Genomic DNA, 114,708 nt, shown 5'->3' on the forward strand with positions numbered 1-114,708 from the left:
GCCGAGATCCGGCAACGGGCCGGGGCGGTGCTGGTGCACTCGTACGACGACATCCAGCTTCAGCTCAGTGGGGGTACCACGGTCCGCTGGGGGAGTGCGGAGCAAATCGATCGAAAAGCCCGGGTCCTGTTGGCACTGATGCATCAGAAGGGTACGAACTTCGATGTGAGTGCGCCCGAGGCGCCGGCGGTGTCCGGATGATCCGGTAGGTTCTGTGATTGAGGGAGGGGTTGACGGCTTTCGGCGTCGGCCCGAACCTTGGTGGTCACCCCGGTTTCATCGGCCGGCCGATGATCACATAGGCTCAAAAGAAAAAGGGAAGCTCGGCGTGTTCGTTGAAACACGTGCCAGCGGCCACCTAGTGTCCTGTGTCACCAGACTGTGTCCCCTGGTGATGTGACGGGGGCACAGGACTAACCCTAAAGGTCAAGTTTAGGGTTGGGGTCGGTGGTCGGCATTTCGGACATTCAGTCAGAAACCAGGCTCCCTACCCATCGACATCCGTCGGTACGGCACCCCACCGGGCGTCGGGCCGACCCGGAAATTCGAGGCGAGAGGCCTTCGACGTGGCAGCACCGCAGAACTACCTCGCAGTCATCAAGGTCGTCGGTATCGGCGGCGGTGGTGTCAACGCCATCAACCGGATGATCGAGGTCGGTCTCAAGGGCGTCGAGTTCATCGCGATCAACACCGATGCGCAGGCCCTCCTGATGAGCGACGCCGACGTCAAGCTCGATGTGGGCCGTGAACTCACCCGGGGCCTCGGCGCCGGCGCCAATCCCGAGGTCGGCCGGAAGGCCGCCGAGGACCACCGCGAGGAGATCGAGGAGGTCCTCAAGGGGGCCGACATGGTCTTCGTCACCGCCGGCGAGGGCGGCGGCACCGGCACGGGCGGCGCGCCGGTGGTGGCCAACATCGCCCGTTCGCTCGGCGCGCTGACCATCGGCGTGGTCACCCGCCCCTTCACCTTCGAGGGCCGGCGTCGCGCCAACCAGGCCGAGGACGGCATCGCCAGCCTGCGCGAGGAGGTCGACACCCTCATCGTGATCCCCAACGACCGGCTGCTGTCCATCTCGGACCGCCAGGTCAGCGTGCTGGACGCGTTCCGCTCCGCCGACCAGGTGCTGCTCTCCGGTGTCCAGGGCATCACCGACCTGATCACCACCCCGGGTCTGATCAACCTCGACTTCGCCGACGTCAAGTCCGTCATGTCGGACGCCGGTTCGGCGCTCATGGGCATCGGGTCGGCCCGCGGCGAGGACCGCGCCAAGGCGGCCGCCGTGATGGCGATCTCCTCGCCGCTGCTGGAGGCCTCGATCGACGGCGCCCGCGGCGTGCTGCTGTCCATCTCCGGCGGCTCCGACCTCGGCCTGTTCGAGATCAACGAGTCCGCCCAGCTGGTCAGCGAGGCCGCGCACCCCGAGGCCAACATCATCTTCGGTGCGGTCATCGACGACGCGCTCGGCGACGAGGTCCGGGTCACCGTGATCGCGGCCGGGTTCGACGGCGGGCAGCCGCCCGCCATCGTTCGCGACCCGGTGGTCAAGGCCGGCCAGCAGGCCCCGGCCGCCGCCACGCCGGCCGCCGCGCCGGAGCGCCCGGCGACCCGGCCCGCGTACGGGGGCATCGGCTCGGTGACCGCCCGCCAGGAGGCCGAGGCCCCGGCGCCGGCCCGTCCGGCGGAGGCCCCGGCCACCGCGACCGCCGCCCCGGTGCCGCCGCAGGTGCAGCCGGCCCGCCAGCCGTTCGTGGAGAGCCCCGCCGAGGAGCTCGACGTCCCGGACTTCCTTAAGTGATCGATCGCACGGACCGCAACGGTGCTCACTTCGCCTTCACCACCCGGTGGGGCGGGGTGAGCACTTCGCCGTACGGGGAGCTGAACCTCGGCGGTGCGGTGGGGGACGACCCGGCCGCCGTCCGGGAGAACCGGGCGATCGCGGCCCGCTCGCTGGGGCTGGACCCGGCCGACGTGGTCTGGATGAACCAGGTGCACGGCGCTGACGTCGCCGTGGTGACGGAGCGCCAGCCGGCGGGGGAGGCCCCGGTGGTGGACGCGGTGGTCACCGACCGGCCGCTGGCGCTGGCGGTGCTGACCGCCGACTGCACCCCGGTGCTGCTGGCCGACCCGGTGGCGGGTGTCGTGGGGGCGGCCCACGCGGGCCGGCCCGGGCTGGCGGCCGGTGTGGTCCCGGCGGTGGTCCGGGCGATGCTGGAGCTGGGTGCCGAGCCCGGGCGGATCGCCGCCGCGGTCGGCCCCGCGGTCTGCGGGCGCTGCTACGAGGTCCCGGACGCGCTGCGCGCCGAGGTGGCCGCGGTGGTCCCGGCGGCGTACGCGGAGACGTCCTGGGGCACCCCGGCGCTGGACGTGCCGGCGGGAGTGGCGGCCCAGCTCGCGGCCGCGGGGGTCGCCGATCCGGTGCGATCACCGGTCTGCACCCTCGAATCCGCCGATCACTACTCCTACCGCCGTGAGCAGCGCACGGGCCGGCTCGCGAGCTACGTCTGGTTGGGCTCTGAACTCTGATGACGAACGACATCTACGGACCGTTCCCGGGCAGCCGGGAGTTCCTCGCCGGCCTGACGGAGGGGCAGCGGGCCCGGTACGAGGAACTCGGCACCAATCTGGAGGTCGTCGAGCGGCGGATCGCCGACGCCTGCGCCGCCGCGGGGCGGGCGCGTGACGAGGTGAAGCTGGTCGTGGTCACCAAGACCTACCCGGCCGAGGACACCGCACTGCTGGCCGCGCTGGGCGTCACCGACGTCGCGGAGAACCGCGACCAGGACGCCGCACCCAAGGCGGAGCAGTGCAGAAACCTTCCGCTGGACTGGCACTTCGTCGGCCAGCTGCAGACCAACAAGGTCCGCTCGGTGGTCCGGTACGCGAACCACGTGCACTCGGTCGACCGGCTGCGGTTGGTGGAGTCGCTCTCCGCGGCGGTGCTCAAGTCGGACCGCCCGGAGCTGGGCTGCCTGGTGCAGGTCGCGCTGGACAGGGACGTGCCGGCCGGCGGCGCCGCCGTGCAGGGCGGGGCAGAGCACCGCGCCGGGGTCGCCCCGGCCGACGTCCCGGCGCTGGCGGACGCGATCGCCGAGGCGCCCGGGCTCCGGCTGGACGGGGTGATGACGGTCGCTCCGCTCGCCGGCCCGCTCGCCGGCGACCCGGCCCGCGCCTTCGCGGTGCTGGCGGAAATCGCAAGCGCCGTACGGACGGCCCATCCGGCTGCCACCATGGTTTCCGCGGGAATGAGCGGGGACCTGGAGCAGGCCGTTGCCGCCGGGGCGACACACGTGCGCGTCGGAACGGCGGTACTCGGAGTGCGGTCACCCCTCAGGTAACGTCACCGGGTAGTAGATCAGACTGCAGGACAAAATAGGACAGAAGCTAGCAGCTTTCCAGAGCGCTAGCCAACCGTGGATCGCAGCTCCGCGGCCCCCTCCCCACGATTTCTGACCGGCCGTCGGCCCGGCGGGTCGTCGCGGGCGGAACCGCGGAATCCGCAGCGGGGCCGTGGGCCCGGCCGCCGGGACGGTCCACCACAAGCGGAGGAGACAGGAGCATGGCCGGCGCAATGCGCAAGATGGCGGTCTACCTCGGCCTCGTGGAGGACGAGACGTACGACGGCCAGGGGTACGACCCCGACGACGACTACGACGCTGACCCCGAGCCGATCCGCGCCGGGCGGACCGAGGACATCCCCCGGCCGGCCGCTCCGGCACCCGCCCCGGTCTCCTCGATCACGCCGCAGCCGGTGCCGGCCGCGGTGCCGATCCGGCAGGAGGCCCCGAGGATGGCCCCAGTGTCGTCCATCACACCCGAACGCCGCCACAACCTGGAGAAGAGCGCCCCGGTGATCATGCCCAAGGTAGTGAACGAACGAGAGCCCTACCGCATCACCACGCTGCACCCCCGGACCTACAACGAGGCCCGTACCATCGGGGAACAGTTCCGCGGCGGGACTCCGGTGATCATGAATCTGACGGAGATGGACGACACCGATGCCAAGCGCCTCGTAGACTTCGCCGCTGGACTCGTCTTCGGTCTGCACGGCAGTATCGAGCGCGTGACGCAGAAGGTGTTCCTGCTGTCGCCTGCTAACGTCGATGTCACGGCGGAGGACAAGGCTCGGATCGCCGAGGGTGGGTTCTTCAACCAGAGCTGACCCGGCCACGACTTTACGTGTGGATCTGATCGACAGCGAGTTAGCGACAGGCAGTACGGCCCGAGGGCCGAGAACCGGGGAGAGGGAAGCGCGATGGGGATCGTGTGGGCGGTGCTCTACTACGCGCTGACCGTCTTCCTGGTGTTCCTGCTTGTGCGGCTGGTGATGGACTGGGTGTTCCAGTTCGCGCGTTCGTGGCGGCCCGGCAAGGCCATGGTCCTGGTCCTGGAGGCCACGTACACTGTCACGGATCCGCCGCTCAAGCTTCTTCGGCGGTTCATTCCGCCGTTGCGTCTCGGGGGCGTGGCGCTCGACCTGTCCTTCTTCGTACTGATGATCATTGTGTATGTCCTGATCTCGCTTGTGCGGCCCTAGTCGTAGGTGAGCGATGCGACAGGATGCCGGTGTGCCGACGATCACGTTGAGGTGAAGAGATGCCATTGACCCCCGAGGACGTTCGGAACAAGCAGTTCACGACCGTCCGCCTGCGCGAAGGCTATGACGAGGACGAGGTCGATGCCTTCCTCGACGAGGTCGAGGCGGAGCTGACCCGCCTTCTGCGCGAGAACGAGGACCTGCGTGCCAAGCTGGCCGCTGCGACCCGTGCCGCCGCGCAGAACCAGGCCAACATGCGCAAGGAGCCGCCGCAGGAGTCGCGTCCCGGCGCTCCCGTGCCGGCCGCCATATCCGGCCCGCCGGTCCCCGGGCAGCAGGGCGGCCCCGGTGGTCCGCAGCCGATGGGTGGCCCGGGTGGCCCGGGTGGTCCGCAGCAGATGGGCGGCCCGCAGCAGCAGATGGGCAACCAGCCCCTCGGCCTGCCGTCCGGCGCCCCGCAGCTCCCGGCCGGTCCGGGTGGTCCGCAGCAGATGGGCGGCCCGCAGCAGCAGATGAACCAGACCATGGGCGGCCAGCAGCAGCTGGTCCAGCCGATGGGCGGTCAGATGCTCCAGCCGATGGGCGGCCCCGGCGGCCCGCAGGGCATGGGCAACCCGATGGGCCAGGGCATGGGCCAGCAGCAGATGCAGCAGATGGGTGGCCCCATGGGCGCCCCGCAGCAGATGGGCGGTCCGCTCGGCGGCCCGATGCAGCCGCAGCAGGGTCCCGGCGGCGACAGCGCGGCCCGCGTGCTCGCGCTCGCCCAGCAGACCGCCGACCAGGCGATCTCGGAGGCCCGTTCCGAGGCCAACAAGATCGTCGGCGAGGCCCGCAGCCGGGCCGAGGGCCTGGAGCGGGATGCCCGCGCCAAGGCCGACGCACTGGAGCGGGACGCGCAGGAGAAGCACCGCGTCGCGATGGGCTCGCTGGAGTCCGCGCGGGCCACGCTGGAGCGCAAGGTCGAGGACCTGCGGGCGTTCGAGCGCGAGTACCGCACGCGTCTGAAGTCGTACCTGGAGACCCAGCTGCGCCAGCTGGAGTCGCAGGCGGACGACTCGCTCGCCCCGCCGCGCATCCCGGCCACCGCGTCGCTGCCGCCGGCCGCGTCGTCGATGGCTCCGGCCGGTGCGTCCGCGATGAGCGGCGGTGCCCCGAGCTTCGGTGGCAACCAGCCGTCCTTCGGCGGGAACCAGCCCTCGTTCGGCGGGCAGAGCTCGTTCGGCGGGAGCTCGGGTGCCCCGAGCTTCGGCGGGCAGGCCTCCGGCGGCAACACCGGTGCCCCGCAGATGCAGCCGGCCGGGATGACGCAGCCGATGGCGGCGGTCCGGCCCCAGCCGCCGCAGCCGATGCAGCAGGCGCCGGCGCCGATGCGCGGGTTCCTGATCGACGAGGACGGCGACAACTAGTCGCGGTCGACACCCGGAGCGCCCCCGCTCCGACCTTCGGGTCGGGACGGGGGCGCTCCGCCGTTCCCGGACGTGCCGGCGGGCCCGGCCGTTCGGGCACCGGGGCCAGGGCGGGAACGCCGGAGCGGCCGGCACCTCGGGGAGGCGCCGGCCGCTCCGGGCGGGGTCAGGCCTTGCGGAGCTGGAAGGCGAGGCCCAGGCCTTCGTCGGTGAAGGTCTCGGACTCCCAGTCGGCGGCCCCGGCCGCGAAGTCGGTGGCCAGCACCTCCTCGGCGACCAGCGGGCCGTGCTCGGCGACGGCCTCGGCGGTGTCCTCGTTCGTCGCCCGCCAGCGCAGGACGATCCGGTCGGCGACGTCCAGACCGGAGTTCTTGCGGGCCTCCTGGATCTGGCGGATCGCGTCGCGGGCGATGCCGAGGCGCTTCAGCTCCGGGGTGATCGCCAGGTCGAGGGCGACGGTGGCGCCGGACTCGTTGGCGACGGCCCAGCCCTCGCGCGGCGTCTCGGTGATGACCACCTCGTCCGGGGCCAGGGCGACCGTCTCGCCGTTCAGCTCGACCGAGGTCCGGCCGTCGGCGCGCAGTTCGGCGGCCAGGCGGGCGGCGTCGGTGGCGGCGACCGCCTTGGCGACGTCCTGGACGCCCTTGCCGAAGCGCTTGCCCAGCGCGCGGAAGTTCGCCTTGGCCGTGGTGTCGACCAGCGAACCGCCGACCTCCGCCAGGGACTCCAGGGTGGAGACGTTGAGCTCCTCGGCGATCTGCGCGCGCAGGTCGGCCGGCAGCTCCTCCCAGCCCTGGGCGGCGATCAGCGCCCGGGAGAGCGGCTGACGGGTCTTCACGCCGGACTCGGCGCGGGTGGCCCGGCCGAGCTCGACCAGGCGGCGCACCAGCGCCATGTGCCGGGAGAGGTCGGCGTCGATCAGCGACTCGTCGGCCTCCGGCCAGGTGGCCAGGTGGACCGAGGCCGGGGCGTCCGGGACCACCGGGACGACCAGGTCCTGCCAGACCCGCTCGGTGATGAACGGGGTGAGCGGGGCCATCAGCCGGGTGACCGTCTCCAGCGCCTCGTGCAGGGTGGCGAGCGCGGCGGCGTCGCCCTGCCAGAAGCGGCGGCGGCCACGGCGCACGTACCAGTTGGAGAGGTCGTCGACGAAGCCGGAGAGCAGCTTGCCGGCGCGCTGGGTGTCGTACGCCTCGAAGGCCGCGTCGACCTCGCGGACCAGGGTGTTCAGCTCGGAGAGCACCCAGCGGTCCAGCTGCGGACGGTCGGCCGGGGCCGGGTCGGCGGCCGAGGGGGCCCAGCCGGTGGTGCGGGCGTACAGCGCCTGGAAGGCGACGGTGTTCCAGTAGGTGAGGAGGGTCTTGCGGACCACCTCCTGGATCGTCCCGTGGCCGACCCGGCGGGCCGACCAGGGCGAGCCGCCCGCCGCCATGAACCAGCGGACGGCGTCGGCGCCGTGCTGGTCCATCAGCGGGATCGGCTGCAGGATGTTGCCCAGGTGCTTGGACATCTTCCGGCCGTCCTCGGCCAGGATGTGGCCCAGGCAGACGACGTTCTCGTAGCTGTTCCTGTCGAACACCAGGGTGCCGACGGCCATCAGCGTGTAGAACCAGCCGCGGGTCTGGTCGATCGCCTCGGAGATGAACTGCGCGGGGTAGCGCTTCTCGAAGAGCTCCTTGTTCTGGTACGGGTAGCCGTACTGGGCGAACGGCATCGAGCCCGAGTCGTACCAGGCGTCGATGACCTCGGGCACCCGGGTCGAGGTGTCGCCGCACTCGCGGCAGGCGAAGGTGACGTCGTCGATGAACGGGCGGTGCGGGTCGAGGCCGCTCTGGTCGGTGCCGGTCAGCTCGGTGAGCTCGGCCAGCGAGCCGACGCAGGTGAGGTGGCCCTCCTCGCAGCGCCAGATCGGCAGCGGGGTGCCCCAGTACCGGTTCCGGCTGAGCGCCCAGTCGATGTTGTTGTTCAGCCAGTCGCCGAAGCGGCCGTGCTTGACCGTCTCCGGGAACCAGTTGGTGGCCTCGTTCTCGCGGATCAGCGCGTCCTTGACGGCGGTGGTCCGGATGTACCAGGACGGCTGCGCGTAGTAGAGCAGCGCGGTGTGGCAGCGCCAGCAGTGCGGGTAGCTGTGCTCGTACGGAAGGTGGCGGAAGAGCAGGCCGCGCTCGTCGAGGTCCGCGACCAGGGCCTCGTCGGCCTTCTTGAAGAACTGGCCGCCGACCAGTGGGACCTCGGGGGCGAAGGTGCCGTCGGAGAGCACCGGGTTGACCACCGGCAGGCCGTACCTGCGGCAGGTCGCGAGGTCGTCCGCACCGAAGGCGGGGGACTGGTGGACGATGCCGGTGCCGTCCTCGGTGGTGACGTAGTCGGCGTTGAGGACGTAGTGCGCGTCCTCGATCTCGACCAGGTCGAAGGGGCGGCGGTAGGTCCAGCGCTCCATCTCGGCGCCGGTGAAGCGCTGGCTGGTGGCCTCCCAGCCCTCGCCGAGGGCCTTGGCCAGCAGCGGCTCGGCGACGACCAGCTTCTCGTTGCCGTCGGTGGCCACCACGTAGACCACCTCGGGGTGGACCGCGGCGGCGGTGTTGGAGACCAGGGTCCAGGGGGTGGTCGTCCAGACCAGCAGGGCCGCCTCGCCGGCCAGCGGGCCGCCGGTGAGCGGGAAGCGGACGAAGACCGAGGGGTCGACGACGGTCTCGTAGCCCTGCGCGAGCTCGTGGTCGGACAGGCCGGTGCCGCAGCGCGGGCACCAGGGGGCGACGCGGTGGTCCTGGACCAGCAGGCCCTTGTCGAAGATCTGCTTGAGCGACCACCAGACGGACTGGACGTACGACGGGTCCATCGTCCGGTAGGCCTCGTCGAGGTCGACCCAGTACCCCATGCGGGTGGTCAGCTCGGCGAAGGCGTCGGTGTGCCGGGTCACCGAGTCGCGGCACTTGGCGTTGAACTCGGCGATGCCGTAGGCCTCGATGTCCTGCTTGCCGGAGAAGCCGAGCTCCTTCTCGACGGCCAGCTCCACCGGGAGGCCGTGGCAGTCCCAGCCGGCCTTGCGGGCGACGTGGTAGCCCTTCATCGTCCGGTAGCGGGGGAAGACGTCCTTGAAGACGCGGGCCTCGATGTGGTGGGCGCCGGGCATGCCGTTGGCGGTGGGCGGGCCTTCGTAGAAGACCCACTCCGGGCGGCCCTCGGACTGCTCCAGGCTGCGCCGGAACACCTTGTTGTCCTGCCAGAAGGAGAGGATCTGGTGTTCCAGGGCGGGCAGGTCGACCTGCGCGGGGACGGGGTTGTAGGTGCTCATCGCGGGCGTCTACCTCCGGCGGATGTGGGCTGGATCCGACGGAGGGACGAGACGGCATGCCGCCCCGCGGTACCACCCTCCTTGGCCGCGGTCCTGCGTGCGGCCCTCTTGTTTGGGCTTGCTGCCGGGTCTAGTAGGCCGGTGGCCGTTCTTCCGGCGGCTCCGGGGTGATCTTCCCGCCGTGCACACCCCCGGGCTCGCACCGTCCCCGGGTCGCTGGTGGCTGCGTACGTCGGTACTCGTCCCATCTGCGCCTTGCAGGCCCAGTGTATCGGCCGCCGCAAGTCGGTTTGCCGGGTCGCCGCGGCGGCGCGCGGCCCGCTTCCGGTGCGCTGCGCCGGGGTGGTTAGGCGGGGGTGATCTGGGCACAACTCTGGTCAGCGCGCAGGTGGGGCGGCTGTGGCGGCTGCCCGGGTGGGATCATGGTGGGGCGTCGGTATGTCATGTTGTGACCGGTTTTGATGGGGATTATCGTTCCGGCACTGGAAGCCGCCGGGAACCGGCGGCTCGATTCGTTCGTAGATGGGGTCGAAGCCATGGCTGATAAGGCAACCGGCGCGGGTACCGCCACCAAGCGGGCACGCAAGGCCGTGGCAGCAGAACCAGGGGAGGGGACCGTGACCACTACCGCACGGCACAAGACCAGCAACGACGCCACGCTCGTGGCCCCCGGCCGCGCCCGCACCGCGGCCGCCACGGCGGCCCGCGGCGCCGAGTCGGTGGACCCGGCCGAGCTCCCGGTCCGTCCGGGCGAGGACCCGTGGACCTCGGAGGAGGTGCACGAGCTGCACGCCGAGCTGATCAGCGAGCTCGACCGGCTGCGGGGGGAGATCGACGCCGCCGAGGCGGCCATCACGGGCCTGATGCGCGACTCCAACGACGGAGCCGGTGACGACCAGGTGGACGCCGGTACGAAGAACATCTCGCGGGAGAGCGAGCTGGCCCTCGCCAACAACGCCCGGGACAGCCTCGCCCAGACCGAGCACGCGCTGGCCCGGCTGGAGGGCGTCGGGTTCGGCATCTGCGAGTCCTGCGGCCAGGCCATCGGCAAGGCCCGGATGCAGGCCTTCCCCCGGGCGACGCTCTGCGTCCAGTGCAAGGCCAAGCAGGAACGCCGCTGACCGGGGCGACGCGGGGGGTCGGGCTTGCCGTACGCTCGACCCCGTAACGTCGCCCGACCGGCTTGGGCAGGCGACCGGAGGCCCCCGCCCCCCGACGACGAGCGGGGGGACCCCCATCGGCAGCGGAGCGGATCATCAGTACGCAAGGTTCCCCCCAGACGCGGGACGAAGCCGTCCCCACCCCCGCCGAAGCTGTGGAGGAGGCCGTGGCCGAGCCCGGCGAGGTGACCGCCGCCCCGGCGGAGCAGGAGGCGCCGAAGGGCCGCCGGCGGATCGGCGTCCTGCTCGTCGTCGCGCTGCTCGCCTTCCTGATCGACCTGGGCAGCAAGCTGCTCGTGGTGGCCAGGCTGGAGAACCACGCGGCCATCAAGGTGGTCGGCGACGTCGTCACCTTCCAGGTCATCCGCAACTCCGGCGCAGCCTTCGGCATGGGCCAGGCGCTGACCGTGGTCTTCACGATGATCGCTGCGGCCGTCATCGTGGTGATCTGGCGGATCGCCCGCCGGCTGTACAGCCTGCCGTGGGCGATCGCGCTCGGCCTGCTGCTCGGCGGCGCGCTGGGCAACCTCACCGACCGGCTGTTCCGTTCGCCGGGCGTCTTCCGCGGGCACGTGGTCGACTTCATCTCCGTCCAGCACTTCGCCGTCTTCAACCTCGCCGACTCGGCGATCGTCTGCGGCGGCATCCTGGTCGTCCTGCTCTCCTTCCGCGGCAGCAACCCGGACGGCACCGTCCACCAGCCGGCCGCGAAGGACGGGGCCGGCCGGGGCGGCCCGGACGCCAAGGGCGAGTAGCCGGGACCGGGCGCGCAAGGAGCGGGGCCGCGCGTCCGGCATACTCGTACGGGTGAGTACCGCAGCGCAGATCCGCAGCCTCCCCGTTCCCGACGGTCTGGAGGGCGAGCGTCTCGACGCCGCCCTCGCCCGGATGTTCGGCTTCTCCCGGACCAAGGCCGCCGAGCTGGCCGCCGACGGCAAGGTGACGCTCGACGGCACCGTGGCCGGCAAGTCGGACCGGGTGACCGCCGGCTCCTGGCTGGAGGTCGAGATCCCCGCCCCCGCCGCGCCCGTGCGGATCGTCGCCGAGCACGTCGAGGGCATGCGCATCGTCCACGACGACGAGGACATCGTGCTCGTCGACAAGCCGATCGGGGTCGCCGCGCACCCCAGCCCGGGGTGGACCGGCCCGACCGTGATCGGCGGGCTCGCCGCGGCGGGCTACCGGATCTCCACCTCGGGCGCCGCCGAGCGCCAGGGCATCGTGCACCGGCTCGACGTCGGCACCTCGGGTCTGATGGTGGTCGCCAAGTCCGAGCGCGCCTACACCGATCTCAAGCGGCAGTTCCACGACCGGGTGACCGAGAAGAAGTACCACACGCTGGTCCAGGGCCACCCGGACCCGCTCAGCGGCACCGTGGACGCGCCCATCGGCCGCCACCCCAGCTCGGACTGGAAGTGGGCGGTCACCCGCGACGGCAAGCCGTCCGTCACCCACTACGACCTGATCGAGGCCTACCGGGCCGCCTCGCTGCTCGACGTCAAGCTGGAGACCGGCCGCACCCACCAGATCCGGGTGCACATGTCGGCGCTGCGCCACCCCTGCGTGGGCGACCTCACCTACGGCGCCGACCCGACGCTGGCCAAGCGGCTCGGGCTGACCCGGCAGTGGCTGCACGCGGTCTCGCTGGGCTTCGAGCACCCCGCCGACGGCGAGTGGGTGCAGTTCTCCAGCGAGTACCCGGCGGACCTGCGCAAGGCGCTGGACACCATCGCGGCGGAGAGCTGACCGCGGCCGCGGGCCGACGGGACCGGGACACGGGGAGGCCGGGATGAGCACGACCATCAGGGTGGCCGAGGGGGAGGCGGACCTCGCGCTGGTGCACGCGGTGCGGCGCGAGGTGTTCGTCGTCGAGCAGGAGATCCCCGAGGACGAGGAGTGGGACGACCTCGACGGCACCTCGGAGCACCTGCTGGCGATCGGCCCGGACGGTGCGGCGCTGGGCACGGCCCGACTGATCCACGGCGAGCCGGCGCTCAAGCTGACCGGCGGGACCGAGGGGCGGGTACTGCTCGGCCGGCTCGCGGTGGTGCGGGCCGCGCGCGGTACCGGCCTCGGCGCCGAACTGGTGCGGGCCGTCGAGGCGGCCGGGCTCCGGCGCGGGGCGCGTGAGGTCGAGCTGCACGCGCAGGTCCGGGCGCTGGGCTTCTACGAGCGGCTCGGTTACACGGCCGAGGGCCCGGAGTACCCGGATGCCGGGATCCCGCACCGGACGATGACGCGGGTTCTCTAGTGAGCTGGTCCGGAGATTCTTGAGCAGTAGCGGCAGATTCGGTCGATGATCTGGTCGGCGGTCTTGGTCCACCTGAAGGGACGGGCACTGTCGTTCCAGTTCTTGATCCAGTCCTCGAGCGTGGTCGTCAGGTCGTCGAGCGAGCAGAACACTCCACGCTCGAGGCAGCGCCGTTGCAGCTCCGCGAACCACCGCTCGACCTGGTTGATCCAGGACGAGTACGTCGGCGTGAAGTGCAGCTGGACGCGGGGATGCGCGATCAGCCAGCGGTGCACCACGGGTGACTTGTGGGTGGACAGGTTGTCGCAGATCACGTGGACCGCCAGGCCCGGCTCGGTCTGGCGGTCGATCTCGCCGAGGAAGTCCCGGAAGTCGACGGCGCGGTGCTGGGCGGACACTCGGCTGATGACCTTGCCGGTGGCGACGTTCAGCGCGGCGAACAGGTCCACGGTGCCGTGGCGGACGTAGTCGAAGCTGCGGCGTTCGGGGACCCCGGGAAGCATCGCCAGCACCGGCGCGGTCCGCTCCAGGGCCTGGATCTGCGGCTTCTCGTCCACCGCGAAGACCACCGCGTTCGCCGGCGGGGCCAGGTAGAGGCCGACCACGTCCCGAATCTTGTCGATCAGCAGCGGGTCCGGAGAGATCTTGAAGGTCTCCGTCCGCCAGGGCTGCAGCCCGAAGGCCCGCCAGATCCGCAGCACGCTCGACGGCGAGATGCCGACCTTCGCGGCCAGCTCCCGCTTGGACCAGTGGGTGGAGCCCTCCGGCGTCTCCTCCAGCGTGCGCACCACTACCTCCTCCACCTGGGCGTCGGTGATGGTGCGCGGGACCCCGGGCCGCGGTTCGTCGGTCAGGCCGTCCAGGCGCTCGCGCAGGAACCTGGCCCGCCACCGGTTGACCGTGCCCCGGTTGACCCCCAGTCGGGCGGCCACCGCGATGTTGCTGCCGCCCTCTGCGCAAGCCAGCACGATCCGCGCCCGCATCGCGAGCCCTTGGGCGGTCCTGCGTCGGGTCGCCCATCCCTGCAAGGTCAGCCGCTCCGAATCCGACAGGACCAGCGGCTGCAGTCTGCTGTCACCCATACGGACAGCAGACTGCAGAGCTGACACCACGTCACCACGTGGAGCGCGGAGAACACCGGAACTGTGACGCAAAGAGCCTCACGTGGCGACCGCAGATCTCAAGACCAGCTCACTAGGTCCGGTCCGGCGGATCCCCGGTTCGGACGGCCGGGAACGGAACGGTGTCGACGGCGGCGCGCCTCGGTCGGAGGCGGGCCGCCGTTCGCGCGTCCGCAGGCCGGGGAGTTCCGGCCCCCGCGCGGACGCGGTGCGCCGGCCGCGGCGTCGCCTGCGGCCGGCGCGCGGCCCACCCGGGCGTGATCCGCTCACGAACCGCTTATCGGTCGGTTACGCGCATGGTGAATGGTCGGTCACCAGCGTCAGTGGTCCAGCCGAGATGGTGAGCGTGAGTCGGATGAGCAGCGGTTCGTTCCGGATCGAGCTTGAGGAGGTCGAGGCGGCGGCCAGCAGGATCCGGTCCCTCGTCCGGGAGCTGGAGCCGCTCGCCGCCGAGGTCGAGGCCGCCGTCCGGCAGGTCGCCCCCGCCTCGTACGGCACCGGCCCGGTGGGGACGGCGCTCCTGGGCGGCGGGCCGGGCACCGTCGGGCTGATCGGGCAGCAGGCGCAAACGCTCCAGGGCGTGCACCGCTTCCTGGGGAACTCCGGCCGGATGGCCGAGAACCTGCTGCTGATGTGCCGGCAGTACCGCGAGGCCGACGGCGGTCACGTGGCCGCTCTGAAGGAGCTGATCGGGAGCTCCGGGGTGCCGGGCCTCCCCGCGGAGGCGGGAACCGTGCCTGATGGTCGTGGTCCGTCCGCGCCGACTCGGCCCGCCGCCGTCTGATCGTCCCCGGCCCACGCGCCGGTTCCTCCACCCGACCGCCCGGTTCGTCCGCCGGGTGTCCGCCGGGCACGCGCGCACGCCCGCGTCGGCCGGTTCGGCCGGTTCGGCCGGTTCTCCGGCCCTGCCGGTCCGCCCGAGAAAGTGACCAGCTTCATGATCGAGTTGCCCGCCGACCTGGTTGCGGTGCTCACGACCGTCAAGAGCCACGAGAACGGGGCGGGGATCGCCTTCCCCGACGCCGACGAGGACCGGCTCGCGGAGCTCGCCCGGGCGTGGGACGCCTGGAACACCGCGGCCGAGCCCCGGGTGCGCGCCATCGTGGCGAGCGCGCAGCAGGCCGCGGCGCACATGTCGGGGCCCGCCGCGGACGGCTTCCGGCAGTACCTGGAGAAGTACGCCGGCCGCGACGACACCCACGCCGTCACCGTGCTGGAGAGCGGGCTCGCGATGGCGCGCTGCCTCCACGAGGCCTCCGGCACCGTCGGCCGTACCAAGGCGGCCATGGTGCAGCAGCTCAGGTCGACCAAGGAGTACCTCGAAGGCGGCATGCCCGGAGCCGCGCCGGGAGCCGTGTCCGCAGCCGCCGCGCAGTCCGAGGGCGTCGGACTGGCGGTCGACTCGTGCAGGCACCACGTCGGGCAGGCGAGCGCGGACGTCGAGTCGATGCTCCGGCAGAACGCCGGTTCGGTCGACCGCATGGACAGCGCCGGACAGGCCTGCGCGCTCGGGCCCGCAGGAGGTCCGGGTGCCGGCGCCGGGGGCGCCGATGCCGGTGGTCCCGGGGCGGGTACCGGAGGAGGAGTGGGCGGTGACGCGCGGCCGGTGCTCGCCGGTCTCGGTGGACCGGAGACGTCGCGGGCCGGGTCCGCCCGGGCCGAGGTGCCCGACCGGGAGAGCGGAGCGGTTTGCCGGCCGGGCGGTGCGGCCGTGCCGGGGCTGAACCTGGCCGGGTTCACCGGCGCGGTCGCGGGCGCCGGTGCGCAGGGCGGGTCGCCCTCCGGCGGGGCCGCCGATCCGGCGGGTGCGGGGGGCGTGTCCTCGGGCGTGCTCGGCCCGGGCGGGGCTGCGGGTGCCGGCGGCGTCGGCGGGCGCAGGGCCGGCGCCGGCGGATCGGCGGGCCGGGCACGGGCGGGTGCCCTGCCCTCCTTCGCGGGCGCGGGCTTCGGGTTCCCCTCCGGTACGGCGGCCGCCGCCGCGGCGGGCAGCCGGGCAGGAACGCTCGGACGCGGCCCGAGCGGTACGACGCGGCAGCCGTCGGGCTCGGGCGCGGCCGGGACCGGCGCGCGAGCGGGTGCGGGCGCGTCCGCCGCCGGAGCCGGTGCCGCCGGACGCGGCCCCGGCCCGGGCGGCGTGCACGGTCCGGGCCGCGGCGGGGGCAAGAAGGGGGCCCGCGGCAGGCGCAGGCCCGACCTGGTCGTCGGGCAGACGCCGGAGGACGAGGTGATCTCCGACGCCGACGTACACGGCCCGGCCGCCGAGGTCCGGCTCGGCGACCGGCAGGAACAGCGGGCGCACCGGCGGTGGCTGGACGGCGCCCGCACCGAGGCCGTCGAACCGCGTCGGGCGCAGGCTCCGCAGGCCGCAGCCGCCGGAGCGGAGTCACCGCCGGCGCCCGCAGCCGATCTCCTCACCCAGCTGACCAGCGTGGTGCTGGGACCCGACGCGGGGAGCGGGGGCCGCCCGGAGGAGCGGATGACCGGTACGACCGGCGGTGCTCCGGGCGCGGGTGGTGCCGAGTCCGGCGCGGGGCGGACGGAGGGACGGTCGGCGGCCCCGGCCGCTCGCCCGCGGGGCGGGGTCGGACTCGGCCCCGCGGGCACCGTGGGAGGGGCGGTGCAGGCCGGGCCGGACGCCGGCGGCAGGCCCGCACCGCTCCGGGAGGAGGGGGGCTATCAGGTGCCGAGCCCTCAGCTCCGGGCCGCCTTGGCGAAGCTGGCGGCCGCCGGGGAGTTCGACAAGCCCGCTCCCGGTGGAGCGGCACGGCAGTCGGCGGCCCGGGGGGAGAGCCCCGGCGGTGGCCGGCCCGGGAACGACGAGTAGTCACGGGTGCTGTCGGCCGTCGGCCGCCGCCCGCAGCAACACCGCTGACAGGTCGCCAGACCGCCAGTGGCACATCGGGGAGAGAGCGTCATGGAAGATCAGTTCGGTACGAAGGTGCACGGACCCGGCGAGTCGGGGGCGCCGGAGCCGGCCCCCGTGATGGGGCTGGTGACGGCGGCGAGGGCGGCCGGTGCACCCGGCGCCGGTCCGGCGGCCGCAGCCGCCGCCGCACCGGCGGTGCCCGCGAAGAACGCGGGGACGGGCTTCGAGGCCCACCCCGCGCAGTACCGGGCGGCGGTCTCCCCGATGCTCGTCGCCTCGGACCGGGTCTCCACCGCGTACCTCGCCCTGGACAGCTTCCTGACCAGCATGAACGCCACCAACCCCTGGGGCAACGACCACGCGGGGCACCAGTTCGCCGAGGGCGAGAAGGGCTACCTCGCGTACAGCGCCGGCACCCTCAAGGGCCTCAAGGGCCTCCCGGCCGCGCTGCGCCGGGTCGCGGAGGGCCTGCAGCGGATGGCGGACAACTACGAGAACACCGAGCGGCGCGTCGTGGACGCCTTCAAGGGCCGCACGGAGGGTCCCGGCACGTACGGCCCCGCGAACCCGATCCCGGCGTCGGCCGACCTGCCACAGGCGCCTGCACCCGTGGCACCGACCCTGCCCGGACCCCACGTCGGTCCGATGGTGCACACCGGCGGGAGGCGCTGACCATGGCCACCGAGCTTCCCGAACCCCTCCAGTGGGTCCTGCTGCTGCTGTCCGGTACGCGTTGGCCGGAGGCCGACGAGGACAACCTGCGGAACATGGCCGGGCACTGGCGCGACATGGCCCAGATGCTCAAGGACGTCGAGGAGTCCGCCGACGCCGCCGTCAAGCGCGCGCTGGTCGGTCAGGTCGGCGTGGCGGCCACCGGACTGTCCCAGTACTGGGACAAGTTCACCGTCGGCTCGGGCGAGGCCCAGCCCGGGGTTCTCCCCGGCCTGGCCCAGGCCTGCGAGGGCATGGGCGACATGCTGGAGTCGATGGCCAACTCCGCCGAGACCGCGAAGATCCAGATCATCGCCCAGCTGGGGATCCTCGCGGTCGAGATCGCCACGGCCGAGGTGGAGGCACCGTTCACCGCGGGCCTGTCGCTGGCCCAGATCCCGGTCATGGTCGGCATCAGCCGGACGGCCGTCCAGCAGATCCTGAAGAAGCTGGCCATGGAGGCGATGAAGTTCGCCGCCAAGCAGGCCGTCCAGATGGCGGCCATCAACCTGCTCGCCCAGAGCATCCAGGTCCTGGAGGGGCACCGCAAGGGCCTCGACCTGAAGGAGCTGGGCGACAACGCCGTGGGCGGCGCGGTGGCGGGCGCCTCGGGCAACCTGCTGGGCAAGGGGATCGGCGCGGCCGGCTCGAAGCTGGGGCTCGGCAAGGTCATGGGGACGGTCCCCGGCAGGATGGTGACGGCGGGCGCGGTCGGCGTCGGGGCGGACGTCATCACCCAGGCCGCGACCACCGGGACGGTGGACAGCCACAGCCTGCTCGGCTCCGGTCTGAGCGGAGCGAGCGCCGCCGGTCTGCATGCCGCGGGCGCGGCGGTCAACGAGCACTTCAAGGCACCGGCGGTGGACGTGCCGCACGGCGGGCTCCCGGGTGCCGGGGGGTCGGAGATCCCGGCCGCGGCGCACGTTCCGGAGCACGCGCCGACGGAGGCTCCGGGCGGATCGGCCGGGGCGGAGCGACCGGCGGGCACCGACGGCAGCCGCAGCCTGCCCGCCGCGTCCGAGCACGGGGCCGGGGCCGGGGCCGGGGCCGGGGCCGGGGCGGAGTCTCCTGCGGCGGCCGCCCACAACGCACCGGCGGGTGGTACGCACGAGGGCGTGCCGGCGGGCGGCCAGCACCCGGCGGCAGAGCCGGCCGGCGGGGCGCATCCGGCGCAGCACCCGGCGGCGGACGGTGGGGGCACCGTGCAGGCCCAGCCCCATCCGGCGGCTCCGCCGTCGGAGCACGGCACCGCGGGCGGCGGTTCGCCGGTGCAGGCTGCGGGCCACGGCGGCGAGGGCGGCACGCCCGGGCACGGTCCGGCGGCTCCGGCGGAGGGCGGAGCTCCGGGTCACGCCGAGGCTTCGCCCGCCCATGGCGGCGGCACGCACACCCCGGTCACGGAGGCGGCGGCGCCGACGGGTACCGGCTCGCACCCATCGGTGTCCGAGGGGACGCCGGCTCAGCACGTCGGCCCCGCCTCGACGCACGAGCCGGCGCCCGCGACGGCCACCGTTCCCCACGAGGGCGCGGCGACGCCCACGGCGAGCCACGCCCCTTCCCTGCCACCGCTGCACGAGGGGGGCGCGGTCGGCGCGCCGACCACGGCGGCGCACGAGCCCCTGCTGCCGGCCGGTGGCGGCCACCACGGGCCGGAGGTGTCGCAGTTGCACCTGCCGCCGGAGGGGGCGCCCGGGCCGGCGCATCCGGTGGGGGAGGGTTCTCTGTCGATGCGGCATGTGCCGGAGGTGTCGCAGTTGCACCTGCCGCCGGAGGGGGCGCCCGGGCCGGCGCATCCGGTGGGGGAGGGTTCTCTGTCGATGCGGCATGCGCCGGAGGTGCCCGAGCTGCACCTCTCGCACACCGAGGCCACGGCGGCCCACACCTCGCCGGAGGCGCTGGTCCGTCCGCTCGGGTCCGGGGACGAGATCCGGCTCGCGGGGGGCCCGGCCGAAGGGACGTCCTCCGGTGCCGGCCGGCCGGTGAGCGGTGTTCCGGACATCCACGGGACGCCGGTCCTGCACGGCAGCGCCACCACGCCCGTCGCCGGTTCCCTGGCCCCGGCACATCCCGCCGCGCAGCCGGGCCGCTCGCCGATTCCAGCGGACTTCCGTACCGGTCCGGTCCGTCCGGAGGGGTCGCCGCACCTCCCAGGGGTCCGTACCGAGCCGGTGCCCGGTCGTGGAGAGGCGGTAAGGCCGGGACGCTCACTGCACGAGCATCCGGTGGGGATGACTGCGCTGGCCTTCCCGCTTCAGTCGTCTCCGGTGCAGAAGGCGCTTCACAAGGTGCAGACGCTGTTCAGGCCGACCGCCGTGCCGGAGGGCCTCAAGAACATGGTGACGTACTCCCTGCCGCACTCGAGCCCCGGCGGCAAGTACGTGCACCCTGAGACCACCACTCATGTCCCGGTCACGGATATCCACTTCAACAAGCGGACGAACACGCTGAAGACCCGTCTCGACCCGGCGACACTCAACGACCTCTCACCGTCGGCGTTCGGTTCGATCAGGGAGCTGGCCGCGGAGCCCGTCAGGCGCTGGGCCCCCGAGAAGATGCTCGCGAAGACTCACGAACGGGTCGAGGCGATGGCCCGCATGGACTACCGGACCGCCGACTACTGGGCGGCCCAGGACGCCCGTCGCGACCGGCTCGACGACATGGTGGTGGCCAACACCCTGCGCAGGCCCCCCGGGCTGCCCGCGGAGGCCGTGGCCCGCGTGGACTCGGTGCTGCGGGACGCTCCGGACGCCGTCACCGCCGCCGGCTGGATCCTCAAGGAGCACCCGGGAATCGTCCTGGGTGAGAAGCACGGGGAGCCGCAGAGCTTCGACTTCCTGAAGAACAACATGGCTGCCCTCCGGGAGGCGGGGGTCCGGACCGTCTACCTGGAAGCGCTGCGCGGCGACTCGTTCCAGTCCCACGTGGACGCTCATCTGCGTGCTCCGGCGAACGCGGAGATGCCGCCGCTGCTGGATGCGATGGTCTCGCGCTACGAAGGCAGCCACGGCCAGGGCCTGCGGGCGACGATCGAGAGCGCCAAGGCCGAAGGAGTCGGAATCCGGGCGGTCGACGGGCACCCCGCCCGCCGCGAGGGCGAGGGAGACTGGACGCTCTACGACCGTGCCGCGCGGTTCAACACGTACGTGGCCGACGCCGTCGAACTGGGTCAGGCCGGATCCGACGGGAAGTTCGTCCTGCTGGTCGGCAAGGCGCACGTCGGCCTGCACGACGCTCCGACCATGCCCGACCCGGACAACCCGGGCCAGGTCATGACCCGGCCCCTCGAACACAGGATCCACTCGGAGCTGCCGGCACCCGGACTCTCCCAGCTGCTGGACGCTCCCGGGCTGGAGGTGAAGAACACGGACGAGGGCCGGCACTCTCTGCACCGGCTCTAGGTCCTCGCTTTCGGATCTTGCCGAGCGGTCGGAGCCCGCCCGGTCCCCGCCGGTACGCAGGCATGGGAGGGTGCCCGTCGTGCCGGGTGCCTTATCAGGCCCCTACCCGAGGGGCGGATACGATCACTGCCCATGAGGCTCGCAGGAGCAGGGCGCCGCTGGCGCGAGAGGCTGACGACCCGGAGACTGCCGGCGGCCGTCCTCGCTCTGGCGGTGCTCGCCGGAGCCGGCACCTGGACGGTGGCCGCCGCAGGCAGCCAGCAGCCGGTCCGTGAGGAGAACCGGTTCCTCCCGATGCCCGAGACACCGGGCAGCGAGCAGCGGATCGACCTCGACACCTCCTTCTTCACGACCGGGACGAGCCCGCGCCCGGCGATCCTGCTCGGCCACGGCTTCGGGGGTTCCAAGGAGGGCGAGCGCGAGCGGGCCGAGCAGCTCGCCCGGCAGGGCTACGCCGTGCTGACCTGGTCGGCCCGCGGCTTCGGGGAGTCCGGCGGGAAGATCGGCCTCAACGCGCCGGACCGCGAGGTCGAGGACGTCCGGCACCTGGTCGACTGGCTGGCGCAGCGGTCCGAGGTGCAGCTGGACGGGCCCGGCGACCCACGGGTCGGCATCACCGGTGCCTCCTACGGCGGCGCGGTGGCGCTGCTCGGCTCCGCGTACGACCGCAGGATCGATGCGGTGGCGAGCCAGATCACCTGGTGGAACCTGGCGGACGCGCTGTTCCCGCAGGGCGTCCGGGGCTCGGGCGCGGTGGACGGCGTGTTCAAGAGGCTCTGGGCCGGGATCTTCTTCACCACGGGCTCGGCGGGCGACCTCGGTCCGTCCGGGGGCGCGCCGCGCGGCGGCGGATCGGCGCCGGGCAGGGGCGGTGAGGCCGGCGGCGGGAGCAGGGCCGGCGAGGTCGGCTGCGGGCGCTTCACGGACGAGCTCTGCCGGATGTACGACCGGGTGGCGACCGCCGGACACGCCGACCCGGAGGCCGTCGCGCTCCTGGAGCGCTCCAGCCCGTCCTCGGTCGCCGACCGGCTCAAGGCGCCCACCCTGGTCGTCCAGGGCCAGCAGGACTCGCTGTTCCCGCTCGACCAGGGCGACGCGATCGCCCGGGCCGTTGCGGCCAACGGCGCGCCGGTGGCGGTGGACTGGTTCGCCGGCGGACACGACGGCGGCACCGACACCAGCGAGCGGGTGGACGCCCGGGTGAGCGGCTGGTTCGACCGCTTCCTGAGGAATCCCGGCTCGAAGGGCGCGGGGGGCGACACCGGCCCGGCGTTCCGGGTCACCCGCACCGGCGGCGTCGACTCCACCGGTTTCCAGGCCGTGCTGCGCGGCGCCACCGCCGACGCCTACCCGGGCCTCGGCGGCACCGGCTCGCGGCAGCTGGAGCTGACCGGCGCCGAACAGGCCTTCGCCAACCCGCCCGGCGGTGCGCCGCCCAACATCTCCGCGCTGCCCGGGGTCGGCGCGCTCAGCCAGGCCGCCTCGCTGGGCGCCGGGCTCTCCCTGGACTTCCCCGGCCAGTCGGCCCGCTTCGACACCGCGCCGCTGGACGGTCCGCTGCACCTGACCGGGCAGCCGACCGTCGCGCTGCGGGTCCGGGCCGACCGGCCGGACGCGGTGCTCTTCGCCAAGCTCTACGACGTCGGGCCGGACGGCAAGCAGACCCTGCCGCAACAGCTGTCCGCGCCGCTGCGGGTGACCGGGGCGGATGCGGCCGACGGCCGGACCGTCACCGTGGCGCTGCCCGCCGTGGACCACGCCTTCGCCGCCGGGCACCGGCTGCGGCTGGTGCTGGCCGCCACCGACCTGGCGTACGCCTCGCCCGCCGAGCCGGCCACCTACCGGGTGGCCGCGGCCGGGGCGCTCACCCTGCCGACCGTCGACGGCCTGGTGACCGAGGCCGCGCCGCTGCCCGCGCGGACCTGGCTGCTGCCGGTGGCCGCCGTCGCGCTGGCGGCCGTCCTGCTGCTGGTGCCCCGGCTGCGCCGGCGGCGGGGTGCCCGCGGCCCGGCGTTCGACCCGGCGCTGGCCGGCGTGCCGCTGCAGATCACCGGTCTGAGCAAGAGGTACAAGGGCTCCGCGGACCGGTACGCGGTGCGGGACCTGGGCTTCCGGGTGGAGCAGGGCCAGGTGCTCGGGCTGCTCGGGCCCAACGGTGCGGGCAAGACCACCACGCTGCGGATGCTGATGGGCCTGATCCGGCCCGACGCGGGCGAGATCCGGATCTTCGGGCACCTGGTGCGCCCGGGCGCACCGGTGCTCTCCCGGGTCGGTGCCTTCGTCGAGGGCGCCGGCTTCCTGCCGCACCTCAGCGGGCGGGCGAACCTGCGGCTCTACTGGGAGGCCACCGGGCGCCCCGAAGCCGACGCGCACCTGGACGAGGCGCTGGCCATCGCGGGGCTCGGCGAGGCGCTGGACCGTGCGGTGCGCACCTACTCCCAGGGCATGCGCCAGCGCCTGGCCATCGCCCAGGCCATGCTGGGCCTGCCGGACCTGCTGATCCTGGACGAGCCGACCAACGGGCTGGACCCGCCGCAGATCCGCGAGATGCGCGAGGTGATGATCCGGTACGCGGCCGCCGGCCGGACGGTGATCGTCTCCAGCCACCTGCTCTCCGAGGTCGAGCAGTCCTGCACCGCCCTGGTGGTGATGGACCGCGGCCGGCTGGTGACCACCGGCGACGTCGCCGAGATCGTCGGCGCGGGCGAGCTGCTGCTGGTCGGCACGCCCGTCTCGTTCGGGCCGGAGGAGCTGGCGGCGGCGGCCGACAAGGCGGCCGCGCTGGCCGGGGTCGGCTCGGCGGAGGCGGTCGAGGGCGGACTGCTGGTCCGGCTGGACGGCATGGCGGCCAGTCAGCTGGTGGCCGAGCTGGTACGGCTGGAGGTGCCGGTGGAGCGGGCCGGACCGCACCGCCGGCTGGAGGACGCGTTCCTGTCGCTGATCGGAGGTGCCGCATGACGGCCGTTGTTCCGCCGGAGGCCGTCTCGCCGGACCACGCCGCGGGCTACCGGGCGGGCCGGACGCTGCCGCTGCGGGTCGAGGCGGTGCGCCAGCTGCGGCGCCGGCGCACCCTGGTGATCGGCGGGGTGCTGGCGGCGATGCCGTTCGTCATCCTGGCCGCGTTCCAGATCGGCGGCACGCCGGGCCGGGCCGACCGGACCACCTTCATCGAGCTGGCCACCGCTTCGGGGCTCAACTTCGCGACGACGATGCTCTTCATGGGCACCGGCTTCCTGCTGGTGATCCCGGTCGCGTTGTTCTGCGGGGACACCGTGGCCTCCGAGGCGAGCTGGTCCTCGCTGCGCTACCTGCTGGCCGCGCCGGTGCCCCGGGCCCGGTTGCTGGCCCGCAAGCTGGTGGTGGGGCTGGCCTTCTCGGCGGCGGCCGTGGTGCTGCTGCCGCTGATCGGCCTGGCGGTCGGCACGGCCGCGTACGGCTGGGGGGATCTGCGGCTGCCGGCCGGGGTGAGCCTGCCGGCGGGCGAGGCCCTGCCGCGGCTGGCGATCGCGGTGGCGTTCGTCCTCCTGAGCGAGGTGGTGATCGCGGCCCTGGCGTTCTGGCTGTCCACCGCCACCGACGCGCCGCTGGGCGCGGTGGGCGGGGCGGTCTTCGCCTCGATCGTCACCGGGGTGCTGGACGCCGTCACCGCGCTCGGCGACCTGCGGGAGTGGCTGCCGGCGCACTGGCAGTACGCCTGGGCGGACGCCCTGCAGCCGCAGCCGGAGTGGGGCGGCATGCTGCAGGGCGTCTCGCTGTCGCTGTCCTACGCGGTGGTGCTGCTCGCGCTGGCCTTCCGCGGCTTCGCCCGCAAAGACGTGGTGTCCTGAGGGGCGCCCGGTCGGACGGGCACCCCTCGGGGCCGGGTCACCTGATCGGCGAGTAGACCCGCTCGACCTGCTGGGTACCGGAGAGGGTGCGGTAGGAGCGCGTCCACTTGGCGGTGGCGTCCTTGCGGGTGCGGTCGGAGAGGATGTAGTAGTCCATCTGCGTCTGCTCCGGCGTGACCTCCAGGACGCCGTAGCCGTGCGAGTCCAGGTCCACCCACTTGATGTGGCGGTTGGCGGCCTTGATCGCGGCGACGGCGGCCAGCGAGACGGTCTGCGGCAGGACCTTGAGGACGTCGTCGATGTTGTCCGAGGTCACCGAGGTGACCACGAACTCGGTCGCGGCGCTGCCGGAGAACGGGTAGGTGGCGGCCTCGTACGGGACGTCCGACGCCCAGGCGGAGTGGATGTCGCCGGTGAGGAAGACGGTGTTGGCGATGCCGTTCGACTTGAGGTGGCCGAGCAGCTCGCGGCGGTCGTGGGTGTAGCCGTCCCACTGGTCGGTGTTGACCGCCAGGCCCTCGCCGGGCAGGCCGAGCAGCTTGGCCAGCGGGCGCAGGATGTAGTCGGGCAGCGAGAAGAACGCGACCGGGGAGATCATCACCTCGTTGCCGATCAGGCGCCAGGTGGTGTCCGAGCTGCTGAGGCCGGACTTCAGCCAGTCCATCTGGGCGCGGCCGGTGATGGTGCGGTCGGGCGAGTCGATCTCGCCGTTGCCGACCTTGACCGGCTGGGAGCGGAACGACCGCTGGTCCATCAGGTGCAGGTCGGCGAGCTTGCCGTAGCGCAGTCGGCGGTAGGTGGTGCCGGCGATGGACGGGCGGACCGGCATCCACTCGAAGTAGGCCTGCTTGGCGGCGGCGACCCGGTCCGCCCAGTCGCCCTCGGCGCCGGGGGTGTGGTTCTCGGCGCCGCCGGCCCAGGCGTCGTTCGCGAACTCGTGGTCGTCCCAGATCGCGATGGTCGGGACCTGCGCGTGCAGCGCCCGGAGGTCCTCGTCGGTCTTGTAGCGGCCGTGCCGGGTCCGGTAGTCGGCGAGGGTCAGGATCTCGTGGGCCGGCGCATGCGGGCGGACCACGGTGCCGCGCGCGCAGAACTCGCCGGTCTTGTACTCGTAGATGTAGTCGCCGAGGAAGAGGAAGGCGTCGATGTCGCCGCGGGCCGCGAGGTGGCGGTAGGCGGAGAAGTAGCCGGCCTCCCAGTTGGCGCAGGACGCGACGCCGAAGCGGAGGCGGTCGAGCGCGGCGTCGGCGGCCGGGGTGGTGTGGGTGCGGCCGACGGGGGAGACGGTGCCGCCGGCGGTGAAGCGGTACCAGTAGGCGGAGCCCGGGGTCAGGCCGCGGACGTCCACCTTGACGGTGTGGTCGGCGGCGGAGGTGGCGGTCACCGTGCCGCTCGCGGCGATCCTGGTGAAGGCCTTGTCGGTGGCGAGCTCCCAACGGACCTCGGTGTCGGGGCCGACGGCGGAGCCGGGGACGGCCTCGGGGGTCGGGGTCACCCGGGTCCAGAGCAGGATGCCGTCGGGCAGCGGGTCGCCGGAGGCGACGCCGTGCAGGAACTGCGGGGCGGTCGCGGCGTGGGCCGCGGTGCCGAGGGTGAGCGGCAGGGCGGCGGCGCCGGCTGCGATGGCGGTGGCCTTCAGCACCTGGCGGCGGTGCGGGCGGGCGGCAGTCATGTCATCGACAAGGTCAGTCACGGCGCACAGGCTACCCGGCGGTAACGGCGCCTTCCATACGTTGAACTGACTGTTTGTCGTCGATTCACCGCCGGGTACGTCCGGCCACCGGCGGTCGGGAGCGCCGACACCCGGCGGACATGAGCGATGATGGGGACGGTTCGTCCCCCGCCTGTCCCTGCTGCTCCGAGGAAGTCCCGCCCGTGGCCCAGATCCTGCTCCTGCACTCCGTGTACGGCCTGCGCCCCGCCGTCCACGCCGCCGCCGACCGGCTGCGCGCCGCCGGGCACACCGTCCACACCCCCGACCTCTTCGAGGGGCGGACCTTCGAGGACGTCGAGGAGGCCATGGCGTACAAGGAGGAGGTCGGCAACGACGAGCTGCTGCGCCGGGCGGTGGGCGCCGCAGCCCCGCTGCTGGGCGCGGACGCCGCTCTGGTCTACGCCGGCTTCTCGCTCGGCGGCTCGCTCGCCCAGAACCTCGCACTCGCGGACGAGAACGCGCGCGGGCTGCTGCTCCTGCACGGCACCTCGGACATCCGCGAGGACGCGGCCACGACCATCCCCGTCCAGCTGCACGTGGCCGAGCCGGACCCGTTCGAGTCGGAGGACTGGCTGAACGCCTGGTACCTGAACATGCGCAAGGCCGGCGCCGACGTCGAGGTGCACCGCTACCACGGCGCCGGGCACGTCTTCACCGACCCGGACCTGCCGGACCACGACGCCGAGGCGGCGGAGCAGGCCTGGGCGGTGGCACTGGACTTCCTGGCGGAGCTGGACGGGCAGGCCGAGCCGACGGGCTGACGGCCCGCCGGGCCGTCCGCTCGGGCGGGGAGGACGAGGACATGAGGATGAGCGACGGCCGGTACGCCCCGGCGGGGACGCTGATCGGGCTGGTGCAGCGGGGCCGGGGGCTGGGCGCGCGGATGGCCGCCGAGGACCCGGCGGCCGCCGCCGAGCTGGTGTACGGATGCATCCGCCGGGACTGGCGGTGGGGGGAGGCCGACCAGCGCGCGGTGTACCTGGCGCGGCTCGTGAGGGACCTGGAGCTGCCGCTGGAACCGGTGGCGGACGGGCTCGGCCGGGGGGAGGCGGCGGGCGGACAGGCGGCCCGCGTGCTGGGGCTGCTCGCGGCGAGCGGATCGGTGCAGGCACGGCGGGCGCTGGGCGGCCGCGCGCCGGAGGGCGCGGACGGCGCCGCCCACCGGGGGCCGGTCGAGCGCGGCGGGGTGCAGGACGTTCCGGCGCTGGTCGCCGAGCTGGAGCGGGCCTGGGTGGAGCGGGAGTGGTGCGGTCCGGACGGCGTGGCCCGGGGACTGGCGCGGTTCGGGGCCGGGGCCCGCGATGCGGTGTCGCTGCTGCGGCGGTTCTGGCTCTGGACGCCGCACTCGTACGAACGGGCGGGCTACCTGGAGGCGCTGGCGGCGATCGATCCGGCCGGACTGGAGGAGATCCACGTCGAGTGCCTGTGGGGCTGCGAGGGGAACGAGCGGTTGTCGGCCGTGGCGCAGGCGCCGGACCGGCCGGAGGTGCGGGAGCGGCTGGCGTACCTGCGGGACGACCCGATGGAGGAGCCCGGGGTCAGGGCCGCCGCCGGGGAACGGCTGGCGGCCCTGAAGCGTCGCTGACCCCCGAGCGGGCCCACGGGCCGGGGACGCGGCCGCTGCGGTAGGGGCCGCGGACAGCAGGTGTCCGGCGCGGGCCCGGGCGCCGCGGGCGTGCGCGAGGTCGACCGGCATCCGGGTGAGGCCGGTCCCGTCACCGCGATCGCCTCGGCGTGGTCGGTGTCGGCGGGCAGCGGATGAGGCGTGGGCCGTCCTCCGAGGCGCGGCGCATGGCCGGAGACGGGTGCGCCCGGGGGCTAGAGTAGGGGCGTGAACGTGTGAGTGCTGGTCCGGGCCCCGGGAGTGGCTCGGACCGTATCTGTTTCCAGGCACCCTCTGTGACCTGCACGTTCGCCGGCCAACCAGACAAGCACGAGCCTCCGGAGGCCCCGCCTTGAGCGATCAGCCGTTCGCGCACCTGCACGTCCACACCGAGTACTCGATGCTGGACGGAGCCGCCCGGCTGAAGCAGATGTTCAAGGAGGTCGAGCGGCTGGGCCAGACCCACGTCGCGATGACCGACCACGGCAACATGTACGGCGCGGCCGAGTTCCACAAGCAGGCCACCGGTGCGGGCATCACCCCGGTGATCGGCATCGAGGCGTACGTCGCGCCGGAGTCCCGCTCGAACACCAAGCGCGTCCTCTGGGGCCAGCCGCACCAGAAGAAGGACGACGTCTCGGCGTCCGGTGCCTACACCCACAAGACCATCTGGGCCCGGAACAAGGAGGGCCTGCACAACCTCTTCAAGCTGACCTCGCGCTCGTACTCCGAGGGCTGGCTGGTGAAGTGGCCCCGGATGGACAAGGAGCTGATCGCCGAGCTGTCCGGCGGCCTGATGGCCACCACCGGCTGCCCCTCGGGCGAGCTGCAGACCAGGCTCCGGCTCGGGCAGTTCGACGAGGCGCTCGGGTCGGCCGGCGAGTACCAGGAGATCTTCGGCAAGGAGAACTACTTCCTGGAGCTGATGGACCACGGTCTCGACATCGAGAAGCGGGTCCGCGACGGGCTGGTCGAGATCGGCAGGAAGCTCGGCATCCCGCCGGTGGTCACCAACGACTCGCACTACACCACCGAGGCCGACGCCGGCGCCCACGACCTGCTGCTCTGCGTGCAGACCGGCAAGAACCTCTCCGACCCGGACCGCTTCCGCTTCGACGGCACCGGCTACTACATCAAGTCGGCCGCCGAGATGTACGCGCTGGACTCCTCGGACGCCTGGCAGGAGGGCTGCCGCAACAGCCAGCTGCTGGTGGCCGAGCGGGTCGACACCAGCGGCATGTTCGAGTTCCGCAACCTCATGCCGCGCTTCCCGATCCCGGAGGGCTTCGAGTCCGAGGCGGACTTCTTCAAGTCCAAGGTGTGGGAGGGCATGGACTGGCGCTTCCCGGACGGGTACGACGAGGAGCACAAGAAGCTCGCCGAGTACGAGATGGACACCATCATCCAGATGGGGTTCCCGGCGTACTTCCTCGTCGTCGCCGACTTCATCATGTGGGCGAAGGGCCAGGGCATCGCGGTGGGTCCCGGCCGTGGTTCGGCGGCCGGCTCGCTGGTCGCCTACGCCATGGGCATCACCGACCTCGACCCGATCCCGCACGGCCTGATCTTCGAGCGCTTCCTCAACCCCGAGCGCATCTCCATGCCCGACGTCGACATCGACTTCGACGAGCGCCGGCGCGGTGACGTGATCCGGTACGTGACGGAGAAGTGGGGATCCGACAAGGTCGCCATGATCGTCACGTACGGCACCATCAAGGCGAAGGCCGCCATCAAGGACTCCTCGCGCGTCCTCGGCTACCCGTACGCGATGGGCGACCGGATCACCAAGGCGATGCCGCCGGACGTCATGGGCAAGGGCATCCCGCTCTCCGGCATCACCGACTCCTCGCACCCGCGCTACGGCGAGGCCGGCGAGATCCGCGGGCTGTACGAGACCGACCCCGACGTCCGCAAGGTGATCGACACCGCGCGCGGCATCGAGGGCCTGATCCGCCAGCCCGGCGTCCACGCGGCCGGCGTCATCATGTCCGCCGAGCCGCTGACCGACCACATCCCGGTGTGGACCCGGCACACCGACGGCGTCACCATCACGCAGTTCGACTACCCCACCTGTGAGGGCCTCGGCCTTCTCAAGATGGACTTCCTCGGCCTGCGCAACCTGACGATCATGGACGACGCCGTCAAGGCGATCGAGAAGAACAAGGGCATCAAGATCAACCTGCTTGATCTGCCCCTGGACGACAAGCCCACCTACGAGCTGCTGGCCCGCGGCGACACGCTCGGCGTCTTCCAGCTCGACGGCGGGCCGATGCGCTCGCTGCTGCGCCTGATGAAGCCGGACAACTTCGAGGACATCTCCGCCGTCCTCGCGCTGTACCGGCCCGGCCCGATGGGCGTCAACTCGCACACCAACTACGCGCTGCGCAAGAACGGCCAGCAGGAGATCACCCCGATCCACCCGGAGCTGGAGCAGCCCCTGGAGGAGGTGCTCCGGCCCACCTACGGCCTGATCGTCTACCAGGAGCAGGTGCAGAAGGCCGCTCAGATCCTGGCCGGCTACTCGCTCGGCCAGGCCGACCTGCTGCGCCGCGCGATGGGCAAGAAGAAGAAGGAGATCCTGGAGGCGGAGTTCGTCCCGTTCCAGAAGGGCTGCCGGGAGCGCGGCTACTCGGACGCGGCGATCCAGGCGGTCTGGGACGTCCTGGTCCCGTTCTCCGGCTACGCGTTCAACAAAGCCCACACCGCCGGGTACGGACTGGTCTCCTACTGGACCGCGTACCTCAAGGCCAACTACCCGGCCGAGTACATGTCCGGTCTGCTCACCTCGGTCAAGGACGACAAGGACAAGTCCGCGGTCTACCTCAACGAGTGCCGCAAGATGGGCATCAACGTGCTCCCGCCGGACGTCAACGAGTCGGACGCGGACTTCACCCCGCACGGCAACGACACCGTCCGGTTCGGACTCACGGCCATCCGCAACGTCGGCGGGCCGGTCGTCGAGTCGATGATCCGGACCAGGAAGGCGAAGGGGAAGTTCGCCTCCTTCCCGGACTTCCTGGAGAAGGTGGAGTCGGTGGTCTGCAACAAGCGGACCGTCGAATCGCTGATCAAGGCGGGCTCCTTCGACTCGCTCGGGCACACCCGCAAGGGCCTGACCGCGCAGTTCGAGCCGATGATCGACAACGTCGTCGGGGTCAAGCGCAAGGAGGCCGAGGGCCAGTTCGACCTGTTCGGCGGCGACGCGACCAGCGACGAGCCGAGCTTCGGGCTGGACGTGGTCTTCTCCGAGGAGGAGTGGGAGAAGTCCTTCCTGCTCACCCAGGAGCGGGAGATGCTCGGCCTGTACGTCTCCTCCCACCCGCTGCACGGCATCGAGCACGTCCTCGCCGACAAGGCGGACTGCGCGGTGGCGGACCTCGCGGAGCGGCCGGACGGCACCATCGTCACCATCGGCGGCATCATCTCGGGCCTGCAGCGGAAGATGACCAAGCAGGGCAACGCCTGGGCGATCGCCACCGTCGAGGACCTCGCCGGCTCGATCGACTGCATGTTCTTCCCGGCCAGCTACCAGCTGGTCTCCTCGCAGCTGGTCGAGGACGCCGTGGTGTTCGTCCGAGGGAAGCTGGACAAGCGGGAGGACGTGCCCCGGCTGATGGGCATGGAGCTGTCCGTCCCCGACCTGTCGAACGCGCACGCCGAGGCGCCGATCGTCATCAACATCCCGAGCGGCAAGGTGACGCCCCCGCTGGTGGCCCGGCTCGGCGAGGTGCTGAGCAGCCACCGGGGGACGACGGAGGTGCGGGTCCGGCTGGAGGCGCGGAACAAGACCACCGTGCTGCGGCTGGACCGGCACCGGGTGAAGTCGGACCCGGCGCTGTTCGGGGACCTCAAGCAGCTGCTCGGGCCGAGCTGCCTGGCGGGGTGATCCCGCCACCGGCGGCGGGTCGGCGCTGATCCCGCAGGATCAGGACCCGCCGCCGAGTCCCGCGGGCACGGCGGTGTGCAGGGCCGAGACGAAGGCCGAGACCGCCGGATGGGAGCCGGCGCCCGCGCGGAAGGCGGCGCGGGTGCGCCGGTACATCGGCAGCCGGGTGAGCACCACCCCCGGCGGGGGCTGTGCGATGCCCAGGTGGGGGACGAGCGCCACCCCCTGACCGGCCGCCACCAGGGCCAGCACGGTGGCGAAGTCGTCGATCTGGTGCCGGATCCGGGGAGCGAAGCCGGCGCTCTCGCAGGCCCGGACGGCCATCGTGTGGCAGAGCGTCCCCGGCGGCGCCATGATCCACGGCGCGGCGCGGTGCTCGGCGACCGTGCCGGGGGCGCGGGCCGCCAGGTACATCGGTTCGGTGAACACCGGGCGGGTCACCGCGAGGCCGGGCTCCGGCTCGGCCGGGACGAGGTCGTACTCGTGCACCAGCGCCACGTCCAGCTCGCCCGCGCGCAGTGCCGCCGCGACGGCCGCCGGGTCCACCTCGTTCACCATCGGCTCCAGCAACGGGTGCCAGCCGGCCAGCTCGGCGAGGACCGCCGGGATGATCGCCTTGGCCGCCGACGGGTAGGTGCCGATCCGCAGCGGACCGGCCAGCCCCTCACGGGCGTGGGCGAGTTCGGCGTCCGCCTGCTCCAGCCGCTCCAGTACCGCCTCGGCGTGCCGCACCAGGTTCCGCCCGGCCGGGGTGAGCGCCACCCGCCGCCCGGTGCGTTCCAGCAGCGGGACGCCGGCCTCCTTCTCCAGGACGGACAGCTGCTGGGAGACGGCCGAAGGGCTGAAAGACAGCGCCTCGGCGACGGCGGCGATGGTGCCGAGATGGGCCAGTTCGCGCAGCAGGCGCAGGCGTCGGACGTCGAGCATCGGCTCAGCTTACGAGAAGCCTCGGAAATGTGAACTGGACCTGCGGGGCGGCGGGATCGCAGGATCGTGGCCATGGAACTCAAGGGCATCTACGTCCCCCTGGTCACCCCTTTCGCCGCCGACGGCTCGGTCGCCCTGGACGCGCTGGACAAGCTGGCCCGCTCGGTGCTCGCCGGCGGCGCGGCCGGGCTGGTCGCGCTCGGCACCACCGGCGAGCCGGCCACCCTGGACGCGGCGGAGAAGCGGGCGGTGGTCGAGGTCTGTGCCGCCGTCTGCGCCGAGCTCGGCGGGCAGCTGGTGGTCGGCGCCGGCGGTCCGGACACCCGGGCGGCCGCCGAGGAACTGGCGGGCCTGCGCGAGCGGGTGCCGGGCGCGGCGGCCGCGCTGGTCACCGTCCCGTCCTTCGTCCGCCCGGGTGAGGCCGGGACGCTGGCGCACGTCCGGGCGCTGGCCGCGGCGAGCTCGGTGCCGCTGGTCGTCTACCACATCCCGTACCGCACCGGGCAGGCGCTCTCGGCCGCCGCGCTGGGCGAACTCGCGCTCCTGCCGGGCGTGGCGGGCGTCAAGTACGCGACCGGCGCGATGGACCACGACGCCGTGCAGCTGCTCGCCGCCGGACCGGCCGGCTTCGCGGTGCTGGCCGGGGACGACACCTTCCTCGCGCCGATGCTGGCCCTGGGCGCGGCCGGCGGCATCCTGGCCTCCGCCCACCTGGCCACCGCCCGGTTCGTCGAGCTGGCCGCCGCCTGGGAGCGCGGGGACGTCCCGCGGGCCCGCGCGCTGGGCCGCCGGCTGACCGCGCTGTCAGCCGCCGCGTTCGCCGCGCCCAACCCGAGCGTGGTCAAGGCGGTGCTGCACGCCCAGGGTCTGATTCCCACCCCGGCGGTGCGGCTGCCGCTGCTGCCGGCCGGCCCGGCGGAGACCGCGCGGGCGCTGGAGCTCGCCATCGGTCTGGACCACTGAGCGGGTTCGGGCCTCTCACACCGTGGAATGCCAGGTCGCGCCCCGCCCGTGGCAAGGCATGATGGGCGGAGTGCGGCTGTGAACAGCAACATCAAGAGGAGTTGTCGGAATGAAGATCGGCATTGTCGGGGCCACCGGCCAGGTCGGCGGCGTGGTCCGCGAGATCCTGGCGGAGCGCGCGGGTCGCGAGGGCGGCCTGGGCCCGGTGGAGCAGCTGCGGCTGTTCGCCTCCGCCCGCTCGGCCGGGCGCACCCTGCCGTGGCAGGGCACCGAGATCACCGTCGAGGACGCGGCCACGGCCGACTACACCGGCCTGGACATCGTGATCTTCTCGGCCGGCGGTGCCACCTCCAAGGCGCTCGCCCCCGAGGTCGCCGCGGCCGGCGCGGTCGTGATCGACAACTCCTCCGCCTGGCGCCGTGACCCCGAGGTCCCGCTGGTCGTCTCCGAGGTCAACCCGGAGGCGATCGCCGACCGCCCCAAGGGCATCATCGCCAACCCGAACTGCACCACCATGGCCGCCATGCCGGTGCTGCGCCCGCTGCACGAGGAGGCCGGCCTCGCCGCGCTCGTCGTCTCCACCTACCAGGCGGTCTCCGGCAGCGGCGTGGCCGGTGTGGCCGAGCTGCAGGACCAGGCCGCCAAGGTGGTCGACGGTGCCTCGGCGCTCGCCCACGACGGCGGTGCGGTCGAGTTCCCCGAGCCGAAGGTCTACCAGCGGCCGATCGCCTTCAACGTGGTGCCGCTGGCCGGCTCGATCGTCGACGACGGCTCCAACGAGACCGACGAGGAGCAGAAGCTCCGCCACGAGAGCCGCAAGATCCTCGGCATCCCCGAGCTGAAGGTGGCCGGCACCTGCGTGCGCGTGCCGGTCTTCTCCGGCCACTCCCTGCAGATCAACGCCCGCTTCGAGCGCCCGATCAGCCCCGAGCGCGCGGTCGAGCTGCTCACCGGCGCCCCCGGCGTCGAGCTGAGCGAGATCCCCACTCCGCTGCAGGCGGCCGGCCGCGACCCGAGCTACGTCGGCCGCATCCGGGCCGACGAGACCGTGGAGCACGGCCTGTCGCTGTTCGTCTCCAACGACAACCTGCGCAAGGGCGCCGCGCTCAACGCCGTCCAGCTGGCCGAACTGGTCGCCGCCGAGCTCCGGGGCTGAGCACCCGGCCGCACGTGCCGCGCGCCCGGCCGCAGCCGGGCGCCGAGCGGGCCCCCGTCCTCCGGGACGGGGGCCGTCGCGTCTTCTCGTGCTCCCTCGCGTTCCGGGCCGTTGCCGGACCGCGACGTCCGCCGAGGTTCGGCGCGCGAACGAGGGGTAAAGGTGACCCAACGATCGGGCGGCTGCGGGCCTCCCTCGCCCCGTCCGGGCCCGGCCGCCGGGCGGACCGCGCCCACCCGGCACAGCGACCGGCGGCGCCTGACCCCGAGGGCGAGCGGAAAGAGGTGCGCGATGGACCGCTGTGTCGTCCTGGTGGACGCGGGATACCTGCTGGGCGCCGCCGCCAGCCTGCTCGCGGGGGACCCTGCGCGCTCCCGGGTCACCGTCGACCACACCGCGCTGATCACCGCCCTGCGCGAGCGGGCCGAGGCCGAGACCGGCCTGCCGCTGCTGCGGATCTACTGGTTCGACGCCGCCCCCGACCGCCGCCCGATGCCCGAGCACCGCCGGCTGCGGGTGCTGCCCCGGGTGACCGTCCGGCTCGGCGCGCTGACCCGGGCCGAGGGCCGCTGGGTGCAGAAGGGCGTGGACGCCGCGATGCACGCCGAGCTCTCCGAACTCGCCCGCAACCGGGCCTGCGCCGACGTCGTGCTGATCACCGGCGACGGCGACCTGCTGCCCGGCATGATGTCCGCCAAGGAGCACGGCGTGGTCGTCCACCTCTGGGCGCTGCAGGCGGCCGACGGCGACTTCAACCAGTCCGAGGACCTGGTGGGCGAGGCCGACGAGCGGCGGGTGCTCGACCGGGAGTGGATCGAGGGATCGTTCAGCCTGCGCGACAACGCCGCCGTCTTCCCCGCGCCCGGGCCGCGGCACGAGATCGCCAAGATCCTGGCCGCGCCGCCGGCCGGCCCGCCCGGTGTGGTGCCGGCGCCGGCGGTCCGCCCCGGGTCGGCCCCGGCCGCGGTGCCGGCGGCCAACGGGCGCGCGGCCCCGGCGGCCGCCACCGCGCTCAAGGTGGTCCCGACGCCCAAGGACATAGCGGGCCGCAGCGCCGCCGCGCCGCCCGCCGCCGCGCCGCCCGCCGCCGCGGGCCACCCGGCCGGCCCGGTGCTGCGCTGGTCCTCCGACCGCGGCTGGGTGGAGCGGCCCGCCGCCGAGCAGGCCGCCACCGCCGGCGACTGCCTGCCCACCCTGGCCCAGCTGACCACCGCCGAGCAGCGCTGGGCCGACCGCGAGGAGGACATCACCTCGATCGGCGGCGACGCCCACGAGGTCGGCCAGGTGTTCGCCCGCCGCTGGTGCGAGCGGATCGGCAACGCCGAGCGGCTCACCGTGCTCTGGCCCGACTACCCGCGCATCCCGCACCGGGTCGACGGCGAGCTCCTGCGCTACGCCGCCCGGTTCGGGCTGCTCGCACACAAGGACGACCAGATCGACGAGCACGACCGGTACGCGATCCGGGCCGGCTTCTGGAAGGAGCTGTCCGGGCGGGTGCCCGGTGGGGACATCGTCGTGGACGACTGACCGCAGCGGCCGTCCCTTCCGGGTGATCAGGCCCCCTTGTCCGGTTCGCGGGCCGCACGGCGTAGAGTCTTCGCTCGTGAGTGAGGGCACCGCGTGAACCGTCCAGAGGCGACCTCGCCGTGCTGTGCCGTACGCGACCTGGTCAAGACGTACCGCTCCGGGCGCGGTGCCGCGGCCGCCGACGTCCGGGCCAACGACGGCGTCACCCTGACCGTGCGGCAGGGTGAGATCTTCGGCCTGCTCGGACCCAACGGCGCCGGCAAGTCGACCCTGGTCCGCCAGCTCACCGGGCTGCTGCGGCCCGACTCCGGCTCCGTCGAGATCCTCGGCCACGACGTGGTCCGCCACCCCGAGCGGGCCGCCCGGCTGCTCGGCTACCTCGGCCAGGAGTCCACCGCGCTGGACGAGCTGACCGTGGCGCTCGCCGCCGAGACCACCGGCCGGCTGCGCGGCCTGAGCCGGGCGCAGGCCCGGGCGGAGGCGGCCGACGTGCTCACCGAGCTCGCCCTCGAACCGCTCGCCCACCGCCCGCTCGCCAAGCTCTCCGGCGGCCAGCGCCGGCTCGCCTGCTTCGCCGCCACGCTGGTCGGGGAGCGGCCGCTGCTCGTCCTCGACGAGCCGACCACCGGCATGGACCCGGTCGCCCGCCGCGCGGTCTGGAGCGCCGTCGAGCGGCGCCGGACCGAGCGGCGGACCACCGTGCTGCTGGTCACCCACAACGTGATCGAGGCGGAGACCGTGCTGGACCGGGTCGCCGTGCTGGACGACGGCCGGGTGATCGCCTGTGACACGCCCGGCGGACTCAAGGCCCTGGTCGACGGCGACGTCCGGCTGGACCTGGTCTGGCGGGACGAGGCACCGCTCGACGTGCCCGCCGTCGCGGAGCTGGCCGGGCGCGCCGAGCGCACCGGCCGCCGCTGGACCGTGCGCACCACCCCCGAGGAGGCCCGCGAGCTGGTCGCAGCCGTCACCACCGGCCCGGCCTTCGCCGCCCTGGACGATTTCACCCTGGCCACCCCGAGCCTTGAGGACGCCTACCTCAAGCTGGGCGGCCGCCATGGAGGACTGGTCAAGTGACGCTGCTCTCCGCGCCGCCGCAGACCAGCGGGACGACGGACCCCGGGCCCGCCCCGCTGGCCCCGGCCGCCCGGCTGCTGCCCGCGCTGGCCGCCGTGTACCGGGCGCAGCTGGCCCGCGCCAAGGTGGCCCGGATCCCGCTGCTGTTCGTCGCGACCTTCCAGTCGCTCGGCATCCTGGTGATGATGCGCGGCGTGGTGGACCCGGGGGAGACGGCGGCCGCGCGCTCGGTGGTGGCCGGGTCCAGCGTGCTGGTGGTGGCGTTCGTGGCGCTCAACCTGCTGGCCCAGTACTTCGGACGGCTGCGGGCGACCGGCGGCCTCGACCACTACGCGACGCTGCCGGTCCCCGCCGCCTCGGTGGTGCTCGGCGCGGCCGCCGCGTACGCCTCGTTCACGCTGCCCGGCGCGGTGGTGACCGCCGCCGCGGGGGCCGTGATGTTCGGGCTGCCGCTGGGGCAGCTCTGGGTGCTGCTCGCGGTGGTCCCGCTGGCCGGGGCGGCGCTCTCCGGGCTGGGCGCGGCCTGCGGGCTGCTCGCGCCCCGGCAGGAGATCGCCACGATGCTGGGGCAGCTCGGCATGTCGGCGGCGCTGCTGCTCGGGGTGCTCCCGGTGGACCACCTGCCGCAGCCGGTGCTCTGGCTGCGCGACCTGCTGCCCTCCACGTACGGGGTCGAGGCCTTCGCCCGGACCTTCGCCGCCGATCCGGACTGGGCGGAGGTGGCGGGCGACCTCGCGGTCTGCGCCGGTGTAGGCGTGGTGTCGCTGGCCGTCGCCACCTGGGCCTACCGGCGGGCCACCACCCGGTAGCTGGTGTCGTGGCCGCTCGGCCCGGGCGTCCACGGTGCGGGTGGCGGGTCCGTTCCGGCGGCGCTCGTGAAACGATGGGCGGGTGACCGTACCGAACACACCTCCGGATCCCCTGCACGCGGCTGCGGGTGCCGACGCGGACACCTCCGCCCCGAACCCGTTCGCGCCGCCGGCGGCGCCGGCCCGGGCCTTCGAACGGAAGGCGGACGGACCCGCGCTCCACCGGCTGCTGCCCGAGCTGAAGGTCGGGGCGGTCACGGTGCTGGTCTGCCTGGTGCTGGGGGTGGCGATGGCGGCCCTCTGGGCGTGGCTGGCGCCGAAGGTGCCGCTGGTGGTCGACGGCAACAAGATCCTCTACGGCGACCCGGAGGGCGAGCAGCGGGCCGGGGCCGACAGCATGTTCGTCCTGATCGGTCTGGGCATGGGCGTCCTGACCGCACTCGGGGCCTTCCTGGCCACCCGGCGGCGCGGCGGCGGGATCGCGGTGGCGGTCGGCCTTGCGGTCGGCGGCCTGCTGGCCTCGGCCGGAGCCTGGGGCCTGGGCCGCCGGCTCGGCCCGGCCGACGACCTGGTCGCCGAGGCGAAGCGGGTCGGCGACGGCGGCCACTTCAACGCCGACATCGACCTCGGGGCGTACGGCGCGCTGCTGGCCTGGCCGATGGCCGCCATGGTGGTGCTGCTGGCGCTCTCGGCGGCGTTCGGCAAGCGCGAGGAGGACCCGCCGCCGTACTGGGCCGGTCCCTACGCCGGGCAGCAGCCGCTGGACGGTCTCCCGTCCGGTCCCACGGACGCCGCTCCGGGCCAGGCCGGCGCCGCTCCCGGCCCGGCGGGGCGGCCGCAGGACGGGCCGCGGCCGCCGGACGACCGGCTGGGCTGAGTTCGGGGCGGGGGCGGATCGGCGCCCGAGCGGGGCGGTGGGTCAGCGCCCGATCGGCGCGGTGCTGGCTCCGGTGAGCGTGACCAGGTCGGCGGGGGCCAGCTCGACCTCCAGACCGCGGCGGCCGGCCGAGACGTAGACCGTGGGGTGGGCGAGCGCGCTGTCGTCCACCACGGTGCGCAGCGGCCGGCGCTGCCCGAGCGGGGAGATGCCGCCGCGGACGTAGCCGCTGCTGCGCTCGGCGGCGGCCGGGTCGGCCATCGCGGCCCGCTTGCCGCCGACGGCTGCGGCGAGCGCCTTCAGATCCAGCTGTCCGGCCACCGGGACGACGCCCACGGTGAGGACGCCGTCCACGTCGGCGACCAGCGTCTTGTACACCCGCTCGGCGGCGACCCCGAGCGCCTCGGCGGCCTCACCGCCGTACGAGGCGGCCCCCGGGTCGTGCTCGTAGGCGTGCACGGTGAACGCGACGGCGGCGTTCTCCAGGGCGACCGTGGCCGGTGTGCCCTGGCCGCCCTTCTTCGGCTTCCTGGCCATCTGCGGGACCTCCGGGGCGGGAGTCGGTCGGGGCTGTCGGCGGGGGCTGCCGGTGGGCTGTCAGTTGGGGCTGAACGACTGGCGGGTCAGGTCGACCGCCGGGAGCGAGGGCAGCCAGCTCAGCACGGACGTCTCGCGGCGCAGCAGCTCCAGCTCGGTGCGCAGCCGCTGCGCGGTGTCCGGGCAGGCGAGCAGCTCCTGCTTGACCGGCGTGCCGACCACCGAGGCGGCGGCCACCAGGTAGGAGAGCACCTGCGGATCGTCCGGCAGCTGCTGGTGGCCGACGGTGCTGGCCTCGCGGGCCCCGGCCAGCCGCTTCTGGTACGTCCGGAAGGCCCGCTCCACGCCGGCGGCCAGCGCCCCGGCACCCTCGCCGGGCTGCTCCTCGATCGGCTCGACCTCGCCGACCAGGTAGGGGCCGCCGGTGTCGACCGAGCGCAGCCGGAACCGGGTGGTGCCGGTGACCAGCAGTTCGTACCGGCCGTCGGGCTGTTCCTGGGTGGAGGCGATGTCGGCCACGCAGCCGATGTGGTACATCGCTTCGAGCGGGTCGCCGGTGACGGTGCCGAGGCCGTCGAGCGGACCGGCCGGGCCGTCGTCCGCCCGGACCGGCGCGACCTCGCGGCCGTCCCGGATGGCGAGGACGCCGAACCGGCGGGGCTGGTCCTCGGGCATCGCGAGCAGGTCGGCGACGAGACGGCGGTAGCGCTCCTCGAAGACGTTCAGGGGCAGCACCAGGCCCGGGTAGAGCACGGTGTTCAGGGGGAAGAGCGGCAGCCGTTCTGTCACGGCGCACAGCGTAGTTCCCCCGGGCCCCGGTCCGCCCGAGGGTTAACGTCCCGAGGAGCGGACCTAACCGCGCTGGAGCATCCGGGTGGCGCCGGCGGCGACGGTGGTGGCCAGCACCCAGCCGACGATCACCAGGCCGGAGACGACCCACTGGTCGGCGCCGCCCGGGTTCCAGCCCTGCTGGCCGAGGTCCACGACCGGGAGCAGCTGGCCCAGCGCGTACAGCACCGGGTCCCAGTGCGGCCTCTCGTCGGCCTTGAGGGGCTGCAGCTCGTGGGTGGCGAAGTAGAGGCTGCCGAGCGCCCAGGCGAGCAGCAGCCAGAGCGCGGCCCGGCCGGGGCGGAAGCCGTAGCCGACGGTGACGTCCTGCATCAGGCCCCAGATCCGGGCCGGCAGCGGCAGGGTCTGCCGGCGCCGGCGCTGCTTGGCGTAGAGCACCTCGCGGGCGTCGTCGTCGGCGCCGTCCCGGCGCAGCGCGGCGGCCAGCTGCTCGTAGGACTCGGGCTGGAACTCCACCGAGGAGCCCTCCAGCCAGACGATCCGCTGCTGGACGGTGAACGGGGCGATCGGGCGCAGGCACTCGTAGGTGAAGCCGGTCAGCCCGAGCCGCCCGCCCCGCGGCCAGGCGTCGGGGTCGTCGACCAGGTTGCCGATCCGGGCCCGGGAGAGCGAGACGGTGCCGGTGGGCGGGACCTTGCAGCTGAAGCGGAGCTCGGGCGTCTGGATGCGGCGCAGGGAGAGCTCGTCGTCCCCCTCCAGGTGGAACTCGCCGGAGATCAGGCAGGCGCCCTCGAACCGGCTGTCCGAGAGCCGGACCCTGCCGTGGGCGCGGAACGGCGTGCTCGGCGCGTCCGGCGCCGGGCTCTCGCCGTAGCCGGAGCCGTAGTAGGCCTGGGAGCCGACCCAGCCGAAGTCGGCGGAGCTGGTCAGGTAGAGCGTGTGGCCGACGGTCATCCGGACGGCGTTGAGGCAGGTGCGGTTGCCGGGGACGGCGTGCAGCTGGGCGCCGCGCAGCGACAGCCGGCCGCCGATCCGGCAGGTGCGCAGCGACAGCTCGCCGCGGACCTCGATCCGTTCGGCCTCGACGTCCTGGTTGACGCCGAGACCGTCGGCGGACACCGCCCGGCCGTACCGGTCGGCGCCGAGCACGCTCTGGTTGAGCAGCAGGTCGGTGCCGATCCGGGCGTCGGTGAGCCGCAGGCCCTCGGGTATCCGGCAGCGGGCCAGGTGGAGGTCGCCGGAGGTGACGAGGCGGGAGGCCTCCAGCCGCGGGACCAGGCAGCCGACGAAGCGCAGCGTGCCGGCCTCGGCCTCGGACATCAGGACCTTCTGCTCGAACCGGCAGTCGTGCAGCTCGACGTAGTGCCCGATGGTGCCGCCGGCCAGCCGCAGCGGGCCGGTGATCCGGGCCCCGGTCAGCTTGAGCGAGGCGACCCGCCCGGGGACGGCGGTCGGGCCGTCCAGCAGCAGCCGGGAGAGCACCTCGGCGCGGACGGTCCGCTCGGGGCCCCATTCGGCCTCTCCGAAGGGGTCGTCCCGATCCGCGTCGCCGGCCCGCAGGTCGTGGATCCGGCCGTGCCGGAACGCCTCCCAGAGCCCCTGCTCCACCTGGGTCCAGCCGTCCGGTGCCCGTTCCGCCATCGTTCCCCCGTCCCCCCGGTCGTCTCGCCCTTCGTATCACGGACTGAAATGCGGGACCGTCGGTTCCGGCCACTCCTTACACTGGTTGGCGTGATCTCTCGAATCGATCTGCGCGGCTCGCTCGACGACCCGCGCGACCTGCTGCCCCGTGCCGACTTCGACGTCGCGGCCGCCCTGGAGAAGGTGCGGCCGATCGCCGAGGACGTGCACCATCGCGGGGTCACGGCGCTGATCGAGATCACCGAGCGGTTCGACGGCGTGCGGCTGGAGTCCACCCGGGTGCCCGCCGAGCAGATCGCCGAGGCCCTGGAGGGGCTGGACCCGAAGGTGCGGGCCGCCCTGGAGGAGTCGATCCGCCGCGCCCGCACCGTCCACGCCGACCAACGCCGCACCGGGCACACCACCCAGGTGGTGCCCGGCGGCACGGTTTCGCAGCGCTGGGTGCCGGTCGACCGGGTCGGCCTCTACGTGCCGGGCGGCCTGGCCGTCTACCCGTCCTCCGTGGTGATGAACGTGGTGCCCGCGCAGGAGGCCGGCGTCACCGGCATCGCGGTCACCTCGCCGCCGCAGAAGGCCTTCGGCGGCCGGGTGCACCCGACCATCCTGGCGGCCTGCGCGCTGCTCGGCGTCACCGAGGTGTACGCGGTGGGCGGCGCCCAGGCGGTCGCCATGTTCGCCCTCGGCACCGAGGAGTGCGAGCCGGTGAACATGGTCACCGGTCCCGGCAACATCTACGTGGCCGCCGCCAAGCGCTACTTCTCCGGCCGGATCGGCATCGACTCCGAGGCCGGCCCGACCGAGATCATGGTGCTCGCCGACGACAGCGCGGACGCCACCGAGGTGGCCGCCGACCTGATCAGCCAGGCCGAGCACGGCCCGACCTCCGGCTCGGTGCTGGTCACCGACTCGCCGGCGCTCGCCGACGCGGTGGAGGCCGAGCTCAAGGAGCAGGTCGCCCGGACCAGGCACAGCGAGCGGGTGGCCGAGGCGCTCGGCGGCCCGCAGTCCGGCCTCATCCTGGTCGACGACCTGGAGCAGGGCCTGAAGGTGGCCAACGCGTACGCGGCCGAGCACCTGGAGATCCAGACCCGGGACGCCCACGCCGTCGCCGCCGGGGTGCGCAACGCCGGCGCGGTCTTCATCGGCCGGTACACCCCCGTGTCGCTCGGCGACTACGCGGCCGGCTCCAACCACGTGCTGCCCACCGGCGGCTGCGCCTGCCACTCCTCCGGGCTCTCCGTCCAGACCTTCCTGCGCGGCGTCCAGGTCGTCGAGTACGACCGCGAGGCCCTGGCCGGCATCGCCGCGCACGTCGTGAACCTGGCGGACGCCGAGGACCTCCCCGGGCACGGCGACGCGATCAAGGCCCGATTCGACTGGAGTGTCCCCGGCTCGTGACGAAGATCGACGACCTCCCGATCCGCGACGAACTGCGCGGACAGTCCCCGTACGGCGCACCCCAGCTCGACGTGCCCGTCCAGCTGAACACCAACGAGAACCCGTACCAGCTGCCCGAGGAGCTGGTGGCCCGGATCGCCGAGCGCGTCGCCGAGACCGCCCGCAACCTCAACCGCTATCCCGACCGGGACGCGGTCGAGCTGCGCGAGGCCCTGGCCGCGTACCTGACCCGCACCACCGGGCACCCGGTGGCCCGGGAGCAGGTCTGGGCCGCCAACGGCTCCAACGAGATCATCCAGCAGCTGCTGCAGACCTTCGGCGGCCCCGGCCGCACGGCGATCGGCTTCGAGCCCTCGTACTCGATGCACGCCCTGATCTCCCGGGGCACCGGCACCGGCTGGATCTCCGGCCCGCGCAGCGCGGACTTCACCATCGACGTGGCCGCCGCCGAGGCGGCGATCGCCGAGCACCGGCCGGACGTCGTCTTCGTCTGCTCGCCGAACAACCCGACCGGCACCGCGGTCGCCGCCGAGACGGTGCTGCGCCTGTACGACGCCGCGCAGGCCGCCCGGCCCAGCCTGGTGATCGTGGACGAGGCGTACGTCGAGTTCTCGCACCGCGACTCGCTGCTGCCGCTGCTGGCGGGCCGCCCCAACCTGGTGGTCACCCGCACCATGTCCAAGGCCTTCGGCGCGGCCGGCCTGCGGCTGGGCTACCTCGCCGCCGACCCGGCGGTGGTGGACGCGGTGCAGCTGGTCCGGCTGCCGTACCACCTGTCGGCCGTCACCCAGGCCACCGCACTGGCCTGTCTGGAGCACACCGACACCCTGCTCGGCTACGTCGGCCGGCTCAAGGCGGAGCGCGACCGGCTGGTCGACGCGCTGCGCGGGCTCGGCCTGGAGGTGACCGACTCGGACGCCAACTTCGTCCAGTTCGGCCGCTTCGACGACACCCACGCCGTCTGGCAGGCCATCCTCGACCGCGGCGTCCTGGTCCGGGACAACGGCGTTCCCGGGTGGCTGCGCGTCACCGCCGGCACCCCCGCCGAGAACGACGCCTTCCTGGACGCCGTCGCGACTGTGATCAAGGAGCTGTAACCCCGTATGACCCGCATCGGACGCATCGAGCGCACCACCAAGGAGACCTCGGTCCTGGTCGAGATCGACCTCGACGGCACCGGCAGGACCGACATCTCCACGGGCGTCGGGTTCTACGACCACATGCTCGACCAGCTCGGCCGCCACGGCCTCTTCGACCTCACCGTGAAGACCGACGGCGACCTGCACATCGACACCCACCACACGATCGAGGACACCGCCCTCGCGCTCGGCGCCGCCTTCAAGCAGGCGCTCGGAGACAAGGTCGGCATCTACCGCTTCGGCAACTGCACGGTGCCGCTGGACGAGTCCCTCGCCCAGGTCACCGTGGACCTCTCCGGCCGCCCCTACCTGGTGCACACCGAGCCGGAGAACATGGCGCCGATGATCGGCAGCTACGACACCACGATGACACGGCACATCCTGGAGTCCTTCGTGGCGCAGGCCCAGATAGCCCTGCACGTCCACGTGCCGTACGGGCGCAACGCGCACCACATCGTGGAGTGTCAGTTCAAGGCGCTGGCCCGGGCGCTGCGCTACGCCGCCGAGCGCGACCCGCGCGCGGCCGGCATCCTCCCGTCGACCAAGGGTGCGCTGTGAGCAAGTCCGCTGTTGTCCTCCTCTTCGCCGGCCTCTTCCTGGCCGGCGGGGTGATCTCGTTCTGGAAGCAGAAGCAGTCGAAGGGCGTCATCCTCGTCCTCGCGCTGGGCTCGGCGATGTGCCTGGTCTCCGGCCTGATGCGCCTGTAACCGTCGAGCGAACGAAAGACCGGGAAACCTGAACATGGGCAAGAACGTCGTCGTGCTCGACTACGGCTCGGGCAACCTCCGCTCGGCCCAGCGCGCCGTCGAGCGCACGGGCGCGAACGTCACCGTCACCTCCGACTACCGGGCGGCGATGGACGCGGACGGCCTGCTCGTCCCCGGCGTCGGCGCCTTCGAGGCCTGCATGCGCGGGCTCAAGGGCGTCCGGGGCGACTGGATCATCGACCGCCGGCTCTCCGGGGGCCGCCCCGTGCTGGGGATCTGCGTCGGCATGCAGATCCTCTTCGAGAAGGGCGTCGAGCACGGGGTGGAGACCCCGGGCTGCGACGAGTGGCCCGGAACGGTCGAACCGCTGGACGCGCCGGTCGTCCCGCACATGGGGTGGAACACCGTCGACGCCCCCGAGGGCAGCCGCATGTTCGCCGGCCTCGACGCCGACACCCGCTTCTACTTCGTGCACTCCTACGGGGTGCGGCAGTGGGACATGGAGGTCCACAGCGCGCGGATCGACCCCCCGCTGGTCACCTGGGCCACCCACGGGCAGCCGTTCGTCGCGGCCGTGGAGAACGGCCCGCTCTGGGCGACCCAGTTCCACCCCGAGAAGTCCGGCGACGCCGGCGCCGCCCTGCTGACCAACTGGGTCAACACCCTCTGACGATCTGAGAGCTGACACCATGAGCCGCCTCGAACTGCTCCCCGCCGTCGACGTCCGGGACGGCCAGGCCGTCCGCCTGGTCAAGGGCGCCTCCGGCACCGAGACCTCCTTCGGCGAGCCGCTCGCCGCCGCCCTCGCCTGGCAGAACGCCGGCGCCGAGTGGCTCCACCTGGTCGACCTGGACGCCGCCTTCGGCACCGGCAGCAACCGCGAGCTGCTCCGCGAGGTCACCGGCGCGCTGGACATCAAGGTCGAGCTCTCCGGCGGCATCCGCGACGACGCGTCGCTGGCCGCCGCCCTCGCCACCGGCTGCACCCGGGTCAACCTCGGCACCGCCGCCCTGGAGAGCCCCGAGTGGGTCGCCAAGGTCATCGCCGAGCACGGCGACAAGATCGCCGTCGGCCTGGACGTGGTCGGCACCACCCTGCGCGGCCGCGGCTGGACCCGCGACGGCGGCCAGCTCTTCGACGTGCTGGCCCGCCTCGACGCCGAGGGATGCGCCCGCTACGTCGTCACCGACGTCAACCGGGACGGCACCCTGACCGGCCCCAACCTCCGGCTGCTGCGCGACGTCTGCGCCGCCACCGCCAAGCCGGTGGTCGCCTCCGGCGGCGTCTCCTCGCTGGACGACCTGCGTGCCATCGCCACGCTGGTCGGCGAGGGAGTCGAGGGCGCCATCGTCGGCAAGGCACTCTACGAGCAGAAGTTCACGCTCGAAGAGGCCCTGGAGGCGGTTTCAGGATGACGGAACGTCAGGTCGTGCGCGGTCGGGTCGGCGGAGTCTCCCCCTGGGAGGAGGTGTTCGGCTCGGCGCAGGCGGTAGCCGCGGGCGACCACGTGTACGTGGCCGGCGCCCGGCCCTTCCAGGGCCGGGCCCTCGTCGGCGAGGGCGACCCGTACGAGCAGGCGATCGCCTCCTTCCGGGTCGGTCTGGACGCCCTGGCCGCGTACGGCCTGACGGCGGACGACGTGGTCCGCACCCGGATGTACCTGACCCACGCCCGTGACGTGGACGCGGTGGGCCGTGCCCACCGCGAACTCTTCGAGACCGTACGCCCGGTGGCCGCCATGGTGGTGGTCCAGGGCCTGATCGACCCCCGGATGCTGGTCGAGGTGGAACTCGCCGCCCACCGGCCCGGGCTGGCAAGCACTGTGGAAGGCGGACAGCCGTGACCCTCGCCGTACGAGTCATCCCCTGCCTGGACGTCGACGCCGGCCGGGTGGTCAAGGGCGTCAACTTCCAGAACCTGCGCGACGCGGGTGACCCGGTCGAGATGGCCAAGCTCTACGACGCCGAGGGCGCCGACGAGCTGACCTTCCTCGACATCACCGCCTCCTCGGGCGACCGCGAGACCACCTACGACGTGGTCCGCCGCACCGCCGAGCAGGTCTTCATCCCGCTGACCGTCGGCGGCGGCATCCGCACCCCCGACGACGTCGACAAGCTGCTGCGGGCCGGTGCCGACAAGGTCGGCGTCAACACCGCGGCGATCGCCCGTCCGGAGCTGATCCGGGAGATCGCCCAGCGGTTCGGCCGCCAGGTGCTGGTCCTGTCGGTGGACGCCCGGCGCTGCCCGGAGGGCACCGACACGCCGTCCGGCTTCGAGGTCACCACGCACGGCGGGCGCCGGGGCACCGGCCTGGACGCCGTCGAGTGGGCCGGCCGGGCGGCCGAGCTGGGCGCGGGCGAGATCCTGCTCAACTCGATGGATGCGGACGGCACCAAGGACGGCTACGACCTGGAGCTCATCCGGGCGGTCCGCAAGACCGTGTCCGTCCCGGTGATCGCCTCCGGCGGTGCCGGCCGGACGGCCGACTTCGCCCCGGCGGTGGACGCCGGCGCGGACGCGGTGCTGGCCGCCAGCGTCTTCCACTTCGGCGACCTGCGGATCCGCGAGGTCAAGAACGCGCTGCGCGAGGCCGGCCACCCGGTCCGCTGAGCTGCGTCCGGCAGAGCGCACCAGGGCCCGCCCACCGCACGGTGGGCGGGCCCTGCCGCCGTTCGGGGCTCCTGCGGGTTCAGGAGTCCTGCGGCTCGCCCTTGATCAGCGCGAACGGCGCGCCGAACGGGTCCGCCAGCCAGGCGATCCGGCCGACGTTCGGGACGTCCTCGGCGGCCATCAGCACCTGGCCGCCGGCCGCCTGCGCCCGGCCGACCAGCTCGTCCACCACCGCGGTGGCGAAGTACGGCGTCCAGGACGGCGGCTGCCCCTCGGCCATGATCGGGGCGATGCCGCCGAAGGTGGTGGCCTGTTGGTCGCCCTCGGCGGGGGAGACCACCAGGTAGGTCATCCCCGGTGCGGGGAACTTCTCCGCCCGCCACCCGAACACCTGCTGGTAGAAGGCGAAGCCGGCCTCCTGGTTCGAGGTGTGCAGCTCGGCCCAGACCAGCGCGTTGTCGGTGGACACCGCGTCCAGGCCGGTGGTGGTGCCGGCCTGCCAGATCGCGAACTGCGCGCCCTGCGGGTCGGTCAGCTGGGCCATCCGGCCGGCTTCCATGACGTCGAACGGGGCGACCCGCACGGCGCCGCCGGCCTTCTCCACGGCGGCGGCGGTGGCGTCCGCGTCGGGCGTGCGGAAGTAGGTCGTCCAGGCGGACCGTGCGCCCTCCTCGGTCAGCGGACCGACGGCGGCCACGGTCTTCCCGGCGGCCTGCAGGAAGCCGTAGCCGCCGGCCTCCGGGCCGAGGTCCTGGAAGGTCCAACCGAAGACCGCGCCGTAGAAGTTCGCGGCCGCGCCCGGGTCCGGGCTGCCGAGGTCGATCCAGCAGGGCGAGCCGGCGGGAAAGTCGGTGGTGAGCATGGGGTGGTGCTCCTTCGACGGAAACGACGGCCGGCCGACCCCGGACGGGTCGGCGAGGCGGCCCCTAGCGAGTCTGCACCCCGCCACCGACATCCGCAGCCGGACACGCGCCGGCCGGGCCGTCGCCTCCGCCCTAAGGCAGCGGCAGGACGTGCCGCAGCGCGGTGACCGCGTCCGGCGGACCGTCCACGGCCAGCTCGGTGCGCTCGCCGCGGCCGTAGACGAACAGCACCAGCTCGCCCGGCTCGCCGGTGATCCGCACCATCGGCGCCCCGGCCGGGCCGACCGTCAGGCTCCGCCCGTCCGGGCGGCCCAGCTCCAAACGGACCGGGGAGCGGCGGCCCGCCTCCATCCGGGCCAGCAGCGGGAGCCGGCGCCACAGCGCGTCGGCCCGTCCGGGCGGCACCGGCTGCGGCGTCCACTCCTCGCCGGCCCGGCGGACGTCCTCCGCGTGCACGAAGTACTCGACGGTGTTGGCGGCCTCGTCGGCGCCGGGCAGGGCGAACGGCGAGAGCATCGGCGGGCCGGAGCGGAACAGCCGCAGCAGTTCCTCGTACGGGCGCCCGGCGTACCCGGACTGCACCCGGTGCGTGTGGCCGGCGAGGGCGCCGACCCGGATCCCCGCCGCGGCGTCCGGCCGCCGCTCCCGGACGACGAGGTGGGCGGCGAGGTCCCGGGTGGACCACCCGGCACAGAGGGTGGGCGCGTCCGGCCCGGCGGCGGCCAGCAGTTCGGCCAACCGGTGGCGCTCGGCGAGGGCGTGGTTCGACATGGTGTCAGCGTAGGGCGTCCTCACCGCGTCAACTGAGGTGCCCGGTGAGTTTGGGGGTGCCCGGGCGGGTGCCGGAGGTGAGCGAGCAGGTGTAGTCCCGCCAGCCCTGCCGGTACTGCGCCATCGGCGGCCCGATCGGCAGGGGGTAGAACGTCCCGCCGCCCTGCCGGGCCTCGGCCGCGGCCAGCGGCTCCTTGCAGCCGTCCCGGACGGCCTTGTTCAGCTGGGTCTCGGTCAGTCCGTCCGGGAGCAGGAGGTCGGCGACGACCTCGCCGTCGTGTTCGCCCTCGCAGGGGCGTGCCTCCGGCTTGGTGACGGTCTTGGTCTGCTGCGGGTGGTCGAAGCACGTCCCGACCGGGAAGAAGGTGTACGGCACCACCCTGCTCGGCGTCGGAGTCGGCGTGAGGGTCGGGGTGGGCGTTGCGGACGGAGCGGCCGTGGTGGGGGAAGGCGGCGGCGGGAGCGGGGTCTGCTCCTGCTCCGGCCAGAGCAGCACCGTGGCCACCACCGCGAGCAGCGCGGCCAGTACCGCGGCGACGGCGAGGACCAGGCCCCGCGGCGGGCGCGCGGCGGGTTCGGGCTGCGCGGGGGTCGGCTGCTCGGAGGTCATGGCCACGAGGATGGCCCACCGCGGCTCCTCCCGGCAGGCGGTTGGCACAACTCGTACGAGCAGACCGGCACGGACCGGAGGGGCCGGCGCGGTCGGATAGGCTCGCCCCGGCACGACACGATCCCTGGAGTATGCGGATGCGCGTCGGAATCACCGGTCACCGGGGCCTGTCGGGGGGCATCACCGAGATGCTGGTCCGCGGGGACCTCTGGCGGCTCGTCACCACCTTCGGCCCGTACGAGCTGGTCGGTGTCACCTGCGCCGACGAGGGCCCGGAGAGCTGGTTCGCCCGGTCGGTGCTGGAGCACGGCGGCAAGGTGGAGGTCGTCGTCCCCGCCGGCGCGCCCGTCGTGGGCCGCGCCGACGACCGGCACCGCGGCACCCGGCTGCAGCTGATGAACGAGGCCAACGCCGTCCACCGGCTGGCCCCGGTCGAGCACGGGGGCCTCGGCGACGACACCGGCCGGGCCCTGGTCGGCATGATCGACGAGCTGATCGCGGTCTGGGACGGCGAGCCCGGCAGCGAGCCGGCCCGCGTCGCCGAACTGGCACAGCAGGCGGGGCTGTTCGTCCACCGCGTCTGGCCCGAAGGCTGCGAGCGGCCGGACTGAGCCGAGGGCCCTTCGCGCCGCCGCGCCCCTCCGGCCCGGGGCGGGGCGCCCGGTCGCCGGACGGCGCACGTGTGCGCGGGGCCGGGCTGACACAATGGGCGCATGTCCACCACCCCCGCCACGCCCGCCGTCCCCGGCTCCACCGCGCTGGCCCCCGAGATCGCCGCCCGGCTCAAGCGCACTCCGGACGGACTGCTCCCGGCCATCGCACAGCAGCACGACACCGGCGAGGTGCTGATGCTCGGCTGGATGGACGACGAGGCGCTGCACCGCACCCTCACCACCGGCCGCTGCACCTACTGGAGCCGCAGCCGCCGGGAGTACTGGGTCAAGGGCGACACCTCGGGCCACGCCCAGCGGGTCGTGTCGGTCGCGCTGGACTGCGACGGCGACACCCTGCTGGTCAAGGTGGACCAGACCGGGGCCGCCTGCCACACCGGCGACCGCACCTGCTTCGACGCCGACCTGCTCCCGCTCGGCTGATCCCGCCGGCCGCCGCGCCGCCCGCTCCACCGCCGAACGCCGCCAGAAGCCGACCACGACCAGAAGGTGCCGCCCGTCATGGACCTCGAAGCCTTCCGCAAGCTCGCCGCCGACACCCGGGTCATCCCGGTCACCCGCAGGCTCCTCGCGGACGGGCTCACCCCGATCGGCCTCTACCGCAGCCTCGCCGCCGAGCGCCCCGGCACCTTCCTGCTGGAGTCCGCGGAGCAGGGCCGCAGCTGGTCCCGGTACTCCTTCGTCGGCGTCCGCAGCGCCGCGGTGCTCACCGCCGACCCGGAGGGGAACGCCCGGTGGCTCGGCACCCCGCCGGTGGGCATCCCCACCACGGGCGACCCGCTCCAGGTGCTGCGGGCCGCGCTGGAGGCGCTGCACACCCCGCGCCACACCGACGACGGCCTGCCCCCGCTCACCGGCGGCCTGGTCGGCTACCTCGGCTACGACGTCGTCCGCCGGCTGGAGAGGCTGCCCGACCTCAACCCGGACGACCTCGGGCTCCCCGAGCTCACCATGCTGCTGGCCACCGACCTCGCCGTGCTGGACCACGCCGACGGCACGGTGCTGCTGATCGCCAACGCCGTCAACCACAACGACCTGGCGAGCGGCGTGGACGAGGCCTACGCGGACGCCGTGGCCCGGTTGGACGCCATGGAGACCGACCTGCTGAAGCCGGTCGACCCGGGCCTGGCCACCTTCACCCCCGCCGGCCCCGGCGAGGTGCGCTCGCCGTTCGGCGGGGCGCCCTACCGGGCGGCCGTGGAGGAGGTCAAGGAGCGGATCCGGGCCGGCGAGGCCTTCCAGGTGGTGCCCTCGCAGCGGTTCGAGGCGCCCTGCCCGGCCTCGGCGCTGGACGTCTACCGGGTGCTGCGCACCACCAACCCCAGCCCGTACATGTACCTGTTCCGCTTCCCCGGGGCGGACGGCGGCGCCGAGGGCGGCTTCGACGTGGTCGGCTCCAGCCCGGAGGCGCTGGTCAAGGTCACCGAGGGCGAGGCGATGCTGCACCCGATCGCCGGCACCCGGCACCGCGGCGCCACCCCGCACGAGGACGCCGAGCTGGCCGCCGAACTGCTCGCCGACCCGAAGGAGCGGGCCGAGCACCTGATGCTGGTCGACCTCGGCCGCAACGACCTCGGCCGGGTCTGCGCGCCGGGCAGCGTGGAGGTGGTCGACTTCATGCAGATCGAGCGGTACAGCCACGTCATGCACATCGTCTCGACCGTCACCGGCCGGGTGGCGCCCGGCAGGACCGCCTTCGACGTACTGACCGCCTGCTTCCCGGCCGGCACCCTCTCCGGCGCGCCGAAGCCGCGCGCGATGCGCATCATCGAGGAGCTGGAGCCCACCCGCCGGGGCCTGTACGGCGGCTGCGTCGGCTACCTGGACTTCGCCGGGGACTCCGACACCGCGATCGCCATCCGCACCGCCGTGCTGCGCGACGGCACCGCCTACGTCCAGGCGGGCGCGGGAGTGGTCGCCGACTCGGACCCGCACGGCGAGGACACCGAGTGCCGCAACAAGGCGGCGGCCGTCCTGCGGGCGGTGGCCACCGCGAATACGCTGCGCACGCCGGAGGTGTGAGCCGCGCCGGTGCGGTGCGGCGGCGAGGAGGCGGGCATGTCGGACCAGCAGGACGCCGGATCGGCCTGGGACGCCCTCGCGGATGTGCGCCTCCCGCGCGGGTACCGGGTGGAGATCACCGCGGGGAAGATCACCATGACCCCGCGCGGGGAGGGGCACTGGGAGGTCGCCCTCGGGGCGGCGACCCAGGTCGAGCGGCAGCTCGCGGGGCACGGCACCGTGCTGACCGGTGAGGTCGTGGACTTCCCGTCCCCGCGGTACGGGTACGCGCCCGACCTCGCGGTGATCGCGCCGGGGGCGCGGCGGGGCGCCCGCGGGCGGTACCGCTCGGACGACCTCCGGGCGGTGCTGGAGGTCGTCCCCCGGGCCCAGCAGGACGGTGACTTCGTCCGCAAACAGCGCTACCTCGCCGGGTGCGGCGTGCCGCTGTACGTGGTGGTGGACCCGGAGGAGGCGGCCTGCACCGTGCACAGTCACCCGGAGCCGCCCGGCGCCTACCGGGAGGCCGAGCGGGTGCCCTTCGGCAACGACGTGTTCCTGCCGCTGGCGGAACGCACCCTCGTGCTGTCGACCGACGGCTTCGCGCCCGACCCGGGGTAGGGACGGGGCGTGTGGTCGGGGATAGTGGACGGGTGAGCGCTCCTGAGCAGTCCCGTACCGAAGCCGCCCCCGCCGCCCCCGCGAAGGCCGGGCGACGCACGCTCGGCCTGATGCTGCTGCTGACCCTGCTGGGCGTGGTGCTGGTGCTGACGGCCGTCGGCCGGGTCTGGGCCGAGGGCCGGGTGGCCGGGGCGGCCGCCGGGACGCTGGAGGTCTCCGTCACCGGGAGCCGGATCTCCGAGCTGCCGGGCGGGCTGGCGCTGGTGGCACTCGCGGCGGCGGTCGCGGTCTTCGCGGTCCGCGGCGCCGGCCGGATCGCGGTCGGCACGCTGACGCTGCTGGCCGGCCTCGGAGCCGCCGCGGCGGCCGCGGCCGGGGCGGGCGACAGTGCCGCGCTGGACTCCGAGGCGGCCCGCAAGCTGGCCCTGTCGGGTACCACCGCCACCGACGTCGCCCACACCGCCTGGCCGTGGGCGGCGCTGGTCGGCGGGCTGCTGCTGGCGCTGGCCGGGCTGCTCACCGCACGGTACGGGCGGGGCTGGCCGGCCATGGGCAGCCGGTACGAGGCGCCGACCCGCAAGGCCCCGGCGAAGGCGGCCGAGTCCCCGGCCGACCTGTGGAAGGCCCTGGACCGCGGCGAGGACCCCACCGCGGTCTGATCCGGCCGGCGCCGGATCCGGTCCGCACCCGGACGGCCGTCGTCCGCCGCCCACCGCCGGTGACCGGGCCCGATGTGACCCGATAGACGAGCACCCGCCTTGGGGCGCCGGTGTGTGGCCCGGCACAATGGAACGCGTCAACCCGCCAGGGGCCCGCAGGCCCGGCCGGGCCCCGAGAGCCTAGGAGCACCATTCAGATGGCAGCAGCAGCACACGGTCACACCCCCGCCGCCTGGACCGGCGTGACCATCACCTTCATCGGTTTCGCGATCGCGGGCGTCGCCATGATCCTCCCGTCGGTGCTGCTGGTCTGCGCCGGCCTGGCGGTCGTCCTGCTCGGCGGCGTGGTCGGCAAGGCCATGGCGATGGCGGGCATGGGCAAGCAGCCGAGCCAGCACGTGATGACCGTCGAGGAGCACCAGGCCGCGCTCGCCGCCGCCTGATCCGAACGGGTCTTCGGGTACGAGGCACGACGGCGGGCGCCACGCCCGCCGTTTCGCTTTCCCGAGGGCCCGCTGGGCCCCGCCCGCTGTGTCACGGTGTCCGGCGCCGCGCCGGGCGGGCAGAATCAGGGGCGTGAACGCCGCCTCCACCGCCTCCGCCCGGCCACCGGTCCTGCGCCGGCTGGGCGTCCCGCTGGCCGCCCTCGCCGCGGTGGCCGTCCCCACCACCTTCATCGCCCTGGTGGACCCGAACGCCCCCGGCCACTACCCGACCTGTCCGTTCCTGGCCGCCACCGGCTGGTGGTGCCCCGGTTGCGGCGGACTGCGCTGCGTCCACGCGCTGGTCCACGGGGACCTCAGCGGTGCGCTGCACGACAACGCCCCCGCGGTGCTGCTGTTCGTGGTGCTGGCCGTGCTCTGGGTGCGCTGGGTCTGGGCCGCGGCGACCGGCGGACCGGCGCCCCGGCTCGTGCTCGGCGCCCGGCGCTGGGTGCTGGTCGCGCTCCTGCTGCTGGTCTTCACGGTGGTCCGGAATCTGCCGATCGGGGCCGGTCTGGCACCCCCGCTGGTCTGAATCCGCCGGTGGAGGGACGGTGAAGGCCAAGTTGGGAGGCGCCTTGCGGCCGTTCGGAGGAGGCGTCCGAACCGCGAGACGCGCGCCGGGCGGATGCGCCCCGCGCCCCTGGTGCCGATACCATCGAAGGGCCGGAGGCCGGACTGGCTGTCCGGCTTTCCGCTAGAACGACTAGCAGACCAACGATGGGGGCGCTCTCGTGTGCAAGCGGAGCCTGGGGATCCCCTCGGCCGGAGGCCGGGGGAGAACCGACCACAGGGGCGCGTCGCGTCCAGCGCCCGCCGAGCGGAGCGAGGTGGGTGCATGAGTGTCCTCGACACGATCATCGAGGGAGTCCGTGAGGACCTCGCCGAGCGGCAGGCCCGGGTCTCCCTGGACGAGCTCAAGGAGCTCGCCGCCAAGGCCCCGGACGCCAGGGACGGCGTCGCGGCCCTGAAGGGCGACGGGGTCCGGGTGATCTGCGAGGTCAAGCGTTCCAGCCCGTCCAAGGGCGCGCTGGCCGCGATCGCCGATCCGGCCGCCCTGGCGGTCGACTACGCGGCCGGCGGTGCCGCCGCGATCAGCGTCCTGACCGAGCAGCGCCGCTTCGGCGGGTCGCTGGCCGACCTGGACGCCGTCCGGGCCGCCGTGGACACCCCGCTGCTGCGCAAGGACTTCATCGTCACCGCGTACCAGCTCTGGGAGGCCCGCGCCCACGGCGCCGACCTCGCACTGCTGATCGTCGCGGCCCTCGACCAGCCGGCCCTGGTGTCGCTGATCGAGCGCGCCGAGTCGATCGGCCTCACCCCGCTGGTCGAGGTGCACGACGAGGAGGAGATCAAGCGCGCGGTGGACGCCGGCGCGAAGATCATCGGCGTCAACGCCCGCAACCTCAAGACCCTGGAGGTCGACCGGAACACCTTCGGCAACGTCGTCCACGCGATCCCGGACGGCATCGTCAAGGTCGCCGAGTCCGGCGTGCGCGGCCCGCTGGACGTGATCTCCTACGCCAACCTGGGGGCCGACGCGGTACTGGTCGGCGAGTCCCTGGTGACCGGCAGCGACCCGCGCGCCGCGGTGGCCGACCTGGTCGCGGCCGGCGTCCACCCCGCCATCCGCCACAAGGACTGATCCCGCCGCCGTGAAACTCGCCTCCCGTCTCGCCCCCGGCTGCCGCCCGCGCGGCTGCCGCGCGCCCGCACGCCGTGTGCTGGGCAGGCGGGTGCGCTACGTGATCGGCTGCGAGCCCGGGCAGGTGCCGGGCCGTCGATGGCGAAGGGCGTACGGCTGATCCAGCCGTTCCGACGTCCACTGTCGTCATCTTCGAGAAGGACCCATCATGTCCGAGAAGGACCACCTGTCCGGCGCCGACGTGCCGGACGCCCGCGGCTACTTCGGCGCCTACGGGGGCCGCTTCATCCCGGAGGCGCTGGTCGCCGCCGTGGAGCAGGTCGCCGAGGAGTACGAGAAGGCGAAAGCCGACCCGGCCTTCGCCGCCGAACTGGACGGGCTGCTGCGCGACTACACCGGCCGCCCCAGCCCGCTGACCGACGTGCACCGGTTCTCCGCCGAGGCGGGCGGCGCGCGCGTCCTGCTCAAGCGCGAGGACCTCAACCACACCGGCTCGCACAAGATCAACAACGTGCTGGGTCAGGCGCTGCTGACCCGGCGGATGGGCAAGACCCGGATCATCGCCGAGACCGGTGCCGGCCAGCACGGCGTGGCCACCGCCACCGCCTGCGCGCTGTTCGGCTTCGACTGCACCATCTACATGGGCGAGGTCGACACCCAGCGCCAGGCGCTGAACGTCGCCCGGATGCGGATGCTCGGCGCCGAGGTGGTGGCGGTCAAGTCCGGCAGCCGCACCCTCAAGGACGCCATCAACGAGGCGTTCCGCGACTGGGTCGCCAACGTGGACTCCACCCACTACCTGTTCGGCACCGTGGCCGGCCCGCACCCGTTCCCGATGATGGTGCGCGACTTCCACCGGGTGATCGGCGTCGAGGCCCGGCAGCAGGTGCTGGACCGCACCGGCCGGCTGCCCGACGCCGTCGTCGCCTGCGTCGGCGGCGGTTCCAACGCGATGGGCATCTTCCACGAGTTCATCCCGGACGCCGGAGTGCGCCTGATCGGCTGCGAGGCGGCCGGCGAGGGCGCCGAGACCCCCAGGCACGCCGCCACCCTCACCAAGGGCGACCCGGGCGTGCTGCACGGCTCGCGCACCTACGTCCTCCAGGACGAGGACGGCCAGACCATCGAGTCGCACTCCATCTCGGCCGGCCTCGACTACCCGGGCGTCGGCCCGGAGCACGCCTGGCTGAAGGACACCGGGCGGGCCGAGTACCGCCCGGTCACCGACGACGCCGCGATGCAGGCACTGCGGCTGCTGTCCCGCACCGAGGGCATCATCCCGGCCATCGAGAGCGCGCACGCGCTGGCCGGCGCCCTGGAGCTGGGCCGCGAGCTCGGCCCGGAGGCCACCATCCTGGTCTCGCTCTCCGGGCGCGGCGACAAGGACATGCACACCGCGGCCGAGTACTTCGGCCTGTACGACGAGCCGGCCGGCGACGCGGCCCGCGGGGGTAAGTGACCATGGCATCGAAGCTCAGTGACATCCTCGCCGCCGCCAGGGCGGAGGGCCGCGCCGCGCTGATCGGCTACCTGCCGGCCGGCTTCCCGAGCGTGGACGGCGGTGTGCGGGCGGTCAACGCCCTGATCGAGGGCGGCTGCGACGTCGTCGAGGTCGGCCTGCCGCACTCCGACCCGGTCCTGGACGGCCCGACCATCCAGACCGCCGACGACATCGCGCTGCGCGGCGGCGTCCGGATCAAGGACGTGCTGCGCACCGTCCAGGAGGTCGCCGCGGCCCACCCGGCCGCCGCCGTACTGGTGATGACCTACTGGAACCCGGTCGAGCGCTACGGCACCGCGCGCTTCGCCGCCGACCTGGCCGCGGCCGGCGGTGCGGGCTGCATCCTGCCGGACCTGCCGGTGGAGGAGTCCGAGGAGTGGCGCAAGGCCGCGGACGAGCACGGGCTGGACACCGTGTTCGTGGTCGCCCCGAGCAGCAAGGACGGGCGGCTCGCCGAGGTCACCGCGGCCGGCTCCGGCTTCGTCTACGCGGCGGCGGTGATGGGCGTGACCGGCTCCCGGGCCCAGGTCGGCGACCTCGCCGAGGACCTGGTCGCCCGTACCCGGGCCACCACCGACCTGCCGGTCTGCGTCGGCCTCGGCGTCTCGACGGCGGACCAGGCGGCCCAGGTGGCCGGCTTCGCCGACGGTGTGATCGTCGGCTCGGCCTTCGTCCAGCGGATCCTGGACGCCGACGGCGACGAGCAGGCCGCGCTCGCCGCGGTGCGGACACTGGCCGGCGAGCTGGCGGAGGGCGTCCGCCGCCGCTGACCGGACCCGCCCGACGGCCCGTCGCCCCCTCGCGGGGCGGCGGGCCGTCGGCGTTGCGGGGGCGTTCCGGGCCGAACGGAACCCGAACGAGTGAACAGCGGCGGGTAGACGCATCAGCGGCGGTTGACCGGCGTTGAGTGGAGGGACGAGTGCACGAACGACGCGTGCGAGGGCGGGAACGAGCGGAAGGGGTCGGCCGGTGGCGGGTCTCCAGCGAGCCGTGCTGCTGCGGGCGGCCGCGGCCGTCCTGGCCCTGAGCGCCGCCGTGGGGGCGGACGCCGCGGTCGGTCAGGCACTGGCCAGACGGGGTGCGGAGCGGGCCGAGCGGGACGCCTACGTCTGCGCCGAGGCGGCCCGGGAGGGTGCGGTGGCCCGGGCCGCGCGCGCGGGACACGACGGGCGGCGGGACCTCCTCGACCCGGGGTGGCAGGCGGGCTGCGACCCGAACGCCCGCTAGAACGGATTCGGACAGAACGTCATCAGACGTCACCCATCCGGCTTAATTCCTGAATATGGAGGAACCACCCTTCAGCCCTTACGGTTCATCAGGAAGTGAACGTGTTTCCCGAGGAGGGTTTCCCGATGGCGGCCGGCCGGCTGGCGCAGTGGAGCGGAACGGCGTGGGTCAGCACGGCCGTCCGGCTCGGCCTGGCGGTCGTGTGGGGGTGGGCCGGCCTGGCCAAGGTCGCCGACCCGGCCGAGGCCGCGCAGGCCGTCCGCGCGTACGAGATCCTGCCCGAGTCCCTGGTCAAGCCGGTCGGTTACGCCCTGCCGTTCCTGGAGCTGGCGCTCGCGCTGCTGCTGCTGATCGGCCTCGGCGTCCGGCTGGTCGCGATCGTCTCGGCGGTGCTGCTGCTCGCCTTCATCGCCGGGATCGCCTCCGCCTGGGCGCGCGGCATCTCGATCGACTGCGGCTGTTTCGGCGGCGGCGGGGCGGTGGACGCCTCGAAGACCGAGTACCTGCAGGAGATCCTGCGCGACACCGGGTTCCTGCTGCTCGCCGGGTGGCTGATCCGCCACCCCCGCACCAGGTTCTCGGTGGACGAATGGCTGGCGAGCTGACCGGCCGGCGCACCACCGCACACCACACCCGACCCCGACCCGGACCAGGCCCCGATTGTGAATGTCAACGCAATGAGCGAGAAGAACCGAGAAGGCAAGCGCACCGCCCGCGAGCGGATGCTGGCGGAACGGGCGGCCGATGAGGCCCGAGCCAAGCGCAAGAAGAAGCTGGTGGTCGGCGGGGTGGTGCTGGCCGTGATCGCCGCCGCCGTGGTCACCGGCGTCGTGGTGCAGAACGAGCGCTCCAAGCCCGAGACCCCCACCGCCGCGCCCGCCGGCACGATCGGCGACAAGAACCTGGTCATCCCGGTCGGCGCGGCCGACGCGCCCTCCGTGCTCACCGTCTACGAGGACCCGCGCTGTCCCGCCTGCGGCAGCTTCGAGCGCGAGTTCTCCCCGACGATCGACCAGCTGGAGGACGCGGGCAAGATCGGCACCCAGTACCACATCGTCTCGTTCATCGACCGGGCCGTGCCGGGCAAGGGCTCGAAGGCCGCCGCCAACGCACTGGCCTGTGCCCAGGACGCCGGGCACTTCCGCGACTACCACGACGTGCTCTACCGCAACCAGCCGGACGAGACCAACGACGCCTTCGGTGACAAGGCCGTCCTGATCAACCTCGCCAGGCAGGTCGACGGGCTGGTCACGCCCGCCTTCGAGGCCTGCGTCAACGAGAACAGGTACGGCGGCTGGGTCTCCGCGGTCCAGCAGGACTTCGACAAGTCCACCTTCAAGTCCACCCCGACGGTGCTGCTCAACGGGCAGCCGGTCTACCCGAAGAACGGCAGCCAGGAGATCACCCCGCAGAACCTGGTCGAGGCGGTGGACGCCGCGAACCAGGGCAAGTCGCTGGGCAGCACCGGATCGCACGGCCAGTCCCCGGCGCCGACCAGCACCGCCTCGGAGACCAACAACCCCTCGCCGAAGGCCGGCTGAGCCCGGGCCGCCGCACCGGCGGGCCGCCGCCCCCTCCCCGTCCGGAGGGGGCGGCGGCCTGCCGGCCACCCCGTTGTCCGGGATCTGTGAGCCGATCTGTGACCCGCGGGGTGTCCGGGCGGGGCCGCCGACCCTGTAGCGTCGGAGCTGCCATGGATATCGCCTACATTCCCAGCCCGTCTCGGGGCGTCCTGTACCTCGGACCGATCCCGCTGCGCGCCTACGCCTTCTGCATCATCCTCGGTGTCGTCGTGGCCGTCTGGCTCGGCAGCAAGCGCTGGGTCGCCCGGGGCGGTGGCAAGCACACGGTCGGCGACATCGCCGTGTGGGCCGTGCCGTTCGGCCTGGTCGGCGGCCGGCTCTACCACGTGATCACCGACCACCAGCTCTACTTCGCCGAGGGCAAGAACCCTTGGAACGCCTTCAAGATCTGGGAGGGCGGCCTCGGCATCTGGGGCGCGATCGCGTTCGGTGCGGTCGGCGCCTGGATCGGCTGCCGCCGCCACGGCGTGCCGCTGCCCGCCTACGCCGACGCGATCGCCCCGGGCATCGCGCTGGCCCAGGCGCTCGGCCGCTGGGGCAACTGGTTCAACCAGGAGCTGTACGGCCGGGAGACCACCCTGCCGTGGGGTCTGGAGATCAACAAGACGCTGCCGACCGGCGAGGTCGTCACCGGGATCTACCAGCCGACCTTCCTCTACGAGTCGCTCTGGTGCGTCGCAGTGGCGCTGCTGGTGATCTGGGCGGACCGCCGCTTCACCCTCGGTCACGGCCGGGCCTTCGCGCTGTACGTGGCCGCCTACACGGTCGGCCGGTTCTGGACCGAGTGGCTGCGGATCGACGAGGCGCACCACATCCTCGGCCTGCGGCTCAACGACTGGGTGGCGATCGCGGTCTTCGCCGCCGCCGTCGCCTACCTCGTGATCGTCGGCAGGAAGCGCCCCGGCCGGGAGGACCCGGCCACCATCGACCCCTCGGCGCACGGACCGGAGGGGACCGGAACGGCGCCCGCCGACGGCCCGGCCGACGAGGAGCCGGCGAAGCCGTCCGCCCCGGCGGCCGGGAGGTCCGCCTCCGAGCCCACCGACGCGGCGGCCGACCCCGCCGACAAGAACGCCAAGAACCTCACCTGACCAGGGACGATCGCGCCTTCCGGCCGCCCCCGCGATGCTCGCGGAGGGCGGCCGGAGCGCTGTTCGGACAGCCTTACTTTGCTAGAAATGCCCAGGTCAGACGGTCTACGTTCGACGCAGAAGAAATCGAACGGGAGGGAAAGACCGTGAGTGTGACCACCCTGGAACCCGAGGCCGGGCACCACCCCCGCATCCCCGCCGCGGGGCACCACCGCGACGTGAACGGCGGCTGGCTGCGGCCGGCCGTCTTCGGGGCGATGGACGGGCTGGTCTCCAACTTCGCACTGATGACCGGCGTGGTGGGAGGCGCGGTGTCCAGCGGCACCGTCGTGCTGACCGGGCTGGCCGGTCTGGCGGCCGGGGCCTGCTCGATGGCGGCGGGGGAGTACACGTCGGTCGCCTCGCAGCGCGAGCTGGTGCAGGCGGAGATCGAGGCCGAGCGGCTGGAGCTGAGCCGCAACCCGCACGGCGAGCTGGCCGAGCTGGCCCAGCTGTACATCGCCCGCGGCGTGGAACCGGAGCTCGCCCACGAGGTGGCCCGGCAGCTGTCCGCCGACCCGGCCCAGACGCTGGAGATCCACGCCCGGGAAGAGCTGGGGATCGACCCCAACGACCTGCCGTCGCCGTGGGTGGCGGCCGGCTCGTCGTTCGTCTGCTTCGCGGTGGGCGCGCTGCTGCCGCTGCTGCCGTACCTGCTGGGGGCGACCACGCTGGTGCCGGCCCTGCTGCTCGCGGTGGTCGGCCTGTTCGCCTGCGGCGCGGTGGTGGCCCGGGTGACGGCCCGTAGCTGGTGGTTCAGCGGGCTGCGGCAACTGGTGCTGGGCGGGACGGCGGCCGGGGTGACGTACCTGCTCGGCTGGCTGATCGGCGGGCACGTGGGCTGACCTGCGTGGCGGGCGGTGGGCTGACCGGGCCGGCGGCCCCCGGCCCCGGCTCGTGGGATGGTACAGAGGTCTGCATGACTATGCTGCGCAGCGCGTGACGTTCCGCACATGGAGTACCCGCGTCACCTGGCCTAGTCTCATCATCCGGGCCTGGGGGCCGCTGATTCGCATCCCGGGGACCGGCTCCGGGAGTGGATTCGCAGGTGGCCTTGATCGGCTTCCGTAGCCGGGGGATTTCGCCCCTGTTTCAGGCCGCCGACCGCCGGGCACAATCGTCGGGACGTGCACCGTGGCATGTCCCCCCTCCTCCCTTGACCTGCGGGTCCGTCCGCGATGTGGACCGGATATTCCGCTTTCCGGGATCTTGGGCATCATGTAACTTGCACGAAATCGCATCAGGGCCAACGTCGTCCCTACTGCACCTGCACTCGAAGAAGACGACGACGGGAGAGCCGATGCTGTCTGCATCCATGCACTCCGCCAACGAGCTCCAGGCCGGCGCAGCCCGCCCGCCGTACGCGCTCGTTCCGGATGCGCGACCTGCTGCTCAGGGCCTGTACGACCCGCGGAACGAGCACGACGCCTGCGGCGTCGGCTTCGTCGCCACGCTGACCGGCATCGCCGACCACAAGATCGTCGAGCAGGCGCTGACCGTCCTGCGGAACCTGGAGCACCGGGGTGCCACCGGTGCCGAGCCGGACTCCGGCGACGGCGCCGGAATCCTGACCCAGATCCCGGACGCGTTCCTGCGTACCAAGGTCGCCTTCGAGCTCCCCGCCGCCGGTGCCTACGCGGTCGGCATCGCCTTCCTGCCCGACGAGGACGCGGCCGACGCCGCCGCCGTCGCGAAGATCGAGGCCGTCGCGGCCGAGGAGGGCCTGACCGTCCTCGGCTGGCGCGACGTCCCGGTCACCCCCGACCTGCTGGGCGCCACCGCCCGCGGCGTCATGCCGCGCTTCCGGCAGGTCTTCCTGAGCAAGGACGGCGTCGAGGGTCTCGCCCTCGACCGGATCGCCTTCGTCGTCCGCAAGCGCTCCGAGCGCGAGGCCGGGGTGTACTTCCCCTCGCTCTCCGCCCGCACCATCGTCTACAAGGGCATGCTGACCACCGGGCAGCTGGAGCCCTTCTTCCCCGACCTCTCGGACCGGCTCTACGCCTCCACGCTCGGCCTGGTGCACTCGCGCTTCTCGACCAACACCTTCCCGAGCTGGCCGCTCGCCCACCCGTACCGCTTCGTCGCCCACAACGGCGAGATCAACACGGTCAAGGGCAACCGGAACTGGATGACCGCCCGGGAGTCCCAGCTCGCCACCGACCTGATCCCCGCCAACAGGAACGGGCAGGGTCTGGAGCGGATCTTCCCGATCTGCACCCCGGACCACTCCGACTCGGCCTCCTTCGACGAGGTCCTGGAGCTGCTCCACCTCGGCGGCCGCTCGCTGCCGCACTCGGTGCTGATGATGATCCCCGAGGCGTGGGAGAACCACGCCACCATGGACCCGGCCCGCCGCGCGTTCTACCAGTACCACTCCAACCTGATGGAGCCCTGGGACGGCCCGGCCTGCGTCACCTTCACCGACGGCACCCAGATCGGCGCCGTCCTCGACCGCAACGGCCTGCGCCCGGCCCGCTACTGGATCACCGAGGACGGCCTGGTCGTCCTCTCCTCCGAGGTCGGCGTGCTCGACATCGAGCAGGACAAGGTGGTCAGGAAGGGCCGCCTGCAGCCCGGCCGGATGTTCCTCGTCGACACCGCGGAGCACCGCATCGTTGAGGACGAGGAGATCAAGTCCGCACTGGCCGCCGAGCACCCCTACGAGGAGTGGGTCGCGGCCGGCCAGATCCAGCTCGCCAAGCTCCCGGAGCGCGAGCACATCGCGCACACCCACGCCTCGGTGACCCGCCGCCAGCAGACCTTCGGCTACACCGAGGAGGAGCTGCGGGTCGTCCTCGCGCCGATGGCCAAGACCGCCGGCGAGGCGCTCGGCTCGATGGGCACCGACAGCCCGATCGCCGCGCTGTCCGAGAAGCCGCGCCTGCTGTTCGACTACTTCGTGCAGCTCTTCGCGCAGGTCACCAACCCGCCGCTGGACGCGATCCGCGAGGAGCTCGTCACCTCGCTGCTGTCCAACCTCGGCCCCGAGGGCAACCTGCTGGGCGCCGAGGCCGCCTCCTGCCGCTCGGTCGGCATCACCTTCCCGGTGATCGACAACGACGAGCTGGCCAAGCTGGTCCACATCAACCACGACGGCGACCAGCCCGGTCTCAAGGCCGTCACGCTCTCCGGCCTCTACAAGGTCGCCTCCGGCGGCGAGGGCCTGGCCGCGCGCCTGTCCGCGATCGCCGCCGAGGCCGACGCCGCGATCGCCGACGGCGCCCGGATCATCGTGCTCTCCGACCGGCACTCGGACGCCGAGCACGCCCCGATCCCCTCGCTGCTGCTCACCTCCGCGATCCATCACCACCTCATCCGCACCAAGCAGCGCACCCAGGTGTCGCTGCTGGTCGAGGCCGGCGACGTCCGCGAGGTGCACCACGTCGCGCTGCTGATCGGCTACGGCGCCGGCGCGGTCAACCCCTACCTGGCGATGGAGTCCGTCGAGGACCTCGTCGCCCAGGGCGTCTTCATCCAGGGAGTCGAGCCCGAGAAGGCCATCAAGAACCTGATCAAGGCGCTCGGCAAGGGCGTGCTCAAGGTCATGTCCAAGATGGGCATCTCCACCGTCGCCTCCTACCGCGGTGCACAGGTCTTCGAGGCGATCGGCCTCTCCGAGGAGCTGGTCGGCGCCTACTTCGCCGGCACCACCACCAAGCTCGGCGGCATCGGCCTGGACGAGATCGCCAAGGAGGTGGCCGCCCGCCACGCCAAGGCCTACCCGGCATCCGGCATCCCGGCCGCGCACCGCGCGCTGGAGATCGGCGGCGAGTACCAGTGGCGCCGCGAGGGCGAGCCGCACCTGTTCGACCCGGACACCGTCTTCCGGCTGCAGCACTCCACCCGCAACCGCCGGTACGACATCTTCAAGCAGTACACGGACCGGGTGAACGAGCAGTCCGAGCGGCTGATGACGCTGCGCGGCCTGTTCCAGCTGGACGCCCTCGGCCGCACCCCGGTGCCGGTCGAGGAGGTCGAGCCGGTCTCGGAGATCGTCAAGCGCTTCTCCACCGGCGCCATGTCGTACGGCTCGATCTCCCGCGAGGCGCACGAGACCCTCGCCATCGCGATGAACCGCCTCGGCGGCAAGTCCAACACCGGTGAGGGCGGCGAGGACCCGGACCGCCTGTACGACCCGGAGCGCCGCTCGGCGATCAAGCAGGTCGCCTCCGGCCGCTTCGGCGTCACCTCCGAGTACCTGGTCAACGCGGACGACATCCAGATCAAGATGGCCCAGGGCGCCAAGCCCGGCGAGGGCGGCCAGCTGCCCGGCCACAAGGTCTACCCGTGGGTGGCCAAGACCCGGCACTCGACCCCGGGCGTCGGCCTGATCTCCCCGCCGCCGCACCACGACATCTACTCCATCGAGGACCTGGCACAGCTGATCCACGACCTCAAGAACGCCAACCCGGCGGCCCGCATCCACGTGAAGCTGGTCTCCGAGGTCGGCGTCGGCACGGTCGCGGCCGGCGTCTCCAAGGCGCACGCGGACGTGGTGCTGGTCTCCGGCCACGACGGCGGTACCGGCGCCTCGCCGCTGACCTCGCTCAAGCACGCGGGCGGCCCCTGGGAGCTCGGCCTCGCCGAGACCCAGCAGACCCTGCTGCTCAACGGCCTGCGCGACCGCATCGTGGTGCAGACCGACGGCCAGCTGAAGACCGGCCGCGACGTCGTGATCGCCGCCCTGCTCGGCGCCGAGGAGTTCGGCTTCGCGACCGCCCCGCTGGTGGTCTCCGGCTGCATCATGATGCGCGTCTGCCACCTGGACACCTGCCCGGTCGGCGTCGCCACCCAGAACCCGGTGCTGCGCGAGCGCTTCTCCGGCAAGCCCGAGTTCGTGGTCAACTTCTTCGAGTTCATCGCCGAGGAGGTCCGGGAGATCCTGGCCTCGCTGGGCTTCCGCTCGATCGAGGAGGCCGTCGGCCACGCCGAGCACATCAACGCGCAGGCCGCGATCTCGCACTGGAAGGCCGCCGGCCTCGACCTGGCCCCGCTCTTCCACGTCCCCGAGCTGCCCGAGGGCTCGGCCCTGCACTGCACCACCGCGCAGGACCACGCGCTGGACAAGGCCCTCGACAACCAGCTGATCGAGCTGGCCGAGGATGCGCTGGAGCGCGGCGAGGCCGTCCGCATCCAGCTGCCGATCCGCAACGTCAACCGCACGGTCGGCACCATGCTCGGCCACGAGGTGACCAAGCGGTACCGCGGCGAGGGCCTGCCCGAGGGCACCGTCGACGTCACCTTCACCGGTTCGGCCGGCCAGTCGTTCGGCGCCTTCGTGCCGAAGGGCGTCACCCTGCGCCTGGAGGGCGACGCCAACGACTACGTCGCCAAGGGCCTCTCCGGCGGTGTGGTGGTCGTCCGCCCGGCGCGCGACGCCGCCGCGATCGGCGCCGACGCGCAGAACCACGTCATCGCCGGCAACACCATCGGCTACGGCGCCACCAGCGGGCGCGTGCACCTGCGCGGCAAGGCCGGCGAGCGCTTCGCCGTCCGCAACTCCGGTGCCACCCTGGTGGTCGAGGGCGTGGGCGACCACGGCCTGGAGTACATGACCGGCGGCCGGGTGGTCGTCCTCGGCGAGACCGGCCGCAACCTCGCGGCGGGCATGTCCGGCGGCATCGCCTACGTGCTGGACCTGCGCCCCGCGAACGTCAACGACGGCATGGTGGGCATCGAGGCCCCGACCGCCGACGACCGCGACTGGCTGCGCGAGACCGTGCAGCAGCACTACGAGGAGACCGGCTCCACCGTCGCCGCCGAGCTCCTGGCCGACTGGGGCAGCGGGGTCTCCCGCTTCTCCAAGATCATGCCGACCGACTACAAGGCTGTGCTCGCCGCCAAGGACGCCGCTGAGCGCGATGGCCTCTCCGAGGCCGAGACCACTCGCAAGATGATGGAGGCGGCACGTGGCTGACCCCAAGGGCTTCCTGACCACCGGCAAGCAGCTGGCCGAGCGCCGGCCCGTGGACGTCCGTCTGCGGGACTGGAACGAGGTCTACGTCGAGCGCAGCCTCCTGCCGATCATCACCAAGCAGGCCGGCCGCTGCATGGACTGCGGCATCCCGTTCTGCCACAACGGCTGCCCGCTCGGGAACCTCATCCCCGAATGGAACGACCTGGCCTACCGGGACGACTGGACCGGCGCCATCGAGCGGCTGCACGCGACCAACAACTTCCCGGAGTTCACCGGCCGCCTCTGCCCGGCTCCCTGCGAGTCGGCCTGCGTGCTCGGGATCAACCAGGACGCGGTGACCATCAAGAACGTCGAGGTCACCATCATCGACAAGGCCTGGGACGGGGGCGGCGTCACGCCGCAGGTCCCCGAGCGCCTGTCCGGCAAGACCGTGGCCGTCGTCGGCTCCGGACCGGCCGGGCTGGCCGTCGCCCAGCAGCTCACCCGGGCCGGGCACACCGTGGTGGTGTACGAGCGCGCCGACCGCATCGGCGGCCTGCTGCGCTACGGCATCCCCGAGTTCAAGATGGAGAAGCGCCACATCAACCGCCGCATCGAGCAGATGCGCGCGGAGGGCACCCGGTTCCGCACCGGCGTCCACGTCGGCGAGGACATCACCGGCCAGCAGCTGCGCGAGCGCTTCGACGCGGTCGTCGTCGCCGCCGGCGCCACCACCGCGCGCGACCTGCCGGTGCCCGGGCGCGAGCTCAAGGGCATCCACCAGGCCATGGAGTACCTTCCGCTGGCCAACAAGGTGCAGGAGGGCGACTTCGTCGAGTCCCCGATCAGCGCCAAGGGCAAGCACGTCATCGTCATCGGCGGCGGCGACACCGGCGCGGACTGCCTCGGCACCGCGCTTCGCCAGGGGGCGGCCTCTGTCACCCAGCTGGAGATCATGCCGCGCCCGAGCGACTCCCGCCCGGGCCACCAGCCCTGGCCGACCATGCCGATGACGTACAAGGTCACCTCGGCCCACGAAGAGGCCATCTACGTCCGGGAGACGAAGACGGTCGGCAACCAGGCAGAGGGAGCCTCCCCGGCGGAGGGGGGCACGGAGGGACGGGTCTACGCCGTCAACACCACCCACTTCACGGGCGACGAGGACGGCAACGTCCAGGAGCTGCACCTGGTCGAGGTGGAGTTCAAGGACGGGAGGTTCGAGCCGGTGCCCGGCACCGAGCGGTCCATCCCGGCGCAGCTGGTCACCCTGGCCATGGGCTTCACCGGCACGGACGTGAAGAACGGCCTGGTCGAGCAGCTCGGTGTCGAGCTGGACGCCCGCGGCAACGTGGCCCGGGACGGCAGGTTCGCCACCAACGTCGACGGCGTCTACGTCTGCGGCGACGCCGGCCGCGGCCAGTCGCTGATCGTCTGGGCCATCGCGGAGGGCCGCTCGGCCGCCGCGGCGGTGGACAAGTACCTGGGCGGCAAGACCCCGCTGCCCGCCCCGATCCGCCCGACGGACCGCCCGCTGGTGGTCTGACGCACGCCCGAGCCCGCCGCTGGCCCCACCGTCGGCGGGTCCGGACCTCCTGTCGCCCGGTGCCGCATCACCGGGAGTTCGAGCCGCTGCCCCCGCCAGCGTTGCCGGGCCTGCACGGTGCCTCGGCGCCCGCCCTCTCCCCGACCAGTGGAGGGCGGGCGCCTTCACGTGCGCCGGGGCAGCGAGTCCGGCGCGCAGCAGAGGGAGACGGGCGCCCCGGAGAGATCGAGGACCGCCCGCCCGTCGAGCGGGCGGGCGAGACGGAACTCCGTCGAGGTGCTGCGGTCGCGCACCTCGCAGTCGGCTCCCTTCGGCGGGCCGGACCGGCTGATCAGCACCACCGCGTCGTCGGTCTCGTACACCTCGCCCGGCAGCGGCTGCACGCAGTGGCTGTGCAGGAGGTCCCCGTGCAGCGACCGACCGAGCGACTGGACTTCCCACAGGCCTGCCACCTCGGTGCCGCCCGCGGACGGCGGCTCCGTCCGGTGCTCGGGCGGGCGCGGCTGCTGCGGCTCCACCGCGGCGACGGCCAGCGGCTCCTCGTAGCCGGCGGGGGTGAACTCCCAGACCGGGACGGTGGCTTCGCCCCGGCTGGTCAGCAGCCGGCGTTCGCCGGGGCGGACGCCGGTGAGGGCGAGGCGGCTCTCGCAGGGGGGCCGGGAGCAGCGGCGTTGCCCGGCCACCCGCCGCAGGGCGGCCGCCGGGTCGAGCAGCGGGAGCGTCAGGCGTTGCCGGCCGTCGTCCTCGAAGACCACGTCCTCGGTGGCGGGCACCGACTCGGGTTCGGCCTGCAGGTCGAACCGGCCGTCGAACATGGCGTCCCGTTCCGCCTGGGTGCGCAGGCCGTGCGGGGGGTACCAGACGGGGTCGGCGCTGCCCGGGTAGTAGCCGGTCCGCCAGACCTGCTGGAGGTCGGAGCCCGGCCAGGCCCCGGCCACCTCCTGGGCGCGGGCGAGCGCGGCGCCGGTGGGAGCGGGGGAGGCGGTGAACTCCGGTTCGTCCTTCGGCCGGGCGAGGAGGTAGCCGCCGTACGCGAGGACGGCCAGTGCCAGCGCGGCGATGAGCAGTCGTCTCAGCACACCGGGTGGGACGCTCCGGCGAGGTGTTCGGTTGCGTCAACTATGCGCGATGGAGGAGGAGTTCGGCTGCCGTGGTGCGGGCGTAGAGCACCGTGCGGCCGGTCCGGTGCCGGGCCAGCAGGCCGGCCTCGCGCAGCGCGGTGAGGTGGTGGGAGACGTTGGCCGGGGAGCCGCCGGTGCGGGAGGCGAGCTCGGTGGTGGAGGCCGGGTCGTCGAGTTCGGCGAGCAGGCGGGCCCTGGTCCGGCCGATCACCCGGGCCAGCCCGTCGGGGACGGCGGCGCCGGAGGTCTCCCAGAGCGTGGCCACCCCGCGCGGCGGGTAGATCAGGCCGGGCTGCCAGGGCGCGTTCACCTGGGAGAACACCCCGGGCCAGGCGAACACCGTGGGCACCAGCACGAGGCCGAGCTCGCCGTCGAGCCGGCGCAGCACGTCCGTCGACCGGTGGCCGATCCGCAGGGTGTCGCGCTCCCAGCCCACCCGCGGGTGCAGGTCGGCGAAGAGCGCGGCCGGGCCGCCGGTGGACATCTGGCGGGCCCGGCGCAGGATCTCGCCCTCGGCAAGGCGCTGCATCCGCGGCCAGTGCGGGGCGATCGCCGCGTCCCAGTACGCCCGCATCTCGGCGACCAGGCGTGCCGTGCCGGCCTCCGGGTCCTCCCGCATCGCGGCGACCAGCGGGGGGAGGTCGCCGTCCAGCCGGTCCAGGTCGCGGCGGACCGCGGCCGGATCGGCGGCGGCGAGGGCGGCCAGCTCCTGTTCGATCGTCAGGGTCGAACCCCGGGGGACGGGCGTGAGGAAGTCCGGCACGTAGAGGGTGGGGAGCCTTACCAGCTGGGCGAGCAGCTCCCAGCCCACGCCCGCCAGGCGCCGCCGGGCCTCGCGCACCCAGGGCAGGTGGACGCCGTGCCGGCCGGGGTCCTTGAACACCTCGACGCTGAGCGTGACCTCGCACAGCGGCGAGCAGGCGAACCTGGTCCGGGCGAGGTCCTGAGGTGAGAAGGTCCAGATGATCACGGCGTTCCCCCTGGCGTCGCGTCGCGGCCGCGGATTCGATCGGGATGGAATCCATGGGCAGCAGCGATCATCGCAGCCAGGCTCGGTCCATGACCACTGCAGTCCTCCCCGCTTTCCGCGACCGCCTCGGCCTCCCGGCGACCGCCGGCCGCCACCGCCTGATCGGCGCCCACCTCGTGGACAGCCTCGGCACGGGCCTGATCCTCGCCTTCACGCTCGTCTACTTCGCCCGCACCACCAGCCTCACGGTGACGGCCATCGGCGCCGCCGTCTCCACCGCCCGGCTGCTCGCCCTGCCCACCGCGATCGCCGTCGGCCCGCTGATCGACCGGTTCGGCGCCCGGGTGGTGGCCACGGGCGGCAACGCCCTCTCGGCGCTCGCCTACGGAGGCTTCCTGCTGGCCGGACAGGCCTGGCAGATCGTGGCGGTGTGCCTGCTCGCCCAGATCGGGCACGTCTCCTACTGGACCTCCAGCACCGGCCTGGTGGTCCTCGCCTCCGCCGAGGGGGAGCGCACCCGCTGGTTCGCCCTGGTGCAGACGCTGCGCAACACCGGGATGGGGCTGGGCGGGGCGCTGGGCGCCGTGCTGGTCGCCGGCGGCGGGACCGGCGGGCTGCGGACGCTGGTGGTGCTCAACGCGGCCAGCTACCTGCTGGCGGCGGGCCTGCTCGCCTCCTGGCGCCCGGTCGGCGCCGAGTCCGCCGCCGTGCCCGCCGCCGTGCCCGCCGCCGAGTCCGCCGAGTCCGCCGGAGCTCCCGCCGCGCCCGCCGGGCGGGGAACCGGGGGCTACCGCGCGGTGTTGCGCGACCGGCGCTACCTGCTGCTGGTGGCCGTCAACCTGGCCTTCGTCTTCGGCTCGATGATCATCAGCATGCTGCTCGCCGTCTACCTCACCGAGGGCCTGCACCGCGAGGCATGGGTGGCCGGCACGCTGCTCGTCCTGAACGGCGTCCAGGTGGTGCTCACCCAGAGCGCGGTGGCCCGGCGGCTGGAGCGGTTCCGGCCCACCCGGGTGGTCGCCGCCGGCGCGGTGCTCAACGCCCTCTCCTTCGCCCTGTTCGGGCTGCTCGCCGCCGCCCCCGGACGGATCGTCACGGCCGGCCTGTTCGCCGCGATGTTCCTCTACAACCTCGCCGAGACCGTCTCCACCCCCTACTCCGAGGAGCTCAGCGTCGCGCTCGCCGACCCCGAGCGGCGAGGCCGCTACCTCGCGGTCTACCAGCTCTCCTGGAACCTCGGCCAGGCCGTCGCGCCCGCACTGCTCACCCTGCTCCTCGGCCGCGGCGCCGCCTGGCCCTGGCTCTTCCTCCTCGTGGTCAGCCTCGCCGCGGTGCCCGGCCTCCTGCGCCTGGAGCGGGTGCGCTGACGGACTGTTGTTTGTCGGTGCCAAGTGGCAGACTGCGGCCGACGGCCGGGGGGCTGCGCGAGGTGCGGAGGGTGACGCGATGAGCACGACTCAGGCTGGCGGGGGTGCCACGGTACGGCGCCTGCTGCTGGGTTCCCAGCTGCGCAGGCTCAGGGAGGCCCGGGGTGTCAGTCGCGAGGAGGCCGGCTACTCGATCCGCGCGTCCGAGTCGAAGATCAGCCGGATGGAGCTCGGCCGGGTCGGTTTCAAGGAGCGCGACGTCGCCGACCTGCTCACCCTGTACGGCGTCGAGGCCGAGCAGGAGCGGGCCTCCGTGCTCGGCCTGGTCCGCGCCGCCAACGCCACCTCCTGGTGGCACACCTACGGAGACGTGCTGCCGGGCTGGTTCCAGACCTTCCTGGGTCTGGAGGAGGCCGCCGCCGAGATCCGCAGTTACGAGGTCCAGTTCGTCCACGGGCTGCTGCAGACCGCCGACTACGCCCGCGCCGTGATCACCGCCGGCGGGCACGTCACCGAGCCCGCGGAGGTCGAGCGGCGGGTGGAGGTCCGGCTGCGGCGCCAGCGGGTGCTCACCGCCGAGCAGCCGCCCCGCGTGGTGGCCGTCCTGGACGAGGCGGCGCTGCGCCGTCCCTGGGGCGGGCCGGAGCTGATGCGGGCGCAGATCGACCGGCTGCTGGGGCTCACCGACCTGCCCCACGTGTCGATCCAGGTGATGCCGCTGGGGTTCGGCGGGTTGCGCGCCGAGGGCGGCGCGTTCACCGTGCTGGGCTTCGCCGAGCCGGACCTCTCCGACGTGGTGTACCTGGAGCAGTTCACCACCGCGCTCTACCTCGACAAGCCGGCCGAGGTGGCCGAGTACGTGGCCGCGATGGACGGCCTGGTGGCGGACGGGCTCTCCGCCGAGCGGAGCCGGGAACTTCTGCGCTCCGTCCGCCAAGAGCTGTAGTCCGTAAGTACGATGAGTCTCGATCAGATCTGATCGAGAGGGCCCTGACGCCTTCCCGAATCGGCACGAGAGGGATCAGATGTCGTACTTCTCCGAGTTGGCGCTGCAGTACATCGACGGCCAGTGGCGCGACGGCAGCGGCTCCTGGGACATCGTCGACGTCGACCCCTTCACGGGTGACAAGCTCGCCACCGTGACCGTCGCCACCGTCGAGGAGGTGGACCAGGCCTACCGGGCCGCCGAGCGGGCGCAGAAGGAGTGGGCCGCCACCAACCCGTACACCCGCCGACTGGTCTTCGAGCGCGCACTGCGGATCGTCGAGGAGCGCGAGCAGGAGATCACCGAGGCGATCACGGCCGAGCTGGGCGGCACCGCGCTCAAGGCCGGGTTCGAGCTCGCCCTCACCAAGGACATGCTCCGGGAGTCGATGCAGCTCTCGCTGCGCGCCGAGGGCCGGCTGCTGCCCTCGCCGGTGGAGGGCAAGGAGAACCGCCTCTACCGCCTGCCGGTCGGTGTGGTCGGCGTGGTCAGCCCGTTCAACTTCCCGCTGTTCCTGTCGATGAAGGTGGTCGCCCCGGCGCTCGCGCTCGGCAACGGCGTGGTGCTCAAGCCGCACCAGGAGACCCCGGTGGTCGGCGGCACCCTGCTCGCCAGGATCTTCGAGGAGGCGGGCCTGCCGTCCGGCCTGCTCAACGTCGTGGTCACCGACATCGCCGAGATCGGTGACGCGTTCATCGAGCACCCGGTGCCCAAGGTGATCGCCTTCACCGGCTCCGACAAGGTCGGCCGGCACGTCGCCACGGTCGCGGCCTCGCACTTCAAGCGGACGGTGCTCGAACTCGGCGGTAACAGCGCCCTGATCGTGCTGGACGACGCCGACCTCGACTACGCCGTGGACGCGGCGGTGTTCAGCCGCTTCGCCCACCAGGGCCAGGTCTGCATGGCGGCCAACCGGGTACTGGTGGACCGCAGCGTCCAGGCCGAGTTCACCGAGAAGTTCGTGGCCAAGACCGCCTCGCTCACGGTCGGCGACCCGCGGGACCCGGCCACCCAGATCGGCCCGCTGATCAACCCCGTCCAGGCCGACGCCATCACCGCCCAGGTCGACCAGGCGGTGGCGGCCGGCGCCACCGTGCTGCTGCGCGGCGAGACCAACGGCTGCCTGATGGACCCGGTGGTCCTCGGCGACCTGCCCGCCGACGCGCCCATCCTGCAGCGCGAGCTCTTCGGCCCGGTCGTGCTGGTGGTGCCCTTCGACGGTGAGGACGAGGCCGTCCGGCTGGCCAACGACACCCCGTTCGGCCTCAGCGGCGCCGTCCACACCGCCGACGTCGAGCGCGGGGTGCGGGTGGCGCAGCGGATCGAGACCGGCATGATCCACGTCAACGACGGCACCATCGCCGACGAGCCCGTGGTCCCGTTCGGCGGCGAGAAGAACTCCGGCGTGGGACGCCTGAACGGCGAGTCCACCGTGGACGCCTTCACCACCGTGAAGTGGATCTCCGTCCAGCACGGGCGCAGCCGCTTCCCGTTCTGACCGGCGCGGTGGCCGTCGCCGCCGCGGACCGCTTCGTGACGGCGGAGCCCCGCCACCCGGGGAAGTGGGTGGCGGGGCGTGGACGGCAGGCGGTCCGGCGGGATCAGAAGACCGGCTGGCCGGCCCGGACCAGGCGCCAGGACTCGCCGGCGAAGTCGGCCGGGTCGATGACTCCCCTGGCCTTCACCCACGCGATCATCGCGTTGCGGATCTCGTCCGAGTTGGCCCACACCTTCTGGGCGGCCGCGACGTGCGGGAAGTTGCCGCCGCCGTTGGCGCGGTAGTTGTTGACGGCCAGGACGAACTGGGCCGAGGGGTCGAGCGGCGCGCCCTCGAAGGTGAGGTTGACGATGCGCGAGCCGACCGGCTGGGCGATGTCGATGTCGTAGCCCAGGCCGTACACCGAGTCGTAGTTGTAGTCCGGCGTGTTCTGGGCGTTGGTCAGCGCGGCCTTGTCCACCGGCGCGCCCGGGGCGAGCTGGTTGAAGTACCTGGCGGAGAACTCCAGGTAGTCCTTCAGCTGGGCGCCCGTGAGGATGCGGGCCTCCAGGGTGTTCTCGTAGATGTACAGGCCCGCCGCGTCACGCAGCTTGACCTGGCCGGCCGGGATCCGCGCGGTGCGGTTGAACGGCGCGGCCTGGGCGAGCACCGGCAGCTCGGCGTACTGGCCGCCGGCCAGCGCCTCCTTCACCACGTCGACCTGGACCCGGCCGATCAGGTCGATGATCGGGGTGTCCTTGTACGGCGCCTCGGCGATCGACAGCTCGATCTTGGCGGTGCCGATGACCTGGTTGACGTACGTGACCACCTTCTTGTGCTGGTCGGACATCAGGCCGACGATCTCCGGGTCCTCCGGGACGGTGTTGGAGTTCAGCACCCGGGAGGAGAGCGAGACGACCTTCCAGGCGCCGCGGTCGAACTCCACCTCGAAGTCGAAGCAGGTCAGCCGCTGGCCCCAGCAGAGCGGCTCGGAGAGCACGACCGTCCTGCCGGTCTCCTTGTTGACGACCAGCCGCTGCGGGATCTCCTTGTGCGCGTGGCCCACCAGCACGGCGTCGATCCCGGGCACCTGCTCGGCCAGCGCGACCGAGGCGTTCTCGGCCCAGGGCAGCTGGTCGCCGTAGGAGGTGGCCTCGTCCATGCCGGAGTGGCAGGCGACCACGACGACGTCGGCACCGGCCGCCCGGACCTTCGGCACCCAGACCTTGGCCGTCTCGACGATGCCGGGGAAGGTCATCCTGCCGGCCACGTTGGCCTTGTCCCAGATCGCGATGCCCGGGTTGGTCAGGCCGAGGATGCCGACCTTGAGGGCCGGGCCGGAGCCGAGCTTCAGCTTGCGGATGACGTAGGGCGGGAACGCCGGCTTGTCGTTGCGGGCGTTCAGCGCGTTGGCGCCGAGCAGCGGGAAGTCCAGCTGCTCCTCGTAGGCGCGCAGGGTGTCGATGCCGTAGTTGAACTCGTGGTTGCCGAGCGCGGCGGCGGTGTACTCCATGGTGTTCATGGCGAGCGCCATCGGGTGCTCGGGCGCCGTGTCGGCCTCGGTGGCGATCGGCTCCACACGGGCGTAGTAGTACGTCAGCTGGGTGCCCTGGATGGTGTCGCCGGCGTCGATCAGCAGGCAGCGGTCCCAGCCCTTCTCCTCGCGGACCTGCTTGGCGAGCGTGGAGATCTTGGCGAGGCCGACCTCGTTGTGCGCCTTGTCGGCGTAGACCGCGTCGGTGAAGTAGTCCCAGTTGAGCACCCGGCCGTGCAGGTCGGTGGTGCCCATCACGGTGAAGGCCTGCTTCTTGTTCGGCTTGCCCTTGGCCACGGCCCCGTCCGGGCCGGCCGCCGCGGCGGGGGAGGCGGCGGCGAGGCCGGCGCCCCCGACGAGGGCGGCACCGGCGGCGGTGGCGGCGGACCGGGTGACGAAGTCACGGCGGTTCAGGGACATGGACGACTCTCCCGGGGGGGCTGCGACGGACCGTCAACGATGGTGTGGTGACGCGCGTAGAGGTACGCGCGTAGAAGTGTGCCGTGCGACCAGACGGATTGACAGCCCCCGGACCTTTCCGAGGGGTGAGATCTTGGCGACTCCTTCGTGACGCGGACGGGTGGGTGCTGAGCGATCGTCAGCCCCCGGGCGCCCGGTACGCCCGGTGCGCCCGCTCCGGAATGCGCGACGCCCGCCCGTCCGCGCTCGGGGTGCGGACGGGCGGGACGTGGCGGGACCCGGCGGGACGTGGCCGGGCGGGTGCCCGGTGCCGGCCGCCGACCTAGATGTAGCCCTCGCGGACGGCGTGGGCGACGGCGTGCGCCCGGTTGCGCAGCTGCAGCCGGGTCGTCAGGCCGTGCAGCACGTTCTTGACGGTGCGCTCGGAGTACGACAGCCGGGCCGCGATCTCCCCGGTGTCCCAGCCCTCGGCCACCAGCCGCAGCACATCGGCCTCGCGCTCGGTCAGCCCGGCCGGGGCGCCGCCCGGCATCCCCTGGACGCTCCGCTGCAAGCGGCCCACCTGGGCGATCAGCCGGCCCAGCAGATCGGCCGGCAGGTCGCCGTCACCACGCGCCGCCGCCTGCACCGCCCGGCCCAGCCGTTCGGCGGTCGCCTCACGGCGCCAGAGGATCGCGGCCACCCCGCACTCCACCGCCTCCAGCAGCTCGCTCTCACGCATCCGCTCGACCACCAGCACCACCCGCTGCTCGGCGCCGCGCACCAGCCTGCGGAGCGTCGCCACCACCGCGGCGTCCGCCTGCTCGACGAGCAGGACGGAGACCGCGCCCGGACCGGCCGCCGCCTCCTCCACCAGCTCCAGTCCCGGGTCGCGGCGCAGCTGCGCCTCCGCGCCGGCCCGCGAGATCGGGTCCGCGGCCCGCACCACCACGGCGGTCCGGCCGACGGAGGCCGGAGCGGCGCCCGGCCGTCCGACATGGTGGGCGGGCAGCGGTCGCGGGGCCCCCGAGGTCCGCGGCAGCGCCGCCGCCCCGGGAACACGCCGGGCCGCCCCGCGGCGGTCGTGCTCGCTGTGCAGGACAGTCAATCTGGCCCCCTCCGGGAGAATCGCGGCCCGCCCGCCGGACGGCCGCCCGCTGCGCCGAGGGGGGCGCCGCCCGGCGGACGGGCGAGGCGGGGGCCGTGCGGTCGTGCGGCCCGGGAGCGACGGTGCCCCCGAGGACCTCCATGCTTCCCTCCGGGACCGGCCGCGGCCATCGTGGTCCACCACGAGATCGCGCCGCCGGCCCGGCATCGTCGCAGCGCAGCAGTGCCGCTCCCGGCCGCCGCGCGGACGGGGGTAGGGTTCCGTCCGGGGACGGGGCCGCATCGGTGCGTGCACGAGCGGGCATCCGGCCGGCCCGGTGCCGCCCGGCGACGAGGCCGCCCGAACGGACCCGGTCGCTCCGGTCGGTCGTGGCGGGGGAGAGCCCACGCGCTCGGGGCGGGGCGGGACGACAGCGGGGCAGGGCGGCGGCGTGCCGTCGGCACCGGACCGTCGACCGGCCGTCAGGCCGACTTCCCCGACGACGGCGAAGAGATCCCGACCGGCCACCGGCGGGAAGACCGGGGAGGGAAGCAGGATGAGCACCGTCAGTACCCGCGGACCGCGGCCGGACCAGGCCGCCCCGCCACCGTCACCGCTCGCCGCCCGCACCCCCCACCTGGAGCGGATCACCGAACTCACCGACCGCGCCCGGGGCGGCGCCGGCGGCGCCCTGCTGCTCACCGGCGCGGCCGGCACCGGCCGCAGCGCCCTGCTCGCCGAGGCCGCCCGCCGGGCCGCCGCAGGGGGCACCACCGTCCTCTGGGCCCGCTGTTCCGCAGACGAGTCCGACACCCCCTACGCCGCCGCCCGCCAGCTCTTCGAGTCCTTCCCCGGCCCCGGACTCCCCCCGGTCCCCGGCCGCGGCACCCCGGCGGGTGGGTCGGGCGGCTTCGGACCGCATGCGCTCGGGCCCGGTGCCGCTCGGCCGGACGACGACGGGCGCGGCGGCGACGACCGGAGCGCCGCCGCGGCGGCCGCCGAGGAGTCGCTCTGGGCGCTCCTGCGGATCCACGCCGCCCACCACCCCGTCCTGCTCGCCGTCGACGACATCCACCTCGCCGACCGGCCCTCCCGGGACTGGTTGCGCGGCCTCGCCCGCCGGGTCGACCGGCTGCCCGTCCTCCTCCTCGCCACCGAGCGCCGGCAGGCCACCGTCGCCACCCCGCCCGAACGCTTCGCCCGCGGCCTGCCCCCGGGCCTGGTCGACAGCCTCCGGCTCGACCCCCTCGACGCCCGCACGGCCGCCCTGCTGGCCGCCCGCCGGCTGGGCCCCCGGACCCCGGCCGCCTTCGCCGCCGACTGCGTCCGTGCCACCGGCGGCAACCCGCTACTGCTCACCGCCCTCCTCGCCGACCTCGCCGACCTCGCCGACCTCGCCGACCTCGGCGCCGACCCGTGCGGCCCAGGTCCCGGTCCCGGTGCCCACCCCGACGCGACCGCCCCGAGCGCACTCCCCGACAGCTGCCCCCGCCCGGCCGACGGCGCCTTCCCCGAAGCCGTCGAGGAGTGGCTGCGCGGCGGCGGCGACCGCGCCCTCACCACCGCACGCGCCCTGGCCCGGATGCAGGAGCACCCCGCCGCGCGCACCCCCCCGCCGCCCGGCGCCGACCCCTGCGCCCCGGCGGTCATGCTCGCCGAACTCGCCGGCACCGACCCCGACCTCACCACGGCCTGGCTCGCCGACCTCACCGCACAAGGCCTGCTCGACGACCCCGGCCCCGGCCAGTGGCCCCGCTTCACCCACCCCCTGCTGGCCGACGCCGTCCTCGCCGGCCACGAACCCGGCCACCGCGCCCGGGTCCACCGCGCCGCCGCCGAGTACCTGCACCGCAGCGGCGCCCCCGACGAACGCATCGCCGGGCACCTGCTCCTCACCCCCGCCCCCGGCCCGCGCTGGGCCGCCGACACCCTGCGCGCCGCCGCCCGCAGAGCCGCCCGCGCCGACCGCCCGGCCGAGGCCGTCGCCCTGCTGCGCCGCGCCCTGGACGAGCCGCTCGGCGACCGCCGACGCGGCCTCGTCCTCACCGAACTCGGCAGCCTGGAGGCCACCCTCGGCCCGGACGAGCGCCTCGCCGGCGTCCGCCACCTCGCCGAGGCCGTCGACCTCCAGCGCTCCGACGAGGGCGTCTTCCAGACCGCCAACACGCTCGGCGCCGTCCTCGCCGCCCGCGGCGACGCCCCCGCCGCCCTGGAACTGATGGAGGAGCTCGCCGAGCGCTTCGGCGACCGCGACGACCTGGTGCACGCCGTCCAGGCCGCCGCCGCGCTGATCGCGGCCCACGACGGGCACAGCTGGCTCCAGGTGGTCGAGGGCGTCCGGCGGCTCGCCGCCCGCGGCGCCCAGCGACTCGCACCGCCCGCCTACGCGCTGCTCACCGAGTTCGACTCGACCAGCGGCCTGCTCTCGGCGGAGGAGGTCGCCGGCCGGGTCCGGGAACTGCTCGCGGCCCCGGTGGACCCGGTCTGCCGCCCCTACGTCCTGGTGTCCGCCGCCACCCTGGCCCAGTGGGCCGACCGGCTGGGCGAGGCGGACCGGCTGGTGGACCGCGGCCTGGCCGCGTACCGCGGGCCGTCGCTGGACCCCGGCTACCAGTGCCTGCTGAGCGTCCGGGCCGAGACCCGGGTGATGCGCGGTGAGTACCAGGCCCTGCTGGAGGACTTCGCGCTCACCGGGCCCGCCCCGGCCGCGCGCCGCGCGGGTCCGGGCGGCGCAGCGGGCCCGGGTGCCGGAACGGGTACGGGTACGGGTACGGGAGCCGGTGCGCGGGTGCCGGGGGAATGGACCGGGCGGCCCGACCGGGCGGAACCGCCGCTCTCCTGGTGGTGCGGCGGCGACCCGGCCGGGGACGCCACCGGCACCGGCCGCGACGACCGGACGGACCACACCGACGGCCCCGAGGCCGCCCGCACCCGCTACGCCGGCCTGCTCGGCCAGCAGAACGCCCACCTGGGCGCCCAGGCCGTGATCGCCCTCACCGAGACCGGCCGGTACTGGCAGGCCCACGGCCTCGCCCGGGCCATCGCCGCCGACCACGCCCAGGACTCCTGGGAGTGGAACGAGTACCTGTACGCCCGCGGCCTGCTCCGGCTGGCCACGGGTGAGCCGGCCGCGGCGCTCGCCGACCTCCTGGAGTGCGGGCGCCGGCAGACCGAACGGCAGGTCCTCAGCCCGATCGTCACCCCCTGGCGCTCGACCGCCGCCGACTGCCACACGCTGCTCGGCGAACCCGGCCCGGCCGTCGCCCTCGCCGAGGAGGAGTTGGCGCTCGCCCGCACCTGGGACACCCCGCGCACCGTCGCCCGCGCCTTACGCGCCCTGGCCGCCGCCACCGGCGGCCGGCACGGGCTCGACCTCGCCGCCGAGTCCGTCGACCTGCTCCGCGGTGCGGAGGTGGAGATCGAGCTGATCCCCGCTCTGATCACCTACGGCCGGCTGCTCGCCGAGGGCGGCCGCCGCGGCGCCGCCCGCCGGGCGCTGCGCGAGGCCGCGAGCCGCGCCGAGCGGCTCGGCGCGGTACGGCTGCGCGGGGTCGCGGTGGACTCGCTGCGCGCCTCGGGCGCCCGGCTCGGCCGTGGCGAGCACGCGGGCGCCGAAGCACTGACCGACAGTGAGCTGCGGATCTGCCGGCTGGCGGTGGCCGGCCACTCCAACGGCGAGATCGCCGCGATGCTCCACCTGGCGTTGCGGACGGTGGAGACGCACCTGACCAACAGCTTCCGCAAGCTCGGTGTGCGCCGCCGGGTGGAGCTGGCGGGGGTGCTGGAGGGCTGACCGCCGGCCGGGCCGCCGGGCCCGGCGGCCCGCACGGTTCCGGGGCCCGGCCGGCACGGCGGTCAGGCGCCCAACGACGCCGCCATCAGCTCGACCTCCAGCGCCAGTCCGGCCTCCGGGGCGGCGCCGGCGGCCGTCCAGCGGTCCCAGGTCCGGGCCCGCAGGTAGCCGTCCACCGCCACCGGCAGCCGCCGGGCGACGATCAGCTCGGCGGCCGGCCCCGGACCCGCCTCGCGCAGCCGCGTCAGCAGTCCGTCCAGCAGTCCGTCCAGGCGGGCGGACGAGGGGAACGGAACGCCGCCCAGGTAGGTGGCCAGCTCCTCCAGCTCCGGCCAGGCCGGGCGGCCGGTCGATGCCGGGGGCGGGGTCGTGCGGCGGCCCGCCGGGGTCTCCCGGCCGCCCGGCCTGGCCGGGAACCCGCTCGCGCTCGGGGACCCGCTCGCGCCCGCGGCATCGGTCCCGCCCGCAGCGTCGGGCCCGCCTCCGGCCGGGAGCCCGCCCCCGGCCGGGTCGGCCCCCTTCCCGGACGGCCAGAGCAGCACCCCGGCGCCGTACAGCGCGGCCACGATCCCCGGCCACAGCGCACCGCCCAACCCGGCGAAGTGCAGCCCCAGCCCGCCCACGCCCGCCGCGCAGCCGACCAGGTTGCGGGTCGACTCCAGGTAGCCCCAGGCCCGCCGGCCGAACGACTCCCCGCCGCCCGGGCCCCCGGTCGCCGGCCCGCCACCACCGCTACTGGTAGCCACGGATCTCCTCGAACGCCCCGTCCAGCGACCCCGTGCCGTCGAACAGCTTCCCGCCGGTCAGCTCCGCGATCCCCTGCAACTGCCCCTTGGCCGCGTCACCGAACAGGATCGGGAACACCGGCACCGCCTTCTGTGCCGACGACAGCCCGTCGTAGAACGCCCGGAAGTCCTTGTCCGTCGCGCCCTCGTTGCTCTCGCCGTCCGTCATCAGCACGATCGAGGTGAACCGGTCGTCCCCCGCCGCGGACTGCTGCCGCTCGATCACCCGGTACGCCTCCTGCAGCGAGCTGTACACCGCCGTGCCGCCGTCCGCCGACAGCTGCTGCACGTCCGCGTTGATCGCCGACAGTTCCTGCTGCGGCCCCGGCTGGCTGCCGCTCGGCGGCACCGTGTGCGTCCTGGTCGACTTCACCCTGGAGGCGAACGAGATCAGCGTGACCTCCTCGCGGTCCCGGAACCGCCGCACCCCCCGGGTGTCGTCCGACCCGGTGAGCCCGCCCAGCGCCCGCTTCAGCGAGGCCAGCCGGTCACCCGCCATCGACCCCGAGGTGTCCAGGACGTACACCGTCCGGGACGGCCGGCGCAGCTCGTTCTGGTACGAGGCCAGCAGACCGTCCGCCACCGCCCGGCTCCCCGGGAACGGCAGCTCGCGCCTCCGGTCACCGGGCAGCGACGGCGCCGCCGCCGCACCCGCCGCCACCGGGCGGCGCAGCGTCAGCTCCGAGATCCGCTTCTGCACGTCGTCCTTCAGCAGGTACGCGGTCAGCTTCTGGAACGCCTCCCGTTCCCGCTGCGCCGACGAACCGAGCAGCGTCAGCGGATAGTTCGCCGACACCACGCCGTCCACCGGGCGCACCACGGTCAGCTGCTGGTCCGCCGGCAGGGTCTTGTTCAACGACAGCAGCACCGACTCGTAGTTCACCAGCGCGCCGACCCGACCCCGCTCCGCCCGGGTGTACGCCTGCGCCAGCCACCCGGACGAGCCCGAGGTCAGCTTCTGCCCGGTGAAGAACTGCTTCAGCGCCGGCGTCGCCTTCTGCACGTCCGCCTCCGTCAGCGCCGCGTCCGCGCCCGAGAGCGCCGACGCCACCGCGACCAGCGCCGAGAAGCCGGAGTTGGACCGGGACGGGTCCGACATCCCGTACGCCAGCCGCCCGTTCGAGGCCGCCTCCGCCAGCTGCGCCCAGGTGACCCCGGATCCGTCGCCCCACCCCAGCTCCCCGAGCGCGGACGCCCGCACGCCCACCGCCACCGGGGACACCATCACCGGCGTCTCCGACAGCAGCTTGGCTTTGGCACCCTCGTCCAGCCGCAGGTAGTGGTTGGACGGGAACCAGATCGCGTCGTACTTGCCGTCCGCCCGGCCCGAGGAGACCGCCTCCGCGCCGTCCAGCGAACCGGTCCAGGCGAACTGGACGGTCACCCCGGTGGCCTTCTGGGCCTCCTCCAACACCGGTGCCATGTCCTGTAGTTCACTGCCGGCCAGCACCCGCAGCACGCCCGCCCGGGCGGTCGGTGCCGGCGCGTCGCTCTGCCGCGGGCCCGGCGACGGCGACGGTGACGACGTGCACGCCGTCACCGCCACCAGTACGGCCAGCCCCGCCGCCAGCATCCGGCCGCCGCGCCGCGCCGCGGCCGCCGCCCCCGCCATCGCCCTCATCGCCCCACCCGTCCTGGTCGTCATCCCCCGTCACTTCCCCTTCGCGGCGTCGATCAGCTTCGCCAGCAGGTCGGGCGCCGGCACCGGAGCCTGCTTCACCTGCGCGGCCGACAGGTCCGGTGCGAAGGCCGGCGGCCCCTTGCGGTCGCCCACCTGCTTGGCGAAGGCGGACGGGTCGGCCTGCGGCCGGAACCCGTACCTCGCCTCCAGCCGGCGCAGCACCTCGTCGTCGCGCAGCAGGCCGGCCAGCTTCCGGCCGGCCTCGGTGCGCCCGACCACCGTGTGGTCGGAGGAGACGGTGGTGTCCGGGTAGAGCACCGTCATGTCGCCGGTGGACTTGCCCTCCACGGCCAGCTGGGCGGCCTGCGACTCGTAGGCGAGCACCAGCGGGTTGCCGACGTTGGTGAGGAAGTCCTTGAACGGCTGGTCGCTGCTGCTGCCCTGGATGCCCTGCTTCGCGGTCAGTGCGCGCAGGACGGGCTTGACCTGCTCCACCTCGGGGCCGCTCGACACCACCTGGTGGCCGTTGAGGACGTAGGAGGTGACGGCGAGGTAGAGCGCTCCGGAGGAGGACTCGGCGGGGTCGGTGGTGGTCATGAAGACCGCGCCCCTGAGATCCGAGTTGCCCGCGGCCCCGGTGAGCTCCTCCCACTTCCTGCCGGCCTTCACCAGATCGAGGTACGCGTCCATCTTGAGCGTCCACACCCCGGTGGCCTTGTCCTGGCTCGCCACTCCGTTCTGCTTCAGCACCTCGGCGGTCGGCTGGTGGGCCAGCACCACGAGCGGCGAGTAGAACGGGCGGATCGGTGCGTCCTTGAGCTGCAGCTGCCTGCGGATCTCCTCGGCCGGGGAGAGGCTCGCCGGGAACGCGAAGTCGAGCTGGTCGAGCTTGCTGTCGCCCATCAGCCACGAACCGGTGGTCTGGGCGCTGACCTTGATCCCCTGCTTGGCCAACTCGGCCTTGACGTCCGGGTCTTCGAAGAAGTCTCGCTTCTCCGAGCCGATCACCCCGGTGACGGTGACGACCTTCGGCTCCTCGCCGCCGCCGGGCCCGGCCGGCCGCAGCAGCGCGAGCGCCACCCCACCGAGCAGTGCCAGTGCCGCGAGCACTCCGACCGCGCGCTTCATGCCGAACGTTCCCCCTCGTCCGATCCGTCTCCGGGCTCCCACCCGGGTGACGAGCGTCCCCCTGGCCCGCGAGCTACGGCGGAAGCCGTGGTGAACGAAAGGTGAACACCCCTTCACGGAATCGCATCGTCGAACGCTCGTTCCACCTGTGCGTCCGAGGGGCGCCCCGGCGCTGCTCCGCCGGCCGCCGCGTCAACCCGCCGATCGTGGCCGTCGCCCGATCGTGGGCGTCCGGGCGGCGATGCGTCAGATTGTTCAACTCGCCTTCCTGCAAAGGTCATCCTGCTGTTCGGACCTACGGCGATGTTACGCGCCGGTAATGCCTACGCTCAGGGTATGCGCCGAGCAAAAATCGTCTGTACCCTCGGGCCCGCCACCGACTCGTACGACCAGATCAAGGCCCTGGTCGACGCCGGGATGGACATCGCCCGACTCAATCTCAGCCACGGCTCCCACATCGAGCACGAGGAGCGCTACCGCCGGGTCCGCAAGGCCGCCGACGAGACCGGCCGTAGCGTCGGTGTCCTCGTCGACCTTCAAGGCCCGAAGATCCGACTGGAGACCTTCGCCGAAGGGCCGGTACTTCTCGAACGCGGCGACGAGTTCACCATCTCCACCGACAAGGGTGTCGTGGGGGACCAGAACGGCTGCGGCACCACCTACGCCGGCCTCGCCGCCGACGTCACCCCCGGCGAGCGGATCCTCGTCGACGACGGCCGGGTCTGCCTGGACGTCGTCGAGGTGGACGGCCCGCGGGTCCGCTGCCTGGTCGTCGAAGGCGGCCTGGTCTCCGACCACAAGGGCCTCAACCTCCCCGGTGTCGCCGTCTCCGTGCCCGCGCTCAGCGACAAGGACGTCGCCGACCTGCGCTGGGCCCTGCGGACCGGCGCCGACCTCGTCGCGCTCTCCTTCGTCCGCAGTGGCCGGGACATCGAGGACGTCCACCGGATCATGGCCGAGGAGGGGCGCTTCGTCCCCGTCATCGCCAAGGTGGAGAAGCCGCAGGCGGTCGAGAATCTGGACGCCATCGTCGACGCCTTCGACGGCATCATGGTGGCCCGCGGCGACCTGGGCGTGGAGATGCCCCTCGAACAGGTCCCGATGGTCCAGAAGCGCGCCGTCAAGCTGGCCAAGCGCAACGCCAAGCCGGTCATCGTCGCCACGCAGATGCTCGACTCGATGATCAATACCTCGCGGCCCACCCGCGCCGAGGCCTCCGACGTCGCGAACGCCGTCCTCGACGGCACCGACGCGGTGATGCTCTCCGGCGAGACCTCCGTCGGCAAGTTCCCGGTCGAGACGGTCCGCACCATGGGCCGCATCATCGAGGCCGCCGAGTCCGACATCCTGGCCGCAGGCCTTCCCCCGCTCACGCCCTCCAGCAAGCCGCGTACCCAGGGCGGTGCCGTCGCCCGCGCGGCCGCCGAGATCGGTGACTTCCTCGGCGCCAAGTACCTCGTCGCCTTCACCCAGTCCGGCGACACGGCCCGCCGCCTCACCCGCTACCGATCGCCGATCCCCGTCCTCGCGTTCACCTACGAACCCGCCGTGCGGAGCCGACTCGCCCTCACCTGGGGCGTCGAGACCTTCCTCGGTCCGTTCGCCCCCACCACCGACGAGATGGTCGAGCAGGTCGACGCGGCCCTGCTGTCCCTCGGCCGCTGCCGGAAGGGCGACATCGTCGTCATCACCGCCGGCTCCCCGCCCGGCCTCGCCGGATCCACCAACCTCGTTCGAGTCCACCACGTGGGGACGCTGGACAACTGACCCGAGGCGACGCGGCCCTGGTGAGGGGCCGCGTCGCCGTCAGTACTTCGCCCCGATGTGGGCGTCCATGAGGGCGACGGACTCCTTGCGGGCGACGGAGATGTCGACCCGGCCGGTGGCACGGGGCTTCGACGCCTTCCACCGCACGCCCACGGCGTCGAGGGTGTCGGTGAAGAGTCGGGCGATGTCGGTCGAGGTGTTGGTGAAGAAGTACCGCGGGTACTCGTAGCGCTTCCGGATGCCGCCGACCGTGCGGACGGTCCAGTTGGTGATGCGGCAGCCGTCGGAGTGGATCGGCCCGCGGAGAAGCTCCCAGGGATGGGTGCCGGCGATCTCCTGCTGCCACGGAGCAAGGGCAATCGTTCGCAGATGCTTCGGGCCGTGGCCGTGCTGGGGGAAGAGGCGCGGCCGGTGCTTGCTGGTGCTCACGACACTCGTGCAGCCGGGTGCACGGACGCGCCGGACCTTGTTGTTCGGCATGACGGCGCTGATGGCCTGCGCGCACTCCTCGATGAGGCCGGGCCAGGTGTCACCACAGGCGATGCGGAGGGCGTGAACCCTGCGGCGGCCTTCGCTGATGCATCCGTCACCCAGGTACAGCCCGAGCGGGTAGGCATGGTTGGCGCGGGGGCGGGACGGATCGAGGCGACCATGACGGACCGGGCGCTCGGCAGCCATGCGTGGGCTGGGCAGGGCTCCCGATGCCCAGCCGCGGATCGCAGACCGGGATATTCCGGTCGCCCGGCTGACTTGGCTGAAGGTCAGTCCGGTAGCGTGGAGTTCCAGGGCGCGCCTGCGGGTCGCCATGTCGCACATGTGGACGAGCGTGTGCGAAGCGTCCGGTGCGATCCGGCGCCTGCTCGAATGTTCACTCGAATCGGTGAAGATTCATGAAATCCGACTCGACCTTCAAAGTGAAGGAAAGTACCCCGGGTGGGATTCGAACCCACGCTGGATGGTGTTTGAGACCATTGCCTCTACCGCTGGGCTACCGGGGCATCCGCAGATTCGAAGGTTGACCCCGACCCTGCGACAACAAACATACCGTGTCTAGGTACCCTCATGCATGCAGTACCCCGCCGGAACGAGGAGCCCCGTGAGCACCGCCGACGAGCAGGCGCAGCCGCTTGAGACCGATTCGCCCCAGATCACCCGGATCGTGATCGCCGAGGACGAGGCGTTGATCCGCCTCGACCTGAAGGAGATGCTCGAAGAAGAGGGGTACACCGTCGTCGGCGAGGCCGGGGACGGGGAGACGGCGGTGAAGCTGGTCGAGGAGCTCCGGCCGGACCTCGCCATCCTGGACGTGAAGATGCCGGTCCTGGACGGCCTGTCCGCCGCCGAGCGGATCCACGAGAAGCACCTCGCGCCGGTCCTGATGCTGACCGCGTTCTCGCAGCGGGAGCTGGTGGACCGGGCCCGGGACGCGGGCGCGATGGCGTACATCGTGAAGCCGTTCAGCAAGAGCGACCTGGTGCCCGCGATCGAGATGGCCGTCTCCCGGTACACCGAGATGCGGACGCTGGAACAGGAGATCGCCGACCTGTCGCAGCGGCTGGAGACCCGGAAGCTGGTGGACCGGGCGAAGAGCGTGCTGCAGACCAAGTTCGGGCTGAGCGAGCCGGCGGCGTTCCGGTGGATCCAGAAGACCTCGATGGACCGCCGGATGACGATGGCCGCGGTGGCCGAGGCGGTCATCGAGGAGGGCGAGGCCCAGGACCGCAAGAAGGCCGAGGAGGCCAAGGGCGAGTAGCGGCCGAGGGGGCGGACGACTGCGGGGGGAACGGGAAACGGCGAAGGGCCCGGCGGTGAGCCGGGCCCTTCGCTCTTGCCTGCGCGGCGGCGCGGAGGTCAGTCCTCGCCGAGGTAGGCCTTGCGCACGGACTCGTCGTGCAGCAGGTCCGCGCCGGTGCCCTGGAGGACGATGCGGCCGGTCTCCATGACGTAGCCCTGGTCGGACAGCGAGAGCGCCGCCTGGGCGTTCTGCTCGACCAGCAGGATGGTCGTCCCGCTCGCCTTGAGCTCGACGATGGTCGCCATGATCTTCTGCATCATGAGCGGCGAGAGGCCCATCGAGGGCTCGTCGAGCATGAGCAGCTTGGGCTGGGACATCAGGGCCCGGCCCATGGCGAGCATCTGCTGCTCGCCGCCGGAGAGGGTGCCGGCGGCCTGCTTGCGGCGTTCGCCGAGGATCGGGAAGAGGCCGTAGGCGCGTTCCACGTCCGCGGCGATGCCGGCGGTGTCGCTGCGCAGGAAGGCGCCGAGGAGGAGGTTCTCCTCGATGGTCATGCGGGGGAAGATGTGCCGGCCCTCGGGGGAGTGGGCCAGGCCGAGCGAGACGATCTTGTGGGCGGGGATCGCGTTGAGCGGCTGCCCGTCGAAGGTGATCTTCCCGTGGGTCGGCTTGAGCAGCCCGGAGAGGGTGCGCAGGGTGGTGGTCTTGCCGGCGCCGTTGGTGCCGATCAGGGTGGTGACCTCGCCCTGGTTGACGGTGAAGCTGATGCCCTTGACGGCTTCGATCTTGCCGTAGGCGACGCGGAGGTCCTCGACCTCAAGGAGTGCGGTCACTGGGTGTCCTCCGGTGCTGCGGTGGTGCCCTCGGCGGCTCCTTCGAGCGGGGCGCCGAGGTAGGCGGTGATGACGCGCTCGTCGTTCTGGACGGTCTCGCGGTCGCCTTCGACGATCTTCTGGCCCTGGACGAGCACGGCGGTGCGGTCGCAGAGGTTGAAGATGAACCGCATGTCGTGCTCGATGACGAGGATGGAGACGCCGCGGTCGCGGATGGCGAACACGAGCTCCTCGGCGGCGCGGGTCTCCTGCGGGTTCATGCCGGCGGTGGGCTCGTCGAGGAGCAGCAGGCCGGGGTCGGAGGCGAGGGCGCGGGCGATCTCCAGCTTCCGCTGTTCGCCGTAGGGGAGGTTGCGGGCGAGGTGGTCGGCCTTCTCGGCGAGACCGGTGAAGGCCAGGAGCTCCATGGCGCGTTCGCGGCTCTCGGCCTCGGCGCGGTGGTAGGAGGGGCCGCGCAGGATGGCGGCGAAGAGGCCTTCGCGGGTGCGGCTGTGCCGGCCGACGAGGACGTTCTCCAGGACGGTCATGTTGGCGAAGAGCCGGATGTTCTGGAAGGTACGGGCGATGCCGGCCTGGGTGACGAGGTGGGGCTTGGGCGGCAGGACGGTGCCCTTGTAGGCGACCTTGCCCTCGGTGGGGACGTAGAGGCCGGTGAGGCAGTTGAAGAAGGTGGTCTTGCCGGCGCCGTTGGGGCCGATGAGGCCGATGATCTCGCCCTCGCCGACGGTGAGGGAGACGTTGTTGACAGCGGTGAGGCCGCCGAACCGCATGGTGACGCCGGCGACTTCGAGCAGCGGGCGGGCCGGGGCGGACCGGTCGGAGACGGCCGTGGGGGCGTTGCTGGTGGTCATCTGGGTGGTCACGCCCCTGCCTTGGTGAGGGTGGCGGTGTCGCCGGTCGACTGGGCCGGGATCGAGGCCTCGTGGAACTCCAGCTGGCTGCGCCGGTTGGGGATGAGGCCCTCGGGGCGGACCCGCATCAGCACGATGAGGGCGATGCCGAAGGCGAGCAACTGGTAGTCGGAGAGGAATTCGAGCTTCTTGGGGACGAGGAACAGCAGGGTGGCGCCGGCGAGCGGGCCGCTGATGGTCCCCATGCCGCCGAGGATGACGGCGGCGAGGAGGAAGGCGGAGTTGGGCGGGAGGGCCTCGGCGAAGGTGTACTGGTCGGGGGTGACGGTGTAGCTGACGTGGGCCTGGACGGTGCCGGCGAGGCCGGCGAGGCAGGCGCCGAGGGCGAAGGCGAGGAGCTTGAGGCGGAAGCCGTTGATGCCCATGGCCTCGGCGGCGGTCTCGTCCTCGCGGATGGCAACCCAGGCGCGGCCGATGCGGGAGTTGCCGACGCGGGCGAAGACCAGCACCACGAGGGCGGTGACCAGGAGCATCAGCAGGTAGTAGTTGGAGAACCGGCCGAGCTCGATGCCGAACAGGTTGGTGGGCTTGCCGAGGTTCCAGCCGAGGATGTTGAGGTCGGGGATCCGGGGGATGCCGTTGGAGCCGTTGGTGATCTTGGGGCCGGTGGTCCCGTTGAGGTTGAGCATGGTGATGCGGAAGATCTCGCCGAACCCGAGGGTGACGATGGCGAGGTAGTCGCCGCGCAGCCGGAGGGTGGGGGCGCCGATCAGGACGCCGAAGACCATCGAGACGGCGGCGCCGGTGAGCATCGCGGCCCAGAAGGGGAACTGGACGTGGATGGGGGAGGCGGGGGAGCCGGAGACCAGGGCGGCGGCGTAGGCGCCGACGCCGAGGAAGGCGACGTAGCCGAGGTCGAGCAGGCCGGCGAGGCCGACGACGATGTTGAGGCCGAGGGCGACGGTGGCGAAGATCAGGATGTTGGTGGCGACCGAGGTGTACTGGTCGCTGGTCTGGGTGAACGGGAAGCTGGCGGCGGCGGCGAACGCGGCGCCGGTGGTGACCGAGCGGTACTTGACGGTCAGCGCGCGCAGCCGGGGCAGCAGGCCGGACTTGCCGAGGGAGGCGCCGACGGAGGCGGCCAGCAGCAGGTAGGCGATGAAGAGCTCGCCGTACTCGGTGTCGATGCCGAAGGTGATGGCGAACAGGCCGATGCCGAAGGCGACGACGATGAGCAGGATCTCCAGGTAGGAGGGGAGCTCGCGGGCCGCGGGGAGCGGGCGGGTGGTGTTGGAGAGCCTCAGCCAGTGGTTGACGAGGTGGCCGAGCTGGAGGAGGAGGACGGCCGCGGCGGCGATGGCGATGCCGCCGGCGAGGGCGGTGAGCACCGGTGCGACGGGCTTGTCCTCGGGGATCGCGTGGGTGGCGAACCAGACGACGGCGGCGATCGGGACGAGCAGGAAGAGCCGCCGGTCGAGGACGCGCAGGGTGACGCCGGTGCGGCGGTCGAGCGGGAGGCCGAGCGTGCCGGCGAGGGCGAGCAGGGATCCGGCGCCGAGGACCCAGCCGCCGGGTTCGAGGTTGGCGAGGCCGCCGAGGTCGACGGCGATGGCCGCGATCGAGAACCAGGCGACGGCGAAGGCGCCGGTGGCGGCGAGGAGGACGGCGTTGTTGCTGCGGGTGGGGGCGGCCCAGCGCAGTCCGGGGACGCCCTGGGCGGCGAGCAGCAGGACGAGGGTGAGGAGGCCGCCGGTGAGGGCGAGCCACTGCAGGCCGGCGGGGGAGCCGTAGTAGGTGAGGTCGCCGGGGAACTCGTCGGTCCAGGTCCAGGACATCAGGGCGGAGGCGACGGTGGCGGCGGCGCCGAGGCCGGTGAGCAGGACGGCGGCGCGGGTCGGCAGGGAGAGGACCGGGGTGGTCTCGGTGCCGGCGGTGGTGGAGGTGGTCGTCATGGTGCTCACGCCCTGTCCGCGACGCGTTCGCCGAGCAGGCCCTGGGGTCGGACGAGCAGGACGACGATGAGGAGTACGAAGGCCCAGACGTCCTTCCAGGCGCCGCCTCCGAAGAGGTGCATGCCGGGGAGGTGCTGGATGTAGCCGGTGGCGAGGGCTTCGGCGAGGCCCAGGGCGACGCCGCCGAGCATGGCGCCGTAGATGTTGCCGATGCCGCCGAGGACGGCTGCGGTGAAGGCCTTGAGGCCGAGGATGAAGCCCATCCGGAAGTCGACCTGGCCGCTGCGCAGGCCGTAGGCGACGGCGGCGACGGCGGCGAACGCGGCACCGATGGCGAAGGCCATGACGATGATGCGGTCGGTGTCGATGCCCATCAGCTTGGCGGTGTCGGGGTCCTGGCTGGTGGCCTGCATGGCGCGGCCGGAGCGGGTGCGGGTGACGAACCAGCCCAGGGCGATCATGCAGATCGGGGCGGCGATCAGGAGGAAGAGGTCGCTGCGCTGGATGGTGATGGAGCCGAGCTCGAAGGGGTCACCCGGGATCTTGGGGAAGACGCGGGCCTTCTTGGCGTCCGGGTAGAAGGAGAAGACGAGCTGCTGGAGCAGGATCGACAGGCCGATCGCGGTGATCAGCGGTGCGAGCCGGGGGGCTGTGCGCAGGGGCCGGTAGGCGAAGCGCTCGGCGGCGACGGCGGTGAGGGTGGAGACCAGGATGCCGGCGATCAGCATCAGCGGTAGGGCCAGCCAGAGTGTGGTGCCGCCGGGGAGGGCGAGGTAGGCGGTCAGGGCGCCGAAGCCGCCGACCATGACGATCTCGCCGTGGGCGAAGTTGATGAGCTGGACGATGCCGTAGACCATCGTGTAGCCGATCGCGACGAGCCCGTAGAGGGCGCCGAGGATCAGGCCGTTGGCCAGCTGCTGCGGTAGGTCGTGCACCGCTGGGCCTCCGTTGTGCGTGGGGTGGGTCCGCGTGGGTGGTGGATGTGGGGCGCGCGGGGGGCACTCGTGGCGCCCCCCGCGCGTGTGTTCCGGTGTGCTGTGGCTGTTCGACGTGCGGGTCGGGTCAGCCGTTGAAGGTGCCGGACTTCTCCACGGCCCACTTGCCGTCCTTGACGGCGTAGACGGTGAGCTGCTTGTTGGTGGTGTCGCCGAACTCGTCGAAGGAGACCTTGCCGGTGACGCCCTCGAAGGAGACCTTCTGGACGGCTTCGACGATCTTGGCGCGGGCGTCGGTGGGGAGCTTGCCGCCGTTGGCGGTGACGACGGCCTTGACGCCCTGGATGATGGCCCAGGCGCTGTCGTAGGAGTAGCCGCCGTAGGTCTCGTAGGCGTCCTTGTAACCGGCGCTCTTGTAGTCGGCGATGAACTTGGCGGCGGTCGGGAGCTCCTCGACGGGCAGGCCGACGGCGGTGGCGTAGTCGCCCTGGCTCTTGGGGTTGAGCTTGATGAAGTCGCCGCTCTGGATGCCGTCGCCGCCCATCAGCGGGATGTTGACGCCGGCCTCCTTCAGCTGGAGGGAGAGCGGGCCGGCGGCGGGGTACTCGCCGCCGTAGTAGACGGCCTCGGCGCCGGAGGACTTGACCTTGGTGACGACGGCGGCGAAGTCGCGGTCGTCGGGGTTGACGTGCTCCTCGCCGACGATCTGGCCGCCCTGCTTGGTGAACTCGCCCTTGAAGGTGGCGGCGAGGCCGGCGCCGTAGGTCTTCTGGTCGTCGATGAGGAAGACCTTGGTCTTCTTGGCGTCCTTGACCAGGAACTGGGCGGCGAACGGGCCCTGGACGGCGTCGGTGGTGGCGGTGCGGAAGTAGGACTTGAACGGGCGGGCCTTCTCGCCGCTGGCCCACTTCTCGCCCTGGCTGAGGGCGACGCCGGTGTTGGCGGGGGAGATCTGGACGAGGTTGGCGTCGTTGAAGATCTGCTGCATCGACTGGGCGACGCTGGAGTTGAGCGGGCCGACGACGCCGAGGACGTCCTTGTCGGCGACCAGCTGGGTGGCGTTCTGCTGGCCCGGGGCGGGCTTGGCGGTGTCGTCGAGGGCCTTGATCTGGAACTTGATCCCGGGGACCTCGTTCTTCTCGTTGGCCTGCTTGGCCGCGAGCTCGACGGAGTTGCGGATGCCGAGGCCGAGGGCGGAGAGGTCGCCGGTGAGCGGGGCGTCGACACCGATGGTGACGGTGGTGCTGGACCCGGCGTTGTTGCCGTCCCCGGACTTCTTCTCGCCGCGGGAGCCGCAGGCGCTCAGGCTGAGGGCGCCGATCACGGCAATGCTCACGACAACTGCTGAACGATGACGCACAGGGGTCCCCTTCGGTTCAGGAGGGCGCCGCGCCTGAATGGCGGGAGCCGGGATGCGCGATGGGCTGCCTGGCCCAATCCGGTGGCGCGGTGACTGGCCGTGACTCTAGATGCCGTCGGGCGGGCTCGGGCAGGGGTGCGGCGAGGCTGTGATTCTCTTGTTATGAGCACAAGGAGCCGGCGTCTCACTATGTGGTCGTTTTGGCTCGATCGATCCGTTGCTGCTGGGGTTCTACCGGCCGGTAGAAAGGTGTAAGGCCCGGAAATGGGGGTTACTCCTGGCCTCTCCGATAACCGGACGAGACCGTCCGATGTGCTCGTGTCGGGCCTGCTCGTCCGAATATCGGACGTTCGTGGGGTTGACGAACGGACTTCCGTGTCACTCGGGGCGTCGGGGTCCCTCGTCGGGTGAATTCCCTCGATGTCACTCAGCGTTACACGGTTGAAATTCTGTGAACACGCAGGGGCCCCCTTGTATAGACCAACGCCTGCCCAGGGCGGTCGAAGGTCAAACAAGGGGGCCCGTAAGGGATCTGATGGTCAGTAAGTCCGGCTGACCCGTCGTCGGGGGGTCGGCCGGGCTGACGCTGCGTCAGGCGCGCCCCCGTGGGCGCGCCGGTCGGCCCGGAGGTCGCGTCAGAGGTCGCGCAGCATGCAGGTCAGCCGGCAGCTGGTGATCCGCCGGCCGGTGTCGTCGGTGATCGCGATCTCGTAGGTGGCGGCGGTGCGCCCCTTGAACGCGGCGGTCGCCACCCCGGTGACCAGGCCGGAGGTGGCCGAGCGGTGGTGGGTGGCGTTCAGGTCCACGCCCACGGCGTACCGGCCGGGCCCGGCGTGCAGCATCGCGCCGACCGAGCCGAGGGTCTCGGCCAGCGCCGCCGAGGCGCCGCCGTGCAGCAGCCCGTACGGCTGCTGGTTGCCCTCGACCGGCATGGTGCCGACCACCCGGTCGCCCGAGGCCTCGACGATTCGGATGCCGAGCTTCTCGCCGAGGTGGCCGCCGGAGAAGGTGGCCGGGTCCACGCCGAGCTTGGCGAAGTGGTCCAGCACCTCCTGCGGGACCTTGAGGACGGGGGCCGCGTCGGACGCGTCGGTCATGGGGGAGCTCCTGCCGCTCGGGGTCACGTCGTCGTGCTGCCAGTGATCGTACGACCGCCCTACTCGGCGGTAGCGGGCGCCGGGTGCGGGCTGGCGCGGCGGGTCGGCGCGGCGGGGCCCCGCGCTCGGCGCGCCCCGCGCCGGCACCGGCCGGTGCCGGCGCGGGCCCTCCGGCGGTCGCGCCCCTTTTGTCGGTGCCGGGCCATAGGATCGGTGGCCGGTAGTGGAATCGGCAGGAACGGACGTTGACGTGGCTACGCAGAGTACGGACAAGGGCGCGGCGGGTGGCGGCGGGGCGGCCCGGCCCCGGCTGATGCTGCTCGACGGGCACTCGATGGCCTACCGGGCGTTCTACGCGCTGCCCGTGGAGAACTTCAACACCTCCACCGGCCAGCCGACCAACGCGGTGTACGGGTTCGCCTCGATGCTCGCCAACACCGTCCGCGACGAGCGGCCCACCCACCTCGCGGTGGCCTTCGACCTCTCCCGCCAGACCTTCCGCTCCGCCGAGTTCCCCGACTACAAGGCCAACCGGGCCAAGACGCCGGACGAGTTCCGCAGCCAGGTCGGCCTGATCCACGACCTGCTGGACGCGATGAACGTCCAGCGGCTGAGCGTCGAGGGCTTCGAGGCCGACGACATCATCGCCACCCTGGCCACCGCCGCCGAGGCGGCCGGCTTCGACGTCGACATCGTCACCGGCGACCGCGACTCCCTCCAGCTGGTCACCGAGCACGTCACCGTCCTCTACCCGACCAAGGGCGTCTCCGAACTCACCCGCTACACCCCGGAGAAGGTCGCCGAGAAGTACGGCGTCACCCCGCGCCAGTACCCCGACCTCGCCGCGCTGCGCGGCGACCCGTCCGACAACCTGCCCGGCATTCCCGGCGTCGGCGAGAAGACCGCCGCCAAGTGGGTCAACCAGTTCGGCTCCTTCGACGAACTCGTCTCCCGCGCCGACGAGGTGAAGGGCAAGATCGGTGAGAAGCTGCGCGAGCACCTCGATTCCGTCAAGCGCAACCGCGTCCTCACCGAGCTGGTCCGCGACGTCGAACTCCCGCTCGGCGTCGACGACCTGGGCCGCTCCGCGTTCGACCGGGCGGCCGTCGGCACGCTGATGGAGTCGCTGGAGTTCCGCAACGCCAACTTCCGGGACCGCGTCTTCGGCATCGACCCGGCCGCCGCCGAGCCCGAGGCCGCGGCCGAGCCCGCCCCCGGCATCGAGGTCGACGGTGAACTGCTCACCGACCCCGGCACGCTCGCCGCCTGGCTCGCCGAGCACGCCGCCGACAAGGCCCCGGTCGCCCTCGCCGCCGTCTACCAGTGGGCCCTCGGCAGCGGCGAGGTCACCGAGATCGCGCTCGCGACGGGGGAGACGGCCGCCTGGTTCGACCCGGCGCTGCTCGCCGAGGAGGACGAGCGCGCCCTCGCCGCCTGGCTGGCCGACCCGGCCGCCCCCAAGGCGCTGCACATCGCCAAGCAGGTCATGCGGGCCTTCGCCGAGCGCGGCTGGACCATCGCGGGCGTCGTGGCCGACACCGCCCTCGCCGCCTACCTGGACAAGCCCGGCCGCCGCACCTTCACCCTGGAGGTGCTCGCCGAGGAGTACCTGGCCCGCTCGCTCGCCCCGGCGCCCGCCGCCGAGAGCGGCCAGCTCGCCTTCGACGCCCCGGAGGAGGACGCGTCCGCCGGCGCCCGGGCACTGATGCTCCAGGCCCGCGCCGTGCTCGACCTCTCCGCGCACTTCGACGCCCGCCTCGCCGAGGTCGGCGCCACCGGTCTGCTGCGTGACATGGAGCTGCCGATCGCCGCCCTGCTGGCCCGGATGGAACGCACCGGCATCGCCGCCGACCGGGCCTGGCTCACCGGTCTGGAGGCGCAGTTCGCGGCCGAGATCCAGCGCGTGGTCGAGGAGGCGCACGCAGCCGCCGGCCACGAGTTCAACCTCGGCTCGCCCAAGCAGCTCCAGGAGATCCTCTTCGGCGAGCTGGCCCTGCCCAAGACCAAGAAGATCAAGACCGGCTACACCACCGACGCCGACGCGCTCACCTGGCTGGCCACCCAGACCGACAACGAGCTGCCGGTCATCCTGCTGCGCCACCGCGACCAGGCCAAGCTGCGCACCACCGTCGAGGGCCTGCTCAAGACGGTCTCCCCGGCCGGGCGCATCCACACCACCTTCAACCAGATGGTCGCCGCCACCGGCCGGCTCTCCTCGCAGGACCCGAACCTGCAGAACATCCCGGTCCGCACCGAGGAGGGCCGGATGATCCGCCGTGCCTTCGTCGTCGGCGAGGGCTACGAGGCGCTGCTCACCGCCGACTACTCGCAGATCGAGCTGCGGATCATGGCCCACCTCTCCGAGGACGAGGCCCTGATCGAGGCCTTCGCCTCCGGCGAGGACCTGCACACCACCGTCGCCTCCCAGGTCTTCGAGGTCCCCCGCGACGCGGTCGACGCCGAGATGCGCCGCAAGATCAAGGCGATGTCCTACGGACTGGCGTACGGGCTCTCCGCGTACGGGCTCTCCCAGCAGCTCGGCATCAAGCCGGCCGAGGCGCAGGGCCTGATGGACACCTACTTCGAGCGCTTCGGCGGCGTCCGCGACTACCTGCGCCGGGTCGTCGACGAGGCCCGCGCCACCGGCTACACCGAGACCCTGCTCGGCCGCCGCCGCTACCTGCCGGACCTCAACAGCGACAACCGCCAGCGCCGCGAGATGGCCGAGCGGATGGCCCTCAACGCCCCGATCCAGGGCTCGGCCGCCGACATCGTCAAGATCGCCATGCTCCGGGTGGACGACGCGCTGCGTGCGGCCGGCCTGGCGTCCCGGATGCTGCTCCAGGTCCACGACGAAATCGTGCTGGAGCTGGCCCCGGGCGAGCGCGCACAGGTCGAGGCGATCGTCCGCGAGCAGATGGCCGGCGCCTACCCGCTGCGCGCCCCGCTCGACGTCTCCGTCGGCGTCGGCCCCGACTGGGAGGCCGCCGCACACTGACGGCCGTCAACAGGTCCCGGGTGCAGCTTCGTCGAGGCTGTGCCCGGGGTCTTTCCGGCAGCGGGGAGCGGTCCTACCCTGGCGGGTATGCCTGCCGATGAGCTGCTCCGCCGCGGCCGTGACGGCACCACCGTCGACCTCGTGTTCGAGTCGGGTGGGGGGTCCTGGCCCGCCGCCGCGTTCCTGGTGCTGCGCACGCTCGCCGTCCTGCTCGGCGTCGGCCTCGCCTTCCTCCCCGCCGGCATCCTGATCGTCGTGGTCGTGGTGATCGTCGGTGCCACCTTCGTGGGCGCGGTGACCGTCTGCGGGGTGCTGTGGGCGGCCGCCGTGCTGCTCCTGTGGCCGTTCGCCGCGGTCGTCGAGCTGCGGTCGGTCCGCAGGGTGCAGTTCGCCCCGGCCCGGGCCCCGACCGAACTGCGTTTCGTCCGGGGTGCCCGCGCCGAGGCCTGGGCCCCGATCTCCGGCCTGCGGCGCATCCAACTGGACGAGACCGTGGAGGATCCCTACGAGGGCGACCCCGAGCCGGCCGTCCGCACCCTCGCCATCACGGTGGTGACCCTGACCGACGACGACGGCAGCCCTCACCGGGCGCCGGACGGCACCGATGTCGACGCGCTCCAGCGCTCCCTGGAGGACCTGCTCGGCCCGGCCGGCATCCCCGTTCTGCGGCGCACCGAACGTCGCGTCCGCCCCAAGCCCCGGCCCCCCTCCGGCGGATGGGTCTACGGCGGCTCCGGCTCGGCCAATTCCGGCGGGGGCTTCTCCGGCGGCGGGTGAGCCGGAGCGGGTGAGCCGGAGCGGGTAGTCCTCCCGGACGCACCGCCCGCCCCTGCGCCGAGGCGGCGGGTTGGTGATGCCGGTGAAGGCCGTGAAGCAGCCGGGTCCGGGCCTGCACGGCGCCGGGCACTCAACGGTGCTGACGGTCCGTCCGGGCGGCGGACGGCGGCTGCCCGCCTGGTGGATCGTCCGCTCCCGCGCGGCCCACGGCCGGGGTCGCCCGGCAGGTGTGGCGGATCCCCGCCTGCATCCCGACGGCGCACGGGCTCCCCGCGGCAACGGCCGGACGACGGTCGAGCCGTGCCGGGTCAGCCGGCTCCGACGGTCCCCGCCGCCGGGCCGGCGTCGCGCGTTGCCGCGCGGCCTCGGCCCGGTCGGCCCCCGCAGCCGATCAACCCGTGTGACGGAGTCAGTTTCGTACTACCGTGGGCCCGATGACTACGGAACCCAGGTCGACCGACCGGCCCACCCCGCTCGCCGAGGCGCCGACGCTTCAGGCCCGCAACTCCGCCGCCTTCTGGACCGCGACCGGCGTATCCCGGGGCCACGAGGTGATCCGGCGCCGCGGATTCGTCGCCGTCGACGGCGACAAGCGCGCGGGCCAGCGGATCCTGATCCAGGAGCCCGACCTCGACCCGGGCGAAGTGGCCGAGGTCGGCGAGCTGGTCCGCCGGGCCGCAGGTCCGGTGATCGTCGAGGATCCGTTCAGCTCGACGGACCTGGGCCACCTGGCCATGCGCACCTGGCAGATGCCGATCATGCTCCGGCTGCCCGGATCCGTCGACGCCCCGGCGCTGGATGTGACCCGGGCGCGGCGGCCCGAGGACCTGCGGGCGGCCGAGCAGGTCGTGATCGAGGGCTTCGAGCTGGACGGCTTCGAGCCCTACCGCCCCGGCGAGCTCTTTCCGGCGACGCTGGTCGAACATCCGTGCGTGGACGTGTTCATCGCCTCGATCGACGGCGTGCCCGCGGGAGCCGGCGTGAGCGTCCTGGCCGACGGCGTCGGCAGCCACTACTGGATCGCCACCTCCTCGGCCTTCCGCTCCCGCGGCGTGGGCCGCGCCGTCATGCTCGGCGCCCTCGCCCACCTGGCGGACCTCCCGGCCACCCTCACCGCCTCGAAGTTGGGCCGCCCGCTCTACGAATCGCTGGGCTACACGGTCGCGTCCCCCTCGACCTGGTGGGCCTCCCTCCAGTAAGCCGCCGGAGCCGACGCCCGAGCGCCCGGACCCTCCCTTCCCGGGGACGGTGGAGTGACCACCGTCGTGCGCTGAACGGCGTCCACACCGTGGCGACGCGCCATGACACGCGTCCACGTCGTCCGCGGAACCGCTACCGGTGGCCGTCGCCCCGTGATCCGTCTCCGGCTCCCGTGACCGGTGCTGCCCGGCCGTCAGAGCCGCGGCAGCCGGTCCGCGGCAACGGGAGGGCGTCGCTCCCCGAGCCGGAAGAGGCGGACACGGAGGTGCGAGGCCAACTCGCCGTCGAGGTGGGCGGCGTACGCCAGGGCAGCGGCGTCCGAACGCCTCCACGTCCGCGCCCGTCTGGTCACCGGTCACCGGTTCCCTCGTCAGGGCCGGACCCGCGCCGGATCTCGGTCACTTCCTGGCGTTGGTGCGGCGGGTCGGCTCCGCCGTCGTCGGGTCCTCGGGCCAGGGGTGGCGGGGATAGCGGCCTCTCAGGTCTGCTCGGACGGCGTGGTAGCCGTTGTGCCAGAAGTTCTCCAGGTCGCCGGTGATGGCGGCGGGGCGGCCGGCGGGGGAGAGCAGCTGGACGGTGAGCGGTACTCGGCCGCCGGCCAGGGCGGGGGCGGCCTTCCAGCCGAAGAGTTCCTGCAACTTGACGGCGAGGACCGGGCGTTCGGTGCCGTAGTCGACCCGGATCCTCGAACCGGACGGCACGGTGATGCGTTCGGGGGCCAGTTCGTCGAGGCGGCCGGCTTGTCCGCTCGCCCAGGGGAGCAGCCGTTGCAGGGCGTCGGTCGTATTGATCCTGGCGAGGTCGGCACGGCGGCGGGCGCGGGAGAGCTCGGGCTCCAGCCATTCGTCGGCGCGTTCCAGGAGCGCGGCGTCGCTGACGTCCGGCCAGGGCTCGCCGATCGCGGAGTGCAGGAAGGCGAGCCGCTCCCGCAGGCCGGGTGAGGGCCAGGTCAGCAGGCTGCTCACGCCCTCCCGGGCGAGGCCCTCCAGCAACGCGGCGCGCACCAGCGCCGGTGCGGGCCGGTCCAGCCTGGCCGAGGCCAGCTCGACGGCGCCCAGGGACTCCACCTTGCGGGAGACCACCTCGCCGCGCCGTGCGTCCCAGTGCACCTCCTCCCGGGCGGCCAGCAGCGGCGCGCCGGCCAGCCGGGCGGTCTCCTCGTCCAGCGCGGCGGCGTGCAGCACCCGGGCCGACGGCGAGCCGGCCGGCCGGTCGGCCACCGCGACGGCCAGCCACGGCACGGCGCCCAGCGCGGTGCCGGGCGCGAGCTCGGCGGCCGTGCCCGAGGCCATCAGGTACGGGCTGCGCGCTCCCGGCTCGGGTTTCTCGACCCGGGCCCGGGCGATCCGCTCGGGGAAGGCCAGCGCGACGACGAGGCCGACGGCCGCGGCCTCGGGCAGGTCGGTGGCGGGCTCGGAGCCGGTGCCGCGCCGGAGGCGCCGGACCTCCTCGCGCCAGCGGCCGGCATAGGGGTCGCGACCGTCCCGGACGGTGCGCAGCGCGGCGCCCAGGTCGTCGCCGAGGGCCCGCGGCGGCTCCTCCGAGAGCAGCGCGACCACCTCGGCGGCCCGCCGCTCGCCGACGGCGGGGGCGCCGTCGACCAGGGCGCGGGCCAGCCGGGGGTGGAGTCCGGTGCGGGCCAGCCGGGCGCCGCGCGGGGTGGCCCGCCCGTCGGCGTCGACCGCGCCGAGCGCCCGCAGAGTCTGCCGGGCGGCGGCCATCGCCCCGGCCGGGGGCCGGTCCGGCAGGGCGAGGCCGGTCGCGTCCGGGTCGCCCCAGCAGGCGGTCTGGAGGGCGAACGGGGTGAGGTCGGCGAGCGCGATCTCGGGGGTGGGGTAGCGGGCGGCGAGGGCGTCCTCGGCCTCCGCCCAGCAGCGGTAGACGGCGCCGGGGGCCTCGCGCCCGGCCCGCCCGGCGCGCTGCCGGGCGGCGGCCAGCGAGGCCCGGACGGTGACCAGGCCGGCGAGGCCGCGGGCGTGGTCGGTTCGCGGCTCCCTGGCCAGCCCGGCGTCCACCACGACCCGCACGCCCGGCACGGTCAGCGAGGACTCGGCGACGGAGGTGGCGAGCACGATCCGCCGGTGCACGCCTGCGGTGAGCGCCGCGTCCTGGACGGCCTGTGGGGCCCGGCCGTGCAGCTGCAGCACCTCGGCGGGGGCGTCCGCGAGCAGCCCGGCGACCCGGGTGATCTCGCCGACGCCGGGGAGGAAGCAGAGCACGTCGCCCGTCCGCTCGGCGAGCGCCCGCCGCACGGTCGCGGCGACGTGTTCCAGCAGGGCCGGGTCGACCCTGGTCCCGTGGGCGGGCCGGACGGCGCGTGGCGGCGGCGCCCAGACGGTCTCCACCGGGTGCGCGGTGCCGTGGGCCTCGACCACCTCGGCGCCGCCGAGCAGGTCGGCCCAGGCCTCGGTGTCGGAGGTGGCCGACGCGCAGACGATGCCGAGCTCCGGCCGCAGCGCGGCCCGGACGTCGAGCAGGAAGGCGAGGGCGGTGTCGGCGTCGAGGTGGCGCTCGTGGCACTCGTCCAGGACGACGACGTCGACGCCGGGCAGTTCCTGGTCGCGCTGGAGCCGCTGGAGCAGCACGCCGGTGGTGACCACCTCGACCGCGGTGTCCGGCCCGGCGCGCCGCTCGCCGCGGACGGTGAAGCCGACGTCGCCTCCGACGGCGGAGCCGAGCAGCCATGCCATCCGCCGGGCGGCCGCGCGGACGGCGAGCCGGCGCGGCTCGGCGACCAGCACCCGGCGCGGCGGGCGGCCGTCGCCGAGCAGGCCCGCGAGGGCGAGCGGCACCAGCGTGGTCTTGCCGGTGCCGGGCGGGGCGGCCAGGACGGCGGTGCCGTGCTCGTCGAGCGCGCGGTGCAGCTCGGGAAGTGCGGTGCGGACGGGCAGATCGCGCCAGGCGGGGTTCACCCCGACAGTCTCCCCGACGCCGCCGGTCCGCCGGGGCCCGGCTGCTTGAGCCGGGCCGCCGCCGGGCTCAGGACCGCCGGGCTCCAGCCGCCGGGCCGCGGTCGTCCCGCCGGCCCCTGCTCAGTCCCGCTCGCTCACGAAGATCGCCGTCCCGGGGATCAGCCGCCCGCGCAGCGGCGACCAGCCGCCCCACTCCTGCTCGTGCCCCTCCGGCCATTCCGGCTCGACCAGGTCCAGCAGCCGGAACCCCGCGCCGACCAGCTCGCGCACCCGGTCCCCGAGGGTGCGGTGGTGCTCGACGTAGGTGGCCCGTCCCTGCTCGTCCTGCTCGACGTACGGGGTGCGGTCGAAGTACGACGCCACCGCCGTCAGCCCCTCCACGCCCGGCTCGTCCGGGAAGGCCCAGCGGATCGGGTGGGTCACCGAGAACACCCAGCGCCCGCCCGGCCGGAGCACCCGGTGCACCTCGCGCATCAGTCCGGCGGTGTCGGCGCTGAACGGCACCGCGCCGTAGGCGGAGCAGGCCAGGTCGAAGGAGCCGTCGGCGAAGGGCAGCACCGCCGCGTCCGCCTGGACCACCGGGACGGGCGGGGTGCCGCGCGCGAGGTCGATCCGCCGGGAGTGCTGGAGCTGCCGGTACGAGATGTCCACGGCCACCGGGCGGGCGTCCCGGTGGAGCAGCCAGCGGGAGCACTGGGCGGCACCGGCGCCGATCTCCAGCACGGTCCGGCCCGCGACCTCGCCGAGCAGACGGGCGTCCGCCTCGTCCAGGCCCTCGGGGCACCAGGTGAACCGGTCGTCGCCGAGGAACTCGCCGTGCTCGTCCTGGTACTCGTCCGCGTTCCGGTCCCACCAGTGCCGGCTGGCGCGGCTGCTCTCGTCGGCCTCGGCGTGCCGCCTTACCGCGTCGTCGCCGTCGTCGTCAAGATCGTGCAGATCCGGTGGGGGGGTGGTGGCCACGGTGATAATGCCCATCGCGTAGGGTGTGGTCTGCGGAAGCGCCGCTGCCGCGAACCGGTCCCACAAGGGCCCGGATCCTGGCGGTGGCATCCGGGGAAGGGCTCCCTGCGGCCGCCACCCGTGAGGTGCGCAATCGGAGGATATGGCCTGATCCATACCGGCCTCCACCGTCTTGCCGCCCTTGGCGTTGACCGTGCCTGGCCGTCCCCGTATGCTACAAGTTGCGCTGCGGGCCTGCGCGCCTCGGACGGAGCAGGTCGCGCTCGCATCTGTCGAAGACCCCACGGTCGCAAGACGGACGCCGATTCCCGGTACCCGGGAAGTTTCGGTGCGCCGTGTTCTTGGCTGTCCGGCTTTCGGTGGGAGCGATACGGGCCCTCCGCGTGGCATTACCTACGACTTCATGTCCGTACCGGAGCCCTTTTCCTAATGACGAGCCCCACCGACTCCTCCCTCAGCACCACCCCGCAGGTCGCGGTCAACGACATCGGCGACGCGGACGCGTTCCTCGCCGCGATCGACGAGACCATCAAGTACTTCAACGATGGCGACATCGTCGAGGGCGTCATCGTGAAGGTCGACCGTGACGAGGTGCTCCTCGACATCGGTTACAAGACCGAGGGCGTCATCCCCTCCCGCGAGCTCTCGATCAAGCACGACGTTGACCCGCACGAGGTCGTCGCCGTCGGTGACAACATCGAGGCCCTGGTTCTCCAGAAGGAGGACAAGGAGGGTCGTCTCATCCTGTCCAAGAAGCGCGCTCAGTACGAGCGTGCCTGGGGCACGATCGAGAAGATCAAGGAAGAGGACGGCATCGTCACCGGTACCGTCATCGAGGTCGTCAAGGGTGGTCTCATCCTCGACATCGGCCTCCGTGGCTTCCTGCCGGCCTCGCTCGTCGAGATGCGCCGCGTCCGCGACCTCCAGCCCTACGTGGGCAAGGAGCTCGAGGCCAAGATCATCGAGCTGGACAAGAACCGCAACAACGTGGTCCTGTCCCGCCGTGCCTGGCTGGAGCAGACCCAGAGCGAGGTCCGCCAGACCTTCCTCACCACCCTGCAGAAGGGCCAGGTCCGCTCCGGCGTCGTCTCCTCGATCGTCAACTTCGGTGCGTTCGTGGACCTCGGCGGCGTCGACGGTCTGGTTCACGTCTCCGAGCTGTCCTGGAAGCACATCGACCACCCGTCCGAGGTCGTCGAGGTCGGCCAGGAGGTCACCGTCGAGGTCCTTGACGTCGACATGGACCGCGAGCGCGTCTCCCTGTCGCTGAAGGCGACCCAGGAGGACCCGTGGCAGCAGTTCGCCCGTACCCACCAGATCGGCCAGGTCGTTCCGGGTAAGGTCACCAAGCTGGTTCCGTTCGGTGCGTTCGTCCGCGTGGACGAGGGCATCGAGGGTCTGGTCCACATCTCCGAGCTGGCCGAGCGCCACGTCGAGATCCCGGAGCAGGTCGTCCAGGTCGGCGACGAGATCTTCGTCAAGGTCATCGACATCGACCTGGAGCGTCGCCGCATCAGCCTCTCGCTGAAGCAGGCCAACGAGGCCCTGGGTGCCAACCCGGCCGAGGTCGAGTTCGACCCGACCCTGTACGGCATGGCCGCCTCGTACGACGACCAGGGCAACTACATCTACCCGGAGGGCTTCGACCCCGAGGCGAACGACTGGCTGCCCGGCTTCGAGAAGCAGCGCGAGGAGTGGGAGCGGCAGTACGCCGAGGCCCAGGCCCGCTTCGAGCAGCACCAGGCCCAGGTCATCAAGAGCCGCGAGGCCGACGCCGAGGCCGCTGCCGAGGGTGGCGACGCGGTTGCCGCCGCCGCCGGCGGTTCGTACTCCTCCAGCAGCGACGAGGGCTCCGGCGCTCTCGCTTCGGACGAGGCCCTGGCCGCCCTGCGCGAGAAGCTGGCCGGCGGCCAGAGCTGAGGCTCTGACCCCGCTGGTGCCCGGCACCTGGCGTTAGGCGCTTAGCGTCACCGATGGACCCCACCCGGTTTCCGGGTGGGGTCCATTGTTCTTTCCCTTGGCATATCCGTCCTTTATGTGAAGGATTTATGTGATTAGGGGCTCATTGGATTTCTGTGGGCGATTCCACCCCGAGCGCCTACCTTGGGAGGAGTTGCCCGATGGGTCGCTCACCCGGCCCCAAACGCTAGGCACCCCCTGCACATGCGCCGTAGCACCGCTGTGACCCCCTCCGCCCCGACGTCCGCCGACCCCGAGGTCGACGGGCGCCTCGCCGCCATCGGCCGGTTCTGCTTCCGGCACCGCCGCTGGGTGCTCGGCTTCTGGGCGGTCATCCTGGTCATAGGCGTGCTGATCGGCGGGCGGGTCTTCGAGGGTTCGGTGGCCGGCGCCTCCTCCACCGCCTCCGAGGCCGACCGCGGCAGCGCGGTCGTCACCGCGGCCGACCCGGCCAAGGGCACCCTCACCGCCGTGGTGGACGGCCGCCCCGTCGACGACCAGGCCGTCCGGGACGCCGTCACCCGGGCCACCGCCGAGATCGCCGCGATGCCCGGGGTCTCCTCGGCCACCGACGCCTACGGCTCCGACCCGTCCGCGGCCGCGCTGCGCTCCGCCGACGGCAACGCGAGCCTGCTCTCGGTCCGGATGGCCGACGACAGCACCACCGCGCAGACCGACGCCGTCACCCACCGTCTGGCCGACATCACGGCCGACGGCGCCAAGGTCACGGTCGGCGGGGACCTCGTGCTCCAGGACGAGGTCAAGAAGCAGACCGAGAAGGACACCCGCTTCGGCGAGATCGTCACCCTTCCGCTCACCCTGATCGTCATGGTGCTGGTCTTCGGCGGCCTGTCCGCCGCCAGCCTGCCGGTGATCGGCGCCGTCGCCTCGGTGGGCGGTGCGCTGCTGGCCATGTTCGGGTTCAGCAGGATCATGGACATCGACACCAGCGTGCTGCCGATCGCCACCGTGCTGGGGCTCGGCCTCTCGATCGACTACGCGCTGCTCATGGTGAATCGTTTCCGCGAGGAACGCGGCCACGGCGCGGGCATCGCCGCCGCCGTCGAGCGGACAGCCGCCACCGCCGGCCGCACCGTCGCCTTCTCCGGGCTCACCGTCGCCGTCGCCCTCGCCGGCCTGTTCGTCTTCACCAGCCCCGTCCTCGGCGCGGTCGCCGCCGCCGGCGTCAGCGTGGTGGTGATCGCGGTCGCCGCCGCTATCACCCTCGTCCCCGCCCTGCTCGGCTTCGCCGGCAGCCGGATCAAGACGCCCACCGCCCCGGTGCCCGACGAGGGCTTCTTCAGCCGCACCGTCCGCCGGGTGCGCAAGCGCGCGTTGCCCGTCGCCCTCGCCTGCACGGCCCTGCTGATGGCCGCCGGCGCGCCCTTCCTCCACGCCGACATGCGCAACACCGGTGCCGCCGTCCTGCCCTCCTCCTCGGCCGGCCGGCAGGTCGCCGAGACGATCGACCAGCGCTTCCCGGGCGCTTCGGCGGCCCCGATCACCGTCGTCGTCGAGAGCAGCGCGACGGTCGCCCAGGCCTACGCCGACGACGTGGTGAGCAAGCTGCCCGGCGTCAGCGGCGTCCGGGCGGTCACCCCGGTGAGCGACACCGTCTCGACCATCGACGTGCTGGTGCCCGGCGACCCGCAGGGCGGGGAGGCCAAGCAGGTGGTCAAGGAGCTGCGCGCCGACCGCGGCGGGCTCAGCACCCAGGTCACCGGCGGAGCGGCCTCGGTGGTCGACTTCCAGCACGAGCTGCTCACCCGCGGCCCGATCGCCCTCGGCCTGGTGGCGCTCGGCACACTGGTCCTGCTCTTCCTGATGACCGGATCGGTGGTGATGCCGGTCAAGGCCCTGCTGATGAACCTGCTCTCGCTGGGCGCCTCGCTCGGCGCGCTCACCCTGGTGTTCCAGGACGGCTGGTTCAGCGGCCTGCTCGGCGTCGGCTCCACCGGCGGGCTGGAGACCTTCATCCCGGTGCTGGTCTTCGCGTTCGCCTTCGGGCTGTCGATGGACTACGAGGTCTTCCTGCTCGCCCGGATCAAGGAACTGCGCGACCGCGGCCACAGCAACGCCGAATCGGTGGAGCTGGGTGTGCAGCGCAGCGGCCGGATCATCACCTCCGCGGCCCTGCTGATGGTGATCGTCTTCGCCGGCTTCGCGCTCGGCGACATGTTGATGGTCAAGCAGATGGGCATCGCCCTCGCCGTCGCCGTGGCGGTCGACGCGACGCTGGTCCGCTGCCTGCTGGTGCCGGCCACGATGAGCTTCTTCGGCGACTTCAACTGGTGGGCCCCGGGCCCGCTGCGCCGACTGCACGACCGCATCGGGCTGAGCGAGCACGTCGAGCTGCCGGCCATCGCGCCCGCCGTGCTGCCCATCCCGCGCCCGGCCGCGGAGACGCTGGTCCCCACCACGCCGTAGGCCTCCCGTCGGCCCCGTTCGAGCCGCTCGCCCCTTCCGGGGGCGGGCGGCTGCCGAGTTCACGCGGCCGTGTCGTCGGGCCCCGGTCAGGCCAGGCGGCGGAGCAGCTCGACGGCGGCGCGCAGGGTCTCCCGTTCCGCAGGGTCGAGACGGGCCTCGATGGCGGCGGCGATCCGCGCCTCGCGGCGGGCTCGCTGCTCGAACAGCGCGGTGCGGCCGGCCTCGGTCGGGGTGACCAGCAGCTTGCGGCCGTCGGTGGCGTGCGGCTGCTGGACGACCAGCCCGGCCTCGACCAGCAGCGCGACCGTGCGGGCCATCGACTGGTGCCGGACGCGCTGGTGGGCGGCCAGTTCGGCGACGGTGCAGGCGCGACCGTCCCGGACCAGCAGGCCGAGCACGGCGGCCTGGTTCTGGGGGAGCTCGTCGTCGGGGCGCAGGGCCCGGACGAGCTCGCCGACGGCGGAGCGCAGGTCGGCGGCGAGGTCGAGGGTCTCGGAGGCCGGGCTGTTCATGGGAGAAGCGTACCGCGCTTCTGTGCAGCAAAACTGTACAGTCTTGCTGTATGTTCTGTGGCATGAGAATCACCAAGTTCGGCCATGCCTGCGTCCGCCTGGAACACGGCGGCACCACCGTCGTCCTCGACCCGGGGGCGTTCACCGACCCCGCCGCCCTCGCCGGGGCGGACGCGGTGCTGATCACCCACGAGCACGTCGACCACTTCGAGGAGGCCCGGCTGCGCGAGGCGCTGGAGGCCGACCCGGCCCTGCGGGTGTGGACCAACGCGTCGGTGGCCGCCCACCTCGACGGCGTGGCCCAGCGGGTGACCGTGGTCGGCGAGGGCGACGCCTTCGAGGTGGGCGGGATCGCGGTGAGCGTGCACGGCGAGTGGCACGCGGTGATCCACCCCGAGATCCCGCAGGTGCGCAACGTCGGCTTCCTCGTCGACGGCCGGCTCTTCCACCCCGGCGATGCGCTCACCGTGCCGCCGCACCCCGTCGACACGCTGCTGCTGCCGATCGCCGGGCCTTGGACCAAGGTCGCCGAGCTGATCGACTACGTCCGCGAGGCCGCTCCGCGGCAGGCGGTGCCGGTCCACGATGCGGTGCTCAGCCCGGTCGGGTTGGCCGTGCACACCCGTCTGGTCGGCCCCGGCGGCCCGGGGACCGGCGCCGAGCTGCGGACGCTGGCCGAGGGCGAGAGCCTCGACCTGGGCTGACCGGCCCCCCGGGTGGGCTGACCGCGCCCGGGTCCGCCGGTAGCCTGGCGCCATGCTGAAGATCGGACTGACGGGCGGGATCGGTGCGGGCAAGAGCGAGGTGTCGCGGCTGCTCGCCGCCCACGGCGCGGTGCTCGTGGACTCGGACGTGATCGCCCGTGAGGTGGTCGCCCCCGGGACGGAGGGCCTCAAGGCCGTGGCCGAGGAGTTCGGCCCCGGTGTGCTGGCGGCGGACGGCTCGCTGGACCGCCCCGCGCTCGGCGCGATCGTCTTCGCCGACCCCGGGCGGCTCCAGGCGCTGAACGCGATCGTCCACCCGCTCGTCCGGGCCCGCTCGGCCGAGCTGGAGGCCGCCGCGTCCGCGGACGCGGTGGTGGTGCACGACGTGCCGCTGCTCGCCGAGAACGGCCTGGCGCCGCTGTACGACCTGGTCGTCGTGGTCGACGCCGCCGACGACGTCCGGATCGACCGGCTGGTGCGGCTGCGCGGGATGGCCGAGGAGGAGGCCCGGGCCCGGATGGCCGCGCAGGCCACCCGGGCCGAGCGGCTGGCGATCGCGGACGTGGTGATCGACAACAGCGGCGCACTGGCGGCGCTGGCGCCGAGGGTCGCCGAGGTCTGGAACGAGCTGAAGTCCCGTCAGACCTGATCTGGTGCCCGGCCGCCTCGGTATGGATCATGGGGGGATGAGCGAACACGCTGCCCCCGAGCCGCCCGAGGCGGTCCGTCTGGCCGAGTACGACGGGGCCGGCCTGCAGGAGATCCTGGGCTCCGGCGACGACCCGTTCGGCGTCGCGCACACCGGTCTGAGCTGGTTGCCCAAGGAGATCCACTTCGGCGTCCGCCGGCCGGACGGCCGCCTGGCCGCGCATGCCGGCCTGCTGCCGCTGCCGCTGACGGTCGGCGGGGTGGACCTGACGGCCGTCGGCGTCGGCGGGGTGGCCGTCGCCCCCGACATCAGGGGGCGCGGTCTGGCCCGGACGGTGGTCGGTGCGGCCGTGGCGCACGCCCGCACGCTCGGCCCGCGGTACGCGCTGCTGTTCTGCCGGCCGCCGCTGGTGGCGCTCTACCGTCGGCTCGGCTGGCGCGAGTTGCTGGAGGACGTCCACGTGGAGCAGCCCGGCGGGCGGGTGGTCGTGATGCCGCTGCGGACGATGTGGCTGCCGCTGCACGAGGGCGCGCGGTGGCCCGAGGGCCCGGTGCGGCTGCGGTCGCTGCCGATGTAGGCCGGGGCGGGGCGGTGGTGGTGCTCGCCGTCCCGGCCCGGGCGCAGCCCCGTGGCGCCCGGGCGGGACGGCCGGCCGTGCGCCGGTCGGTGTCCGGCCGGGCGGAGCCCTCGAAGACCGCCGTGAAGCCGGTCCGCCGCCGTCGGGGACCCTCACACCGGTGATCCCGGTGGTCATGCGGCTGCTCCTCCGGGGGCGGTGGCCGTGGTCCCGTCGCCCGCCGCCGCGTGCTCGACGGCGGCCGCGGCGAGTGCGCGGACGATCGGGTGGGCGCGGGTGCCGTCCCCGGCCAGCTCGGGCTGGAAGAGGGAGGCCAGGAAGAAGGGGTGGTCGGGCAGTTCGAGGATCCGCTGGTCGCCGGCGTCGTCCGTGCCGCTGAACCGGAGCCCGCGCTCGCGCAGCCGGTCGAGGTAGGCGTCGTTCAGCCCGTACGCGCAGTGGTAGCGCTCCAGCGTGCGGGTGGTGCCGAGAACGCGCTCGGCGAGCGTGCCCGGGGCGATCCGCACGGCGCCCTCGTGCCCGACCAGCGAACAGGTGAGCGGCGCGATCACCAGGTCCTCCCCGTCCGGGTGGGACTCGCCGTGCACGGCACCGCCGATGCCGCAGACGTTGCGCGCGTACTCCAGCACGGCGTGCTGGAAGCCGGCGCAGGTGCCGAGGAAGGGGATGCCGCGCTCGCGCGCCGTGCGGACGGCGGCCAGTGCGCCCGCCTCGCTGCGGTACGGGCCGCCGGGCAGCAGCCAGACGGCGTCGAAGCCGTCGAGCGCGCCCGGTGCCGCGGCGTCCTCGCTGGGGATCCAGTAGGCGTCCAGGACGAGCTGGTCGTGGGTGGCGAGCGCGTCGAGCAGCCCGGGGATGCGGGCGTGCGAGCGGACGGCGGGCGAGCGGTCGGCGACCAGGGCGATGCGCGGGGTCAGGTAGGTCATGCGGCTATCCTGACCCCGCGTTGTGGATCAGCGCCAACGATGATTTCTGACCCTTCCATCAGGAGATCTGATAGCGGTGGACCCGCACCAGTTGCGCACCTTCGTCACCGTGGTCCGGCTCGGCTCCTTCTCCGAGGCGGCCCGGGAACTCGGCTACACCCAGTCCGCCGTCTCCCAGCAGATCGCCGCGCTGGAGTCGGACGTCGGCGCGAGCCTGCTCACCCGGCGTCCGGTCGGCCCGACCGAGGCCGGCGCGCGGCTGCTGGAGCACGCCGGCCCCCTGCTGCTGCGGCTGGACGCAGCGCGCGCCGACGTCGCCCGCCTGGTGGGAGCGCCGAGCGCCCGGCTGGTGCTCGGCACCACGCCGCTGGCGGTCGGCGCGGCGCTGGGGAGTGCGCTCGCCGAGGTGCGCCGGGCGTACCCGCGGGTGGACCTCACCGTCCGGGTGGTGGCCCGGGAGGCGCTGCCCACCCTGGTGGCCACCGGCGAGGTGGACCTCGCCCTGGCCGACGGCCTGGCCGCGCCCAGCGACCCGCTGCCGCTCCCGGACGTCGGCCCGCTCAGCACCGTCGCGGTGGACGAGCGGCCGCTCGCCGTCGCCCTGCCCGCCGGGCACCCGCTGGCCGGCCACCGGGGCGTGGCGCTGGCCGACCTGTCGGCGGCCCGTTGGCTCGACGCCCCCGAGATCGCGCCGACGGCCGACCGGCTGCGCGCCGCCACCGCGGTGGACGGCTTCCGGCCGGCCGCCCGCTACCTGGGCGGGGACGTCCGCGGTCTGCTCGCGCTGGTCGCGGCCGGGCACGGGCTGGCCGTGCTGCCGGCGGCCGCGCTGGACGGCGCTGCGGGCGTCGCGGGCGCTCCGGTGCGGGAGCCGCGGCTGGTGCACCGCACCGAGCTGGTGCACGGCAGCATGCCGGAGGGGCCGGCGGCCCTGCTGGCCCGGCTGTTGGGCGGCTGAGCGGTCCGGTCGGCTCAGCCGACGATCTCCGCGCCCTCGCAGCAGGGCCCGTCGAGCTGGTAGCAGAGGTAGCGGAGGCAGCCGAGGCAGAGCTCGACGTTCTCCAGCCGCCAGGTGTCGCCGTGGCAGGCGCAGGTGGTCCGCAGACGGAGCAGGGCGTCCCAGCCGGCCCGGCCGCCGATGGCCTCGTAGGACCGCCGGACGTAGGAGGTGGTCGGCCCGTCCAGCTCCTCGCCCCGGCGGGCGGCGGCGAACTCCCAGCAGTAGAGGGCGAAGAAGGCCTTCCCGTCCACCAGTCCGGCCGCGCCGCGGTCATCGGCCTCCCAGCTCCGGACCGCCGCGCCGACCCGTTCGGGGAACGGGAGGGCGGGGTCGAGGAGGAGGGAGTTCCCGTCCCCCGAGGCAAGGTCGATGATCTGATCGTCGGTCAAAGTGGCCTCCTTTCCGCGCCCACGGTAGGCCACGCCGGACGGGCGGCGACCCACCGGACCCCGGCGTTCGGCGGGGTCCGGTGGGTCGCCGGTGGGTGGCGTCGATCGACGGAGGCCGTCCCGGCTCGCCTCAGCCCGTCCTACCCCGCCGCCGGCGCTCCGGGCCGAGGGCGGTGGCCCGTCGGCGCGCCCCTCCGCAGGCGAGGCCCAGCACGAACAACAGGGCGCCGTAGCGGCGGTGTCGGCCCGGCCCCTCGGCCAGCCGCTTCGACAGTTCGGCCCGCCAGTCGGGCAGCAGCCGGAGCCGGGTGGCCCGTGTCAGCTGCGGGCGGACGAGCGCGGTCAGCAGGAGCCCGGGAACACGCAGTAGCGCCTTCCGGACCACCGCGGTGGCGAGTTCGAGGACGACGGCCGCCACCAGGGCGGCCAGCAGCGCGGTGCGCCAGCCCGTCAGGTCCTCGCCGAGGACGACGACGGTGTGCGCCGGCCGGTCGGGCGTCACGAGCGGAAACGTGGAGTGGTCCATGTCGGCTCGACGTGGTCGGGCTGGTCGGTCTTGCAAGGCCAGCCCTCGAAGGGGTACGCGATGTCCGCTGCAAGGAATGGGAGTTCTGGTTCGTCGGATGAGTGAGGGGTGGCGATGGACCACCCTCGCGAAGTCCAACGGAAGGACGCCCATGGCGAAGTCGGAAGGGACGGGCGCACCCGGCTCGTCCCCGTCGGCGCCGATGAGCGAGGCGCAGCTCAAGGAGCTGATCCGTCAGCTCCTGCCGCGCTTGGTGACCAGT

General features: G+C 73.3%; 98 protein-coding genes and 1 tRNA gene (2 of these 99 only partly in view). 68 read left to right on the forward strand and 31 right to left on the reverse strand.

What is annotated here, in order from left to right:
- The 7 genes from ACF9IK_RS26190 to ACF9IK_RS26220 all read left to right on the forward strand — a co-directional run.
- Positions 1–201, forward strand: partial view of a cell division protein FtsQ/DivIB gene (locus tag ACF9IK_RS26190; RefSeq protein WP_395296544.1) — the end only. 606 nt of this gene lie to the left of the window's left edge; 201 of the gene's 807 nt are visible here — the last part of the coding sequence; its start codon lies beyond the left edge, outside the window; it ends in the stop codon at positions 199–201.
- Positions 202–566: 365 nt separating this feature from the next.
- Positions 567–1,796 (forward strand): cell division protein FtsZ, encoded by a 1,230-nt coding sequence (gene ftsZ, locus ACF9IK_RS26195; RefSeq protein WP_395296545.1) that lies wholly within the window; start codon positions 567–569, stop codon positions 1,794–1,796.
- The gene (pgeF, locus tag ACF9IK_RS26200; RefSeq protein WP_395296546.1) at positions 1,793–2,524 is read left to right on the forward strand and encodes a peptidoglycan editing factor PgeF; all 732 of its coding nucleotides are present in this window, start codon (positions 1,793–1,795) and stop codon (positions 2,522–2,524) included. The genes ftsZ and pgeF overlap by 4 nt, the downstream gene beginning before the upstream one ends.
- A complete protein-coding gene (locus tag ACF9IK_RS26205; protein ID WP_395296547.1) occupies positions 2,524–3,336 on the forward strand; it encodes a YggS family pyridoxal phosphate-dependent enzyme in 813 nt (270 codons plus the stop codon). Before pgeF ends, ACF9IK_RS26205 begins: the two co-directional genes overlap by 1 nt.
- 221 nt (positions 3,337–3,557) lie before the next feature.
- The gene (locus ACF9IK_RS26210) at positions 3,558–4,160 is read left to right on the forward strand and encodes a cell division protein SepF (protein ID WP_238740332.1); all 603 of its coding nucleotides are present in this window, start codon (positions 3,558–3,560) and stop codon (positions 4,158–4,160) included.
- Between the two features lie 93 nt (positions 4,161–4,253).
- The gene (locus ACF9IK_RS26215; protein WP_148645520.1) at positions 4,254–4,535 is read left to right on the forward strand and encodes a YggT family protein; all 282 of its coding nucleotides are present in this window, start codon (positions 4,254–4,256) and stop codon (positions 4,533–4,535) included.
- A 59-nt stretch (positions 4,536–4,594) separates the two neighbouring features.
- Positions 4,595–5,941 (forward strand): DivIVA domain-containing protein, encoded by a 1,347-nt coding sequence (locus ACF9IK_RS26220; RefSeq protein ID WP_395296548.1) that lies wholly within the window; start codon positions 4,595–4,597, stop codon positions 5,939–5,941.
- 166 nt (positions 5,942–6,107) lie between these two features.
- Here the strand turns inward: ACF9IK_RS26220 and ileS are convergent, their stop codons facing one another.
- Entirely contained in the window at positions 6,108–9,236 is a 3,129-nt protein-coding gene (gene ileS, locus ACF9IK_RS26225) for an isoleucine--tRNA ligase (RefSeq protein WP_395296549.1), read from the reverse strand.
- A 617-nt stretch (positions 9,237–9,853) separates the two neighbouring features.
- Between ileS and ACF9IK_RS26230 the strand changes: the two genes are divergently transcribed.
- The 4 genes from ACF9IK_RS26230 (at position 9,854) to ACF9IK_RS26245 (ending at position 12,647) form a co-directional block, all read left to right on the forward strand.
- A complete protein-coding gene (locus ACF9IK_RS26230) occupies positions 9,854–10,357 on the forward strand; it encodes a TraR/DksA family transcriptional regulator (protein WP_395296550.1) in 504 nt (167 codons plus the stop codon).
- Positions 10,358–10,419: 62 nt separating this feature from the next.
- Positions 10,420–11,151: a signal peptidase II gene (gene lspA, locus ACF9IK_RS26235; RefSeq protein ID WP_395296551.1), complete on the forward strand. Its 732-nt coding sequence runs from the start codon at positions 10,420–10,422 to the stop codon at positions 11,149–11,151.
- Positions 11,152–11,203: 52 nt separating this feature from the next.
- Positions 11,204–12,142 carry an RluA family pseudouridine synthase gene (locus ACF9IK_RS26240; protein ID WP_395296552.1) on the forward strand — a complete coding sequence of 313 codons (939 nt, stop codon included), beginning with the start codon at positions 11,204–11,206 and terminating at the stop codon, positions 12,140–12,142.
- Between the two features lie 43 nt (positions 12,143–12,185).
- Positions 12,186–12,647, forward strand: a complete 462-nt coding sequence (locus ACF9IK_RS26245) for a GNAT family N-acetyltransferase (protein ID WP_395296553.1) — start codon at positions 12,186–12,188, stop codon at positions 12,645–12,647.
- Here the strand turns inward: ACF9IK_RS26245 and ACF9IK_RS26250 are convergent.
- Entirely contained in the window at positions 12,644–13,729 is a 1,086-nt protein-coding gene (locus ACF9IK_RS26250) for an IS630 family transposase (RefSeq protein WP_395296554.1), read from the reverse strand. The two genes, ACF9IK_RS26245 and ACF9IK_RS26250, sit on opposite strands and share 4 nt — an antisense overlap.
- Positions 13,730–14,123: 394 nt before the next feature.
- Here ACF9IK_RS26250 and ACF9IK_RS26255 point away from each other — a divergent pair, with 394 nt between their 5' ends.
- The 6 genes from ACF9IK_RS26255 (at position 14,124) to ACF9IK_RS26280 (ending at position 24,570) form a co-directional block, all read left to right on the forward strand.
- Positions 14,124–14,552 carry a hypothetical protein gene (locus tag ACF9IK_RS26255; protein ID WP_395296555.1) on the forward strand — a complete coding sequence of 143 codons (429 nt, stop codon included), beginning with the start codon at positions 14,124–14,126 and terminating at the stop codon, positions 14,550–14,552.
- Positions 14,553–14,705: 153 nt separating this feature from the next.
- On the forward strand, positions 14,706–16,592 hold the full coding sequence (locus ACF9IK_RS26260; RefSeq protein WP_395296556.1) for a hypothetical protein: 1,887 nt from the start codon (positions 14,706–14,708) through the stop codon (positions 16,590–16,592).
- 90 nt (positions 16,593–16,682) lie between these two features.
- On the forward strand, positions 16,683–17,306 hold the full coding sequence (locus tag ACF9IK_RS26265; RefSeq protein ID WP_395296557.1) for a WXG100 family type VII secretion target: 624 nt from the start codon (positions 16,683–16,685) through the stop codon (positions 17,304–17,306).
- 2 nt (positions 17,307–17,308) lie between these two features.
- Positions 17,309–20,743 carry a hypothetical protein gene (locus ACF9IK_RS26270; protein WP_395296558.1) on the forward strand — a complete coding sequence of 1,145 codons (3,435 nt, stop codon included), beginning with the start codon at positions 17,309–17,311 and terminating at the stop codon, positions 20,741–20,743.
- Between the two features lie 132 nt (positions 20,744–20,875).
- Entirely contained in the window at positions 20,876–23,701 is a 2,826-nt protein-coding gene (locus tag ACF9IK_RS26275; protein WP_395296559.1) for an alpha/beta fold hydrolase, read from the forward strand.
- Positions 23,698–24,570: an ABC transporter permease gene (locus ACF9IK_RS26280; protein WP_395296560.1), complete on the forward strand. Its 873-nt coding sequence runs from the start codon at positions 23,698–23,700 to the stop codon at positions 24,568–24,570. The genes ACF9IK_RS26275 and ACF9IK_RS26280 overlap by 4 nt, the downstream gene beginning before the upstream one ends.
- A gap of 37 nt (positions 24,571–24,607) precedes the next feature.
- Here the strand turns inward: ACF9IK_RS26280 and ACF9IK_RS26285 are convergent, their stop codons facing one another.
- A complete protein-coding gene (locus tag ACF9IK_RS26285; protein WP_395298685.1) occupies positions 24,608–26,242 on the reverse strand; it encodes an alkaline phosphatase D family protein in 1,635 nt (544 codons plus the stop codon).
- A 203-nt stretch (positions 26,243–26,445) separates the two neighbouring features.
- On the opposite strand from ACF9IK_RS26285, the gene ACF9IK_RS26290 reads away from it, so the two are divergent.
- From ACF9IK_RS26290 to dnaE, 3 genes are all read left to right on the forward strand, one after another.
- On the forward strand, positions 26,446–27,045 hold the full coding sequence (locus ACF9IK_RS26290; protein WP_395296561.1) for a dienelactone hydrolase family protein: 600 nt from the start codon (positions 26,446–26,448) through the stop codon (positions 27,043–27,045).
- 41 nt (positions 27,046–27,086) lie between these two features.
- On the forward strand, positions 27,087–27,869 hold the full coding sequence (locus ACF9IK_RS26295) for a hypothetical protein (RefSeq protein WP_395296562.1): 783 nt from the start codon (positions 27,087–27,089) through the stop codon (positions 27,867–27,869).
- Positions 27,870–28,239: 370 nt separating this feature from the next.
- Entirely contained in the window at positions 28,240–31,773 is a 3,534-nt protein-coding gene (gene dnaE, locus ACF9IK_RS26300) for a DNA polymerase III subunit alpha (protein ID WP_395296563.1), read from the forward strand.
- Positions 31,774–31,812: 39 nt separating this feature from the next.
- Here dnaE and ACF9IK_RS26305 read toward each other — a convergent pair whose 3' ends face one another.
- Positions 31,813–32,700 (reverse strand): LysR family transcriptional regulator, encoded by an 888-nt coding sequence (locus ACF9IK_RS26305; protein ID WP_395296564.1) that lies wholly within the window; start codon positions 32,698–32,700, stop codon positions 31,813–31,815.
- Positions 32,701–32,772: 72 nt separating this feature from the next.
- On the opposite strand from ACF9IK_RS26305, the gene ACF9IK_RS26310 reads away from it, so the two are divergent.
- From ACF9IK_RS26310 to ACF9IK_RS26335, 6 genes are all read left to right on the forward strand, one after another.
- Complete coding sequence (locus ACF9IK_RS26310) at positions 32,773–33,663, forward strand: dihydrodipicolinate synthase family protein (protein ID WP_395296565.1); 891 nt, start codon at positions 32,773–32,775, stop codon at positions 33,661–33,663.
- Positions 33,664–33,772: 109 nt separating this feature from the next.
- On the forward strand, positions 33,773–34,819 hold the full coding sequence (locus ACF9IK_RS26315) for an aspartate-semialdehyde dehydrogenase (protein WP_395296566.1): 1,047 nt from the start codon (positions 33,773–33,775) through the stop codon (positions 34,817–34,819).
- A 291-nt stretch (positions 34,820–35,110) separates the two neighbouring features.
- Positions 35,111–36,346 (forward strand): NYN domain-containing protein, encoded by a 1,236-nt coding sequence (locus ACF9IK_RS26320; protein ID WP_395296567.1) that lies wholly within the window; start codon positions 35,111–35,113, stop codon positions 36,344–36,346.
- 93 nt (positions 36,347–36,439) lie between these two features.
- A complete protein-coding gene (locus ACF9IK_RS26325) occupies positions 36,440–37,423 on the forward strand; it encodes an ABC transporter ATP-binding protein (protein WP_395296568.1) in 984 nt (327 codons plus the stop codon).
- Positions 37,420–38,232 carry an ABC transporter permease gene (locus ACF9IK_RS26330; protein ID WP_395296569.1) on the forward strand — a complete coding sequence of 271 codons (813 nt, stop codon included), beginning with the start codon at positions 37,420–37,422 and terminating at the stop codon, positions 38,230–38,232. The genes ACF9IK_RS26325 and ACF9IK_RS26330 overlap by 4 nt, the downstream gene beginning before the upstream one ends.
- An 82-nt stretch (positions 38,233–38,314) precedes the next feature.
- Positions 38,315–39,109, forward strand: a complete 795-nt coding sequence (locus tag ACF9IK_RS26335; RefSeq protein WP_395296570.1) for a hypothetical protein — start codon at positions 38,315–38,317, stop codon at positions 39,107–39,109.
- Between the two features lie 42 nt (positions 39,110–39,151).
- Here ACF9IK_RS26335 and ybaK read toward each other — a convergent pair whose 3' ends face one another.
- The 3 genes from ybaK to ACF9IK_RS26350 all read right to left on the reverse strand — a co-directional run bounded on the left by ybaK (position 39,152) and on the right by ACF9IK_RS26350 (position 42,076).
- A complete protein-coding gene (gene ybaK / locus ACF9IK_RS26340; protein WP_395296571.1) occupies positions 39,152–39,646 on the reverse strand; it encodes a Cys-tRNA(Pro) deacylase in 495 nt (164 codons plus the stop codon).
- Between the two features lie 60 nt (positions 39,647–39,706).
- On the reverse strand, positions 39,707–40,435 hold the full coding sequence (locus ACF9IK_RS26345; RefSeq protein WP_395296572.1) for an LON peptidase substrate-binding domain-containing protein: 729 nt from the start codon (positions 40,433–40,435) through the stop codon (positions 39,707–39,709).
- A 63-nt stretch (positions 40,436–40,498) separates the two neighbouring features.
- Positions 40,499–42,076 carry an oxidoreductase gene (locus ACF9IK_RS26350; RefSeq protein ID WP_395296573.1) on the reverse strand — a complete coding sequence of 526 codons (1,578 nt, stop codon included), beginning with the start codon at positions 42,074–42,076 and terminating at the stop codon, positions 40,499–40,501.
- Between the two features lie 90 nt (positions 42,077–42,166).
- Between ACF9IK_RS26350 and hisD the strand changes: the two genes are divergently transcribed.
- The 8 genes from hisD to hisF are packed head-to-tail and all read left to right on the forward strand — an operon-like array spanning position 42,167 to position 47,930.
- On the forward strand, positions 42,167–43,474 hold the full coding sequence (gene hisD / locus ACF9IK_RS26355) for a histidinol dehydrogenase (RefSeq protein WP_395296574.1): 1,308 nt from the start codon (positions 42,167–42,169) through the stop codon (positions 43,472–43,474).
- Positions 43,471–44,571 (forward strand): histidinol-phosphate transaminase, encoded by a 1,101-nt coding sequence (locus ACF9IK_RS26360; RefSeq protein WP_395296575.1) that lies wholly within the window; start codon positions 43,471–43,473, stop codon positions 44,569–44,571. The genes hisD and ACF9IK_RS26360 overlap by 4 nt, the downstream gene beginning before the upstream one ends.
- 6 nt (positions 44,572–44,577) lie before the next feature.
- Positions 44,578–45,171, forward strand: coding sequence for an imidazoleglycerol-phosphate dehydratase HisB (gene hisB / locus ACF9IK_RS26365; protein ID WP_395296576.1), 594 nt, complete (start codon positions 44,578–44,580; stop codon positions 45,169–45,171).
- Positions 45,168–45,320, forward strand: a complete 153-nt coding sequence (locus ACF9IK_RS26370; protein ID WP_313763301.1) for a hypothetical protein — start codon at positions 45,168–45,170, stop codon at positions 45,318–45,320. Before hisB ends, ACF9IK_RS26370 begins: the two co-directional genes overlap by 4 nt.
- A 34-nt stretch (positions 45,321–45,354) precedes the next feature.
- On the forward strand, positions 45,355–45,990 hold the full coding sequence (gene hisH / locus ACF9IK_RS26375) for an imidazole glycerol phosphate synthase subunit HisH (RefSeq protein ID WP_395296577.1): 636 nt from the start codon (positions 45,355–45,357) through the stop codon (positions 45,988–45,990).
- 19 nt (positions 45,991–46,009) lie between these two features.
- Positions 46,010–46,735 (forward strand): bifunctional 1-(5-phosphoribosyl)-5-((5-phosphoribosylamino)methylideneamino)imidazole-4-carboxamide isomerase/phosphoribosylanthranilate isomerase PriA, encoded by a 726-nt coding sequence (priA, locus tag ACF9IK_RS26380; protein WP_395296578.1) that lies wholly within the window; start codon positions 46,010–46,012, stop codon positions 46,733–46,735.
- The gene (locus tag ACF9IK_RS26385; protein WP_395296579.1) at positions 46,732–47,163 is read left to right on the forward strand and encodes a Rid family hydrolase; all 432 of its coding nucleotides are present in this window, start codon (positions 46,732–46,734) and stop codon (positions 47,161–47,163) included. The genes priA and ACF9IK_RS26385 overlap by 4 nt, the downstream gene beginning before the upstream one ends.
- The gene (gene hisF, locus ACF9IK_RS26390; protein ID WP_395296580.1) at positions 47,160–47,930 is read left to right on the forward strand and encodes an imidazole glycerol phosphate synthase subunit HisF; all 771 of its coding nucleotides are present in this window, start codon (positions 47,160–47,162) and stop codon (positions 47,928–47,930) included. The genes ACF9IK_RS26385 and hisF overlap by 4 nt, the downstream gene beginning before the upstream one ends.
- Positions 47,931–48,009: 79 nt before the next feature.
- On the opposite strand, the gene ACF9IK_RS26395 is transcribed toward hisF, so the two are convergent.
- The 3 genes from ACF9IK_RS26395 to ACF9IK_RS26405 all read right to left on the reverse strand — a co-directional run bounded on the left by ACF9IK_RS26395 (position 48,010) and on the right by ACF9IK_RS26405 (position 50,174).
- Entirely contained in the window at positions 48,010–48,792 is a 783-nt protein-coding gene (locus ACF9IK_RS26395; RefSeq protein WP_395296581.1) for a VOC family protein, read from the reverse strand.
- A gap of 133 nt (positions 48,793–48,925) precedes the next feature.
- On the reverse strand, positions 48,926–49,564 hold the full coding sequence (locus ACF9IK_RS26400; protein WP_395296582.1) for a TIGR03085 family metal-binding protein: 639 nt from the start codon (positions 49,562–49,564) through the stop codon (positions 48,926–48,928).
- A gap of 28 nt (positions 49,565–49,592) precedes the next feature.
- A complete protein-coding gene (locus ACF9IK_RS26405) occupies positions 49,593–50,174 on the reverse strand; it encodes a hypothetical protein (RefSeq protein WP_395296583.1) in 582 nt (193 codons plus the stop codon).
- A 137-nt stretch (positions 50,175–50,311) separates the two neighbouring features.
- On the opposite strand from ACF9IK_RS26405, the gene ACF9IK_RS26410 reads away from it, so the two are divergent.
- From ACF9IK_RS26410 to ACF9IK_RS26495, 18 genes are all read left to right on the forward strand, one after another.
- Positions 50,312–50,785, forward strand: coding sequence for a hypothetical protein (locus ACF9IK_RS26410; RefSeq protein WP_395296584.1), 474 nt, complete (start codon positions 50,312–50,314; stop codon positions 50,783–50,785).
- A 102-nt stretch (positions 50,786–50,887) separates the two neighbouring features.
- Positions 50,888–51,268 carry a phosphoribosyl-AMP cyclohydrolase gene (hisI, locus tag ACF9IK_RS26415; protein WP_395296585.1) on the forward strand — a complete coding sequence of 127 codons (381 nt, stop codon included), beginning with the start codon at positions 50,888–50,890 and terminating at the stop codon, positions 51,266–51,268.
- Positions 51,269–51,346: 78 nt separating this feature from the next.
- Positions 51,347–52,867 carry an anthranilate synthase component I gene (locus ACF9IK_RS26420; RefSeq protein ID WP_395296586.1) on the forward strand — a complete coding sequence of 507 codons (1,521 nt, stop codon included), beginning with the start codon at positions 51,347–51,349 and terminating at the stop codon, positions 52,865–52,867.
- A 36-nt stretch (positions 52,868–52,903) separates the two neighbouring features.
- The gene (locus tag ACF9IK_RS26425) at positions 52,904–53,467 is read left to right on the forward strand and encodes a Uma2 family endonuclease (RefSeq protein WP_395296587.1); all 564 of its coding nucleotides are present in this window, start codon (positions 52,904–52,906) and stop codon (positions 53,465–53,467) included.
- Between the two features lie 32 nt (positions 53,468–53,499).
- A complete protein-coding gene (locus tag ACF9IK_RS26430) occupies positions 53,500–54,126 on the forward strand; it encodes a TIGR02234 family membrane protein (protein ID WP_395296588.1) in 627 nt (208 codons plus the stop codon).
- Between the two features lie 197 nt (positions 54,127–54,323).
- Entirely contained in the window at positions 54,324–54,569 is a 246-nt protein-coding gene (locus ACF9IK_RS26435; protein ID WP_395296589.1) for an HGxxPAAW family protein, read from the forward strand.
- A 133-nt stretch (positions 54,570–54,702) separates the two neighbouring features.
- Positions 54,703–55,143, forward strand: a complete 441-nt coding sequence (locus ACF9IK_RS26440; RefSeq protein WP_395296590.1) for a DUF2752 domain-containing protein — start codon at positions 54,703–54,705, stop codon at positions 55,141–55,143.
- Positions 55,144–55,446: 303 nt separating this feature from the next.
- On the forward strand, positions 55,447–56,253 hold the full coding sequence (trpC, locus tag ACF9IK_RS26445; RefSeq protein ID WP_395296591.1) for an indole-3-glycerol phosphate synthase TrpC: 807 nt from the start codon (positions 55,447–55,449) through the stop codon (positions 56,251–56,253).
- Positions 56,254–56,263: 10 nt separating this feature from the next.
- A complete protein-coding gene (gene trpM / locus ACF9IK_RS26450; RefSeq protein WP_395296592.1) occupies positions 56,264–56,413 on the forward strand; it encodes a tryptophan biosynthesis modulator TrpM in 150 nt (49 codons plus the stop codon).
- 48 nt (positions 56,414–56,461) lie between these two features.
- Positions 56,462–57,712, forward strand: a complete 1,251-nt coding sequence (gene trpB, locus ACF9IK_RS26455; RefSeq protein WP_395296593.1) for a tryptophan synthase subunit beta — start codon at positions 56,462–56,464, stop codon at positions 57,710–57,712.
- Positions 57,713–57,714: 2 nt separating this feature from the next.
- The gene (gene trpA, locus ACF9IK_RS26460) at positions 57,715–58,524 is read left to right on the forward strand and encodes a tryptophan synthase subunit alpha (RefSeq protein WP_395296594.1); all 810 of its coding nucleotides are present in this window, start codon (positions 57,715–57,717) and stop codon (positions 58,522–58,524) included.
- A 199-nt stretch (positions 58,525–58,723) separates the two neighbouring features.
- Positions 58,724–58,981 carry a hypothetical protein gene (locus tag ACF9IK_RS26465; protein ID WP_395296595.1) on the forward strand — a complete coding sequence of 86 codons (258 nt, stop codon included), beginning with the start codon at positions 58,724–58,726 and terminating at the stop codon, positions 58,979–58,981.
- A 95-nt stretch (positions 58,982–59,076) separates the two neighbouring features.
- Positions 59,077–59,586, forward strand: a complete 510-nt coding sequence (locus tag ACF9IK_RS26470; protein ID WP_395296596.1) for a MauE/DoxX family redox-associated membrane protein — start codon at positions 59,077–59,079, stop codon at positions 59,584–59,586.
- A 72-nt stretch (positions 59,587–59,658) separates the two neighbouring features.
- Complete coding sequence (locus ACF9IK_RS26475; RefSeq protein ID WP_395296597.1) at positions 59,659–60,522, forward strand: thioredoxin domain-containing protein; 864 nt, start codon at positions 59,659–59,661, stop codon at positions 60,520–60,522.
- Between the two features lie 152 nt (positions 60,523–60,674).
- Entirely contained in the window at positions 60,675–61,655 is a 981-nt protein-coding gene (gene lgt, locus ACF9IK_RS26480) for a prolipoprotein diacylglyceryl transferase (protein WP_395296598.1), read from the forward strand.
- 152 nt (positions 61,656–61,807) lie between these two features.
- Positions 61,808–62,539: a VIT1/CCC1 transporter family protein gene (locus ACF9IK_RS26485; protein ID WP_395298686.1), complete on the forward strand. Its 732-nt coding sequence runs from the start codon at positions 61,808–61,810 to the stop codon at positions 62,537–62,539.
- Between the two features lie 470 nt (positions 62,540–63,009).
- Positions 63,010–67,611 carry a glutamate synthase large subunit gene (gene gltB, locus ACF9IK_RS26490; protein WP_395298687.1) on the forward strand — a complete coding sequence of 1,534 codons (4,602 nt, stop codon included), beginning with the start codon at positions 63,010–63,012 and terminating at the stop codon, positions 67,609–67,611.
- Complete coding sequence (locus ACF9IK_RS26495; RefSeq protein ID WP_395296599.1) at positions 67,604–69,133, forward strand: glutamate synthase subunit beta; 1,530 nt, start codon at positions 67,604–67,606, stop codon at positions 69,131–69,133. Before gltB ends, ACF9IK_RS26495 begins: the two co-directional genes overlap by 8 nt.
- Before the next feature lie 164 nt (positions 69,134–69,297).
- Here ACF9IK_RS26495 and ACF9IK_RS26500 read toward each other — a convergent pair whose 3' ends face one another.
- Both ACF9IK_RS26500 and ACF9IK_RS26505 read right to left on the reverse strand, forming a co-directional pair.
- Entirely contained in the window at positions 69,298–70,212 is a 915-nt protein-coding gene (locus tag ACF9IK_RS26500; protein ID WP_395296600.1) for a hypothetical protein, read from the reverse strand.
- 40 nt (positions 70,213–70,252) lie between these two features.
- A complete protein-coding gene (locus tag ACF9IK_RS26505) occupies positions 70,253–71,224 on the reverse strand; it encodes a DUF5937 family protein (RefSeq protein ID WP_395296601.1) in 972 nt (323 codons plus the stop codon).
- 89 nt (positions 71,225–71,313) lie between these two features.
- Between ACF9IK_RS26505 and ACF9IK_RS26510 the strand changes: the two genes are divergently transcribed.
- The 3 genes from ACF9IK_RS26510 (at position 71,314) to ACF9IK_RS26520 (ending at position 75,074) form a co-directional block, all read left to right on the forward strand.
- Positions 71,314–72,591, forward strand: coding sequence for an MFS transporter (locus ACF9IK_RS26510; RefSeq protein WP_395296602.1), 1,278 nt, complete (start codon positions 71,314–71,316; stop codon positions 72,589–72,591).
- 79 nt (positions 72,592–72,670) lie between these two features.
- Positions 72,671–73,537, forward strand: a complete 867-nt coding sequence (locus ACF9IK_RS26515) for a helix-turn-helix domain-containing protein (RefSeq protein WP_395296603.1) — start codon at positions 72,671–72,673, stop codon at positions 73,535–73,537.
- A 79-nt stretch (positions 73,538–73,616) separates the two neighbouring features.
- Positions 73,617–75,074, forward strand: coding sequence for an aldehyde dehydrogenase family protein (locus tag ACF9IK_RS26520; protein WP_395296604.1), 1,458 nt, complete (start codon positions 73,617–73,619; stop codon positions 75,072–75,074).
- Positions 75,075–75,177: 103 nt separating this feature from the next.
- Here the strand turns inward: ACF9IK_RS26520 and ACF9IK_RS26525 are convergent, their stop codons facing one another.
- Together ACF9IK_RS26525 and ACF9IK_RS26530 are read right to left on the reverse strand one after the other, a co-directional pair.
- Positions 75,178–77,007 (reverse strand): bifunctional metallophosphatase/5'-nucleotidase, encoded by a 1,830-nt coding sequence (locus ACF9IK_RS26525; protein WP_395296605.1) that lies wholly within the window; start codon positions 77,005–77,007, stop codon positions 75,178–75,180.
- A 322-nt stretch (positions 77,008–77,329) separates the two neighbouring features.
- Positions 77,330–77,998 (reverse strand): response regulator transcription factor, encoded by a 669-nt coding sequence (locus ACF9IK_RS26530; protein WP_395298688.1) that lies wholly within the window; start codon positions 77,996–77,998, stop codon positions 77,330–77,332.
- A 631-nt stretch (positions 77,999–78,629) separates the two neighbouring features.
- Between ACF9IK_RS26530 and ACF9IK_RS26535 the strand changes: the two genes are divergently transcribed.
- Positions 78,630–81,866 (forward strand): helix-turn-helix transcriptional regulator, encoded by a 3,237-nt coding sequence (locus tag ACF9IK_RS26535; RefSeq protein WP_395296606.1) that lies wholly within the window; start codon positions 78,630–78,632, stop codon positions 81,864–81,866.
- Positions 81,867–81,928: 62 nt separating this feature from the next.
- Here ACF9IK_RS26535 and ACF9IK_RS26540 read toward each other — a convergent pair whose 3' ends face one another.
- Genes ACF9IK_RS26540 through ACF9IK_RS26550 form a run of 3 tightly spaced genes read right to left on the reverse strand, consistent with a single transcriptional unit; the run spans position 81,929 to position 85,400 of the window.
- Complete coding sequence (locus ACF9IK_RS26540; RefSeq protein WP_395296607.1) at positions 81,929–82,612, reverse strand: hypothetical protein; 684 nt, start codon at positions 82,610–82,612, stop codon at positions 81,929–81,931.
- The gene (locus tag ACF9IK_RS26545) at positions 82,599–84,296 is read right to left on the reverse strand and encodes an extracellular solute-binding protein (RefSeq protein ID WP_395296608.1); all 1,698 of its coding nucleotides are present in this window, start codon (positions 84,294–84,296) and stop codon (positions 82,599–82,601) included. The genes ACF9IK_RS26540 and ACF9IK_RS26545 overlap by 14 nt, the downstream gene beginning before the upstream one ends.
- Before the next feature lie 6 nt (positions 84,297–84,302).
- Positions 84,303–85,400, reverse strand: coding sequence for a hypothetical protein (locus tag ACF9IK_RS26550; RefSeq protein WP_395296609.1), 1,098 nt, complete (start codon positions 85,398–85,400; stop codon positions 84,303–84,305).
- A 336-nt stretch (positions 85,401–85,736) separates the two neighbouring features.
- Here ACF9IK_RS26550 and pyk point away from each other — a divergent pair, with 336 nt between their 5' ends.
- On the forward strand, positions 85,737–87,167 hold the full coding sequence (gene pyk, locus ACF9IK_RS26555; protein ID WP_395296610.1) for a pyruvate kinase: 1,431 nt from the start codon (positions 85,737–85,739) through the stop codon (positions 87,165–87,167).
- Positions 87,168–87,206: 39 nt separating this feature from the next.
- Here pyk and ACF9IK_RS26560 read toward each other — a convergent pair whose 3' ends face one another.
- Positions 87,207–87,845, reverse strand: a complete 639-nt coding sequence (locus ACF9IK_RS26560) for a hypothetical protein (RefSeq protein WP_395296611.1) — start codon at positions 87,843–87,845, stop codon at positions 87,207–87,209.
- A 247-nt stretch (positions 87,846–88,092) separates the two neighbouring features.
- Positions 88,093–88,165: transfer RNA gene (locus ACF9IK_RS26565), tRNA-Leu, on the reverse strand.
- Positions 88,166–88,233: 68 nt separating this feature from the next.
- Here ACF9IK_RS26565 and ACF9IK_RS26570 point away from each other — a divergent pair.
- Entirely contained in the window at positions 88,234–88,920 is a 687-nt protein-coding gene (locus tag ACF9IK_RS26570; protein ID WP_395296612.1) for an ANTAR domain-containing response regulator, read from the forward strand.
- Between the two features lie 98 nt (positions 88,921–89,018).
- On the opposite strand, the gene ACF9IK_RS26575 is transcribed toward ACF9IK_RS26570, so the two are convergent.
- From ACF9IK_RS26575 to ACF9IK_RS26600, 6 genes are all read right to left on the reverse strand, one after another.
- Positions 89,019–89,735, reverse strand: coding sequence for an ABC transporter ATP-binding protein (locus ACF9IK_RS26575; protein ID WP_395296613.1), 717 nt, complete (start codon positions 89,733–89,735; stop codon positions 89,019–89,021).
- Positions 89,732–90,586, reverse strand: a complete 855-nt coding sequence (locus ACF9IK_RS26580) for an ABC transporter ATP-binding protein (RefSeq protein WP_395298689.1) — start codon at positions 90,584–90,586, stop codon at positions 89,732–89,734. The genes ACF9IK_RS26575 and ACF9IK_RS26580 overlap by 4 nt, the downstream gene beginning before the upstream one ends.
- An 8-nt stretch (positions 90,587–90,594) precedes the next feature.
- Positions 90,595–92,538 carry a branched-chain amino acid ABC transporter permease gene (locus ACF9IK_RS26585; RefSeq protein WP_395298690.1) on the reverse strand — a complete coding sequence of 648 codons (1,944 nt, stop codon included), beginning with the start codon at positions 92,536–92,538 and terminating at the stop codon, positions 90,595–90,597.
- A 5-nt stretch (positions 92,539–92,543) separates the two neighbouring features.
- A complete protein-coding gene (locus ACF9IK_RS26590; protein WP_395296614.1) occupies positions 92,544–93,473 on the reverse strand; it encodes a branched-chain amino acid ABC transporter permease in 930 nt (309 codons plus the stop codon).
- A 127-nt stretch (positions 93,474–93,600) separates the two neighbouring features.
- Positions 93,601–94,833: a branched-chain amino acid ABC transporter substrate-binding protein gene (locus tag ACF9IK_RS26595; RefSeq protein ID WP_395296615.1), complete on the reverse strand. Its 1,233-nt coding sequence runs from the start codon at positions 94,831–94,833 to the stop codon at positions 93,601–93,603.
- Positions 94,834–95,468: 635 nt separating this feature from the next.
- Positions 95,469–95,930, reverse strand: coding sequence for a PaaI family thioesterase (locus ACF9IK_RS26600; protein ID WP_395296616.1), 462 nt, complete (start codon positions 95,928–95,930; stop codon positions 95,469–95,471).
- Between the two features lie 313 nt (positions 95,931–96,243).
- Between ACF9IK_RS26600 and polA the strand changes: the two genes are divergently transcribed.
- The 3 genes from polA to ACF9IK_RS26615 all read left to right on the forward strand — a co-directional run bounded on the left by polA (position 96,244) and on the right by ACF9IK_RS26615 (position 100,904).
- Positions 96,244–98,928, forward strand: coding sequence for a DNA polymerase I (gene polA, locus ACF9IK_RS26605; RefSeq protein WP_395298691.1), 2,685 nt, complete (start codon positions 96,244–96,246; stop codon positions 98,926–98,928).
- A gap of 87 nt (positions 98,929–99,015) precedes the next feature.
- Complete coding sequence (locus ACF9IK_RS26610) at positions 99,016–99,705, forward strand: hypothetical protein (RefSeq protein ID WP_395296617.1); 690 nt, start codon at positions 99,016–99,018, stop codon at positions 99,703–99,705.
- A 434-nt stretch (positions 99,706–100,139) separates the two neighbouring features.
- Positions 100,140–100,904 carry a GNAT family N-acetyltransferase gene (locus ACF9IK_RS26615; protein ID WP_395296618.1) on the forward strand — a complete coding sequence of 255 codons (765 nt, stop codon included), beginning with the start codon at positions 100,140–100,142 and terminating at the stop codon, positions 100,902–100,904.
- Positions 100,905–101,303: 399 nt separating this feature from the next.
- On the opposite strand, the gene hrpB is transcribed toward ACF9IK_RS26615, so the two are convergent.
- Positions 101,304–103,817: an ATP-dependent helicase HrpB gene (hrpB, locus tag ACF9IK_RS26620; protein ID WP_395296619.1), complete on the reverse strand. Its 2,514-nt coding sequence runs from the start codon at positions 103,815–103,817 to the stop codon at positions 101,304–101,306.
- A 120-nt stretch (positions 103,818–103,937) separates the two neighbouring features.
- Positions 103,938–104,792: a class I SAM-dependent methyltransferase gene (locus ACF9IK_RS26625; protein WP_395296620.1), complete on the reverse strand. Its 855-nt coding sequence runs from the start codon at positions 104,790–104,792 to the stop codon at positions 103,938–103,940.
- 414 nt (positions 104,793–105,206) lie between these two features.
- Between ACF9IK_RS26625 and rpsA the strand changes: the two genes are divergently transcribed.
- Positions 105,207–106,697, forward strand: a complete 1,491-nt coding sequence (rpsA, locus tag ACF9IK_RS26630) for a 30S ribosomal protein S1 (RefSeq protein ID WP_238740199.1) — start codon at positions 105,207–105,209, stop codon at positions 106,695–106,697.
- Positions 106,698–106,940: 243 nt separating this feature from the next.
- Complete coding sequence (locus ACF9IK_RS26635) at positions 106,941–109,163, forward strand: MMPL family transporter (RefSeq protein WP_395296621.1); 2,223 nt, start codon at positions 106,941–106,943, stop codon at positions 109,161–109,163.
- Positions 109,164–109,249: 86 nt separating this feature from the next.
- Here ACF9IK_RS26635 and ACF9IK_RS26640 read toward each other — a convergent pair whose 3' ends face one another.
- The gene (locus ACF9IK_RS26640) at positions 109,250–109,675 is read right to left on the reverse strand and encodes a MarR family winged helix-turn-helix transcriptional regulator (RefSeq protein ID WP_395296622.1); all 426 of its coding nucleotides are present in this window, start codon (positions 109,673–109,675) and stop codon (positions 109,250–109,252) included.
- Between the two features lie 62 nt (positions 109,676–109,737).
- Between ACF9IK_RS26640 and ACF9IK_RS26645 the strand changes: the two genes are divergently transcribed.
- From ACF9IK_RS26645 to ACF9IK_RS26655, 3 genes are read left to right on the forward strand one after another with little or no spacing between them, the layout of a single operon-like run.
- Positions 109,738–110,379, forward strand: a complete 642-nt coding sequence (locus ACF9IK_RS26645) for an MBL fold metallo-hydrolase (protein WP_395296623.1) — start codon at positions 109,738–109,740, stop codon at positions 110,377–110,379.
- Positions 110,380–110,431: 52 nt separating this feature from the next.
- Complete coding sequence (gene coaE, locus ACF9IK_RS26650) at positions 110,432–111,028, forward strand: dephospho-CoA kinase (RefSeq protein ID WP_395296624.1); 597 nt, start codon at positions 110,432–110,434, stop codon at positions 111,026–111,028.
- A gap of 37 nt (positions 111,029–111,065) precedes the next feature.
- Positions 111,066–111,605: a GNAT family N-acetyltransferase gene (locus ACF9IK_RS26655; protein WP_395296625.1), complete on the forward strand. Its 540-nt coding sequence runs from the start codon at positions 111,066–111,068 to the stop codon at positions 111,603–111,605.
- A 173-nt stretch (positions 111,606–111,778) separates the two neighbouring features.
- Here ACF9IK_RS26655 and ACF9IK_RS26660 read toward each other — a convergent pair whose 3' ends face one another.
- Positions 111,779–112,531 (reverse strand): CTP synthase C-terminal region-related (seleno)protein, encoded by a 753-nt coding sequence (locus ACF9IK_RS26660; protein ID WP_395296626.1) that lies wholly within the window; start codon positions 112,529–112,531, stop codon positions 111,779–111,781.
- A 76-nt stretch (positions 112,532–112,607) separates the two neighbouring features.
- Between ACF9IK_RS26660 and ACF9IK_RS26665 the strand changes: the two genes are divergently transcribed.
- Positions 112,608–113,489, forward strand: coding sequence for a LysR family transcriptional regulator (locus ACF9IK_RS26665; RefSeq protein ID WP_395296627.1), 882 nt, complete (start codon positions 112,608–112,610; stop codon positions 113,487–113,489).
- Positions 113,490–113,503: 14 nt separating this feature from the next.
- On the opposite strand, the gene ACF9IK_RS26670 is transcribed toward ACF9IK_RS26665, so the two are convergent.
- Positions 113,504–113,920 (reverse strand): hypothetical protein, encoded by a 417-nt coding sequence (locus tag ACF9IK_RS26670; RefSeq protein ID WP_395296628.1) that lies wholly within the window; start codon positions 113,918–113,920, stop codon positions 113,504–113,506.
- A gap of 130 nt (positions 113,921–114,050) precedes the next feature.
- Positions 114,051–114,422, reverse strand: a complete 372-nt coding sequence (locus ACF9IK_RS26675; protein ID WP_395296629.1) for a hypothetical protein — start codon at positions 114,420–114,422, stop codon at positions 114,051–114,053.
- 175 nt (positions 114,423–114,597) lie between these two features.
- Between ACF9IK_RS26675 and ACF9IK_RS26680 the strand changes: the two genes are divergently transcribed.
- A protein-coding gene (locus ACF9IK_RS26680; protein WP_395296630.1) for an RNA polymerase sigma factor crosses the window boundary here: on the forward strand, positions 114,598–114,708 show its 5' end (the start). 477 nt of this gene lie beyond the right edge of the window; the window shows 111 of its 588 coding nt (coding positions 1–111); the start codon lies at positions 114,598–114,600; the stop codon falls past the right edge of the window.

The organism is Kitasatospora hibisci (assembly GCF_043950205.1).
GTDB classification, from domain to species: Bacteria; Actinomycetota; Actinomycetes; order Streptomycetales; family Streptomycetaceae; genus Kitasatospora; species Kitasatospora hibisci.

Excerpts from the sequence above, each read along its gene's own strand:
- ACF9IK_RS26205 (WP_395296547.1), top strand. The coding sequence starts at position 2,524 with ATGACGAACGACATCTACGGACCGTTCCCGGGCAGCCGGGAGTTCCTC.
- ACF9IK_RS26210 (WP_238740332.1), top strand. The coding sequence starts at position 3,558 with ATGGCCGGCGCAATGCGCAAGATGGCGGTCTACCTCGGCCTCGTGGAG.
- ACF9IK_RS26215 (WP_148645520.1), top strand. The coding sequence starts at position 4,254 with ATGGGGATCGTGTGGGCGGTGCTCTACTACGCGCTGACCGTCTTCCTG.
- ACF9IK_RS26220 (WP_395296548.1), top strand. The coding sequence starts at position 4,595 with ATGCCATTGACCCCCGAGGACGTTCGGAACAAGCAGTTCACGACCGTC.
- ileS (WP_395296549.1), bottom strand. The coding sequence starts at position 9,236 with ATGAGCACCTACAACCCCGTCCCCGCGCAGGTCGACCTGCCCGCCCTG.
- ACF9IK_RS26245 (WP_395296553.1), top strand. The coding sequence starts at position 12,186 with ATGAGCACGACCATCAGGGTGGCCGAGGGGGAGGCGGACCTCGCGCTG.
- ACF9IK_RS26250 (WP_395296554.1), bottom strand. The coding sequence starts at position 13,729 with ATGGGTGACAGCAGACTGCAGCCGCTGGTCCTGTCGGATTCGGAGCGG.
- ACF9IK_RS26255 (WP_395296555.1), top strand. The coding sequence starts at position 14,124 with ATGAGCAGCGGTTCGTTCCGGATCGAGCTTGAGGAGGTCGAGGCGGCG.
- ACF9IK_RS26260 (WP_395296556.1), top strand. The coding sequence starts at position 14,706 with ATGATCGAGTTGCCCGCCGACCTGGTTGCGGTGCTCACGACCGTCAAG.
- ACF9IK_RS26265 (WP_395296557.1), top strand. The coding sequence starts at position 16,683 with ATGGAAGATCAGTTCGGTACGAAGGTGCACGGACCCGGCGAGTCGGGG.
- ACF9IK_RS26270 (WP_395296558.1), top strand. The coding sequence starts at position 17,309 with ATGGCCACCGAGCTTCCCGAACCCCTCCAGTGGGTCCTGCTGCTGCTG.
- ACF9IK_RS26275 (WP_395296559.1), top strand. The coding sequence starts at position 20,876 with ATGAGGCTCGCAGGAGCAGGGCGCCGCTGGCGCGAGAGGCTGACGACC.
- ACF9IK_RS26280 (WP_395296560.1), top strand. The coding sequence starts at position 23,698 with ATGACGGCCGTTGTTCCGCCGGAGGCCGTCTCGCCGGACCACGCCGCG.
- ACF9IK_RS26285 (WP_395298685.1), bottom strand. The coding sequence starts at position 26,242 with ATGACTGCCGCCCGCCCGCACCGCCGCCAGGTGCTGAAGGCCACCGCC.
- ACF9IK_RS26295 (WP_395296562.1), top strand. The coding sequence starts at position 27,087 with ATGAGGATGAGCGACGGCCGGTACGCCCCGGCGGGGACGCTGATCGGG.
- ACF9IK_RS26305 (WP_395296564.1), bottom strand. The coding sequence starts at position 32,700 with ATGCTCGACGTCCGACGCCTGCGCCTGCTGCGCGAACTGGCCCATCTC.
- ACF9IK_RS26310 (WP_395296565.1), top strand. The coding sequence starts at position 32,773 with ATGGAACTCAAGGGCATCTACGTCCCCCTGGTCACCCCTTTCGCCGCC.
- ACF9IK_RS26315 (WP_395296566.1), top strand. The coding sequence starts at position 33,773 with ATGAAGATCGGCATTGTCGGGGCCACCGGCCAGGTCGGCGGCGTGGTC.
- ACF9IK_RS26320 (WP_395296567.1), top strand. The coding sequence starts at position 35,111 with ATGGACCGCTGTGTCGTCCTGGTGGACGCGGGATACCTGCTGGGCGCC.
- ybaK (WP_395296571.1), bottom strand. The coding sequence starts at position 39,646 with ATGGCCAGGAAGCCGAAGAAGGGCGGCCAGGGCACACCGGCCACGGTC.
- ACF9IK_RS26350 (WP_395296573.1), bottom strand. The coding sequence starts at position 42,076 with ATGGCGGAACGGGCACCGGACGGCTGGACCCAGGTGGAGCAGGGGCTC.
- hisB (WP_395296576.1), top strand. The coding sequence starts at position 44,578 with ATGACCCGCATCGGACGCATCGAGCGCACCACCAAGGAGACCTCGGTC.
- hisH (WP_395296577.1), top strand. The coding sequence starts at position 45,355 with ATGGGCAAGAACGTCGTCGTGCTCGACTACGGCTCGGGCAACCTCCGC.
- priA (WP_395296578.1), top strand. The coding sequence starts at position 46,010 with ATGAGCCGCCTCGAACTGCTCCCCGCCGTCGACGTCCGGGACGGCCAG.
- ACF9IK_RS26385 (WP_395296579.1), top strand. The coding sequence starts at position 46,732 with ATGACGGAACGTCAGGTCGTGCGCGGTCGGGTCGGCGGAGTCTCCCCC.
- ACF9IK_RS26395 (WP_395296581.1), bottom strand. The coding sequence starts at position 48,792 with ATGCTCACCACCGACTTTCCCGCCGGCTCGCCCTGCTGGATCGACCTC.
- ACF9IK_RS26400 (WP_395296582.1), bottom strand. The coding sequence starts at position 49,564 with ATGTCGAACCACGCCCTCGCCGAGCGCCACCGGTTGGCCGAACTGCTG.
- ACF9IK_RS26405 (WP_395296583.1), bottom strand. The coding sequence starts at position 50,174 with ATGACCTCCGAGCAGCCGACCCCCGCGCAGCCCGAACCCGCCGCGCGC.
- ACF9IK_RS26410 (WP_395296584.1), top strand. The coding sequence starts at position 50,312 with ATGCGCGTCGGAATCACCGGTCACCGGGGCCTGTCGGGGGGCATCACC.
- hisI (WP_395296585.1), top strand. The coding sequence starts at position 50,888 with ATGTCCACCACCCCCGCCACGCCCGCCGTCCCCGGCTCCACCGCGCTG.
- ACF9IK_RS26420 (WP_395296586.1), top strand. The coding sequence starts at position 51,347 with ATGGACCTCGAAGCCTTCCGCAAGCTCGCCGCCGACACCCGGGTCATC.
- ACF9IK_RS26425 (WP_395296587.1), top strand. The coding sequence starts at position 52,904 with ATGTCGGACCAGCAGGACGCCGGATCGGCCTGGGACGCCCTCGCGGAT.
- ACF9IK_RS26435 (WP_395296589.1), top strand. The coding sequence starts at position 54,324 with ATGGCAGCAGCAGCACACGGTCACACCCCCGCCGCCTGGACCGGCGTG.
- trpC (WP_395296591.1), top strand. The coding sequence starts at position 55,447 with ATGAGTGTCCTCGACACGATCATCGAGGGAGTCCGTGAGGACCTCGCC.
- trpB (WP_395296593.1), top strand. The coding sequence starts at position 56,462 with ATGTCCGAGAAGGACCACCTGTCCGGCGCCGACGTGCCGGACGCCCGC.
- trpA (WP_395296594.1), top strand. The coding sequence starts at position 57,715 with ATGGCATCGAAGCTCAGTGACATCCTCGCCGCCGCCAGGGCGGAGGGC.
- ACF9IK_RS26475 (WP_395296597.1), top strand. The coding sequence starts at position 59,659 with ATGAGCGAGAAGAACCGAGAAGGCAAGCGCACCGCCCGCGAGCGGATG.
- lgt (WP_395296598.1), top strand. The coding sequence starts at position 60,675 with ATGGATATCGCCTACATTCCCAGCCCGTCTCGGGGCGTCCTGTACCTC.
- gltB (WP_395298687.1), top strand. The coding sequence starts at position 63,010 with ATGCACTCCGCCAACGAGCTCCAGGCCGGCGCAGCCCGCCCGCCGTAC.
- ACF9IK_RS26510 (WP_395296602.1), top strand. The coding sequence starts at position 71,314 with ATGACCACTGCAGTCCTCCCCGCTTTCCGCGACCGCCTCGGCCTCCCG.
- ACF9IK_RS26515 (WP_395296603.1), top strand. The coding sequence starts at position 72,671 with ATGAGCACGACTCAGGCTGGCGGGGGTGCCACGGTACGGCGCCTGCTG.
- ACF9IK_RS26520 (WP_395296604.1), top strand. The coding sequence starts at position 73,617 with ATGTCGTACTTCTCCGAGTTGGCGCTGCAGTACATCGACGGCCAGTGG.
- ACF9IK_RS26525 (WP_395296605.1), bottom strand. The coding sequence starts at position 77,007 with ATGTCCCTGAACCGCCGTGACTTCGTCACCCGGTCCGCCGCCACCGCC.
- ACF9IK_RS26535 (WP_395296606.1), top strand. The coding sequence starts at position 78,630 with ATGAGCACCGTCAGTACCCGCGGACCGCGGCCGGACCAGGCCGCCCCG.
- ACF9IK_RS26545 (WP_395296608.1), bottom strand. The coding sequence starts at position 84,296 with ATGACGACCAGGACGGGTGGGGCGATGAGGGCGATGGCGGGGGCGGCG.
- ACF9IK_RS26550 (WP_395296609.1), bottom strand. The coding sequence starts at position 85,400 with ATGAAGCGCGCGGTCGGAGTGCTCGCGGCACTGGCACTGCTCGGTGGG.
- pyk (WP_395296610.1), top strand. The coding sequence starts at position 85,737 with ATGCGCCGAGCAAAAATCGTCTGTACCCTCGGGCCCGCCACCGACTCG.
- ACF9IK_RS26560 (WP_395296611.1), bottom strand. The coding sequence starts at position 87,845 with ATGGCTGCCGAGCGCCCGGTCCGTCATGGTCGCCTCGATCCGTCCCGC.
- ACF9IK_RS26570 (WP_395296612.1), top strand. The coding sequence starts at position 88,234 with ATGCAGTACCCCGCCGGAACGAGGAGCCCCGTGAGCACCGCCGACGAG.
- ACF9IK_RS26580 (WP_395298689.1), bottom strand. The coding sequence starts at position 90,586 with ATGACCACCAGCAACGCCCCCACGGCCGTCTCCGACCGGTCCGCCCCG.
- ACF9IK_RS26585 (WP_395298690.1), bottom strand. The coding sequence starts at position 92,538 with ATGACGACCACCTCCACCACCGCCGGCACCGAGACCACCCCGGTCCTC.
- ACF9IK_RS26600 (WP_395296616.1), bottom strand. The coding sequence starts at position 95,930 with ATGACCGACGCGTCCGACGCGGCCCCCGTCCTCAAGGTCCCGCAGGAG.
- polA (WP_395298691.1), top strand. The coding sequence starts at position 96,244 with ATGCTGCTCGACGGGCACTCGATGGCCTACCGGGCGTTCTACGCGCTG.
- ACF9IK_RS26610 (WP_395296617.1), top strand. The coding sequence starts at position 99,016 with ATGCCTGCCGATGAGCTGCTCCGCCGCGGCCGTGACGGCACCACCGTC.
- ACF9IK_RS26615 (WP_395296618.1), top strand. The coding sequence starts at position 100,140 with ATGACTACGGAACCCAGGTCGACCGACCGGCCCACCCCGCTCGCCGAG.
- ACF9IK_RS26625 (WP_395296620.1), bottom strand. The coding sequence starts at position 104,792 with ATGGGCATTATCACCGTGGCCACCACCCCCCCACCGGATCTGCACGAT.
- rpsA (WP_238740199.1), top strand. The coding sequence starts at position 105,207 with ATGACGAGCCCCACCGACTCCTCCCTCAGCACCACCCCGCAGGTCGCG.
- ACF9IK_RS26635 (WP_395296621.1), top strand. The coding sequence starts at position 106,941 with ATGCGCCGTAGCACCGCTGTGACCCCCTCCGCCCCGACGTCCGCCGAC.
- ACF9IK_RS26640 (WP_395296622.1), bottom strand. The coding sequence starts at position 109,675 with ATGAACAGCCCGGCCTCCGAGACCCTCGACCTCGCCGCCGACCTGCGC.
- ACF9IK_RS26645 (WP_395296623.1), top strand. The coding sequence starts at position 109,738 with ATGAGAATCACCAAGTTCGGCCATGCCTGCGTCCGCCTGGAACACGGC.
- coaE (WP_395296624.1), top strand. The coding sequence starts at position 110,432 with ATGCTGAAGATCGGACTGACGGGCGGGATCGGTGCGGGCAAGAGCGAG.
- ACF9IK_RS26655 (WP_395296625.1), top strand. The coding sequence starts at position 111,066 with ATGAGCGAACACGCTGCCCCCGAGCCGCCCGAGGCGGTCCGTCTGGCC.
- ACF9IK_RS26660 (WP_395296626.1), bottom strand. The coding sequence starts at position 112,531 with ATGACCTACCTGACCCCGCGCATCGCCCTGGTCGCCGACCGCTCGCCC.